General features: G+C 69.7%; 55 protein-coding genes and 1 pseudogene (1 of these 56 running past the window's edge). 29 read left to right on the top strand and 27 right to left on the bottom strand.

Annotated elements, in window-relative coordinates; all coding sequences use genetic code 11:
- The 14 genes in view from HNV26_RS02345 to HNV26_RS02280 are tightly spaced (at most 27 nt apart) and all read left to right on the top strand, a layout consistent with a single transcriptional unit that may run on beyond the window.
- Positions 1 to 199, top strand: the 3' portion of a protein-coding gene (locus tag HNV26_RS02345; protein WP_140793178.1) for a phage tail protein. 281 nt of this gene lie to the left of the window's left edge; 199 of the gene's 480 nt are visible here — the last part of the coding sequence; its start codon lies beyond the left edge, outside the window; its stop codon occupies positions 197 to 199.
- Between the two features lie 6 nt (positions 200 to 205).
- Positions 206 to 1,417 carry a CIS tube protein gene (locus HNV26_RS02340; protein WP_171442890.1) on the top strand — a complete coding sequence of 404 codons (1,212 nt, stop codon included), beginning with the start codon at positions 206 to 208 and terminating at the stop codon, positions 1,415 to 1,417.
- Between the two features lie 3 nt (positions 1,418 to 1,420).
- Positions 1,421 to 1,594, top strand: a complete 174-nt coding sequence (locus HNV26_RS02335; protein WP_171442889.1) for a hypothetical protein — start codon at positions 1,421 to 1,423, stop codon at positions 1,592 to 1,594.
- Positions 1,595 to 1,612: 18 nt separating this feature from the next.
- Positions 1,613 to 2,689: a phage late control D family protein gene (locus HNV26_RS02330; protein WP_171442888.1), complete on the top strand. Its 1,077-nt coding sequence runs from the start codon at positions 1,613 to 1,615 to the stop codon at positions 2,687 to 2,689.
- On the top strand, positions 2,686 to 3,384 hold the full coding sequence (locus HNV26_RS02325; protein ID WP_171442887.1) for a phage baseplate assembly protein V: 699 nt from the start codon (positions 2,686 to 2,688) through the stop codon (positions 3,382 to 3,384). The genes HNV26_RS02330 and HNV26_RS02325 overlap by 4 nt, the downstream gene beginning before the upstream one ends.
- Complete coding sequence (locus HNV26_RS02320) at positions 3,378 to 4,922, top strand: hypothetical protein (protein ID WP_216611726.1); 1,545 nt, start codon at positions 3,378 to 3,380, stop codon at positions 4,920 to 4,922. The genes HNV26_RS02325 and HNV26_RS02320 overlap by 7 nt, the downstream gene beginning before the upstream one ends.
- A 7-nt stretch (positions 4,923 to 4,929) precedes the next feature.
- Positions 4,930 to 5,331: a GPW/gp25 family protein gene (locus tag HNV26_RS02315; protein ID WP_171442885.1), complete on the top strand. Its 402-nt coding sequence runs from the start codon at positions 4,930 to 4,932 to the stop codon at positions 5,329 to 5,331.
- Entirely contained in the window at positions 5,332 to 7,674 is a 2,343-nt protein-coding gene (locus tag HNV26_RS02310; protein WP_171442884.1) for a putative baseplate assembly protein, read from the top strand.
- Positions 7,674 to 10,094, top strand: a complete 2,421-nt coding sequence (locus HNV26_RS38860; RefSeq protein WP_171442883.1) for a phage tail protein — start codon at positions 7,674 to 7,676, stop codon at positions 10,092 to 10,094. Before HNV26_RS02310 ends, HNV26_RS38860 begins: the two co-directional genes overlap by 1 nt.
- 5 nt (positions 10,095 to 10,099) lie before the next feature.
- Positions 10,100 to 11,020, top strand: coding sequence for a hypothetical protein (locus HNV26_RS02300; protein ID WP_253816130.1), 921 nt, complete (start codon positions 10,100 to 10,102; stop codon positions 11,018 to 11,020).
- 27 nt (positions 11,021 to 11,047) lie between these two features.
- Entirely contained in the window at positions 11,048 to 12,901 is a 1,854-nt protein-coding gene (locus HNV26_RS02295) for a hypothetical protein (RefSeq protein WP_171442881.1), read from the top strand.
- A 3-nt stretch (positions 12,902 to 12,904) separates the two neighbouring features.
- Complete coding sequence (locus HNV26_RS02290) at positions 12,905 to 17,422, top strand: DUF8189 domain-containing protein (protein ID WP_171452760.1); 4,518 nt, start codon at positions 12,905 to 12,907, stop codon at positions 17,420 to 17,422.
- Positions 17,419 to 19,206, top strand: coding sequence for a hypothetical protein (locus HNV26_RS02285; RefSeq protein WP_171440497.1), 1,788 nt, complete (start codon positions 17,419 to 17,421; stop codon positions 19,204 to 19,206). Before HNV26_RS02290 ends, HNV26_RS02285 begins: the two co-directional genes overlap by 4 nt.
- Positions 19,203 to 21,176, top strand: coding sequence for an ATP-binding protein (locus HNV26_RS02280; protein WP_171440498.1), 1,974 nt, complete (start codon positions 19,203 to 19,205; stop codon positions 21,174 to 21,176). The genes HNV26_RS02285 and HNV26_RS02280 overlap by 4 nt, the downstream gene beginning before the upstream one ends.
- Before the next feature lie 57 nt (positions 21,177 to 21,233).
- Here the strand turns inward: HNV26_RS02280 and HNV26_RS02275 are convergent, their stop codons facing one another.
- A complete protein-coding gene (locus tag HNV26_RS02275) occupies positions 21,234 to 21,974 on the bottom strand; it encodes an SDR family oxidoreductase (protein WP_141257680.1) in 741 nt (246 codons plus the stop codon).
- A gap of 699 nt (positions 21,975 to 22,673) precedes the next feature.
- On the opposite strand from HNV26_RS02275, the gene HNV26_RS02270 reads away from it, so the two are divergent.
- Complete coding sequence (locus HNV26_RS02270; protein ID WP_436410024.1) at positions 22,674 to 22,808, top strand: hypothetical protein; 135 nt, start codon at positions 22,674 to 22,676, stop codon at positions 22,806 to 22,808.
- Positions 22,809 to 22,854: 46 nt separating this feature from the next.
- Here HNV26_RS02270 and HNV26_RS02265 read toward each other — a convergent pair whose 3' ends face one another.
- A complete protein-coding gene (locus HNV26_RS02265) occupies positions 22,855 to 25,551 on the bottom strand; it encodes a hypothetical protein (protein ID WP_366816731.1) in 2,697 nt (898 codons plus the stop codon).
- Between the two features lie 47 nt (positions 25,552 to 25,598).
- Positions 25,599 to 26,726: a metallophosphoesterase family protein gene (locus HNV26_RS02260; protein WP_171440500.1), complete on the bottom strand. Its 1,128-nt coding sequence runs from the start codon at positions 26,724 to 26,726 to the stop codon at positions 25,599 to 25,601.
- A gap of 530 nt (positions 26,727 to 27,256) precedes the next feature.
- On the opposite strand from HNV26_RS02260, the gene HNV26_RS02255 reads away from it, so the two are divergent.
- Positions 27,257 to 28,318: a helix-turn-helix transcriptional regulator gene (locus HNV26_RS02255; RefSeq protein WP_171440501.1), complete on the top strand. Its 1,062-nt coding sequence runs from the start codon at positions 27,257 to 27,259 to the stop codon at positions 28,316 to 28,318.
- Positions 28,319 to 28,378: 60 nt separating this feature from the next.
- On the opposite strand, the gene HNV26_RS39155 is transcribed toward HNV26_RS02255, so the two are convergent.
- The 10 genes from HNV26_RS39155 to HNV26_RS02210 form a co-directional block, all read right to left on the bottom strand.
- Positions 28,379 to 28,549 carry a hypothetical protein gene (locus tag HNV26_RS39155; RefSeq protein WP_366816730.1) on the bottom strand — a complete coding sequence of 57 codons (171 nt, stop codon included), beginning with the start codon at positions 28,547 to 28,549 and terminating at the stop codon, positions 28,379 to 28,381.
- A gap of 134 nt (positions 28,550 to 28,683) precedes the next feature.
- Positions 28,684 to 29,199 (bottom strand): GNAT family N-acetyltransferase, encoded by a 516-nt coding sequence (locus HNV26_RS39150; RefSeq protein WP_366816729.1) that lies wholly within the window; start codon positions 29,197 to 29,199, stop codon positions 28,684 to 28,686.
- Positions 29,200 to 29,293: 94 nt separating this feature from the next.
- Entirely contained in the window at positions 29,294 to 30,985 is a 1,692-nt protein-coding gene (locus tag HNV26_RS02245; protein ID WP_171440502.1) for a sulfatase family protein, read from the bottom strand.
- 74 nt (positions 30,986 to 31,059) lie between these two features.
- Positions 31,060 to 32,259: an extracellular solute-binding protein gene (locus HNV26_RS02240; protein ID WP_171440503.1), complete on the bottom strand. Its 1,200-nt coding sequence runs from the start codon at positions 32,257 to 32,259 to the stop codon at positions 31,060 to 31,062.
- Between the two features lie 158 nt (positions 32,260 to 32,417).
- The gene (locus HNV26_RS02235) at positions 32,418 to 36,965 is read right to left on the bottom strand and encodes a non-ribosomal peptide synthetase (protein WP_171440504.1); all 4,548 of its coding nucleotides are present in this window, start codon (positions 36,963 to 36,965) and stop codon (positions 32,418 to 32,420) included.
- Positions 36,962 to 43,396 (bottom strand): type I polyketide synthase, encoded by a 6,435-nt coding sequence (locus tag HNV26_RS02230; protein ID WP_171440505.1) that lies wholly within the window; start codon positions 43,394 to 43,396, stop codon positions 36,962 to 36,964. The genes HNV26_RS02235 and HNV26_RS02230 overlap by 4 nt, the downstream gene beginning before the upstream one ends.
- Positions 43,393 to 58,938: a type I polyketide synthase gene (locus tag HNV26_RS02225; protein WP_171440506.1), complete on the bottom strand. Its 15,546-nt coding sequence runs from the start codon at positions 58,936 to 58,938 to the stop codon at positions 43,393 to 43,395. The genes HNV26_RS02230 and HNV26_RS02225 overlap by 4 nt, the downstream gene beginning before the upstream one ends.
- A gap of 12 nt (positions 58,939 to 58,950) precedes the next feature.
- On the bottom strand, positions 58,951 to 64,524 hold the full coding sequence (locus tag HNV26_RS02220) for a type I polyketide synthase (RefSeq protein ID WP_171440507.1): 5,574 nt from the start codon (positions 64,522 to 64,524) through the stop codon (positions 58,951 to 58,953).
- 14 nt (positions 64,525 to 64,538) lie between these two features.
- On the bottom strand, positions 64,539 to 70,127 hold the full coding sequence (locus tag HNV26_RS02215) for a type I polyketide synthase (protein WP_171440508.1): 5,589 nt from the start codon (positions 70,125 to 70,127) through the stop codon (positions 64,539 to 64,541).
- Positions 70,124 to 77,377, bottom strand: coding sequence for a type I polyketide synthase (locus tag HNV26_RS02210; RefSeq protein WP_171440509.1), 7,254 nt, complete (start codon positions 77,375 to 77,377; stop codon positions 70,124 to 70,126). The genes HNV26_RS02215 and HNV26_RS02210 overlap by 4 nt, the downstream gene beginning before the upstream one ends.
- 426 nt (positions 77,378 to 77,803) lie before the next feature.
- On the opposite strand from HNV26_RS02210, the gene HNV26_RS02205 reads away from it, so the two are divergent.
- Positions 77,804 to 78,589: a phytanoyl-CoA dioxygenase family protein gene (locus HNV26_RS02205; RefSeq protein WP_171440510.1), complete on the top strand. Its 786-nt coding sequence runs from the start codon at positions 77,804 to 77,806 to the stop codon at positions 78,587 to 78,589.
- Between the two features lie 21 nt (positions 78,590 to 78,610).
- Here HNV26_RS02205 and HNV26_RS02200 read toward each other — a convergent pair whose 3' ends face one another.
- A complete protein-coding gene (locus tag HNV26_RS02200) occupies positions 78,611 to 85,075 on the bottom strand; it encodes a MupA/Atu3671 family FMN-dependent luciferase-like monooxygenase (protein ID WP_171440511.1) in 6,465 nt (2,154 codons plus the stop codon).
- Between the two features lie 357 nt (positions 85,076 to 85,432).
- Here HNV26_RS02200 and HNV26_RS02195 point away from each other — a divergent pair, with 357 nt between their 5' ends.
- From HNV26_RS02195 to HNV26_RS02160, 8 genes are all read left to right on the top strand, one after another.
- Complete coding sequence (locus HNV26_RS02195) at positions 85,433 to 86,800, top strand: MFS transporter (RefSeq protein ID WP_171440512.1); 1,368 nt, start codon at positions 85,433 to 85,435, stop codon at positions 86,798 to 86,800.
- 171 nt (positions 86,801 to 86,971) lie between these two features.
- On the top strand, positions 86,972 to 88,189 hold the full coding sequence (locus tag HNV26_RS02190; RefSeq protein ID WP_171440513.1) for a glycoside hydrolase family 19 protein: 1,218 nt from the start codon (positions 86,972 to 86,974) through the stop codon (positions 88,187 to 88,189).
- A 591-nt stretch (positions 88,190 to 88,780) separates the two neighbouring features.
- A complete protein-coding gene (locus HNV26_RS02185) occupies positions 88,781 to 89,317 on the top strand; it encodes an RNA polymerase sigma factor (RefSeq protein ID WP_366816728.1) in 537 nt (178 codons plus the stop codon).
- Positions 89,304 to 89,681 carry a hypothetical protein gene (locus HNV26_RS02180; protein ID WP_366816727.1) on the top strand — a complete coding sequence of 126 codons (378 nt, stop codon included), beginning with the start codon at positions 89,304 to 89,306 and terminating at the stop codon, positions 89,679 to 89,681. Before HNV26_RS02185 ends, HNV26_RS02180 begins: the two co-directional genes overlap by 14 nt.
- A complete protein-coding gene (locus HNV26_RS02175; RefSeq protein ID WP_171440516.1) occupies positions 89,678 to 90,406 on the top strand; it encodes an ImmA/IrrE family metallo-endopeptidase in 729 nt (242 codons plus the stop codon). The genes HNV26_RS02180 and HNV26_RS02175 overlap by 4 nt, the downstream gene beginning before the upstream one ends.
- Before the next feature lie 2 nt (positions 90,407 to 90,408).
- Positions 90,409 to 91,596, top strand: coding sequence for a hypothetical protein (locus HNV26_RS02170; RefSeq protein WP_171440517.1), 1,188 nt, complete (start codon positions 90,409 to 90,411; stop codon positions 91,594 to 91,596).
- Positions 91,597 to 91,608: 12 nt separating this feature from the next.
- A complete protein-coding gene (locus tag HNV26_RS02165; protein ID WP_171440518.1) occupies positions 91,609 to 93,846 on the top strand; it encodes an ATP-binding protein in 2,238 nt (745 codons plus the stop codon).
- Positions 93,847 to 93,928: 82 nt separating this feature from the next.
- Entirely contained in the window at positions 93,929 to 94,231 is a 303-nt protein-coding gene (locus HNV26_RS02160; RefSeq protein WP_171440519.1) for a hypothetical protein, read from the top strand.
- 16 nt (positions 94,232 to 94,247) lie between these two features.
- On the opposite strand, the gene HNV26_RS02155 is transcribed toward HNV26_RS02160, so the two are convergent.
- On the bottom strand, positions 94,248 to 94,400 hold the full coding sequence (locus HNV26_RS02155) for a hypothetical protein (RefSeq protein ID WP_171440520.1): 153 nt from the start codon (positions 94,398 to 94,400) through the stop codon (positions 94,248 to 94,250).
- A gap of 180 nt (positions 94,401 to 94,580) precedes the next feature.
- Here HNV26_RS02155 and HNV26_RS02150 point away from each other — a divergent pair, with 180 nt between their 5' ends.
- Positions 94,581 to 95,570: an endonuclease/exonuclease/phosphatase family protein gene (locus HNV26_RS02150; protein ID WP_171440521.1), complete on the top strand. Its 990-nt coding sequence runs from the start codon at positions 94,581 to 94,583 to the stop codon at positions 95,568 to 95,570.
- A 7-nt stretch (positions 95,571 to 95,577) separates the two neighbouring features.
- Here HNV26_RS02150 and HNV26_RS02145 read toward each other — a convergent pair whose 3' ends face one another.
- Positions 95,578 to 96,114 carry a YceI family protein gene (locus HNV26_RS02145; protein WP_171440522.1) on the bottom strand — a complete coding sequence of 179 codons (537 nt, stop codon included), beginning with the start codon at positions 96,112 to 96,114 and terminating at the stop codon, positions 95,578 to 95,580.
- Between the two features lie 394 nt (positions 96,115 to 96,508).
- On the opposite strand from HNV26_RS02145, the gene HNV26_RS02140 reads away from it, so the two are divergent.
- On the top strand, positions 96,509 to 97,924 hold the full coding sequence (locus tag HNV26_RS02140; RefSeq protein ID WP_171440523.1) for a B12-binding domain-containing radical SAM protein: 1,416 nt from the start codon (positions 96,509 to 96,511) through the stop codon (positions 97,922 to 97,924).
- Here HNV26_RS02140 and HNV26_RS02135 read toward each other — a convergent pair.
- The 3 genes from HNV26_RS02135 to HNV26_RS02125 form a co-directional block, all read right to left on the bottom strand.
- The gene (locus HNV26_RS02135; RefSeq protein WP_171440524.1) at positions 97,917 to 102,179 is read right to left on the bottom strand and encodes an AAA family ATPase; all 4,263 of its coding nucleotides are present in this window, start codon (positions 102,177 to 102,179) and stop codon (positions 97,917 to 97,919) included. The two genes, HNV26_RS02140 and HNV26_RS02135, sit on opposite strands and share 8 nt — an antisense overlap.
- A 10-nt stretch (positions 102,180 to 102,189) precedes the next feature.
- The gene (locus HNV26_RS02130; protein WP_090494100.1) at positions 102,190 to 102,585 is read right to left on the bottom strand and encodes a hypothetical protein; all 396 of its coding nucleotides are present in this window, start codon (positions 102,583 to 102,585) and stop codon (positions 102,190 to 102,192) included.
- Positions 102,586 to 102,674: 89 nt separating this feature from the next.
- The gene (locus HNV26_RS02125) at positions 102,675 to 103,226 is read right to left on the bottom strand and encodes an SLOG cluster 4 domain-containing protein (protein WP_171440525.1); all 552 of its coding nucleotides are present in this window, start codon (positions 103,224 to 103,226) and stop codon (positions 102,675 to 102,677) included.
- 210 nt (positions 103,227 to 103,436) lie between these two features.
- On the opposite strand from HNV26_RS02125, the gene HNV26_RS02120 reads away from it, so the two are divergent.
- The gene (locus HNV26_RS02120) at positions 103,437 to 103,745 is read left to right on the top strand and encodes a hypothetical protein (RefSeq protein ID WP_171440526.1); all 309 of its coding nucleotides are present in this window, start codon (positions 103,437 to 103,439) and stop codon (positions 103,743 to 103,745) included.
- A gap of 191 nt (positions 103,746 to 103,936) precedes the next feature.
- Positions 103,937 to 105,775, top strand: a complete 1,839-nt coding sequence (locus tag HNV26_RS02115; RefSeq protein ID WP_366816726.1) for a tetratricopeptide repeat protein — start codon at positions 103,937 to 103,939, stop codon at positions 105,773 to 105,775.
- Between the two features lie 90 nt (positions 105,776 to 105,865).
- On the opposite strand, the gene HNV26_RS02110 is transcribed toward HNV26_RS02115, so the two are convergent.
- The 8 genes and pseudogenes from HNV26_RS02110 to HNV26_RS02075 form a co-directional block, all read right to left on the bottom strand.
- On the bottom strand, positions 105,866 to 106,975 hold the full coding sequence (locus HNV26_RS02110) for an NAD(P)/FAD-dependent oxidoreductase (RefSeq protein ID WP_253816124.1): 1,110 nt from the start codon (positions 106,973 to 106,975) through the stop codon (positions 105,866 to 105,868).
- Position 106,976: 1 nt separating this feature from the next.
- Positions 106,977 to 107,357, bottom strand: a complete 381-nt coding sequence (locus tag HNV26_RS02105; protein ID WP_171440529.1) for a hypothetical protein — start codon at positions 107,355 to 107,357, stop codon at positions 106,977 to 106,979.
- A gap of 12 nt (positions 107,358 to 107,369) precedes the next feature.
- Positions 107,370 to 107,771, bottom strand: a complete 402-nt coding sequence (locus HNV26_RS02100; RefSeq protein WP_171440532.1) for a hypothetical protein — start codon at positions 107,769 to 107,771, stop codon at positions 107,370 to 107,372.
- Positions 107,772 to 107,973: 202 nt separating this feature from the next.
- Positions 107,974 to 108,435, bottom strand: coding sequence for a hypothetical protein (locus tag HNV26_RS02095; RefSeq protein ID WP_171440530.1), 462 nt, complete (start codon positions 108,433 to 108,435; stop codon positions 107,974 to 107,976).
- A 108-nt stretch (positions 108,436 to 108,543) separates the two neighbouring features.
- Complete coding sequence (locus HNV26_RS02090; RefSeq protein WP_171440531.1) at positions 108,544 to 110,841, bottom strand: lantibiotic dehydratase; 2,298 nt, start codon at positions 110,839 to 110,841, stop codon at positions 108,544 to 108,546.
- Positions 110,838 to 112,394 (bottom strand): radical SAM protein, encoded by a 1,557-nt coding sequence (locus HNV26_RS02085; RefSeq protein WP_171452759.1) that lies wholly within the window; start codon positions 112,392 to 112,394, stop codon positions 110,838 to 110,840. Before HNV26_RS02085 ends, HNV26_RS02090 begins: the two co-directional genes overlap by 4 nt.
- Entirely contained in the window at positions 112,391 to 114,718 is a 2,328-nt protein-coding gene (locus tag HNV26_RS02080; RefSeq protein WP_171445565.1) for a lantibiotic dehydratase family protein, read from the bottom strand. The genes HNV26_RS02085 and HNV26_RS02080 overlap by 4 nt, the downstream gene beginning before the upstream one ends.
- Before the next feature lie 52 nt (positions 114,719 to 114,770).
- Positions 114,771 to 115,343 (bottom strand): annotated as a pseudogene (locus HNV26_RS02075) (serine/threonine-protein kinase); the annotation flags it as partial.

The following is a 115,343-nucleotide window of genomic DNA, read 5'->3' as shown; positions in this document are numbered from 1 at the left end:
CGACTACGGGTACCGGTGCACCGTGCGAATCCGCCTCAAGGCCCCGTCGGAGGACGGAGGGACCCAGACGGTGCTCACCTACAAGCTGGAGCGCGCCATGCCGGTGAAGTTCAAGGCGGCCGACTTCAACGCTCGCGCCACGGATGTCGGTATCGAAGAGCTGCACCTCGTGCACGAAGGACTGTCCCTCGAGGACTAGCGCGCCATGCCAGACACGACTCCCGAGAGCGCGAGCTTCATCAACGAGAGCAACGGCGAAGAGGTGCTGGTGCACTTCAACCCGAGCTCTCTCCAGTACACCGTCACCAACAAGCTCCAGAACGCCCAGGGCCAGGAGAACCAGCAGTTCGTCTCGGAGAGCAGCGCGAAGCTCACCCTGGAGCTGGTGTTCGACACCACCGGCACGGGCGCCAACGTCTGCGACCACACGATACGCATTGCGCAGTTCATGGGCGCCAAGAGCCAGATTCCTCCGGACGTCACCTTCCGGTGGGGCGCCTTCGAATTCACCGGTCTGGTGGACACCTATCGGGAGACCATCGACTTCTTCGCATCCGATGGCATCCCCCTGCGTTCGACCGTCTCGGTGGGCATGACGCGGCAGCAACGCGTCTTCTCCAGGGGAGCTGAAGGCGAAAGTTCGCGGCAGATGGCCGCTGCGCGCGACCAGCCCATCTCGCGCGCCGTCGCGGAGCAGAACAGTGAAGACAATCCGCGCTTCCCCAGCCAGGACGTGATGACCGTCGACCCGTCCGTCCCGCTGGCCCCGCCCACCGCGTTCGCAACAGGCGGAGCCCTGAGCGCGGGCGTGGGAGGTGGAATCGGAGTGGGTGCTGGGTTCGGCGTTGGAGGTGGGTTCAGCGCGGGCGCAGGACTCGGCCTTGGCGGTGGAATCGGCGCGAGTGGCGTGTTCGCCGCCGGTGGGGGCTTCTCGGCCGGCGGTGGCATCTCAGCGGGTGGAGGCTTCTCAGCCGGCGGAGCCTTCTCAGCGGGCGCCTCGTTCGGAGGCAGCGCCACCTTCACCGCGGGGGCAGTCGCGGGAGGCTCAGCCTCATTCGGCGTGGGTGCGTCCGCATCGAGCCCGATCTTCTCCGCGGGAGCGTCCTTCTCCGCTGGAGCCAACTTCCCCGCGACCACGGGGGCATCCGCCTCGGGCTGGACCGCAAATGCCTGGTCTGGCGCGCAAGCCTCCGCGGGCCTCTCAGCTACAGCAGGCGCGTTCGTGGGACTGCGCGCCGGTCCTCCACGCACCTCCATCCGACTGGAGACCGTGCGCTCCACCGGGCACGTGGACACCTACACCTACGAAACCACCGGAGACGGCCTCTTCGAGCTCGGAGGACGTGCCCGAGTCACCAGGCCCCGCTTCGGCGCGACCCTGCCCCCCAGGGGCCGCCTCCGCTTCGAGGGAGATTGAGCCATGTCCATCGTCTTCGACGAGGTCCAGGGGTCCGTCGTCTCGGGTTCCACGCCAGACGCGAGCCAGCGTCCGGCCACGGGGCCAGCGCTCACGCCGCCTCCGGTGGATCCGACATCGATTGCCCGCGCCATCCGGCTCCTCATGCAACGCAAGGCCCGCCTCCTCGCCGACTGAGTCCGCTCCCCGTTCTCCATGACTGACGCCACGTCACAGCCAGAACATCACCGCCCCACGGTGCGCATCTTCGGCAAGGCCGACGCACGCGTCACCGGTCTGGTCAGCAGCATGCGGGTCGAGGAAGCCGAAGGCGGGCTGTGCTCGCTCGAGCTGCGCTTCGAGGCAGTCGCCCGCTACGCCGACACCGTGGCCGAGCAGGTCTTCGAGGACGAGCAACTGCTCAGGCTCGGAGCCCCCATCGGCATCTACACCGGTCCCGAGAGCGCCCCTCAGGAAATTTTTCGCGGCGTCATCACCGCCATCGAAGCCGTGTTCTCGCACGACTCCGCGCCGGAGTTCGTCGTGCTCGCCGAGGACGCACTGCAGAGAGCAAGGCTCGCGCGGCGCACGCACGTCCACAGCGACCTCAAGCTGGCCGAGCTGGCGGAGAAGCTCGCCCGGGACCTGGGCCTGACGCCCGTCATCACAGGCCTTCGAGAGTCCCTGGGCCTCCAGGTCCAGTGGAACGAAAGCGACCTGGCCTTCGTGCGCCGATTGCTGGCCACGCGGGATGCGGACCTGCAGGTGACGGGTGACGAGCTCCACGTCTCCACACGGAGCGCGGTGCGCCGGGGCACCCTGGAGCTGACCCTCTACTCCGAGCTCCGCCGGGTGCGCGTCACGGCGGACCTGGCGCATCAGGCCACCCAAGTCACCTGCACCGGGTGGAACGCCATCCAGGGGGCCGCGGTCTCCGGCCAGAGCGCCGGCTCGCGTCCCGGCCCGGGCGAGGGTCGTACCGGCGCGGAGCTGCTCCAGCAGACGCTGGGCCCTCGGACAGAGCACCTCGGCTCCCTGCCCGTGTCCACCAGCGACGAGGCCACCGCCATCGCCAGGGCCGCCTTCGATGCGCGCGCCCGGCGCTTCGTCCGCGTCGACGCCACCGCGGAGGGAACCCCCGCGCTCCGCGTGGGGACGCACGTGAGGCTCAGCGGCATGAGCGCTCGCTTCGACAACACCTACTACGTGGTCCGCGCCAGCCACCGCTACGACACCCTCCACGGCTACGAGACGGACTTCGAGGCCGAGTGCGCCTTCCTGGGAGAGCCATGACCGACACCGCACACGCTCAGGAGCGCCGCCTGCTGGGCGCCATGCTCGGCACCTATCTGGCGAAGGTCGTGTCCGTGGAGGACCCCGAGCACCTGGCGCGCGTCAAGGTCCGCCTGCTCACCGCGCCCGAGGGCCTGGCCGATGCGGACGTGGCCTTGTGGGCGCGGGTCGCCGTGCCGTTCTCCGGCAGTGGCTGGGGCGCGCTCTTCCTCCCGGACAAGGATGACGAGGTGGCCGTGGTCTTCGCCGGAGGAGACCCGCGCCAGCCGCTGGTCGTGGGGGGCCTGTGGAACGGACGCGCCCGTCCGCCGGAGACGCCCGGTGGAAATCGCGTGGACCGCTACGTCATCAAGGCCCGGAATGGCAGCCGCATCGCCATCGTCGAAGCGAGCGAGGGCACCGCGCAAATCACCCTGGAAGTCCCCGGTGGCGTGAGCGCCACGCTGAAGCAGGCCAGCGGAGGCGAGCTCACGCTGGAGGCAGCGGGCAACACCGTCACGCTCGCCCAGCAGGGCGTCACCGTCCGGGCCGCGACCACGGTGTCCGTCACCGCCAGTCAGGTGGAGGTGAGCGCCGGTCAGGTCACGGTCAACGCGGCGATGTCGTCCTTCTCGGGCGTCGTGAAGTGCGACACGCTGCAGACCAACTCGGTGATGGGCGTGACGTACACGCCAGGGGCGGGCAACGTATGGTGAGCCACCCCGTCAAGCTGCGCGGGCTCGTTTTCGACGGAGCCACCGGAGCCCCGCTGGCGGCCCAGCGCGGCGCCCCCGCGTTCGTCGAGCGGCAGGACCAGGAGTTCGTTCAAGCCATCTTCGGAGAGCTCAGGTCCGAGGAAGGCCGCAAGGCGCTGGCGGACACCCTCATCTCCGATGGAGCGCTCAACCCCCAGGGGCTCAAGCTGCTCCAGCCCGTTCACGGGGTGTTCAACGTGGCCTTGCTGGAGGCCTGCTGCGACGTGTTCGGTGAGCCTCGGGTCGAGGCGACCCGAATCGACAGCGCGGGGCTCGTCATCCGACGTGTGGGCGCGGGCAATACGCGCGAGGCCTGGGTTCGGCGGGACGGCAAGGTCGCCGGCTGGGTCGTGCTCGACGGTGAGGAACAGGAGCGCGACCCCGACCCTGGACGGCGCGAAGGGCCCCAGGGCCCCGGCCCCGCGGACGTCCGCCGCGAGCTGCTGCGCCTCATGCGGGCCACCAGCCGGGACCAGGAAACCGTGACATCGCTCTTCATCGCGCCGCCCGACGCGTGCGCCGCGGCGAAGCGCACCGTGCTGTACGGACTGCTCCAGGTGGCGAGCAGTGAAGCACCGGAGGGCGCATCCAGCACAGCGCCCGCGTTCGACGACGCGCAGGTGCGGAGCCTGCTGTCCCCCTACTTCGCGGCGGGAAAGACGGTGGACTGGACAGGGCTCGAAGGCCTGTCGGTCACCTACCAGGACGTGGCCCAGCGCAGATTGCCGCAGGCGAAGCACGACAAGCTCGCCCTGTTCATCGACTTCCTGCGTGGACTGGTCGCGGTGTTCGACGCCTTCAAGGTGCCCGCGCTCATGACGGCGATGAACCGGGTGCAGCTCGACTATGGCAATGGCCAGAAGCGGCCCGCGGGCACGGCGCTCTCCGGGCTGGCGGACGTCCTCGTCCAGGGGAAGACGGGCACGGTGGCGTTGCCTCGTTCGTGGACGCATCCCAATGCCTCGGAGGCGGCCCAGCTCCTCCAGGCGGCGAAGGCCGCCACCGCGCCACGGATGCGGGACCTCATCCCTCCCGAGCGGCGCTTCGAACGGCGTGGCTCGCGCTATGTGGCCAGGGCCTTCGTCCGGGTCCGCCGCGAGGATGGCTGCCCACCCGCCATCGTCTGGAGCGAGGAGAGCGCCCCCTTCACCATCGCCGCCTGGCATGAGCGCGGAAAACGGCCTCCCGTCCTCATCCCCCTTCCGTCGCTCAAGGACCTGAGCGCCTTCAAGCCCAACGTCACCTTCCAGGTGCCGCCGGGGATGAACGAGCTGCTGAACAAGAACTCGCCGAAGGACTTCCTCGAAGGCTCAGCCAGCCCCCCCGCGGGTCAGGGCATCGGGTGGCTCTGTGGGTTCAACATTCCCATCATCACCCTCTGCGCCTTCATCGTCCTCAACCTCTTCCTGTCGATGCTGAACATCGTCTTCTTCTGGATTGCCCTCATCAAGATCTGCATCCCCATTCCCGCCTCGCTGCGCGAGCGGTTCGAGGACTGACCGCGCCATGAGCCTGAAGCCTCCCGACAGGCGCCCTCCCGTGGGCTTTCCGCTGCGGCTCGTGCCGGACGAACGCGGCGAGCTGGCGTTTCCTTCGCTGGAAGCCAGCGTGCGTCAGTCCATCGAGGTCATCCTCCGCACGCGCCCCGGCGAGCAGCTCATGCGGCAGGGCTTCGGCGCCGGGCTGGAGCGGATGGTGGGGCAGCCCAACACCGTGTCCACCCGCCGGCGCATCCAGGAGCTGGTGCAGCGCGCGCTCACCGAGTGGGAGCCGCGCCTGGAACTCATCCGCGTGGACGTACTGGAGCTGGCGGACCTGCCCACCCAGGTCCGCGTGGAAATCGTCTACCGCCTGCGCCGCACGGGTGACGTGCAGCAGCTCGGGCTCGCCATGGACCTCGGAGGCTAGATGCCCATCATTCCTCCCCGACTCGACGACAGGAGCTTCCCGGACCTCGTCGAGGAGCTGCTCTCCCGCATCCCGGGCCATACCCCGGAGTGGACCCATGCCCGCGTGGGCGACCCGGGGCGCACCCTGCTGGAGCTCTTTGCCTGGCTGGCGGACTCCATCCTCTACCGCGCCAACCTCATCCCCGAGCGCCAGCGACTGGCCTTCCTTCGGCTGCTGGGCGCGAGCCTGCGCCCCGCCGAGGCCGCCACCGGCGTGGTGAGCGTCCACTTCGACACCGAGGTGCTCCAGCCTTCCGTGTCGCTGCGGGCCTTCGCCTCGTTGCGCAAGCCCGTGCCCTTCGAGACGCTGGATGAGCTGACCGTGGTGCACCTCACCGCCGAGGCGTACCGAAAGCGCCCGCTCACGGAGACGGAGCGTCAGCAGCACGCGTCGATGCTGCCCCGGCTCGCGCAGGTCTACGGCCTGGACCCCAAGGCCCAGCACGGCTTCTACGCGACGACGCCCGTGTTCCCGCTCGGCGCCGCTGACCCGCGCGGGCTGGACCTGGTGACGGAGACGGTGGACGGGAGCCTGTGGCTCGCGCTGCTCGCCCCCAAGGCGGAGCACGTGGTGGCCCTCCGGGAGGACCTGACGAAGGGGAACGGACAGGGGCCTCGCGTCCTGAGCGTGGGCATCTCCCCCGTCATGGAGGTCCCCGCCCTGTCCGAGCTGCTCGGAGCGCGCGGCCGGCTGCCGCACGTCTGGGAAGTGACGGGCACGCCCGCCGCGGACGGGTTGCCGGTGTACCACCGGCTCACCGTCGTGGCGGACTCGACGCAGGAGCTGTCCCGCCGGGGCGTCGTGCGGCTGCTGTTGCCATCCGACCTGGGCGCGCCGGTCAATGACGTGAGGGCGGACGCGCGCGCCGGCCTGGGCGACCGGCCGCCGCGCCTGGACGACCCGAGAGTGGCGGCGCGATTGGTGACCTGGCTGCGCCTGCGTCCCAGCGGAAGGCCGGAGCGCTTCGCGCTGGGCTGGGTGGACATCAACGCGGTCGAAGTGGACCAGCGCGAGACGACCGGCGGACGCCTGATTGGACAGAGCGACGGCAACGCGGAGCAGGAGTTTCGCCTGCCCTCCGGCTCCGTGGAGCGCGCGACGTTCCAGCTCTTCATCGAAGAGCCAGGGGCGGGCTACCGCGAGTGGCGGCTCATCGAGGACCTCGCGCTGGCCCGGCGCGACGAGCCCGTCTACGCCCTGGACTCCGAGGCAGGCACCGCCCGCTGTGGAGACGGCGTGCGAGGGCGCGTGCCTCCCGCGGGTGCCCAGGTGCTGGTGGCCCGGATGCGCAGCGGCGGCGGCGCCGCGGGAAACCTCCCGCCTGGCAGCCTGAAGGACATCAGCGCCTTCCGGGTCGATGGAAGCCCCGCGCCGGGGCTGCGGGTGCAACAGCCGGAGCCCACGCTGGGTGGCCGGGACGCGGAGACGCTGGCGGAGGCCGAGCGCCGCATCCCCGCGCTGCTGCGCCACGTGGACCGGGCCGTGACGGAGGAGGACTACCGGCGGCTCGCGGCGAGCACCCCCGGCGTGCAGTTGGGGCGTGTGGAGGTGCTGCCCCGCTTCGAGCCAAGGCGACGGCGGGACGGTGTCCCCGGTGTCGTCTCCGTCATGGTGTTGCCCACGGCCACGCGGCTCGAGCCGCCCTACCCGCGGGCGGACCGGCCATTGCTGGAAGCCGTCCATGCCTACCTGGATGCGCGCCGGCCGCTCACCACCGAGCTCTACGTGGTTGGCTGCGAGTACGTCCCACTGGGGCTCGGCGTGGGCATCACCGTGCGCGAGGGCTTTGGCAGGGAGACGGTGGTGCAGGCGGTGCGGCAGGCCGTGCGCCGCTTCATCTTCCCGCTGCCGGCGGGAGGTCCCACCGGAGAGGGCTGGCCGCTGGGCCGGGACGTCCAGGACCGGGAGCTCTATGTGGCGGTGGCGCAGGTCCCCGGGGTGGCCAGCATCGCCGGGGTGAGCCTCTTCGCCTGGGGAACGGTGACGCGCGTGCTGAGAGACCCTCGCCGCGCCGGAGCCACGGCCGACGTGGCGCGCTTCACGGTGGAGCCCCCTGCCCCGTCCGTCCGGCAGGCCGAGGGTCCAGTCAACCCGAGCTGGCTCCAGCTCAAGGGCAGCACCGCGACGACGCCGGTGGAGCTGTCCATCGCGGACTGGCAGCTCCCGGAGCTGCTCAAGGTGGCGGTGAATGCCGACGGGGAGGTGCCGACGATGCTCCACGGCATCGGTGATGAGGGAAGCGGCGGCATGGACTCCTCGCAGGCGGGCGTGGCGGTGCCCATGGTCCCCGAGGTCTGCTGATGGACGCCAACCGCCTCCGGTTCTACATGCTGGCGGACGCGCCGGACTGGGTCACGGAGAGCTCGGTCTCCGCGGGCGAGGTGTGTCTCTACGACGCGAAGCGCAGGACGCTCCGGCTGGGGAGCCTGGGAGAGAGTCGCACCTTCGATGAAGCGCTCGACCTCGCGGTGCTGGAGCCCAGGCTCGCTCGCGTACCGGGCGCGGTGGACGCCTTCGGCACGTGGGTTTGGTGGGACGACGTGGCCGGGCAGGTGCGGGCGGCGGGCGGAGGCGCTGGCACCACGCTCCGATTCGAGCCCGCGCAGGTGGGGTTGTCCGGCGCGGTGACGGACCTGTCGCCTGGAGCTGGCGGTGTCCTCTACCTCGCGGTGGCCCAGCGCGTGGTGGCGCTCCACCTGCGCAAGGTGTGGTCCGCCGTGGTGTTCCCGGCCGAGGGGATTCCCGCGCACCGCATCGCCGCGGACCCGCGGGGTGGCGCCTACGTCCTGAGCGGTCCGCCTTCCTTCGCGCCCAACGCACCTCCCGCCGTGCTCGGCCGCGTGGACGGGCAGCCGCTCCCGGACATCCTGTCCATTCCCTCCGGCGCTGGTTTGTTCCGCCCCATGGAAGAGAACCCGGACCCGCCTCGGACCCGGGTGCTGGAGACGCTCGCGTGGCCTGGCGAAGTGCCGGTGGCGCTCGCATGTGACGCCGAGGGACGGCTGGCGGTGCTGAGCTGGGTCATGGACCCGGCGCTCGCGGGGGTGCCCCCAGACGCGGCGCACGCGCGGCTGCGCTTCTACACGGGCCGCTTCTCCGCGCCCGTCGCGCTCCCGGGCGTGCTGCGGCCCTTCAGTCTCGCCATCCTTCCGGACGGCCGCGCCGCGGTGCTGTCGCTGCTCGATGACGGCAAGGTGGAGGCGGTGGCCTACGCGCTCCCAACTGGTGTTTCAGAGGCGATTCCCCAGGGAGACTACTTTCCACTGCCCGGCCATGACGGGGGCCCCTTCCTCCAGGGGGCGCAGCCTCCGCACCACGCCGTCACCCCGGGGTTGGCCCACATGGCGCCAGTGCCGCTTCAGGCCCTGTCGCTGCCCCGGTGCGCGGAGCGGGGCCGCGCCGCCAACCCGCCGAACCGGCCCTTCGATTCGGGTGACGGGCGCACGGTGTGGCACCGCCTGTACGTGGAGGCGCTGCTGCCCCCACGCACCGGGGTGCGCGTCTGGCTCGCCGCCACCGACGAGCCCCTGGCTCCGCCGAGCGCCTCGCCGCGCTGGCACGAGCATCGCCTGGGCCTCATCCCGGAAGCCCCTGTGCATCCAGACGTCCCACACGGGAGCTGGGTACCGCTGCCGTCGGAGGTGCCGTTCCAACCGGGGATGCTGCCCGCGCCGCCGGCCCCGGGCGAGAGTGGCCTGTTCACCGTCCTCATCCAGCGCGCCCACGCGAAGGTGCGTGCGCTCTCCGGACGGTACCTGTGGGTGCGGGTGGAGCTGTTCGGCGACGGCCGCCGGACGCCCGAAGTGGGAGCGCTGCGCGCGTATGCATCGCGCTTCTCCTACGTGGACAACTACCTGCCGTCCCTCTACCGCGAGGAGCTCTTCGGCGAGGACGCGGACACCGCCGGCCGGGCGACTCCCGCGGACTTCCTGGAGCGCTTCCTCGGCATCGTCGAGGGGGTGCTGACGCCCATCGAGGACCGCATCGCCCATGCGCACGTGCTCACCGACCCGGGGCACGTGCCTGGTGATTCGCTGGAGTGGCTCGCGAGCTGGGTAGGCCTCTCCTTCGACCCCGTGGTGGGTGAAAGCCAGCGGCGCGCGATGCTCCGGTCCGCGCCCGCGCTCGCCCGGCGGCGCGGCTGCGTCGAGGGCCTGCGCCTGGCGCTGGACCTCGTCACCGACGGCGCGGTGAACCGAGGCGCCGTGGTGGTGGTGGAGGACTTCCGGCTTCGGCGCACGCTGGCGACCATCCTCGGCGCGGACCTCGCGGACGCGGAGGACCCGTTGCTGCCGGGCCTGGCCCGGAGCGGGAACTCCTACGTGGGCGACACGCTCTTCCTCGGGGATGAGACGCGCAAGGAGTTCCTGGCCGTCTTCGGGGACGAAACGCTGCAGAGCCGGGCGGAGGCGGAGGCGGTGGAGCAGCTCCTGGAGCGGCTGGCACACCGGCTCACGGTGCTGGTGCACCAGGGCACGGACACGCGGACCCTGGGCCTCATCCGGAAGGTGGCGGAGCAGGAGGCCCCCGCGCACGTGCAGGTCTCCGTCATCACCGCGAGCCGTCCGCTGCTCGTCGGCGTCGCGTCGCTGGTGGGCGTGGACACCTACGTCGGACCCGCCCCCGCCCCCACCTCGGTGCGAGTGGGCCACAGCGTGCTGGGGCTCGCGGACGTCATCGAGCGTCCGTCGAGCCTGGACCCCAGATTGGAAGGAGGTTGATGACCATGTCGCCCCCGAATGACGCCTTGCTCGACGCGGAGACGCGAGACCGGCTCCACTACGACACCGGCGTGCTCCTGGACGCGGGAGACTTCACCGCCGAGCAGACCTATCACCGAGGCCGGCTCACCCGGGCCCTGGCGTACCTCCACGGCGTCGGGACGGTGGCCGGGCTCAAGGTGAGTCACCACGAGGGCACCGAGCCGGAGCATGAGGAGCTCCGCGTGTCCGCCGGGCTCGCGTTGGACCCCTTCGGCCGGTTGGTGGAAGTGCCCACGGACGCGTGTCTCAAGCTGGACCGCTGGTACTGGCAGGAGCCGCTGGAGATGGCCGACTTCGGCGTCTTCACGCCCGCCGAGTACCGGCTGAGCCCCGATGCCGCGGGGTTTCCGCCCACCGGAGTGGTGGCGGACCTCTTCCTGCGTTTCCTCCAGTGCGAGCGCGGCAAGACGCCTGCCTTCGCGGCGGGGCCCTTCGACGCGATGGACGCCGTGGTCGCCTCGCGCATTCGCGACGGCTACGAGCTGCGACTGGTGCCGCGCTCCACGGCGTATCCCCCTCCGGAGGTCCCCAAGAACCCCTTCCCGGACCCCGTGGACGAGCCAGACCCGGTGCAGCGGCGCATCAAGCTTCGGCAGGCCATCTTCAGCGCCTGGCGAGGCAGCCGCGAACAGGAGCTGGCGAAGCTGTGGAGCGACACCTTCATCCCGGCCTCGCTGCTGACGGACCCGACCCAGCCCGACCTGAAGATGAGGGATCCCGCGTGGGTCTTCCTCGCGCGCGTCGTCATCGGCGCAACGAACGTGGAGGACGTGCGCGGCACGGAGGTGCGGCCCACGCGGCAGGGGAATGTCTACGTCGACAATGACCTGAGGCCCTTCAGCCTCTCGACCGCCGCGCTCGCCCGGTGGATGGGCGTCTTCTAGGCCCGACTCTCTCGAAGGGGGATAACCGTGTTCAACCCAACCAGTGGACCCGCCCGGGAGAAGCTCACCTGGGAGACGGCACAAGCGCTGGAGACCGCCCGGGCAATGGTGCACGACGACCGGCGCGTGCGCTCCTTCTTCTTCGACGGGCGCTTCCTCACCGCGAAGGACCTCACCCGGGAGCAGAACTACTTCCTCACGCGGCAGGCCGACCTCTCACGCGCCAATGGCACCGGGGTGATGAACGGGCTGACCGTCACGCCCAGCCAGGACCGGACGACGCTCACCGTCCGCCTGGGCCATGGGCTGACACCCGGCGGCGAATTGGTGGTCGTGCCTCGTGACTTGACGGGCATCCGCCTGGACGACATCCCGGAGATTCAACGGCTGGACGCGGCCTTCGGACTCGCCCCCGTGCCGCGCGAGCTGGCGCGGAGCCGCTCTGGGTTGTACGTGCTGGTGCTGCGCCCCGTGGAGTACACGGCGAACCCGGTGGCCTCGTACCCCACGTCGCTGGGCGCCGCGCGGACCACGCAGGACGGCGACATCATCGAGGCGGTGGCGCTGACGCTCATCCCCTACCCAGACCCGGTGGGCGGCGGCACCTTCGAGACGCGCCGCGGCCGCGCGGCCCATGAAGTCTTCGCCGGTGCGGGGATGCGGAACCTCCCCGTGGACGCGCTGCCGCTGGCGATGCTGGCCTTGGACCGAGGCACCCTCCGCTGGCTGGACACCTTCCTGGTGCGGCGAGAGGTGGGCGCCGAACAACGCAGCGTGGTGGGCTTCGGCATTGCCTCACGGGAGCTGCGTGAAGCCCACGCGCTTCAATATCAGCAACACCTGAAGGAGGTGCTCCAGGCGCGTCGCGCGGCGGGTCAGAGCGAGCGGTTCCTCGCGAGCGAGCACTTCTTCACGCTGCCCGCCGCGGGGACCCTGCCCGCGGCGGCCATTGAGGCGGGCAGCCTCACGGAGTTCTACTTCCCGCCCGAAGTGGACGTCGAGCTGACGGTGGTGGCCGAGGACGAGCTCGGCGCCATCCTCGACGAGTCCCTGCAACTGCCCCCCATCGACCTCACGCAGACGGGCGAGGCCCTGGAGTCGGTGTCAATCCTGGTGATGGTGCCCGTGGCGCGCCATGGAATGGCGCAGCGCCTGGAGGGCCTCCGCGAGGTGCTGCGCGCCGCGCCGCTCAAGCTGCGGGCGGCGGCGGTGGGACAGGTGGCGCGGCGACTGCCCGCGCATGCCCTGCTGGACCTCACGCGCCGCTGGCAGGTCCAGCCCGTGCCAGAAGCGCCCGTGACAGACCTGGTGGAGGCGGCGTGGAGCGAGCTGCTCTCCAGCTCGAGGACCCTCTGGTATGCCTGCCGGCGCAGCCTGCCGCACCGCCACTCCGCGGCGGGCCAGCCGCTGCCTGAGCCGGAGGACCACGACGGCGAGCAGCACTTCGAGGAGCTCGTGAAGAAGCTCCGGCAGGCGGAGCTCTATGACGAGTTCTCCACCCTGCCCCAGCGCGGCACCGCCATGGCCATTGGCCAGCTCGTTCCCGTGCTCAACACGCTCGCCCACGGAACCACGCGGTGGCAGTTCGCGGGCCTGGCCTCCGCCACGCTGCGGCTGGAGCGCCTCCAGCACAAGGAATACATGGCCGCGCTCAACCGCTTCCCTGCCACCGTCAAGCAGGGGCTGGCGAGGCTCGAGGCGACACCCAGCCTCCTGAACGTGCCGCTGGCCACCCTGGCTGCGTCCTACCGGATGCCGGACATCGGGGCCTACGTGATGACGCTCACCGCCGCGGCCTACGCCACGTTCGTGACGGAGCTGAAGAAGCTGCTGGATGAAGGCGTGTCGCTCGACGAGGCGTTCCTGGCGCTGCGGAGCTGAGAGATGATCACCAAGCCGATTGCGGATCCACTGGCCAACGAACATGTGCTCCGCGTGGAGCCACGCATGGCGCCCTTCGGCGTGGACGCCGAGTGGCGGAGGAGGGCCCACTTCTTTACGGGACGCGCCGTGTCGGCGGACGCGCTCGCGCTGGAACAGGAACATCGCGCCGGCAGGCTCGCGCTCCTGGGCCAGCACCTCACGCCGGGCATCGTCGCCGGCCTGGAGGTTCATCTGGAGCGGGTGGGCCCGCAGACCTTCATCCATGTCCGGCCCGGCAACGGCATCGCCGTGACAGGCGAGGACGTCATCGTCCGCCGGCAGCTCCGCGCCCCGCTGGGAGCGATTCCCCTCTTCCCAGGACACCGGGACCCTTCCACGTTCTCCCTGGAGGCACTCGCCAACGAGGAGCCCCCCGTGGACCCGCTGCCGTTTCCCAGAGCCGCGGTGCTGGTGCTGGTCCCCACCACGTCCGTGCTGACGCCACCCGCCTCGCAGACGGACGCCTGCGAGGTGGACCCGGAGTCCTATTCATTCGAGGACGCGGTGCGGACGGAGGGCGCGGCGCTGGTGCTCTGGGGCTGGCCCGAGGGCTGGGACATGCCGCAGGACTACTCCCTGCGCTGGCGCAGCCGGCTGGTGTACAGCCTCTTCGAGCGGGAACGCCGCCGCCGGAGTGGACTGCTCGCCCCCTGGGAGCACGCGGGCGTTCCGCTGGGGCTGCTGGGCTTCAAGGAGGGTCCGGACGGTCCGGAGGCGTTGTTCGTCGACCGGCATGCGGTGGCGCGGGCGGGTGGACTGCCACGCGCGCGCACGCCGTTGCTGAAGTCCCGCGGCTCGCCCGTGCTGTGGCAGGCGCGCATCCTCCAGTTCAATGACCACCTGGCAGAGGTTCCCCCGGAGCGGCTCGCCCAGGACAAGGCCATCCTCTACTTCCGTCGCCTGCCGCCCGTGGGTGTGCTGCCACCGGACGCCGTGGACTACCGCGCCTGGACGCGGCGCTTCTTCCCCGACCGGTTCGAGCTGGAGGCGGTCCCCATTCCACTGGAGCAGCTCGACACGGTGGCGATGGCCAGCGCGGCCCTGGAGCCGCTGGACATCACACGCGAGGAGCGCGTTCGCATCCTCGTCCCCGTGCCCGGCGCCGTCTATGAGCCGGGGTTGCTGCATGACGCACCGCTGGACCCCGCCTTCCTCGCCGCCATCGAAGAAGGACTTCAGCGCCTGGGTGGCTGGCTGAAGCGGCGCATCGTCGTACGCGCCCGGATGAGCACCCTCAAGGACACCCTGTACGGCGCCACCGGCAAGCACTACCCCCTGGTGGACCCGGAAGCAGACCCGGACGAGGCGCGCTACATCCCCGCCGCCGACCCGACGAACCCCACCGAAGAGGACTACGGAACCTCGGGTGAGACGGTGCCCACGGCCGAGGCCTACCTCCAGAACCACTTCGAGCCGTCCTGGGAGTTGGCCGTCGATGCGCGCTCCGATTTGCTGCCTCGGCCGCAGGGAGACCCGACGCCCCGGTTGGAGTTCGCGGGACAGCTCACCTCCGCGCCCGTGGTCATCTCCACCGAGGACCGGGCGCATGTGTTGTTCCGGGGACCGTTCTGGACGCTGGGCTACCGGACCTTCGACGGCCGGGCGTGGAGCAAGGTGACGCCCGTGCTGCAGGGCAGGGTCAGGTCACGCTCGGTGCCCGTCGCGGCGATGTGGCCGCGCGGGCGGCTGGACGTCTACTTCCGGGACGACCAGGGCAACCTGCACAACACCTACCTGGATACCCGGGTCAGCAATCAGCCCTGGAGCAGCCCGCGCGTGCTGGCGAGCGGCGTCATGGGAGATGCCGCCGCGGTGTCTCCCTCCGAGGGCCGCACGGACGTCTTCTATCAGGCCCTTCGAGGGCAGGTCCTCTCGCTCTGGTGGATGACCGTCACCGCCTCCCGCGTCATCCGGCCGAGACCCTTGGAGACGCCACTGGCGTTCAAGGGTGAGCCCATCTCGGCGGTGGTGTCGCGTGGCCAGCTCATGGCCTTCCTCCTGGACGCCCAGCGCAACATCCAGCAGGTCACCGTCTCCCCCGACCCCACGCACGGCGCGGCGGTCTGGACGAACCACTCGCTGGGACGGGAGGTCCGCTGGCTCAAGGCCTGCGCCTCACCGGATGACGGCACCGTGGATCTGGTCGCGCTCACGGGCAGCTCCCTGCTGCACCGGCGCTTCAACGGTCTGGTGTGGAGCGAGTGGAAGGACCTGGGCAGCAGCCATTCGCTCACCGCCGCGCTGTCCGCGCCGGGCAAGGGCGTGCTGGATGTCCTGTCCCGAGCGGTCAACGGACGCATCCGGTACGCCCGATTCGATGGCACCACCTGGACGCCCTGGAAGACGCTCGGCACCGAGGTGGCACGCTCCGCGCCCGCGGCCATCCGCCGCGGCGACCAACTGGATGTGATTGTCAGGGCACGTGAGAACCTCCTGTGGCATCGGCCGGTGCGCTCGCCCCTCCACACCACCCAGCGAACCCAGGGACTGCGCGGACTGATGCGCGACCTGTCCAATCGAATCCAGCGAGTCGATGAGGCCGTGGACGCGGCCTTCCTTCAGGTCCAGTCGGAGATCCATCGCGTCCGCCAGCTCATGCTGGGGAGCACCAGCTCCGCCGTGATGACGGCGTCCCCCGTCCTCACGGACGTCGCGCAGGCAGAGACGCGTGTCGCCACATTGACGGACGTGGAGAAGTTCATCGGGGTCCTGAACACGAAGCGCAAGGTGAGCTGGTCCACGGTCCGCTACCTGGATCAATCCAACCTCCGGGACCGGCTCCTCAAGGTATCGCCCGTCATCGGCACGCTCCACTCGGCGATGGCCATCAAGCGAGAGGTGCTCGGGAAGCTGTTCACGCTGCTCTCCGGCATGGAGTTCAACCTCGAGGCCGTGCAGGTCCCCAACGTGAAGGTCCCCCCGTGGCGTCGGTCACGTGTGCCGGTGGACGGACAGCCACCGCCCATCCCCACCCCGGAGCCACGCATCGACATTCCGTTGAGCGAGCTGCGTGCGCTGACGGCGGAGGATTGGAACCAGGTGTTCACCCATTACGTGGCGCCCAAGGTGCCCACGCGAGCGGAAGAGGCCACCTACTTCTCCATGTCCGTGGCCCAGCTCGAAGACGTGCTGGCCGTGCTGCGGAACCTCGAGGACCGCGTCATGCAATACCGGGAGGCCCTGGAGGAAGGCGGGCGCCTGGTGAGCGTGCTCCAGGCCCATGAGACACGGGGAGGCGCGCGCCTGACAGTGATTGGCACGGAAGTCTCCGAGTCCCGCCAGGACGTCATGGTGGCTCGCGCGCTCCTGGCCGAGGAGCAGACCCGGCTGCAACGCATCAACGAACGACGCGCCCTGGTGCTGCGCGAGCACGTTCGCTTCCTCGTCTACCACCGGCCCAGAGAGCAGGTCATGGACTGCGCCACGCCCGTCCGCGCGTTGGACACCGGCATCTACGAGTCGGAGCTGCCCGCGGCGCTCGCGGAGACACGCGCCGCGCCTCCAGAGCTCTGGGCCCTCATCCAGCTCCTGCGCGACGCCCCGCTGGACTGGTTCGCGCAGGGGCCCTTGCTGTTCCAGCGCCTGGACCGGCTGGACCTCGTCCACCGGACCCTGGAAGGGGCTCGGCAGCGCGCCACGGTGCGCGTGCCCCCCGCCCTCCCCCAGATCACCCGCGCGCCCAGCCGCTCGGGTGAAGGCGTGAGCCGTGTCTTCACCGCGCAGAGCCAGATTGTCTCACAGGCCAGGGTCGTCACCGCGACGCTGGAGCTGGCCAGCCTCGTCCACCGCGGCTGGGCGGAGCTGGTGAAGCTGGCGTTGCCCATCACCTCGTTCGGCGACCTGATGGACACCGCGCACGGGCGGCCGGATGTCGCACAAGCCGCGGCCCGCGAGTTGGAAAACACCGCCAAGGTGGCCACGTACCTCTACTTCCTCTTCGGCGAGGTGCCACCACGCGTCCGGATGGAGTGGGCGTCGATGCTCAGCGAGTATGACGCGCCGTGGGACCTGAGGGACCTGGCCCGGCTGCCCCAGTGGAACACGCTGGAGGTCACGAGCCGGCGCCAGCTTCAGGAGCTGGTGGACTGGCTCTTCGCGCAGATGAACCCGTCACGCACCGAGGCCGTGGCGCTGATGAACGACCTGGTGCGCTCGGCGCTGCTGCTCGCGAGCCACGCCCCCGTGGGAGAAATCGTCGCCGGGCACCTGCCGAAGCCGGCCCCCGCCAGGGTGGGCACGGTGCTGGACCTGCAAGTGGACCCATCGCGCGTCCGAGTGGGCACCCATGTGCTGCTCGCATCCGGCGTTCACACGGTCCAGGCCGTGGTGGAGGACCTGGGCACCGGCACGGCCCGCGCGCGCGTCTTCTCCACGAGCGCGGCCAGCGTGAACCTCGCGGAGAAGACGGTGGCGAAGTTCTCCGAGCCCGAGCAGCGAGGCGGCCTGCTCCCGACGCCGCGGCGGACACTGCTCCGGTGAGCGCGGAACGGCGGGTGCGCCAGGTGAAGCTCGCGGCGGCCAGCACCGCGCTCGTCCGGAGAGGGGCGGTCCTCCTGGAGGATGCGCTGCGCACCGCATCCCTTCCGGATGCTCCCGGGGGCCGGGTGCTGGTCATCCGCCAGCTGTCGCTCGGGACGATTCACGCGGACCGCAGCCCGGCCACGCTCTCGCTCGTCGTGGAGCAACGCGTGCGCGAGCTGGCGCGGCTCGCGGTGCATGCGAGGTCGCAGTCCGCAGCCACCGCGCAGGCGGTCTACTTCCGGGATGAACTGGAGCCGTTCGTGCTGCTGGCTACCCGGCTTTCCCAGGGGCTGCCCCTGGACGCCTGGTTCTGGCGGTTGGCCGTTCCTGGCCTGCACCCGGGGATGCCCCGAGATGACGCGCTCCGCCTCGCGCTCGCCAGCGCATTGCGGACGGGACCGGGCCATGCCGGCGCGGTGACGCTCGTCTCCGAGCTGCACGCGCTCGGCGCACTGGCCCCCCTGTTGGGCGCGCTGCGATGGCAGGATGGACCCGCGCTCGCCCGAGCCTGGTGGGGACACCTGCCGTCCCGCCCGGCGCCGCGGCTGCCCCTGGACGACGTGGGCTCGGTGGAGCAGGTCGCCGAACCGCTCCGAACTACGCTCGCGCGCTGGGCACGAACCTGGGGAGCCGGCGACGCCCGTGCCTTGTGGCTGGCCTCGGTGGCGCTCTGCACGCGCGTGCCATCCCGGGTAGCCGCGCCCAATCTCCCAGCGCGGGCATGGCGGGTGCTGGGGGCGCTCCAGGATTCCCCTTCGGCCCACCTGCCCACGCCACGGGAACCGCCCCGACACTCCCCGCTGAGGCAGGACGCACGGATTGTCCCCGCCGCCACAGGCGTGGTTCCGAGCATCGCCGCGTCGCCGCAACCATCGCCGCAGGCACCAGCCGGCGAGCCTTCTTCCAACGGCGTGACGACGTACCTGGAAGCCACACCCACGTCCCCGGCGGGCGCGACCGCGGCTCCGCGGCAGGTGGCACGCCCCGCGGCCGCAGGCACCCACGAGGCGCCCGGAGACACCGGAACCGCGCATCAGGACACTCCCCTGCACTCCGCAACGGAGGAAGCGCTCCCCACAACCGCAGGGGGCCTGCTCTTCCTCTTGCCCGTGCTGAACGCGCTGGGCCTCGAGGAGTTCCTGGCGGGCCACCCGGCCCTCGCCGAACTTGGAATCCCGGAGCGATTCCTCCGTCACGTCGCCGAGCGCCTGGGTGTTCCTTCAACGGACCCATTGTTCCGCGTGCTCCAGGAGGCCGCGGCGGAGCCGTTGCCCGAGCCCAGCCCCTTCGTCCTCCCCGCGCGCTTTCAGGCAGGCGCCGGTGCGCGGGCACCGTTCCGTCTCGTCCGCGAATCCACGGGACGCTGCGTTGCCTTCGATGCACGGGCCCGGTTACCGCTCGCCTCGACGTCTCACGGGGCAGCGCTGCCCCCACCCTTCGACCGATGCCTCACGACGCCCCTGGCGCATCGGCTCCCCTGGGATGACGCCACCCTCATGTCGCGCGCGGCCCTCCTCGCGGTGGGCCGAGTCACGCGGCGGCTGGCACACATGGGGCTGAGAGAGCTCGTCCTCCGTCCTGGCCGCCTCGTCGCGACCCGCACGCATCTGGACGTCGTCTTCGCGGCCTCGCAGGTGGATATCCGCATCCGCCGCGCGGGGCTCGACATCAACCCGGGCTGGGTTCCCTGGCTCGCCCGCGTCATCCAATACCACTATCAAGACGATGAGACCGGAGCATGACGACGCCCTCCCTGCCCCTTCGCACCACGGTCCTCGCGGCGTTGGCCCTCACCCAAGAGGGCGCGGGGGATGGAGAGGCCATCGAGCTGCGCTTCCTGCGACAGCACCTGGATGCAACGGGGCGGGACTGGGTCGCTCGCGCACGGGAGCGCCGCACACGTCCGGGCTCCGAGGATGCCGGACTCGTCATGCTTGGCGAAGCGCTCGGGCTCTCCCTGGTGGAGCTCCTGGCAGTGGCCCTGGTCGCCGCCGTCGAGGAGGACCCGATGGTGGGCCGTGCCGTCGCGTACCTTCAAACACCCGTGGGGGCCTCCCGGCCAACGTTGGGACTGGTTTCCAGCGCGCTGGCGCCGGCTGCTTCCGGAGACCAGGAGGCCCTGCGCCTCCTCACCGCCGGAGCGGCCCTGGGCAGTGGACTGCTGACGCGCCTCCGGGAGGACCTGCCGCTGTGCGAGCAGACGCTGGCCATGCCGCTGCCGCTCCTCCTGGCGCTGTCCGAGCACGACGTCACCTGGCCTGGGGCAACGCTCGGCTCGGCCCACCTCATGGATGTACCGCTGCCTCCCTCCCTCATGGATGGCGTGCACCGGCATGCGCGCTTTCTCGCAGGCTCGCCTCGGTCGACGCTCGTGCTGCGCGGCACGTCGGTTTCTGAGACCCGCACCGTGGCGGCGGCGGTCGCCATGACGCTCGGACGAGCCCCTCTCTTCCTCGGAGCAGAGCTACAGCGGGGATTGGGGCCCTTCCTGATTCAGCGAGGACTGCTTCCCATTCATGTCCACGACCTCGCGCCCGGCGAACGGAAGGTGATTCCCAACGTGCCGTACTACGACGGCCCCGTGCTAGCCATCACCGGCCCCGAGGGCACGCTCGACGCGGCGGACCGCGCGGTGTTGCGCTGGTCCGTTCCGCGACCTCCCAGCGAGGAACGGCGGGCGCTGTGGGAGTCCTCACTGGGCGCACCGGACCTCGCCGAGGAGCTGGCCCGACGGCACCGTCAGGGCGCAGGGCGGATTGCCCAGCTTGGCCGGCTGGCCCGGCAGAAGGCGGAGCTGGACGGGCGGCAGGCGCCCGAGTTGCAAGACGTGCTCGCGGCGGCCTGGGAGGCGGAATCCGAGGGCATGAGCACGCTCGCGGAGCCCTTGATGGACGCCATCCACGACGACGCCATCGTCCTCGTGCCCCAGGTGAAACGAGAACTGGAGCTCCTCCTGGCGCGGTGCCGCGCGCGGGACGATCTGGTCCACGGCCTGGGCCCCTCCGCGACAGTGCGCTATCGCGCGGGTGTCCGGGCACTCTTCATGGGGGCGTCGGGCACGGGCAAGACGCTCGCCGCGGGATGGCTGGCCACGAAACTCGGACTGCCGCTCTACCGCGTGGACCTGGCGTCCGTGACGAGCAAGTACATCGGCGAGACGGAGAAGAACCTCTCGCAGCTCTTCGCGCGGGCCGAGCATGCCGACCTGGTGCTGCTCTTCGATGAAGCGGATTCGCTCTTCGCCAAGCGCACCGACGTGAAGGACTCGAACGACCGCTTCGCCAACGCACAGACGAACTACCTGCTCCAGCGAATCGAGGCCTTCGACGGCGTGGCCATCCTGACCAGCAACAGCAAGAGCCGGTTCGATTCAGCCTTTACGCGCCGCCTCGATGCCATCATCGACTTCACCCTGCCCGGCCCCTCCGAGCGGCGCGCGCTCTGGACCACGCATCTGGGCATGGCGCACGAACTCCCCGCCAAGGAGTTGAACCGACTGGCGGCGACGGCGGACCTGGCCGGAGGGCAGATTCGCAACGTGGTGCTGACGGCCGCGCTCATCGCGCGTGAGGCGGGTCGCGCCATCCAACCACCGGACATCATCGAGGCGCTCGTGCATGAGTACCGGAAGCAGGGCCGCGAGCCCCCCTCTGAACTCCGCACCACGCCCCTGGGCTCCGCTGACGGCGCCCGCGACCCCTGGCGCCGCTAGCGTGGCAGTCCACCCGGCCCCTTCTGCTCATCACCTTTTCGATTCTGGTGTGAGGACTCACAGCACCTGCTTCGTGGGACGCAGCAGTACCTCGTTGATGTCCACGTCGGCGGGTTGCTCGATGGCGAAGGCGATGGCCCTCGCGACGGAGTCCGCGGGAATCGCCAACTGCTGGTACATCTCCTTCACGCTGGCGGCGGTCTCCGGGTCCGAGCTCCCCATCGGCAGCTCCGACTGCACCGCCCCCGGGGAGATGATGGTCGTGCGGATGGAACCACCCACCTCCTGTCGCAGACCTTCAGAGATGGCGCGCACAGCGAACTTGGTGCCGGCGTACACCGCGGCCCCCATGCTGACCTTGTGCCCCGCCACTGAGGAGATGTTGATGAAGTGGCCGCTGTTCTGCCGCTGGAACACCGGGAGCGCCGCGGCGATGCCGTAGAGGACACCCTTGATGTTGGTGTCGACCATCCGGTCCCACTCGTCCACCAGCGTCTTCGCCACCGGCGCGAGCGACATCAGGCCCGCATTGTTCACCAGGACGTCGATGCGTCCGAACCTGTCGACCGCGGCCTGGATGAACGCCGTGACCTCGGCTCGCTTCGTGACATCCACCGCACGGGCACTCGCCTGGCCCCCTCCCCGCTCGATGTCCGCCACAACGGCGGCGAGCCTGTCCGTTCGCCGCGCGCCGAGGAACACCTTCGCGCCACGGGAAGCGAGGTGGCGGGCGGTCTCCTCGCCCAGCCCGCTGCTGGCCCCCGTGATGACGACGACCTTCCCTTGAATGTTCGACATCTTCATTCTCCTGGCTTCGGGACGCAGCGTCCCGCGTCTACGAAGAGAAGTACGCACCGCCATCGCCCGCGACTACACGCCGATGCGGCGATAGGCCTTGAAGGCACGCTGAAGAATCCGACGCGCTGCTCGACCGCCCCGACGCGGCGAGCAACCGCGGTGACGTCGTGGGAAGGCACGCGTCATGGATGCGCATGCTCCGAGGACTGCTCCTCATCCTCGTCATCTCGCTGGCACCTGGATTTTCACCGCGCAGCTTCTGCGTGAGCACGTACAGGCTGGGGATGAAGACCCGGATGACCACGGTGGACAACCAACATGTCGCCGAGGACGGCCGTGGCCAGGCTGTTGCGTGCCGCCGCTCCAGCGCCCTTGGCCAGAATGAGTGGCACCACGTTGCTCGTGCCCGGTGGCAACACCTGCGCGGCCCGTTCCTGCATGGCGGCCATGGCCTGCCCGGACGACACCCCGGGTGCCGCCTGGCCGCTGAGTTCCGCCGAGCGGGAAAGGAGATGGGGATGCGGTGTGCCTTCGAGCGCAGCCAGGGCATGGCGCGTTCGGTGTCGCGGAGTGGTTCACGGAACGTCGGGGGGAGAACTGGCAGCGGACGCGCGTGTCAGGCCTTCAGGCTCGCAATGTCGATGACGAAGCGGTAGCGGACATCTCTCTTGAGCACCCGCTCGTAGGCCTCGTTGTTTCGTGGATGTCGTGGCCGAGGGCTTCGACGAGGGCCCTAGCTTCTTTCTCTTCTACCCCAGCCGTGCGCAGCGCTCCGAGCCGCTGCGCCTCTTCGTCGAGATGGCGAAGGAGCTGGCCGTGCGCGCCTTCGACTAGCGACAGGTCAGCACGGGCGAGCGGGGTTGAATGACTTGCTTTCGGGTCAGGAAGACGGCAAGGACGCCTGAGCCAGGGCCCTCAGGTCGAACTCCTTCACGCCCCGGAGAGTCCGGTAGCGCTCCGGGAAGGCAGTGAGGATGAGAATCTGCAACGTGTCCCCTGCGCTCTCGATGACCTCTAGGGCGCGCTGGTGCCGGGCCGCGTCCGTGTTCACCAGTGCGTCGTCGAGGACGACGAGCTGTGGCTCCGGCCGCGGCCCTTTTCTGGCCAGCAGTTCCCCGAGCGCCAGCCTCAAAGTGAACAGGGTCTGCTCCCGCATCCCCCACGAGAAGCCCTCCAGCGGCCAGGGGCCCCCCGCCGTCTGCAACCGTGCCTCGCTGAACTCCGCGTCCAGCAAGATTTGCTCGGACCGCCCTCCTCCACGGATATACGCAAGGCGGGAGTGGATCTCCTGCTCGATGGGCGCCAGGAACGTCTGGGTCACCTGGTCCTGCCAGGCCTGGGACATGGCGCGGAGGCTCTCCGCGGCCCGGGCCCGTGTCTCCAGTCGCTGGAACGCGGCTTCCGCCAGCGCCAGCTTCTCCTCCGCCTCGCAGAGCCGCGAGTACAGACCGTCCGCAGCCGCCTGCTCGAGCAACGCCTGCGCCCGGATGCGCTTCTCCTGGTTCTTCTTCTCCTCGTCTCCAATCCGCTCCAATGTGTCCTGCAGCTTCTTCCGTTCGACCGTGGCGCGTGCCTCCAGCCTGGGAAGTTGCGCTCGGAGCCCCTTGACCATGTTCTCCAGACGGTTCAGCTCCGCCTCCCCCCGCTCTACCTCCGCGCCCAGCCCTTCGAGCGACAAGCCCAGGGTGTTGAGCTGGGTCTTCAGCTCCAAGCCCAGCGCCTGGGCCGCAGCCTGCGCGGAATTGCGCCCCTGAGTGACGACCTTCAGGTGCTGCTCTGCCTTCCGGAGAGCCCCTTCCGCCTCCTCCCGCGCCTTGTCCCGGGCCTTCACCTCCTGCCTGCGGGCCTTGAGTTCCTCCGTCAGCGCCTTTAGTTCGGGAAATGGGTGGGTCTGTAGCTCCTCCCGCGAAAGATTGAGCTGGGCACTTAGTGCCCCCGTCTTCCGTGCCTGCTCACGCTGCTGTTCCCTGAGCACCTCGACGCTCTCGACTTTGTTGTCCTCCAAGAACTGGCTCCGTGCCTCCTCGTACTTCGACAGCTCCTGAAGCGCGGCCTGCTGGGACGCCCAGGCCGCGCGCAGGCCCACCACATCATCGACTCCGTGCTCATGGAGGCGGCGCGCCAGATCCTTCCGGTGCTTCTCGACCTCCGCTTCGAGCTTGCCAATCTCCTCGGCCGCGGTACGCACGCGGACTTCGCCCACTCCCTTGATGCGCAGTGCACCAGCGCGCACCCCCGAAAAGACCTTCTGCTCCTCGCTGGTGAGCTTGTGCGGTGTGGTGTGTCCCTGGGCCTCCCACTCGATGCGCTGCGGGCCCTCGGCCGTGAAGGAGACCTCGACCCCCTGTGCGTCCAGCCTGTCCAGGGCCTGAGTCAGCTTGCGCTGCACCTCCTCGGCGCGCTTCACCTCTGCATCTGGAAGCGCCTTCAGTCCCGCAGTCTTGCGTCGGGCATTCTCCACCGACGTCTCCACCCGCGTCCCCTGCTTGACGAGCCCGTCCAGCTTCCGCTGCTCCGCCAGGGAAGCGCGCGCATCTTCGAGGAGTCGTCCTCGTTCCACGCGCTGCTCCGCCAGTTCCATTTCCCCCTGCTGAGCCTTGTGTCGCTCGCGTGCTTCGCGAGCCCCGTCCTCGGCGCGCCGGACGAGACCCTGGGCCTCCTGCAAGGCGGGCTCGTTGCGAGCCAGCAGGTCCTCCTGCTGGACCACCTTCTGCTGGAGCGCGAGAAGCTCTCGCTGCTTCTGGTCCAGCGACTGCCACTCTTTTCGTTGACGCTCGACGTCCTTCTCCCGGAGCGCCGCCTGCTGCTCCAGCTTCTCCTCCTCCGCGATGCGCTCGTGCAAGCTAGCGAGCCGCTGCTCATAGGTCCTCCGTTCCTCCGCCAGGGAGAGCTGCTTCTGGCCGAGGTCCATGCTCTCGCTGGCAAGCTGCTCGATCTCCGCCAACCGCTGAGTCAGCCGAGCTGCCTCCTCGCGCAACTCCCGCATGCGAGCACCCTCACGATCGAGGTCGCTTCCGGTGACGAGCTTTCCCGTCTTGGGCGTGAAGAACCGGCGATAGGCCCCCTCCATTGCCTTCAGGAGGGACTGTTCCTCGTTGCTCAGGGCGGCGACTCCAACCGTCTCCAGGAGGCGGGCCTTGAGCGGTGTATCGAGGCCGGGCAGGTCGTAGCGCTCTTCCGACTGATTCAGCCAGAGCAACCGGGCCAAGCCCCAGTTGCCCACCTTCGTCACGCCGTTTCCGGGCACGCTGGAGACAAGGAAGCCTCGGAGCAACGCATCCGCCTCTTGCGATTCAGCGAGCCGCTCGAACCGACTCCCCGTCCACTCATCCAGGACGCTACTGGCGTCGTCCAGGAAAGCCTTCTCAAGCCGGTAGCGCTTCCCCGCCGTCTCGAACTCCAGCTTCACTCGCGGAGAGAGCTTGGTCTGCCAGGGACGAAGCAGGTTCATCTCTCGGTCCTTCGTGGAGTGGCGGTCGAACAGCGCCCTTGCGACGGCCAGGATGAGGCTCGACTTACCCGTCTCATTGGGCGCATGGATGACATGGATGCCCGTTCCCAGCCCTTGCAGATCCACCGGGCTCCGGAAGCAGCGAAAGTGCTGGACGCAAAGCCTGCGCAAAATCATTTCCACACCTCCATCACCAGCTCTGACAGCAACTGTCTGGCCGCGGTCCTGACGGGCTCCGGCGTGGCACCTGGTCCAACTGCGGCCGGTTTGTTCAGCCCATCCAGTAACGAGGAGATCAGACTGCTCGAACCTGCGATGTCCGCGAGGCGCCCCTCTGCCTTCGCGCGTGGTACGTCCTCGCGCTCGATGCAGACATGAAGAAGCCCTCCCCCCTGAAGCTCCTCACGGAACGCATCCAACCCTGATGAGGCGTCCTCGGAAGAGAATCCCGTGGTGTGAATGCGCAGCAGCGCCCTTTCGGGGCGCGCCAGCTGCGCCACGAGCTCCCGAGCCCGAGCTACCTCCGGCTCGTGGCCCTGGCTCAGGTCCAGCTCCACCGTCCTCCAGGTCAGCGCCCCTGTTGCAATCGGCTCCAGCCGGGGCACGGCGCCCCGCGACGAGAGTTCCACCAGCAGCGCCTGCCCCGAGCCCACCTCACCGAACTTCGTCGTCTCGTGGGCTCCCGAGTAGGCCGTACGAACGTCATGGACGTACTGCCCATGCCAGTGCCCCAAGGCTAGGTAGTCGAGGCCAGCGCGGACCGCCGCGTCCAGTGCGATGGGGAAGTCGTCCGCGGCGTGCTTTCCTTCGATGCGCAGGGAGCCATGAGCCACGCCGATGCGAATCGCGTCCAGGCCGGACGCCATCTCCCAGCCGGCGGTGGGGTCCTTCATACCCTTCTTCTGGCGGAGTGGCGCGGGGAGCAACACGGCATCGGTGTGCGGGATGGGCACCGCCGCATTCCCATCCAGCACGGTGATGTGATCCGGGCGCTGATTCCAGGAGGCCCGGCGGAAAACGGCATCCGGCGTCAGCGCATCGTGGTTGCCGGGCAGGACGTACACGGGCGCGAGAGAGCCCGCGAGCACCTTGATGACCGCATGGACGACACGGTCCTCGACGATATTGTGCTCGAAGATGTCACCCGCCAGGACGACGGCATCTACCTTCGACCGGTTGGCCGCGCTGATGACGTTGCTCGCGGCCTCCAGTCTCGCCTTCCGCACGTCCTCCGCGACATGAGCCACATGACGGGCTCGGAGCCCCATCTGCCAATCCGCTGAATGAAGAATCCTGACCATTTAAAAGACGGTACAGATTTGTCGCGGAGCCGCACATACCTCCAGGGTGGTAGTACTGGCTTCATGAGATCTGACGCGGAGGGGCCTCGCCTATCCGGCGAGGCTGACGCGGAGTTCGAGCGCGTCGAAACACGCAGGGGAGATGTACTGGCTGGGACCTCGTCGAGCATGGCGATGAGCGACGAGGTGGCCCGGCGGAAGTCCGCGCCGTAGTTGAGCTTGGAGATGAACCGCGCGTTCATCTTCCGCGCGAAGAGACACGAAGCCCTCGCAGCCTCCGTCCAGTTATCGCTGGCGAGCACGCAGAGCCGCTGCGCCCCTTCATCAAGGCAGCGGAGGATCTGGCCATGCGCCCCTTCGAATAGCGACAGGCCAACACGGGCACAAGGGGGAGCGTCTACCTCTCCGGAGGTACTGACAGACAGTGACCAGGGGCCTATTCAGGACCTGAACGTCTATGCTGTCCATCGGAGCATCTACTGGCCGGGGGATGAATGGTCGCGTCAATTCACTTTAGCTCGCGTGAGCGCATGCTCATGCGCGATGTCGCCGTCGCACTCAATGGTTCGCTGCACCTGCCAGACATGCTGGGACAAGCGAGAAGGCTGCTGACCAAGCTCGTCCCCGCCGATTACACGGGTCTGTGCATCGTCAGCAGAGGGCGACCATCGACATACGAGTGGGTCGAGGAGGCAGGCGCACCCAACGCGCTGCTGGCCCGGTATGCCGAGCTGCAACCCGATGACTTCGTGCTCAAATCCGTCGTACGCCAACGCGACACGGTGCTCCGGGACTCGGAGATGCTGCCTCGAAAGGAACTGGAGAAGAGCCCGCTCTACCTGCGCAGCTGTGAGCTGGGTCTGAAACTGGAGCAGGTCTTGGCCACGCTCATGACGGTCCAGCATGGCATGTACTGCGGCTTCACCATGTACCGGGACCGGCGACGCCCCTTCTCTCGGAAGGCCCAAGCGGCATTGCAGCTCCTCTCCCCCAGCTTTGTGGCCGCGATCTACAAAAGCCGTCACATGGACAGCCCGCTGACGGGCGATCGCCTCCTGGACGCCATGAGTCGACGTCAGGGCTTCCAGTTCCTCGTCGTAGCGCCCCCCGCGTTCGAGACGCGTCGCTCCGAGCGCGCGACTGCGTTGCTGGAGAAGTGGTTCTCCAAAGACGAACGGACTCGGGCGGGACTTCCCAAGCCGCTGCTTGAGCACATCAAGACGTTGTCCCAGGTAGACATCCTCATGAGGCCGCGGGAGCACCGACTGATCTTCCCGCGCGACGATGAGAATCTGGTGGTGATCTTCATCGAGCTTCCCGAATCGGATGGGCCGAGGCAGTGGGCGATGCTTCTTCACGAAGTTCCCAAGTCCATTCCGCTTCCAGAAGAGCTTGCTCAGTATTTGAGTGCGAGGGAGATGCAAATCGCGTGGGGGCTCCTCAGGAACTGGAGCCCAGAGTTGATTGCCAAGGAGTTCAACATCACTCTTCACACGGCGAAAACTCACGTGCGCAACATCTACAAGGCTCTGAACTGCGACAACCGGGTCGACTTCCTGTACCAAGCCGCGCGGCTCCTGCGACCTATTTGAAGCACACGGCATGGCCATCCTCCCTTCTGAAGTACCCGCTGATGAGGAAGGATGGTCCGGTCAAGGGGAGATGTCTCTACCTCTCGAGAGGTACGTGCTCTCCTCGGGTATCTGCGCGGCGAACCGCTCCAGCGTACTGGAGGGAATCTCATCCAAAGCGGCGATGAGGGGCGACGTGAAGCGACAAAAGCCCATGTCATAGAGCAGCTCGGAGATGAACCGCCCGCCCATTCGCCAAGCAACGAGCGCGGGCGACCGAGGCAACCGCACCGTGTCCCACTACCCTTCCAGGGCGCGTGCCCGCTCCTCGGACGTGTAGAAGGGCGTGCTCGACACGGCAGGTGTCACGGAGCCTTCGGAAGTCCTCACCCTTCAGTGGAGCTCAGCCAGCTGTGGTGGGCAATGGCCTGCTGGATGAGCCGCGCATCCACCTCCGAGTCCGTCTCCAGATGCGCCGCGGCAAGCCGGTGTGTGACGCCGCGCCACCAGCTCTCCGCGTAGAAGGCCGCCTGCAGCAGCACCACCGCATCGGAGTGCCGCCACTGCCGGTGCACGCAGAAGCGCGCTGCTTCCGCCACAACCTGTCCCGGTTCAACCAGACCCGTCAGGTCCGATCGATGCTTCATCTTGAGGCCCAGCACGCCGCCGGTCGCGGATGCCACCTCGGGATTCGGCAGCAGTATCCGCACGGTCGCCAAGGGCTCGTGCTCCACGTAGACGACCAGGTGGACGGTGCTCGACAATTTGTCGAAGCCATTCACCTCACGCTGTGTCGGGAGCTCCCGTCCGGCCATCAACCGCAGCTCGCCTCCAAAAACAACCCAACGGACGCGAAGCGCGTCATCCAGCTCTTGCTGATTCGTGACAACACGGCAGGTCATGGACGGCATGGGCCCCCTTCGACGTGGCGCAGGTCCGGCGTCACGCCGGCCTGCGCCATGTGCGAAGGGCTCCGCGCCGTCGAACGACGTGACCTCAGTCCCGCAGCGGCCCCTTCGGCGCCGCGTTCCGATTCAGGCTCTGGGGCAGCAGCCGCTTCTTCTCCCGCTGCTCCTTCAGGACCTTGTCGAGCGCGTCACGGATGTCTTGCGGCAGAGGCTGCGCCGCCACCGCGCTGCACCGGTTCCGGGTCTCCAGCGGGTCCTCCGTGAGGTCGTAGCATTCGTACTCACGAGGAATGAACCGCGCCGTGGCGACCTCGTCCGTGTTCCCCGCCGCGCCCGCGAAGAAGCGCGGGTTGTCCGAATAGCAGCTGTACTTCCAGAGCGTGTCTCCCGTGAGTTCAGGGAGGCGAGTGACCACCGTCTCGATGTGCTTGGGCTGGATGACGCCCGCGAACGCCTGGCCGGTGAGGTTGTTGGTCATCTGGAGCCCTGACTCGACGTTGTCGTCGGTCATGAAATAGATGGGCTCATGCCGCTCGGCCTCCCGGCCCAGCACCAGACCGGAGAGGTCCCTGCCCACCAGCTGCCGCGCCTCCGAGTGGTCCCGCGCCAGCTCTCGCCGGGCCGCATCCGCGTCGATTCCGGCGAGCCCCAACAGCGTCGGCACCAGGTCCACATGCGACGTCACCACCTCCGTCTTCCGGGGCTCTGGAAACAGCCCTGGATTGGAGATGACGCACGGCACGTGCAGCGTCTCCTGATAGGCGTTGTACCACTTCTGCATCATGCCGCCGTGAGCCCCGAGCATCTCACCATGGTCGGACGTGAGGACGACGATGGTGTTCTCGAAGAAGGAAGTCTTCTTGAGATGTTCGTAGACCCGCTGGATGTGTTTACTCACCTCCGCCATGAGGAAGTAATAGAACTGCCGGTACGACGCGGTGTCGCGCTGCGGCAGGTACATGCGCGGATACGTGTAGACGTAGTCCTTCTGACAGCGCGGCTTGCTTTCGAGCGACTCGCCCGCCGTCGGCGAAGGCGCCACGTCCGGCAGCTTCCCCGCTTGCTGAAGGTTGCTGAACTCGGTGAACCAGGGCAGGCCCGAGAAGACGATGTCGTGCGGATTGACGAAGGAGCTCACGACGAGCCACGGCGCCGCGTCACCCTTCGCGGCCTGATGCTCCAGATCGCTCAGCAACCGGCAGACCTGATCGGCGAAGCCTGGGTCGCGGACCGTGGCGTCGTTCGCTTGTGACGCGCCATGGGGCTCGGGGCCAATCCAACCGGAGAAGCCGAACTTCTCCAGACGCCCGGCCTGCTCGTACAAGGCGATGCGTTCGGGGTAGGCGTCGCCGCTCACGTCATTGCTCATGAGGGCCGTCTGCGTCCCCGGCACCAGGATGTCCTCGTCGGAGATGTGCCACTTGCCCCGGTAGTGCGTCTGATAGCCGCCCTTCCGGAAATACTCCCCCAACGTGGGAACGGTATTGGGCGCCAACCAGTACATGTCCGGATCGAACGACGACTTCCCGATGCCGGGCGTCTGACTCACGCCATGAAGCGACGGATATTGCCCCGTGTAGAGCGTGGTGCGGCTGGGCGCGCAGGCCGTGGAGGCCGTGTGGTGCCGGAGGAACTCGATGCCATGCTTTCGGAGCTCCTGGCCAACCTGGTCATTTTCGATACGAAACCGACGGGCCTCTTCATTCTCGTACGGAGGCGGAAATCGCTCCTCGTCCGTGGTGATGATGAGGAAGTTGGGGCGCTTGCCAGCAACCGTCATGTCACGACCTCCTGATGGGGAACGCAAACTGTAACGCAGAAGGCCGTGACGCATGGCGACACCCGCACGTCTTTCTACTGCAGCGCGTCCATCAGCGCCGACTGGAGCGTCTTCCGGTTCTGCGGGAAGCCCTGATTGGGATAGGGCCGAGCCCCGCTCAGGAACTGCACATACTTCTGGTACATCGGGTCAGAACGCGCGGGCTCCTGCTGATAGAAAGCCTGGGTGGCCTGCAGCAGATAGCGCGGCGTCGTGCCCTGCGGCGCGTCCCCGCTGAAGGCGATGAGGCTGCGCACGTCCGGGGCCTTCATGAAGTCGGTGAAGGCGCGGGCGTCCTCGGCACACGTCCCCGTGCACTGCGCGCTGACCACCAGCGCATCCACGAACACCGCGGGCGCGGAGCCCGTGCCCAGCGGAACGGAGATGACTTCTGGCAGCGCCATGCCCGGGTTGGCCTTCCGGACGAAGAACAGGCGCTCCGTGTAGCCCATGAAGCCGTTGGCCTGCCCCAAGGCGAACGCCTCTTCCGCCAGGGAACCATCCGCGTAGGTGCCGTCGAGGCATGGGTTGACGCCTGCCTCCAGCTCACAGCTCTTCACCACGTCCTCGAACGAAGCCAGCGCAGACGCGTCCAGCGGCAGCGACAACGCCTGGGACAACCCGCCCGTGGGATTCGTGTCGGCCCACGCGTCCAAGTAGGACGAGGGCAGCGTCCAGCTTCCGCTGTAGTTGGCCGCCAACGGGCGCATCCCCGGCGCCACATCCGTGAGGATCTGGACCAGGGAATCGCCATCCGTGGCCGACGACAGGTGGGGGCTGTTCGAGTAGACGACGTAGCTGCACAGGTAGGTCGGCACCCCATAGCTCTGGCCCGCGATGGAGACGGCTTCTTCCGCCGCCGGATGCGCGGCCCCCGCCGCCAGGGCGACGGGCTGCACCCAGCCCTTCGATACGAGGTCACCCATGATGAGCGTGTCGATCTCCACCACCTGCGCGGCCCCTGCTCCCGGGCCAAGGAGCTGGTTCAGCGTGCCTCCTTCATCCAGGTCATAGAGGTCCAGGTTCGCGTCGAACACGATGTCCAGGTCGATGTCCGAATGCTCCTGCTCGAAATCCGCCTCCAGCCGCTGCTTGAGGCTGGCGAAGCCGTCTCCCGCAGCATCTGGAATGTAGGGGAAGAGGACGACTTTCAAGGGCCGAGGGGCCTCGGGCTCAGGCTCCGAGCAGGCCCCCAGGCACAGGGCGAGGACACAGGGCAAAGCTCTCCATTGCATGGTGTGGCTCCGGTGAAATGAGGGGGACCGCCCCGCACGGATGCGGGAGCGGCATTGCGCCTCAGTCTACCGTTTCCGCCCGACGAGGATTGGGCAGCACTCCTGCGTCTGTCTTTGAAGCCGGTGGGCACCGACCTGGCGGGTCGATGCCCGGGCCTTCACCGCCCAGCGGGCGCGGCCAGGAAGCCTCGCTGCACCAGGGAGGAGAGGTACGTCGTAATCAACGTGGCGTCCACGGACGGACACATCGTCCCCGTGCCTCCCAGTGCCTTCAGCGTGTGCCCGCTGTCGCAGACCACCATTCGCGGCCCGCCCACGCCCCGGTCCTCGGGCGGCACCTGCTGGAGGAACATGAGCAGGTCCCCCAGCTCACTATCAGACGGCGCCGCGAGGCCAAGCTCCGCGAGCCATTCGTCATAGGGGAGGATACGCAGCCCGTAGCCAAAGGCTCGCATGTGGATCCACATCTCGTCCGCTCGCACGAACTTCGGGTTGACCAGGTGGAACGTCTGGCCAATGGACTCGGGACGCAGGGACAGGTCCACGATGGCGCTGCTCACGTAGTCCACGGGCGTCACGTCCAGCAGCGCGTCCACGCTGGGCGCGCTCCCCAGTTGGACGCAGCCCTTGAGCGTCCGGCACACCAGGTCGTCCGTGTTCCAAGCGCCCGTCCGGCTGTGGCCCGTCACCCGTCCGGGCCGGTGGATCGTCACCGGGAGCCCTCGCCGCGAGGCCTCACGCACCAGCTTCTCCGCCACCCACTTGCTCTGGGCGTAGCCCCCCACCAGTCGGGAGGCCGGCTCCAACGGCTCATCCTCGCGGAAGGGAAGCTGGCGCCCCACGGGCAGCACCGACACCGTGGAGACATAGTGCAGCGGCTTGATGCGCGTGCGCATGCAAAGGCGGAGAATCTCCCGCGTACCGAGCACGTTCGCGGCGCGCATCGACTCATAGGGATAGATGAAATTGACGAGCGCACCGTTGTGGTAGACGGCGTCCACTTCCTCCGACAGCCGCTGGAACTCCGCTTCCGACAGGCCCAGCAGGGGCTGGCCGATGTCCCCTCGGACAGGGACGATTCGCGACGCCAGGTCGTCGCGCCACAGCGAGTAGCTCTCCAGGTTCTTGCGAATCCGCTGCATCCCCTCCTGCTCCGACTTGGAGCGGACCAGGCAGTGGATGCGCGCCTGCGTCTTCCGGCAGAGCTCCTCGAGCAGGAAGGCGCCGAGGAAGCCCGTGGCGCCCGTCAGCAGCACGGCGCGCGCGGGTCCGGAGGTGGGCGGAAGCGCCGTTCCCGGCAGCAGCCCCGCATCCAGCACGGCGTCCGCCTCCAACTCCGCCACCACGTCGTGGACCGGCAGCGAGCCCGCCTTCGCGGCCTCGATGGCGCGCGCCATCTCTTCCAGCGTCGGCGACTGCAACAGGGCCCTCAGCGGGATGTCCGCGCCTGACGCGGCCCGCGCGAGGACGAGCACCCGGTAGAGCAGCAGCGAGTGGCCTCCGAGCTCGAAGAAGTGGTCGTGCACGCCCACCTGCTCCACCCCGAGCACCTGACGCCAGATGTCCGCCAGCGTGGCTTCCCCTGGCGTTCTCGGCGCGACGTGGGCCTTCGCCGTCCCGGAGCCCACACGCTCCGGCGCGGGGAGCGCCGCGCGGTCCACCTTCCCGTTCGGCGTGAGCGGCAAGGCATCCAGGCTCACGAACACGAAGGGCACCATGTACTCGGGCAGCCGGGACTTGAGGTAATCGCGCAACTCACCCGGCTCAGGGGCCTTCCCGTCGCGGCCCACCACATACGCCACCAACTGCTTGTCCGCGCCCGGGCCCTCTCGCACGACGACGACCGCGTCGCGGATGCCTGGGTGCTCCTGCAGCGCCGCGCCAATCTCACCCAGCTCGATGCGGAAGCCGCGGAGCTTCACCTGGTGGTCCATCCGGCCCAGGTATTCGAGTTGCCCGTCCGGCAGCCACCGCGCCAGGTCCCCTGTCCGGTACAGGTGCGCGCCCGCGTCCCCGGCGAAGGGAGACGTGACGAACCGCTCCGCCGTCAGCTCCGTCCGGCCCAGGTAGCCCCGGGCGACACCATGCCCGCCGATGAAGACCTCGCCCGGCACCCCCACGGGCATAGGCTCGCGGTTCGCATCCAGCACGTAGACCTGGGTGTTTCCAACGGGCCGGCCGATGGTCGGCGTCTCGCCCCGGTTCACACGGGTGAACGTGGAATAGGTCGTCGTCTCGCTCGGGCCGTAGAGGTTGAAGACATCGCTCACGTGGCCCAGGGCGTAGATGGAGTCGACCAGTGCTCCCGCCAGCGCCTCGCCCGCCAGATTGACGGTGGTGACCGACGTCGGCACCCCGCCCCCTCGCAGCAGCGCGCCCATGGCCGAGGGCACGGTGTTGATGAGCGTCACCTCCTTCGCCGCGGGCAGCTCGGGCAACTCCAGCGCGTTCTTCGCGACGATGACCTTCGCCCCGCAGCAAAGGGGCGTGAAGATCTCGAAGACGGACAGGTCGAAGCAGATGGACGTCGACGCCAGCGTCCCCGCCAGCGACTCCGGCGAGAAGACACTCTGGGCCCACTGCAAGAAGGCCACGGCGTTCCGGTGGTCAATCATCACGCCCTTGGGCTTGCCGGTGGAGCCCGAGGTGTAGATGAGATACGCGAGCGAATCGGGCGTCGTGACACGCCCGGAGTTCACCTCCGGCTCGGCGCCGAGGGCGGCGGCATCCGCGTCCAGGCACACCACGCGTGCCTCGGTGGTGGGAAGCTCCGGGAGCAGCCGCTGCTGCGTGAGCAGCACGGGCACCTGCGCGTCCTCGAGGATGAGCGCCAGCCGCTCCTTCGGATAGGCGGGGTCCAGTGGCACGTAGGCACCGCCGGCCTTGAGGATGGCCAGCAGGCCGATGACGAGTTCCTCCGTCCGCTCGACGCAGAGCCCCACGCGCGCCTCGGGCCGCACGCCCAGCCGCCGCAGGTGATGGGCCAGTTGGTTCGCCCGGCGGTTGAGCTCAGCGTAGGTCAGCGTCCGCGTTCCGCTCACCACGGCCACGGCGTTCGGCGTCCGCTCCACCTGGGCCTGGATGAGCTCATGCATGCACAGCGCCGGCACGCCGAGCACCGGGCCGTTCCAGGCAGTGAGCAGCCGCGTCCGCTCTTCCGCCGACAGCACGGGCAGCTTTGACAGGGGCGTCTCTGGTTTCGCGACGACGGCCTCCAACAACACCTGGAGGTGGCCCACCATCCGCTCCGCCGTCGAGGCATCGAAGAGCTCGCGCGAGTATTCGAGCATGCCAGCCAGGCCCTGTTCGCCGGAGGCCAGGATGAGGGACAGCTCGAACTTGGCGACGCCTTCCACGCTACCGTCGGGTGCACCGCCCAGGAACGACCAGCGCGTCCCGGGCAGGTCCAGCGTGGGCGCGGGGATGTTCTCCAGCGTGAAGCAGGCACGCACCAGCGGGTTGAGCCCGCCCTCACGCGAGGCGCCGACCGCCTTCACCACTTCGCTGAAGGGGAGCGCCTGATGGTCCTGGGCGTCGAGCACCGTCTTGCGCGCCCGGGCCAGCCACTGCGAAAAGGTCGGGTCCCCGGACACGTCACTCCGGAGCACGAGCGTGTTGGCGATGAAGCCGATGAGGTCCGGCGGCACGCTCCCCCGGTTCGCGGTCACCGTCCCCACACCGAAATCGAGCTGCCCCGAGTAGCGGTGCAGGAGCGCGGCGAACGCGGCGTAGAGCACCATGAAGAGGCTGCACCCTTCACGTCGGCCGAGCTCGCGCAGCGCCTCGCTCAACCCGGGCGAGAGGGCCACGGGCACGGTCGCGCCTCGGTGGCTGGTGGCGCTGGAGACACCACGGTCCACGGGGAGCTGAAGCGGCGGCAGTCCCTGGAGCTTCTCCTTCCAGAAGGCCCGCTCCCGGGCGCCAGAGGCCCCCGCCAGCCATGCCTGCTCACGCAGGGACGACTCGGCGAACTGCATGGACACGGGTGGCAAGGCCGCGGCCTGCCCCCGTGCGAACGACGCGTAGAGCGCCGACAGCTCCCGGACGAAGACGCCGAGCGACCAGCCATCCGTGATGATGTGGTGCTTCGTCACGAAGAGCGCGGAGTCGTCGGCGTCCAGGGACACCAGCGTCACGCGGAACAGGGGACCCTGGGCCAGGTCGAAAGGCTGCTGGGCCAGGGCCTCCGAGCGCCGTTGGACCTCCTCGTCGCGTTGCGCCTCCGACAGCCCCCGCGCCTCCACGACGCTCAGCGCCGCGCCCACGTCAGGTGACGCGATGACCTGCCTTGGACTTCCGTCCACCTCCGGGAAGGACGTCCGAAGGACCTCGTGCCGGCGGACCAGCTCATCCAGGCTCCGGCGCAGCGCCACGGTGTCCAGCGCGCCGTGTACCCGCAGCCCCAGGTGGACGTTGTACTGCGCGGTGCCCGGTGACAGCCGATCCAGGAACCACAGCCGCTCCTGCCCGCTGGACAGCGGGATGACCTGGGGCCTCGTGACGGGCCGCTCAGGGCCGCTGCCCACCTCGTCGTGCGCGGTGTGCTTGCGCAGGAACGCGAGGATGTCGGCCTTGTTCGCCGCCAGCTCGGTCCGCACCTCCGGCGTGAGGACGGCCTTGCCCGCCTCCACCACCAGCTTGTCACCGTCGACGCGCAGGCGAACGCCCCTGGCCGCGAGGGTGCCCAACAGCTCCCGTACACTCATAGGACGAAGACCTCGTTGTCGTTGGTTTCGACCGCCTCTGCCTGGATTGCGAGCGTCTCGGCCAGGGCGCGGTCCATGACTTCACTCTGGAGATGCGCACAGAGCGCATCCAACGTCGGGTGCTTCCAAATCAGTGACGCCGGGAGCGACAGCCCCAGTCCCGACGCCAACCGGTTGCGCAGCTCGAGCCCCATCAGCGAGTCGAGTCCGAAGCCTTGGAGCGGCGCTTCGGCGTCGATGCGCGCGGAGTCGAGCCGGAGCACCCGGCCCAGCTGCTCGCGAACGAACTTCTCCAGCGCCACCCGCGCGTCCCGAGGTGTCGCCGTCCGCAGGGCTTCAAGCAACGCCACATCCCGCGCGGCCTGCGCGCCCTCCCCCGCGCTGGCCGGGACGAGCTCCGACAGCCAAGGCGTGGACTTCGCTCGCGGATAGAACTCCACCCACTTGCGGACGTCGAGCGGCATGACCGCCATCTGCGTCACGTCACCATCCAACAGCCGCCCCAGGATGGCGTTGCCTTCCGCGGGCGTCAGACTGTCGGAGCCCCGCTGAGCCAGGCGCTCTCCCCGGTTGGACTGCGCGGCGGCCAGACCGACCTCGGAGAAGGGTCCCCAGTTGATGCTCAGGCCCGGCAGCCCCAGCACCCGGCGGTGATGGGCCAGCGCATCGAGGAAGGCATTGGCCGCCACGTAGTTTCCCTGCCCGGGTGCGCCGAACAGGGAGGCCGCCGACGAGTACAGCACGAAGAAGTCGAGCGGCAGGTCGCGCGTGAGGACATGCAGGTTCCAGCCCCCGAGGACCTTCGGCGCCATCACCCGGCGGAAGCGCTCCACTGTCTGCTGCAGCAGGACGCCGTCATCCAGCACACCCGCCGCGTGGATGACGCCTCGCAGCGGTGCTCCACCTTCGGCGATCTCCGCGACTACGCGGCCCAGCTGAGCCCGGTCGGACACATCCGCCGCCATCACCCGCACGCGCGCGCCCTCCGCTTCGAGCGTGGCCACGTCCGCCTGTTGCGCTGGCGTCAACGTGGCATCACGCCCAAGGAGGACGAGGTGCCGTGCGCCCTGCTCCACCATCCACTTCGCCACCGCGAAGCCCAGTCCGCCCAGGCCGCCCGTCACCAGGTACGTCCCGGCCGCCCGGAGTCGCCGAGCCCCCGTGGCCGGCACCACCACGCGTGCCCCGGGATGTTTCAGGGTGAGCGTGCTCACCTCCTTCACGATGGAGGGCAGGCCCCCGGCCTCGGAGGCGTCCTTCACCTCGCGCCACAGCCGGGCGAACCGATCAGGCTTTCGGCTCGCGAAGGTGTGCACGTCGACCACGCACCACGCGACGTTCGCATCTCCGGCCGAAGGCGCTTCGGACGTCCCTCGCAGGTCGATGACGCGAGCCCCCTCCGCCAGCACGGCGAGGCTCGGATTGAGGCCGACAGCGCCCGGCGCGATGATGGCCAGGTCCAGCCCTCGGCCTCCCGTCGCATCCAGCAGCCCCGTGGCGAATGAGGCGTCGGAGGGGTCCACGACGTGGGCGGCGCCGAGCTCCAGCAAAGAGGCCCGCTGCTCATCCGTCGTGGCTTCGGCGAAGACCTCCGCCCCCATGCGCCGTGCCAGCTGGATGGCCGTTCGCCCGAGTCCGCTCGAAGCCCCGAGGACCCATACACGGTCTCGCTTCTCCACGCGTCCCAGGTGGAACAGGCCGTACCAGACAGGCAGCACAGTCGCTACCAGCGCCGCGGCCTCTTCATGCGACGACGAGGGCGGACGCGGCGCGGTGTGCCCCACGGGCACGCACAGATGTGACCCGAGGCCCGACGACACCAGCGCGATGCGCTCCTCGCCCACGGCGACGTCCTTCACGCCCTCTCCCACCGCCACGATGCGCCCACTGCATGCGGTGGCACCTGCTTCGTCCCAGCGCTCCGGGCTCGACGCCCCGCCGAGCCCCGGACGCGCCGCCACTTCGACTTCGAGTTCGACCTCTCCAGGCCCCGGCGGACGGCGGGCCGCGGACCGGTACTCCTGGCGCCCCTGAGCGTCACGCTCGACCCGGAAGGACTGGCCCTCGGTGGGGACGACGGCCTCATGGGAGGCCCTTCCGGGTGTGCCACGTACGATGCGGCCGACGTGTCGCCCATCAGGCCGGAGGGAGATTTCCTCCTCCGCGTCCGCCACGAGCAGCTCGCGCACCAGCGCGCCGGTGGCGTCCTCGATGGGCATGAGCGCGGACACGTCCACCCGTGTGGACTTCAGCTCGGCGTGCTCCTGCGCGAGCGTGCGCCCCAGGCCCCACAACGGCGCCTGCACGACGTCCGAAGCGGAGCGGCTGTCTGAACCATGGTGGACACCCTTCGTGACCATCCACAGACGTGGCGGACTCGACAGTCCCATTCGGGAGAGCCCCTGTGCGAGGTGCAGCACGCCGCCGCAGCCCATCAACGGGTCCACGTCGCCCGGTCCCAGGCCCGTCACGTGAATCACGCCGCGCGCAGCGGCCCCCTTGCCGAACGTCTCCGCCAGCACCTCATCGAAGGCCATCGGCGACGACACGTCCACGGTGCGGCGGCCCGGCATGGAGCCACCCAGGTCGATACGGGTGACTTCGCCCTGACGCGCGCGGAGTTGTGACTCCACCGTGTCCGCCAGCTCGCTGCCATCCGAGATTAGCAACCAACGTCCGGCCGCCTCGGCTCCCTGTGCGGGGAGCTGCTCGACGGCGGGGACATGGCGCCACGCCTGGGCGAAGTAGAGGTCCCTGCCCTCTGCATCCGCCACGGGAGCATCCAACTGCTGGACCCGCAGCCCCAGCGCCTCCAGCAACAGCTTGCCAGACGCATCGCGCAGCACGAGGTCGAACTCGTAGACGCCCCGGCGTGTGCCCTCAGGTGTCCGCATCCGGACGTGGCAGAAGCCCTCCGTTGGGGGCGGTGCGTGGAGCCGCAGGTTCTCGAGTGCCACCGGGACGGCGGGCCCCGCGTCCTGCGGCACGTCCTCCGGAGGCACCGCTGCGGACACCAACTGGAAGCAGGCGTCGAGCAACGCGGGGTGGATTCGATACGCCGAGGCCCGCGCGCCCAATGACTCCGGCAGGCGGAGGTGGCCGAGCGCCTCCCCTCGCCCTCGCCAGACCTGCTGCACGCCCTGGAACGCGGGCCCGTAGGCCACGCCGTTGCGCGCCAGCATCTCGTAATGCGCCGCCTGGGTCAGGACGTCGGGGCAGCGCTCGCGGATGGCCTCCAACGAGTCGGCCGCCTGCCCCGCGTGACCTGCTTCCAAGAGGCGGAGCCGGCCCACGACGTGCGTCATCCACCCCGTCGCGTCCGCCTTCTGGCTCGAAAGCTGAAACGTAAGGGTGCGGCCCTGCTCGCCGTGCAGCGCCAGTTGGACGGTGCGCTCCTGGCCCTCGGGCAGGAGCAGCCCCTCCTTGAAGGAGGTGTCGACCAGTTCGTGCGCGGCGCCTCCCGACATCGCATGCGCCGCGGACAGCGCCATCTCCAGATAGGCCGCTCCCGGCACCACCACCGAGCCCGCCACGCGATGGTCCGCGAGAAACGCGGGCTCAGTCGCGCTCAGCGTGGATTCCCAGAAGCGGGTCTCCTGCTGTACGGAGGTCGTGAACGAAGTGCCCAGGAGCGGATGGCCCCCCGAGCGCACGAAGCGGCCTCGCGCTGCACGCGTGGGTCTCAGCTCCAGCCAGTGCCGCTCCCGCTGCCAGGGATACGCCGGCAGTGCGACTCGCCGCCGCTTGTCCGGATGCAGCCGGAGCCAGTCCACGCGGTCCACGCGGGTGGCCAGCGCGCCCAGTGACGCGAGCAGCGACGGCCACTCCTCCTGTTCCCGGAGGAGGCTCGGGACGACCAGACCCCGGCCGGAGGCGTCGCCTTCCCGCAGCATCGCGTCCACGAAGGGCACCAGGATGGGATGCGGGCTCAGTTCGATGAACAGGACGTTCCCGTCCTGGATGAGACGCTGCACCGCGTCCGCGAACAGCACGGGCTGCCGCAGGTTGCGCACCCAATACGCGGCGCTCAGCTCCCGGCCATCGATGGGGGCGCCCGTCACCGTCGAGTAGAGCGGCACCGTGCTTCCCGTGGGACGGATGCCAGCCATCCGCTCCAGCAGGTCCTGCCGAAGCGGATCCATCTGAGGGCTGTGGGACGCCACGTCCACCTTCACCCAACGGCAGAAGACCTCACGCTTCTCCAGGCGCTCCAACACCTCCTTCAGCGCCGCCGGGTCTCCCGAGAGCACCGTGGCCTTCGGGCCGTTGCTGACGGCGATGGCGATCCGGTCCTCCGCGCCCCGAATCTCCGCCTCGGCCTGTTCGCGCGAGAGGTCCACCACCGCCATGGCGCCCTGGCCGCTGACCCGCCGGAGCAGCTTGCTGCGCTCGCAGATGATGCGCGCGGCGTCGTCCAGCGACAGCGCCCCCGCGACGTGGGCCGCGGCGACCTCGCCCATGCTGTGCCCCACCACCGCGTGCGGCTCCAGGCCCAGTGAACGCCACACCGCCGCGAGCGACACCTGCAAGGCGAACAGCGTCGGTTGGATGACGTCGATGTCATTCCAGCGCGGCTGCTGACCGGGGTTCGTCAACAGCTCGCGCAGTGACCAGTCCGTGTAGCGGCCCAGCGCATCGTGGCACCGGTCGATGCCCTCACGGAAGGTCGTGTCCTGGGCATACAGCTGCCGTCCCATGCCGAGCCACTGCGAGCCCTGGCCGGGGAACACGAAGACCACCTTCTGGCTGTTGCTCCGGCGCCCCACGGACAGACCGGGGTGGCTCTCTCCGGCGGCGAACGCTTCGAGCTGCGCGACCAGCTCCTGTGGGGACTTCGCCGCGAGCGCGAGCCGGTGGTCATGGTGCGTGCGGCACAGGGCCGCCGTGTAGCTGAGGTCCGCGAGCGCGCCCACGTCCTCGCGCTTCAGGAACGTGCTCCACGTCCGGGCCAGGTCGGCCAGCGCTGGCGCCGTCTTGGCGGACAGGACGACGAGCTGTGCGGTATCGACCTCGGAAGCGGCGGGCGTGGCCGCGGGCGCGGGGGCTTCCTCCAGCACCACGTGCGCGTTGATGCCACTCAGCCCGAAGGAGCTCACCCCCGCGATGCGCCGCCCCTCGTGGGCCGGCCAGGGGATTCGCTCGACGGGGACACGCGCGGGGATGCGGTCCCATTCCACGTGGGGATTGGGCGTGTGGAAGTGCAGGTGCGGCGGTATCTCCCGGTGCTGGAGCGACAGAATCGTCTTGATGACGCCGGCGATTCCGGCCGCTGGCTCCAGGTGGCCGATGTTCGTCTTCACCGAGCCGATGAAGAAGGGCCGGTCCTCCGGACGTCCCTTGCCCAGCACGGCCCCCAGCGCCCGGAGTTCAATGGGGTCGCCCAGCGGCGTGCCCGTTCCGTGGGCTTCGATGTAGCCCACGAGGGCCGGCGGCACGCGCGCGTTCTCCAGCGCCTTCGACACGACGGCTTGCTGCGATGGTCCGTTGGGCACCGTCAGTCCGCCGCTGGCCCCGTCATGATTGACGGCGGAGCCACGAATCAACGCGAGGATGTCGTCGCCATCGCGCTGCGCGTCCGACAGGCGCTTGAGCACGAGGATGCCGCAGCCCTCTCCGCGCACGTACCCGTCGGCCGCCGCGTCGAAGGTCTTGCAGCGGCCGTCGCTCGCGAGCGCCTGCATGCTGCAAAGGCAAATCGTCGTCTCAGGGGACAGGATGAGGTTGACGCCGCCCGCGAGCGCGAGATTGGACTCGCCGCGCCGGAGGCTCTCGCAGGCCAGGTGGAGCGACACCAGTGACGACGAGCACGCCGTGTCGACCGGCATGCACGGCCCCTGCAGGCCCAGCACGTAGGAGATTCGCCCCGGGACGAAGCTGTAGCCGTTGCCCGTCGCCATGTACCCGTCGAAGCGGGTCGCGTCGTCCTCCTTGAGCAGGCGCGCCATGTAGTCGCTGGACATCACGCCCATGAAGACGCCCGTCTTGCTGCCCATGAGCTGACCAGGCGCCACGCCCGCGTTCTCCAGGGCCTCCCACGCCACCTCCAGGGCGATGCGCTGCTGCGGGTCCAGGCTCGCCGCCTCGCGCGGCGCGATGCCGAAGAACTCGGCGTCGAAGTGCTCCACGTCATCCAGGAAGCCACCGCGGGTGCCGTACATCTTCCCCGGCATCCCGCGCGTCGCGTTGAAGTAGCCCTGCACGTCCCAACGGGACTCGGGCACCTCGCGCAGCGCATCCACGCCGTCTCGAAGGATCCGCCAGTACGACGGTCCATCGACGGCGCCACCGGGGAAACGGCAACCCATGCCGATGACGGCGATGGGCTCCGTCCGGGCGCGCTCCACCGCATCGAGGCGGGCTTGCATCTTCTCCACGAGCAACGCGGCGCGCTGCAACGCGGAGGGCTCAGCTGACTTTGGCGAGTTGCTCATGTTCCTTCTTCCATCAGTGCGGCGAGCTTCGCTTCGAGCGAGGCGGCAAGCTCATCCGGCGAAAGCTCCATGATTCGATCGAGAAGCGCCGTGTCCTGAGCCGCTCCCTGTCCTTCCTCGGCCGGCTGCGGCTCCTGGCCGAACACTTCGCCCAGCAGGTAGGTCGCGATGGCCTCCGCCGTCGGGTAGTCGAAGACGAGCGTCGAAGGCAGCGACGCACCGACCGTCTTCTGCAGCCGGTTGCGCAGCTCCAGCGCCATCAACGAATCCATGCCCACTTCGAACAGCCGCTGCCGTGGCTCCAGCGGCGTGGATGCGTCCAGGCCGAGCACCTTCACCGCCGCGTCTAGGACGTGCTCCAGCAGCAGCGCCATGCGCTGGCGGGGTTCCGCGGTGTCGAGCCGGCGCCGCAACTCCGAAGCCGATGGGCCGTCCGCGTCGGGCTCGGCACGCACCTGCCCTGCCACGTCGGCGAGCAGCGTGGGCGCCGCCCCCCGTGGGAACTGCGCCAGGTAGCGCGACCACTGCACCTGCAGCAGGGTGAGTTGCGGCTGCGCACGGCTGAAGGCCTTGCCGAAGGCCTCCAGCGCCTCGGCCGGTGTGAAGGCCTCCACGCCTTGCGCCTGGTAACGGGACGCGAGCTCCGCGGCCATGCCCACCTCGGCCCAGGGTCCCCAATTGATGCTCAGCGCCGGAAGTCCCAGGGCACGCCGGTGATGCGCCAGCGCGTCCAGGAAGGCATTGGCCGCCGCGTAGCTCCCTTGCCCCGGCGCGCCCAGCAGGGACGACGCCGACGAGTACAGGACGAAGAAGTCGATCGGCTTGTCCTGCGTCAACGTGTGCAGGTGCCACGCCCCGTCCACCTTGGGCGCGAGCACCCGGGAGAACCGCTTCCAGTCTTGTTGCAGGAGGACGCCGTCATCCAGCACGCCCGCCGCGTGGACCACGCCGCGCAGAGGCGCCAGCTTCTCCGCTTCATCCAGGGTGCGACGGACGTCCTCCTGCTTCGACACGTCCGCCTGGAGCACGAGCACCCTCGCGCCCGCCGTCTCCAGCGCGCGGATGGCCTCTTGCGCTTCCGGCCTGGGGCCGCCGCGCCCGATGAGCACCAGGTTCCTGGCGCCCTGCTCCACCATCCACCCGGCCAGCGCGAGGCCCAGGCCGCCAAGACCGCCCGTGAGCAGGTAGCTCGCCTCGGGGTTCAGGCGCGGCAACTCCGCCCGCGCCACGTCCCGCGACGCGCGAAGGCGGGCCACGTGCCGCTGCCCTTCGCGAATCACCACCTGCCGCTCACCGTCGGTGGCGCCCAGCTCGCGCCAGATGGCGGCGGCCGCGTCACCCGGTCCAGAGGGCTCCAGGTCGATGAGCGCGCCAGCCAGCTCGGGGTGCTCCTGCGAGAAGACGGCGCCCAGCCCCCAAAGAGGGACCTGCTCCATCGCCAGCGGCGTGGGACGCGTATCGAGCGCGCGAGCGCCCCGCGTCACCCACCAGATGCGCGCGGTGAAGGCGGAGTTCGCCAGCGCCTGGGCCAAGGACAGCGCGCTGCCCGCTCCCAGTTGGTGCGCCTCTCGCAGGGCATCCACATCCTCGCCACCGGGCCCACGCAGCGCCCAGAGGTGGACGATGCCGCCCAGGGACTCGCCGGGAAGCACCGCCTCCTGGAGCAGCCGCGCGTAGTCCTCGGGCCGCTGGGCATCCAGCGTGAAGCGTCCTTCACCATGACGGACGAACGCCGCCCCCGGATGGACCAGCACCGGGCGGCCGCCCTGCTTCAGGATGCGCTCCGCGAGCGCCTCCGCGGTGCCCGAGGTGTCGGCGAACACAATCCAGCGGCCGGCTCCGGGCGCCGCCTCGGGCGCGGGCTGCGGCTTCCAGCCCAGCTCGTAGAGGGAGTCCCGCTGGCCGTGGCGCAGCACCGCCATCAGGGCCTCTCGCGGCGCTCGCTTGTGCTTCAGCCCCTCAATCTCGATGAGCACCTGACCATCCGCGTCGACCACCCAGACGTCGCCGGTGATGACCTCACCCACCGCCTCCTCCGCGTCCCGTCGCACGGCGTAGGCCCAGACGGAGCCGGTCGGCTGCGCGTGGAAGCGGAAGCGCTCCACGGAGATGGGGACGTAGACGGTGCTCAGCATCGCGTCCTCACGGATGAGGTCCGTTCCCATCGCCTGCAGGAACGAGTCGACCAGCCCCGGGTGGACGTACAGGCTCCGGTCATCCAGGTCCGTGGGCAGGCGCATCTGACACAGCGCCTCGCGGCCCCCGCTGTGGATGCGCTCAATCCAGCGGAACGCGTGCCCCAGGTTGAAGCCGATGTCCCAGTTGCGCTCGTAGAGCCCTCCATCGAGCTGACGCGCGCAGCGGGCCTCGATGTCCCTCCGCGAGAGAGGCGCGGGACGTGCGGGGCCGTCTCCCACCACCAGCGTTCCCGTGCCATTCAGCAGCCATCCCTCGGTCTCCTCGTCGGCGGTGGCGGAGAGGCTGTAGAGCTCGAAGTCGTACCGGCCCTGTCCCTTGGGCGCGAGCACGAGCTGGACGAGCTGCTCCTCGTCGTCGGCGAGCACGATGGGCTGCGAGAAGACGCACTTCTCGATGGTGTACGGCCCCGCGCCGAACGACTGCGCCGCCGTCGCGATGATGCGCGCGATGTGGCACGAGCCGGGCACGACGATGGTGCCGTAGAGCCGGTGGTCCTCCAGGAACGGCAGCGACTGCGCGCTGTAGCGCCCCTCGAAGACCAGCGACTTGCTCAAGGGCGAGCGCACGCGCTGACCGACGAGCGCCTGCGCGGTGGTGAGCGTGGAGGCCGTGCGGGGCGTCTTGGGAGCCTCCAGCCAGTGTCGCTGGTGCTGCCACGGGTAGACGGGCAGCGCGACACGGGCGCGGTGGCGCTCGCCATTCAGTGCGCTCCAATCCACCTCCACGCCCTGGGTGTAGAGCGCGGCCAGGCTGGAGAGCACCTGCGCCTGCTCGGGCTGCCCCTTGCGCAGCGACGGCAGCCAGGTGCCCGCGTCGTCCCCAAGGCCCTTCAGCGCCATGCCCATGAGCGTCGGATGCGGGCCGACCTCGACGAAGACGGTTCCCCCCAATGCTCGCAGCGCCTTGAGTCCGTCGTGGAAACGCACGGCCTCTCGGACGTGGCGGCGGAAGTACCCGGCGTCGAGCACCGTGCCCTCCTCGAGCACCTGCCCCGTGACGTTGGACGCCAGATGGATGCGAGGCGCCCGGAAGGTGAGGTGTCCCGCCGCCTTCTCGAACGCATCCAGCATCGGCTCCATCAGCGGCGAGTGGAACGCGTGCGACACGGTGAGCCGCCGGACCTTGAGGCCCTGCGACTGGAACACGGAGGAGAGGACCTCCACGGCCTCACGCTCGCCCGCGATGACGGTGTCCGCGGGCCCGTTGACCGCGGCGATCGACACCCGGTCCGCGTACGGAGTCAGCGCTTGCGCGACGACCGCCTCGCTCGCCGTGATGGACACCATCTCCCCATTGCGCGGCAGCTCCTGCATGAGCCGCGCGCGCCTGGTGATGAGCCGGAGCGCGTCTTCAAGCTCCAGCACCCCCGCCACACACGCGGCCACGTACTCACCCACGCTGTGCCCCAGCACCGCCCAGGGCTCGACGCCCCAGGAGCGCCACAGCTCCGCCAGGGCGTACTCCAGCGCGAAGAGCGCCGGCTGCGTGTACCCGGTGTCATCGATTCGCGCGTCCGCTCCGTGCATCACGGAGAGGAGCGAGTCGCTCCACTCGCCATCGAGCAGGGCATTGCACCGGTCCAGGGCCGCTCGGAAGACAGGCTCCGTTTCGTACAACTCACGGCCCATGCCCGCGTACTGCGCGCCCTGTCCCGTGAAGACGAAGACGACCTTGGGCGCCTCCCCCTCGAATCGGTGCTGGGCCAGCCGGGGCACTTCCTCCCCTCGGGCGAAAGCCTGCAGCCGCTCCCGGGCCTGCTCCGCCGTCTCCACCACGAGCGCCATGCGGTGAGAGAACGACGTGCGCTGGGTGTTCGCCGCGTGGGCGACATCCGCGAGCGACAGCTCCGGCCGCTGGGCGATGTACTCCCCGACTCGGACCGCGAGCTGCGCGAGCGCCCCCTTCGTCTTCGCAGACAACGCGAGCACCTGCGCGCCGCGCTCGGCCTGCGCCTTGGTGGGCACCGGCCGAGGCGCCTCCTCCACGAGGATGTGCGCGTTGGTGCCGCTCAAACCGAAGGCGCTGATGCCGGCGATTCGTGGACGCGCCCGCTCCGGCCAGGCGGTGACTTGCGTCGGGATGTCCAGCGGGAAGCCGTTCAGCTCGATGTGCGAGTTGAGCTTCTTGAGGTGCAGGTGCGGAGGAATCACGCCGTGCCGGTGCGCCAGGACGACCTTGATGAGCCCGGCGATGCCCGCCGCGGCCTCCAGGTGGCCAATGCTGGTCTTCACCGAGCCCATCAGCAGCCGCTGCTCGGGCGTGCGTCCCTCGCCGAGCACGTTGGCCACGGCGCGGACCTCGATGGGGTCGCCGAGCGACGTGCCCGTGCCGTGCGCCTCGATGTAGTCCACGTCCGAGGGCGCGACGTTCGCGTTGGCCAGGGCGGCGCGGAGGACCTGCTGCTGCGCATCCCCGTTCGGAACGGTGAGCGCGCTGCTCGGACCATCGTGATTGACGGCCGAGCCACGGATGACGGCGAGGATGTCATCGCCATCCCGCTTCGCGTCCGACAGGCGCTTGAGGACGACCATGCCGCAGCCTTCGCTGCGCACGTAGCCGTCGGCGGATTCGTCGAACGTCTTGCACCGGCCGTCCGCAGACAGGGCCCGGAGTTGCGCCAGGTAGATGGTGGAGTGCGGCGCGAGCGTCATGTTGACGCCACCCGCCAGCGCCAGGTTGGCCTCGCCACCACGCAGGGCCTGGCAGGCGAGGTGCACGGCCACCAGTGACGACGAGCACGCCGTGTTGAGGCTCATCGCCGGCCCCTGGAAGCGGAGCAGGTAGGCCAGCCGGCCCGCGGCGAAGCTCGCGTCGTTGCCGGTGGCGATATAGGCGTCACCCGCCGCCGACGCGCTCCCCACGCCGTTGAGCATCGCGTACTCGTTGCTGCCGATGCCGACGAACACCCCCGTCTTGGTGTTGGCGAGCCGCGCGGGCGCGAGTCCCGCGTGCTCCAACGACTCCCAGGCGACCTCCAACAGCAGGCGCTGCTGAGGGTCCATGTTCGAGGCCTCGCGAGGCGCAATCCCGAAGAACTGGGCATCGAACTGGTCGGCGTCGTCCAGGAAGCCGCCCCAGCGCGTGTACGTCTTGCCAGGGACGCCCGGCCGCGCGTCGTAGTAGTCGTCCACCTTCCAGCGTGAGGCGGGGACCTCGCGGATGGCGTCCACGCCGCCCTCCAGCAACTTCCAGAAGGCGTCCGGGCCGGAGGCCTGTGGGACACGGCAACCGATGCCGATGATGGCAATGGGCTCCGTCGCGTTGCTGACGACGCGGCTTACCTCCTCCTTCGCCTCCACCTCCAGCCGGAGCACGTCCTTCAGCAGATACGTGGAGAGGGCCAGGACGGTCGGACGGTCGAAGGCGATGGTGGATGGGACCTGGACACCGAAGCGCGCCACCAGCCGCCGACGAAGCTCCACGGCGGTGATGGAGTCCATGCCCGTGTCGAAGAAGCCCTGCTCCAGCTTCACCGCCGCGCTGGAGGCGAAGCCCAGCACTCGGGACACCTCCTCACGCACCCACGACGTCACCAGCTCCTTGCGCCGCGCGGGCGTGGCGTTGCGCAACTGCGCCAGCGCCTCGCTTCCGTCCACCGGTTCCACCGGCGTGGGCGTCGAGGGAGCACCGAGCCCCTCGAGGAGCGGCCGGGGCGCCCGCGACTCGTACACGGACTTGAAGAGGCTCCAGTCAATCTGCGCCACACTCCGCTGCGTCACGTCCATGGCGAGCAGCGCTCCGAGCAGTTGGAGCCCGCCCTCCACGGTGACACCGCGCACGCCGATGCGCTCGAACCAGCGCAGTCCTTCCTCGGCGACCATGCCTTCGGCCGCCCACGGCCCCCAGTTGATGCTCAGCGCATGCTGGCCCCGCGCGCGGCGGTGGTGCGCCAGCGCGTCGAGGAACTGGTTGCCCGCGGCGTAATGCCCCATCTGCGCCGAGCCCCACACGGCCGAGCCCGACGAGAAGTAGACGGTGAAGTCCAGGTCCAGCCCCTGCGTGAGCTGGTGCAACACCCAGCCACCCGCCACCTTCGGGCGCAGGATGGAGGCGAGCGCCGCCTCGTCCATGGCCTCCAGCGATACCTGCGTGGAGACTCCCGCGGCGTGAATGACGCCCTTCAGCGGAGCCGGTCCCCGCTGGACGGCGTCGATGACCTCCGACATGCGCGCCGCATCCGCCACATCCGCGCTGAGGGCGTGGACGACGGCGCCCTCCGCTTCCATGGCCTCGATGGCGGAGACCTGCCGGCCCACATCACTGTCGCGAGGAATGGCGGCCCACGCGTCGCGGCTCGGCAGTCCCTTCCGGCCCAGCAGCACGAGGTGCCGCGCGCCCTGGGAGACGAGCCAGCGTGCCACGTGGAGTCCCAATCCGCCCAGGCCACCCGTGACGAGGTACGTCGCATCCGCGCGGAGCGTGAGGCGGGCATCGCCAACGGCAGGCTCCGAGGGAACCAGCCGAGCCACGTGACGGGTGCCATCGCGGAGCGCCGCCTGGTCCTCGCCATCCGCACCGGACAGCTCGCGCCACAGCGCCTCCACCTCGCCCTCTGGCGCGGCGGGGTCCAGGTCCAGCAGGCCGCCCCAGACCTCCGGGTGCTCCAGCGCCAGGACACGGCCCAGGCCCCACAGCGGCGCCTGTGCGGGCGAGCCGCTCGTGACGTTGCCCACCGGCTGGGTCCCCCGCGTGCACAGCCACAACCGGGCGCCGCTCGCGGACGGTGACTTCACCAGCGCCTGCACCAGCCGCAACGCCGCGTGGACGCCTCGTTGCTGCGCGGACTCCACCTCCGCGAGCGTGGGCTCCGCGCCGGACACGGTGTCCGCGCCCCACAGGTGCACCACGGCCTTCACCGGGCCCACGTCCTGGAGCAATTGCGCGTAGTGCTCCGCGTTGTCCGGGTGGATGGACCGCACCTTCTGGCCATCGACGGCCGCGGCCTCACCGGGGACGACCAGCCAGCACGGTTCGCCCAGGGCTTCCAGATGGGCCGCCAGCGCGGCACCAACGCCCTCACGGTTCCCGAAGACGAGCCAGGCTCCCTCTCCCCTGGGCGCACGCGGCGAAGGCGCCCCCCGCTCACGCGCGTGCCAGGTGATGTCGTAGACCCAGCCACCCGGTCTTTGGACACTCGACGTGTCCGCGCTTCGGGCCACGGGGGCCCGGGTCAGCGCCTTCACGGGGGCATCGTCAATCCAGTACCGCGAGCGCTGCCACGGGTAGAGCGGCAGCGGCGCGAGACGGCCGCCATCCGGGAAGAGCCGACTCCACTCCACGAGGTAGCCCTTCACGTGGAGCCCGCCCAGCGCTCCCAGCATCACCGCCTGGCCAGCCCGCCCCTTGCGCAGCGACGGCACCACCGCGCCTTCCAGCTCACGGCGTCCCAGCGCCTGCGTCACGTACCGGCCGAGCGCGGGCTGAGGCCCCAGCTCGACGAAGAGCCGGTGCCCTTGCTCCAGCAGCGCCTCCACCGCCGCTGAGAACCGCACGGGCTCTCCGACGTTGCGCGCCCAGTACGCCGCGTCGAGCGCCGTGCCGTCGATGGCCTCGCCACTCACCGTGGAGAACATCGGGACGGACGTCGGCCGCGTTTCGATGTGGCCCAGGACCTGGGTCAGTTCGGCCTGGAGCGGCGCCATCTGGTGGCTGTGGAAGGCGTAGTTGACGCCCAGGTCCCTCGTGGCGACACCTCGCGCCCTCAGTGCTTCGAGCACCGCTCCGAGCGCCGCCGGCTCACCCGACAAGACGACGCTCCGAGCGTCATTGATGGCACCCACCGACAGTCGGCCCGCGTAGGGCGCCAGCTCGCGCTGAGCCTCGTCGGGAGACAGTTCGACGGAGGCCATGCGGCCCTGCCCCGTCGCCTTCTGCATGATGCGGCTGCGGTGCGCCACCAACCGAGCGGCCTCGGACAGGCTCAGCGCTCCAGCCACATGCGCCGCGGCCACCTCGCCCACGCTGTGCCCCACGACCGCGGACGGGACGACGCCCAGTGCGCGCCATGCGGCGGCGAGCGCGACCTGGATGGCGAAGATGGCGGGCTGGGCCACCTCCGTCTCCTCCAGACGGGACTCGGGGCCGTCCGCCATCAGCGCGTCGATGATGGAGTTCCGGGTGTGCGGAGCCAGCGCCGCGTCCACGTCACGCAACGCGGCGGCGAAGTCTCCGTTGCTCGCGAAGAGGTCACGCCCCATGCCCTGCCACTGGGAGCCCTGGCCTCCGAAGACGAACACCACCTGTTCCCGGCGCCCCTCCGCGACGCCCGTCGTCAGGTACGGCGGTGCCCCGCCTTCGAGGAACGCCAGGAGCTGCTCGCCCCACTCCGCCGCCGTATGACCGGCCACCGCCAGCCGGTGTTCGTGGGGATTGCGCCGCAACGCCGCGGTGTAGGCCAGGTCTTCGAGCCGCGGCGCCACGTCCCCAGGTTGAGCCAGGAGTGCGTGGTACGAGCGAACCAGGGCTCGCAGCGCGCCCTCGCTCCTCGCGGACAGCGTGAGCAGCCGCGCGGCGGTCTGGGGGGCCTCGGGCACGGGCGAAGACGCGGGGGCCTCTTCGACAATCACGTGCGCGTTCGTCCCGCTGATGCCGAAGGAGCTCACCGCCGCGTAACGGCGCCGCTGCGAGACGGGCCACGGCTGTTGCTGCGTCGGGATGGCGAAGGGCGTGTCCTCGATGGAGATGCGAGGGTTGAGCGCCTTGAAGTGCAGGTGCTTCGGAATGGCCTCGTGCCGGAGCGCGAGGAGCACCTTGATGAGGCCCGCCATGCCGGCCGCTGCCTCCAGATGACCGATGTTCGTCTTCGCGGAGCCGAGGAAGCAGCGCGAGTCATCCTCGCGCCGGTGGCCATACGTCTCCCGAAGGGCCTCCACCTCTATCGGGTCGCCGAGCGGCGTGCCGGTGCCGTGGGCTTCGATGTAGCCAATGTCCTTGGGCGACACCTGGGCCGCTGTCAGTGCCTCGCGAATCAGGGCCTGCTGCGACAGGACGTTGGGCGTCGTCAGGCCGGTGGAGCCGCCATCCTGGTTCACCGCCGATGCGCGAATCACGCCCAGGACGTTGTCTCCGCTGGCCAGCGCATCGGAGAGCCGCTTCAGCACCACGACGCCGCAGCCCTCCCCCCGGACGAAGCCATTCGCCCGCGAGTCGAAGGTCCGGCAGCGCCCATCCGGAGACAGCGCCGTCAGCTTGGAGAGCCAGGAGCTGGGCCGCTGCGACAGGAGCAGGTTGACGCCGCCCACGAGCGCCGCGTCGCACTCGCGGTTGCGCAGACTCTGGCCGGCCAGGTGCAAGGCCACCAGCGAGGACGAACAAGCCGTGTCCACCGACATGGCCGGCCCCCGCAGGTCCAGCAGGTACGAGAGCCGCCCGGCGATCACGCTGTTGGAGCAGCCGATGACGGAGTAGACATCGCCCTCCACGTCCCGCTCCGCCTGGAGCATCGCGTAGTCATTGCCGCAGACGCCGACGAAGACGCCCGTCCGAGTGCCCGACAGGCGCGCCTTCGGCAGGCCCGCGTCTTCCAGCGCCTCCCACGCGACCTCGAGCAGCAAGCGCTGCTGCGGGTCCATTGCCACGGCCTCGCGTGGCGCGATCCCGAAGAACTCCGGGTCGAAGCCATCCACCCGGTCCAGGAAGCCACCCCAGCGCGTGCCCTTGTGCTCCGCCGCGTCCGTGCTGCTCTTCCAGCGGTCGCCGGGCACCTCGCGGACTGCGTCCACGCCCTCACTCAGCAGCCGCCAGTACGCCGCCGGGTCATTCGCGCCGCCCGGGAAGCGGCAGCCCATGCCGACGATGGCGAGCAGCTCGGGGCCCTGCGCCGTCGTCCCTACCGCCGGAACAGCCTGCGCCCCCTTCGCCACCGGACGCACCGTGACGCGCGACTCGGCGTCGAGGACGGGCTCCAGCTTGCCGAACAGGTGCGCCGTCAGCGTCTGTACCGTGGGATAGGCATAGGCCAGCGTCGCGGACAGCGTAAGCTTCAGCCCGGACTCGAGCCGGTTGCGCAGCTCCAGGCCGGTCAGGCTGTCCATTCCGAGGTCGCCAAACGGCTGCTCGGGGTCGATGCGCGCCGGCTCCATGCGGAGGATGCGTCCCAGCTGTTCGCGCAGATAGCCCTCCAGCAATCCCCGCCGCTGGGAAGCCTCCGCCGCCGCGAGCATCTCTCGCGCGGTCCCCTTGCGCGAAGCCGGCGTGCTCACCCGCTCCTGCATCAGCGCGGAGAGGAAGGGCGACTGCGCCGCGCTCAGGTAGAACTCGCGCCACTGCCGCAGGTCCAACGGCACCACGGCCACCTGCGCGGCCTCCTTCGCCAGCAGGCGCCCCAGCGCATCCAGGGCTTGCGCTGGCGGCATGTTGCCCACGCCGCGCAGGGCCAGGCGGTCACCCCGGTTCGTCGCCACCGCGGCCAGACCCACTTCGGCCCAGGGGCCCCAGTTGACGCTCAACGCGGGGAGTCCCGCCGCACGCCGATGGTGCGCGAGCACATCCATGAAGGCGTTGGCCGCCGCGTAGTTGCCCTGTCCCGGCGAGCCGAGCATCGACGCTGCGGAAGAGAACATCACGAAGAAGTCCAACGGACGGCCCAGCGTCTGCGCATGCAGGTTCCACGCGCCCTGGACCTTCGGCGCCAGCACCGTGCGGAGCCGCTCCGCGTCGAGCTGCGCGAGCACACCATCGGCGATGACACCCGCCGCGTGGACGATGCCGCGCAGCGGCGGCAGCGCCGCATCCATCGAAGCCAGCAGACGCGTCACGTCGTCGGCGCGGGTGACGTCCGCCGCGTAGACGCGCACCTCGGCGCCGCTCGCCCGGAGTTCGCCCAGCGCCTGGTTCGCCTCGTCGGTGGGCGCGCTCCGGCCGGTGAGCGCCAGGTGCCGGGCGCCCCGCTGGATGAGCCACTTCGCCACTTCCAACCCGAGCCCGCCCAAGCCGCCGGTGATGAGGTACGTCCCCTCCGCCGAGAGCTCACGGGGCTCCGTCGTATCCCCACCAGCGACACCCCGCCCCAACCGCGCGACGTGGCGCTGACTTCCGCGCAGCGCAATCCGGTCCTCCGCGCTGTCCGCGAGGAGCTCCGCGGCCAGCGACGTGACTTCCTCAGGGGACGGCTGCGCGCTCAGGTCCACATGGGCGCAGCGCAGCTCCGGGTGCTCATGGGTGATGACCGCCGCGAGGCCCGCGAGAGGCGCGGCCGCCGGTGCACCCAGCGCCGAATCCCGGACGAGGACGTGCAGACCCGACGTCACCAGCCACAGGCGCGGTGCGTCGCGCCAGCCCCGCTGGGCCCACGCCTGGAGCAGGGACACGACGCTGGTCCCGCTCAGCGTCACGGCCTGCTCGAAGGTCTCCGGCTCCGCCACGCTGGACGCCACGTCGAGCCCGTACAGATGCACCATGCCCTTGCACGGTGACTGCTCGCTGAAGGCGTCTCGGAGGAGCGCCTGGAAGTCCTCCAGGCGCGACGGGTTGACGCGGTAGTGGTCTTCGGAGAGCCGCGCGTAGGCGGCCCCCGCCTCCACCACGACGCTGACCTCGGCGCGCTCCGCGAGCTCCTTGGCCAAGGAGTGTCCGACGCCACGCGCATCCGCGAAGACGAGCCACCGGCCCGCCCCCCGCCCAGCCACGGCGTCCTCCCGAGCCACGCGAGGCTGCGGCTGCCACTGGACGGAGTACATCCAGCGGTCCACTTCATCGCCGGGCTGGCTGCCCGCGGAGACCTTCTTGCAGACCAGCCGTCGCACCTCGGCCACCACCCGGCCCTGGTCATCCAGGAGGGTGACGTCGCACTCGATGGCGCTCGCCCCCGAAGCGGCCCCATTGACGATGCGGACGTGACTCCAAAGCGCGGCCTGCGCCGGAGCCAGGGCGCGAAGCCGGGAGAAGGACGAAGGGACATACACGCCGCCTTCGCCGTCCACGCCGCCCAGCGCCGCCGCCAGGACCTGGAAGCAACCATCGAGCAACGCGGGGTGCAGGCTGTACCGGGCGTCCTCCGCCGTCCGCTCGCCCGCGAGCTGCACACGGCCCAGCGCCTCACCGTCCGCGCGGTAGAGCTCCGTAACGACACGGTAGCTGGGGCCATAGTCCAGGCCGATGTCGCGAAGGCCCTGGTAGTGCGCCTCCACCGACACCGGGGTACTCAGCCGCGCACGCAACGCCTCCAGTCCGCCGGGCTCCGCGATGGCCGAGTCGCCCTGGCGGAGGGTGCCTTCCGCGTGGAGCGTCCAGTTCAACTCATCCGACGGCGTCTCCCGCAGCACGGGCGCGCTGAAGAGCCGGAACGCGTGCGGACCTGAACGCTCCGTGGAGAGCCACAGCTGGAGCACCCGTTCCTCGTCCTCCGGGAACGCCATGAGCGCGCTGAAGCTCACCTCCTCCAGGGATACGGGCGCCCCCAGCGTCTGTCTGGCCGCGCTCAGCGCCATGTCGGCCATGGCCGCCGCGGGCAAGGCGGGCACACCCTGGACGCGATGCTCCGACAGCAGCGGGAAGTGCTTCGGGCCCAGTTGCACCTGCCACAGCCGGGAGACATCTCCCTGCGCGGACAGGTCGATGCGCTCACCGATGAGCGGATGCCCAGAGTTGGACCTCGACGTCCGCGCCTCACGGGACACGGGCTCCATCCAGAAGCGCTCGCGCTGCCAGGGGTACGTGGGCAGCGGCACGAGCCGGCCCTTGCTCGGGTACAGCCGGCTCCACGCGACGCGGTGGCCCGTCGCGTAGAGGGCGCCCAGCGAGGACAGCATCGTGTGCCGTTCGTCCGCTCCACGCCGCAGGGACGCCAGCACCACGCCCTCCGCGTCCGCGGCGCCCAGGGTCTGCTCGACGGCCGGGAGCAGCACGGGGTGCGGACTCACCTCGATGAACACGGAGTGCTCGCTCGCCAGGAGCCGCCGTGTCGCGGCCTCGAAGCGCACCGGGAGGCGGAGGTTGTTGCCCCAGTGGGCGGCGTCCAGCGTCGCGCCATCCAGGAACTCACCCGTCACGGTGGAGCAGACGGGCACCTGCGCGGCACGCGGGGAGATGCGCGCCACGCGGCCCTCCAGCTCGCGGCTGATGACCTCCACCAACGGCGTATGCGACGGCACGTCCATCTTCACCCAGCGGGTGAAGACACCGCGCTGCCCCAGCGCCGCGACTGCCTCCTGGACCGCTTCCGGCTCCCCGGACAGCACCTGTGACCGGGGGCCATTCAGTCCGCCCAGCCAGAGCTTGCCGCTCCAGGGACGGATGGCCTCCTCTGCCTCCTCCACCGACAGCTCGACCAGCGCCATGGTCGCGCCTCGGCCCCCCAGGCTCCGCATCAGCTTGCTGCGGTGACAGATGATGAGGCAGGCATCCTCCAGGCTCAGCGCGCCAGCGACGTGCGCGGCGACGACCTCCCCCATGCTGTGCCCCATCACCGCGTCGGGCTCGATGCCCCACGAGCGCCACAGGGCTGTCAGCGCCACCTCGACGGCGAAGAGCACCGGCTGGTTGATGTCGATCTCCGCCAGGCGCGAGCGCTGCTCGTCCGCGGCGATTTCGTCGAGCACGCTCCAGCCCAGGTGGGGCCGCAGCGCCAGGTCCACCTGGACGAGCGCGTCCCGGAACACCGGCTCCTGCTCCATCAATGCCCGGCCCATGCCAGCCCGCTGCGCGCCCTGCCCCGGGTAGACGAAGACCACCTTCCGGCGCGCGCCGAACGCCTTGCGGCCCGTCCAGGTGCCCTCGGGCAGCTCGCCACGCGCGAAGGCCCGGAGCCGCTCCGCTGTGCGCGCGGGGCCGTCCGCCAGCACCGTGAGCCGGTGCGTGTGATGCGTGCGGTGGGACGCCGCCGTGTAGCAGACGTCAGCGAGGCTCGCCGCCCCACCCCGGCCCAGGCGCTCCGCATGACGCTCCGCGAGGGACTGGAGGGCTTCACGGCTGCGCGCGGACAGGGGCAACAGCTCCGGCCGCTGTGGCTGCGCCTCCTTCGCCGCCGGAGCGGGCGCCTCTTCGAGGATGACGTGGGCGTTGGTGCCGCTGATGCCGAACGAGCTGACTCCCGCGCGGCGGGGCTGTCCGGCGGCCGTCTCCCACGGGGTGAGCCGCGTGGGGATGGTGAGCGCGCTGCCCTCCATCTGGATGCGCGGGTTCACCTGCTTGAGATGCAGGTGCGCCGGGATGCGCTGGTGACGCATCGCGAGGACGACCTTCATGATGCCCGCCACGCCCGCCGCGGACTCCAGGTGTCCCAGGTTCGTCTTCACTGAACCGATGCCGCACACGCCACCATCCGCGCGAGGCGCGCCGTACGTCTCACGCAGCGCCTCCACCTCGATGGGGTCACCGATGGGCGTCCCGGTGCCGTGCGCCTCCACGTAGCTCACCTGCTCTGGCTTCAGCCCCGCGCTGTCCAACGCCTGGCGGATGAGCGCCTGCTGCGAGAGCACGTTGGGCGTGGTGAGCCCGGTCGACTTGCCATCCTGGTTGATGGCCGAGCCGCGAATCGTCGCCAGGATGTGGTCGCCGTCCGCGAGCGCATCCGACAGTCGCTTCAGCACGACGATGCCGCAGCCCTCGCCCCGCGTGAAGCCGTTGGCGGAGGCGTCGAACGCCTTGCTCCGGCCGTCCGGCGCGAGCGCCTGGAGCTTGGCCACGAGCTGCACGGACTGCGGCGAGAGAATCAGGTTCACGCCACCAGCGAGCGCCATGTTGCACTCGCGCGCCCGCAGGCTCTGGCAAGCCAGGTGGAGCGACACGAGCGAGGATGAGCACGCCGTGTCCACCACCAGGCTCGGACCCTGAAAATTGAAGAGATAGGACAGGCGGCCGGAGAGGACACTGGCGGCAACGCCCGTGGCGCTGAACGCGTCACCTGTCTCCGGCTGCTCCACCTGCATGCAGTGGTAGTCGTCATTGCAGGCGCCGATGAAGACGCCGCTGCGGCTGCCCGACAGCTTGTCGACGTCCAGGCCCGCGTCCTCGAGCGCCTCCCACGCCACCTCCAGCAGCAGGCGCTGCTGGGGGTCCATCCGCACGGCCTCGCGGGGGGAGATGCCGAAGAAGCCCGGGTCGAAACCGTCGACCGCGTCCAGATAGCCGCCCCAGCGCATCGCGCCTTCCGAGAGGCCGGAGACGTCCTCCCGAGGCCAACGGTCGAGCGGAATCTCCCGCACGGCGTCAACGCCCCCTTCGAGCAGACGCCAGTACGCCTCCACGTCATCCGCCTTCGGGAAGCGGCACGCCATGCCCACGATGGCGATGGGCTCCTTCGCGGCGCCCTCCACGGCATTCAGCCGCGACTGCATCTTCTCCAGCGCGACCAACATGCGCTTGGCGGGAGACAGCTCGTTCGACTCGTCAGTGCGATTTGCCATGTCGGAATCTCTTCAATCGGCCAGCGCGGCGAGCTTCTCCGCGAGCAGCGCCTCGGCTTCGTCGTCCGAGAGTTGCTTGACGTTGTTGACGATCGCGGCTTCGAGCGCGGCGGCTTCATCCCGCGGCGGCTCCGCCTGGGTCGTGATGGGAAGTTGCAGTTGTTCAGCCAGGTGAACGACGAGCGCCGCCACCGTCGGGTGCCGCCAGACCAGCGTCGCGGGGAGCCTCAGGCCCAGGCTGGCTTCGAGCCGGTTGCGAATCTCCAGCCCCATCAGGGAATCCAACCCCATGCTGCCCAGAGGCTCCTGTGGGTCGATTCGCGAAGGCGCCAGCCGGAGCACATGGCCGGCCTGTTCGCACAGGTGCGCCTCCAGCAATGACGCTCGCTTCAGCACCTCCGCGGCCTGGAGCGTCTCCACGAAAGCACCGCGAACAGCGGGAGTCTTCGCGGCGCTGGCCTGCTCACGCGCCAGCCGTGACAGGAAGGGCGAGCGCGCCGCCGTCAGGTAGAATTCGCTCCACTGCCGCAGGTCGAAACGCATCACCACCACGCGCGACAGAGGGCTGCTCAGGATGCGGCTCAACGCCTCCAGCGCTTGCGACGGTGGCATGGAGTCCACGCCGCGCTGGGTGATGCGTTCCCCGCGCGCCTCGGCCGCCGCGGCCAGCCCCACACCGGCCCAGGCCCCCCAGTCAACGCTCAGCGCTGGCAGGCCGAGGCCACGCCGGTACGCCGCCAACGCATCGAGGAAGACGTTGGCCGCCGCGTAGTTGCCTTGCCCCGGCGAGCCCAGCAGCGAACCCGCCGCGGCGAACAACACGAAGTGCTCCAACGGCGCCGATGCCGTCAGCGTGTGCAGATGCCAGGCGCCGTGGACCTTGGGCTCCATCACCGTGCGCAGACGCTCGGCGGTGAGGTTCGCCAGCACGCCGTCATCAAGGACCGCCGCGGCGTGGAAGACACCCCGGAGTGGAGGCATCTCCGCCGCCACCTCCCCCAGCACCCGCTCCAGGTCCGGGCGCGCCGCAACGTCCGCCTTGAACACCCGGACTTCGACGCCGCCGGCACGCAGCGCATCCAGCACCGGCTGCGCCTCCGTGGACGCGCCCTTGCGCCCCAGCAAGGCCAGGTGGCGGGCCCCCCGGTCCACCAGCCACTCCGCGAGCTTCAGGCCCAGGCCACCCAAGCCACCGGTGATCAGGTACGTGGCATCGGCTCGCAGCTCCGCCGGCGCCGCCGTGCTGCGCTCCATGCGCGACAGCCGCGCCACGAACCGCGCGGAGCCCCGGAGCGCGACCTGCTCTTCCGGACTCGACGCGAGGAGCTCGTCGGCCAGCACTCGAGCCTGGACCTCATCGCGAGCCCCCAGGTCCACGCTGCAGCACCGGAGTTCGGGATGCTCCAGCGTGAGCACGCGTCCCAAGCCCCAGAGTGGCGCCTGCTCGACATGGGCCACCTGCTCACCCGGATTGACGGCCTGGACACCTTCCGTCACCAACCACACCCGAGGCATGTCCCGGAAGCCCGACGCGACCAGGGCCTGCGAGAGGTGGAGCGCGCTCGCCGCGCCAAGCGTGCGCGCCTTCAGCAGTGCATCCGTGCCAGCCTCGAGCCCGGGCACGTCCAGGCTGAAGAGGTGCACGACACCACGGCACGCGGGACGCCCGGCGCCGAACTCCGCGTCGAGAATCCGCGTGAAGCCCTCCGCGCGTGAGGGGTCCACCACGTAGTGGCCGGGCTCCACGAGGCGGGTCTCCTCGCCGTGGGAGACGAGGATGCAACGCTCCCCACGCTCGCTCAGGGCGGCGCGCAGCTTCCCGCTGAAACCCGCACGGTCCGCGAGCACCAGCCAGGTGCCGGGCGTGGACTCCGAGGCGGCCGTGGGCGCCTCACGCGGCGCTTCCTGCCAGTCCACCCGGTACATCCACTGGTCGATTTCATCCGCGGACCGGCGCCGCACCGCATCCAGACGGCGCGCCATCAGGCCGCGGGCCTCCATCAGGACGTTGCCCTCCGCGTCCAGCAACGTCACATCGGCTTCAATCGAGCTCGGGCCACTGCCCGTGCCCGGCCGGACACGAGCGTGACTCCACAGCGCACGTCCGGGCCGCCCGTGCATGCGCAGCGAGTCCACTGCCACCGGGACGAACGTCTCTCCCCTGCGGTCCCCCAGCCCCGCGCCGTTGATGGCTTGCAAGCAGGCATCCAGCAGCGCCGGATGGAGCTGATGTGCCGTCATCTCCGCCGCGACGGAAGGTGACAACTCCAGGCGCGCCACCGCCTCGCCCTCCCCCTTCCACATCTCCTTCACCAGGCGGAAGCTGGGACCGAAGTCGACGCCCCGCTCCAGCATGAGTTGGTAGTGCTTCTCGCCTTCCAGAAGCTCGGGGCACCGCGCCCGCGCCTCGTCGAGCGCGAACGGCTCCGCGCTCGCGCTCTCACTCAGTCGCCCTTCTGCGTGCAGTGTCCAAGCCCCGACGCCGTCCACCGGACGGCTGAAGACCTGGAAGCGGCGGGTGCCATCCGCCTCCGGGGTGACGCGCATCTGGACCGACAGCGCCTCTTCCCGAGGGAGCACCATCATCTCCTGGAAGATGACGTCCTCCAGCGCGAGCCGCGCCGGCCCGAAGGCCTCGGAGGCCCCCGCGAGCGCCATCTCCAGGTACCCGGTGCCGGGGAGCACGACCTCCCCATGGACGACGTGGTCCGACAGATACGCAGGGCTGTCCGCGTACAGCTCCGTCTGCCACAGGTGCGCGCCGTCCTGTCCCGCCAGGGACAGGTGCGTGCCCAGCAACGGGTGGTGGCCCGCGTCCCGGGCACGACGGGCCCGCGTCGACGATTCAATCCAGAAGCGCTCGTGCTGCCACGGGTATGTGGGCAGCGCCGCGAGCCGGCCCCGCACGGGGTGCTGGCGCACGAGGTCCACCTCGTGCCCCACGGCGTAGAGCGCGCCCAGGGACGACAACATCGCCCCGCGCTCGTCTTCGTCACGTCGGAGCGAGGGCAGCACCATCCCCTCTCGTCCGAGGTGCCGCAGGTGTTGCTCCACCGCGGGCAAGAGGATGGGATGCGGGCTCAGCTCGATGAAGATGTCATGGCCGTCGACCACGAGCTCCTCGATGGCCTTCGAGAACAACACCGGCTCGCGCAGGTTGTCCGCCCAGTAGCCGGCACGGAACTCCGCGCCATCCGTCATCCGTCCCGTCACCGTCGAGCAGATGGGCACACGGGACGCGCGCGGCGCGAGGTCCTGGAGCGCCGCGAGCAGCTCAGGCCGCAGCGGGTCCATTTGAGGGCTGTGCGAGGCCACGTCCACCTTCACGAAGCGGCAGAAGACGTCCCGCTGCTTGAGCCGCTGGGCGATGTCCTCCAGGGCCCCAGGAGCGCCCGACAGCACCGTGGAGCGCACGCTGTTGCTCACCGCGACCGAGACCTGCGACTCCCAACCGTGAAGGGCCTGCTTCGCCTCTTCCAACGTCAGGTCCACCAGCAGCATGGAGCCCTGCCCGCTCACACCTCGGAGCAGCCGGCTCCGGCGGCAGATGACCTTCGCCGCGTCCTCCAGGCTCAGCGCTCCGGCCACGTGCGCCGCGGCCACCTCGCCCATGCTGTGCCCCACCACGGCGTCGGGCTCGATGCCCCAAGCGCGCCACAGCTCCGCCAGCGCCACTTCCATGGCGAAGAGAACGGGCTGGATGACGTCGATTTCATGGAGGCGGCCCTTGCCCTCTTCAGCGGCCAGCTCCGCCAGGACGCTGAAGCCCGCGCACGCCTGGATGGCCGCGTCGCAGCGCTCCAGGGCCTCGCGGAACGCCGTCTCCTCGGCCAACAGCTTCCGGCCCATGCCCAGCCACTGCGAGCCCTGACCCGGGAACACGAAGACGACCCGGCGCCGGGTCTGCCCCGATGCACGCCCCGTGGCCGCGCCCGGCACGGGCTCTCCGCGCGCGTACGCCCCCAGCTTCTCCTCGAGTTCAGCGTGCGTGTGGCCCGCGAGCGCGAGGCGATGCTCATGGTGGGAGCGCGACAGGGCCGCCGTGGCGCAGACATCGCGGAGTGACACCTCCGGATGCGCGGCGAGCCAGTGCGCGTGGCTCCCGGCCATGCCCTGGAGCGCCTCCGGACTGCGCGCCGACAGTACGAGCAACTCCGCGCCACGAGCAGGGGCGGCAGGCCGTGATGACTGCACCGGCGGCTCCTGCAAGATGACGTGGGCATTGGTACCGCTGATGCCAAACGCGCTCACGCCAGCGATGCGAGGCTGGTCCGCTCGGGGCCACGGCTGGAGCGCCGTGGGAACGACGACGGGCGCCCCGTCCAGGACGATGTCCGGGTTGAGGCGGTGGAAGTGCAGGTTTGGAGGAATCGCCTCGTGGCGCAGTGAGAGGGCCGTCTTCAGGATGCCCGTGAGACCCGCCGTCGCTTCAAGGTGCCCGACGTTCGTCTTCACCGAGCCGACGTACAGCGGCGTATCCGAGCGCCGTCCCGAGCCCAGCACCCGCGCCAGCGCTTGCAGCTCGATGGGGTCCCCTAGCGACGTGCCCGTTCCGTGCGCCTCGACGAAGGAGACCTGCGAGGGCTTCAGCCCCGCGCTCGCCAGCGCCTGCTCGATGACCCGCTCCTGCGCCGGCCCGTTGGGCACCATCAGCCCACTGCTGGCGCCGTCCTGGTTCACCGCCGAGCCCACGACGAGCGACAGAATCTCATCGCCGTTGGCCAGCGCGTCCGAGAGCCGCTTGAGCACCAGGACGACGCAGCCCTCCGCGCGCACGAAGCCATTGGCGGCGGCATCGAAGGTCTTGCACCGTCCGTCCGGCGCCAGCCCTCGGCTACTGGAGAGGGCAACGGTCGGGTCCGGCATCAGCATGAGGTTGACGCCCGCGGACAGCGCCAGGTCGCACTCACGGTTGCGCAGGCTCTGGCAGGCGACGTGGAGCCCCACCAGCGACGACGAGCACGCCGTGTCGATGGACATGCACGGCCCCTGGAGGCCCAGCGTGTACGCCAGGCGGCCCGCCGCCGCGTTCAGCGAGGTCCCCGTCAGGTGATAGATGTCCGGAGCATCCCCGAGCTGCCGCGCCTGGAGCTGCGCGTAGTCGCTGCCGATGATGCCCAGGAAGACACCGGACTTGCTTCCCGCGAGCTGGTCCGGTGGTTGCCCCGCGCGCTCCAGCGCCTCCCACGCGACCTCCAGCAGCATCCGCTGCTGCGGATCCATGCGCGAGGCTTCCCGGGGCGAGACGCCGAAGAACGCGGCGTCGAACTGGTCCACGCCGTCGATGAAGCCGCCCCAGCGAGCATAGGTGCGGCCCCGCTTGCTCGGGTCGGGGTCGAAGAGCGCCTCCACGTCCCACCGCTCGCGTGGTACCTCGGTGATGGCGTCCACCCCCTGGCTCAGCAGGCGCCAGAAGGCCTCGGGTGTCCGCACGCCTCCGGGAACGCGGCAGGACGCACCGACGATGGCGATGGGCTCCGAGCGCGCGCGCTTGAGGGCTTCGCTCTCCGCGTGCAGGTCGAGCGCCAGCAACGCGAGCCTCTTGGGAGAGAGGCTCGAAATCTTCTCGTAGAATTCCTTGCTCATCGCAGCCGTCCGATTCAGCTCAGCTTCAGGGCAATCAACCGCTCGACTTCGTCGTCCGACAGCTCCGTGACTTGCGCCAGCCGCTCCGACAGGTCGCCGAGGTCCGAAGGCACCGGGGATGACTTCTGCACCGGAGCCGCCGCCACCGTGGGCAACGGGATGTCCACCGCGGTGACGCTCCCCGCCAGACGCTTCGCCAGCGCCAGGACGGTGGGGTGGTCGAACGCGAGGCTCGCGGGCAGCTCCTTCTCGAGTCCGCGCTGCAACACGTTGCGCAGCTCCACGGACATCTGGGACGTCATCCCCATCTGGAAGAAGCCGCGGTCCGCGGGGGGCAAATCGGTGGGAGCGAAGCCGAGGATGCGCCCCACCTCGCCCTGGATGCGCTGCACGAGCGTGTCGAACCGGCGCTCAGCAGGGAGCGCCTTCAACTCCGAGAGCAACCGTGCCCGCGAGGTGGCACCACCGTTCGTGGCCGGGGACGCCGCGCCCATGTTCAACAGGAAGGGCCGGCGACGCCGCGCCTCCCAGATGGGCTTGAGCACGGACCAGTCCACGGAGGCGACCGTCTTGTGGCTCACGCCCGACCGCAGCACCTGTCCCATCGCGTCGAGCGCGCGCTCCGAGGCCATGGGGTTCAGCCCGAAGCGGGCGTAGCCCCGCGCGTTGTCGGCGCGCTCTCCGCCTATCTCGTCCCACGTCCCCCAGTGAATGGTGGTCGCGGGCAGCCCTTCGGTCCGGCGGTGGTGCGCCAGCGCTTCCAGGAACTGGTTGCCCGCCGCGTAGTGCGCCAGGCCAGAGGCGCCCCACAGCGTGGACGTCGACGAGAACATCACGAAGAAGTCGAGCGATAGGCCGCGCGTCAGGTCGTGCAGCACCCAGCTCCCGAGCACCTTCGGACGCATCATCGCCGTCGTGGCGACGACATCCAGGTCCTCCAGCCGGCACTCCGTGATGAGCGCGGCGGCATGAATCACGCCGCGCAACGGAGGCAGCGTCGCCGCCAGGTCGCGCAGGAGCGCCGCCATCCGCTCGCGGTCCGCCACGTCCGCGGCCATGGGCGTGACAGTCGCCCCGAGCGCCCGGATTGACTCGAGCTCCTCGCGGCGCCGCACCGACGCCGCATCGTCCGCACCGGAGACCCCACTGCGGCCCAGCAGCACCAGGTGCCGCGCGCCCCGCTCCACCAGCCACCGCGCCACCTTCAGCCCCAGCCCGCCCAATCCGCCCGAGACGAGGTACGCCGCATCCGAGCGCAGGCGCAGTGCCTCCTCGGCTGTCCCTGACCTTCCCCGTGTGAGCCGGGGGACCAGCGAGCGCCCATCGCGGAGGGCGAGCTGGTCCTCTCCATCCGTTCCAAACGCGGAGACTTCCCGCAGCACCGAGGTGACTTCATCCTGCGCCCGAGTCGGCGACAGGTCGATGAGGCCACCCCAAACGCCCGGCTGCTCCAGCGAGACGCTCCGGCCCATGCCCCACAGGGGAGACTGGGCCAGCGACACACGTTCGGTTCCCACGCCCGTGACCTGCGCGCCCCGCGTCACCACCCAGAGCCGAGCACGCCCGGGCACCTCCATGAGGGCCTTCACCAGGTGCAGCGCCGCCACCGTGGACGCGGGAACTGCCGTCTGCCCATCCAACGTCTCGTCGAGGCCCCACAGGAAGAGCGCCCGGCCTTCGTGCCCAGGCGCGAGCGCTGGAAGCTCTCGCAGCAAGCGCGCCATGTCCTCCGGCCGCTGCGGGTCCACCACGAAGCTCCGCGTTCCCTGGCGCTGGAAGGCGTCCCCCGCGGTCACCATGACAAGAGGAGCGCCCTGACGTTGCAGCTCCTCGGCGAATGCCGCGCCCCAACCACCCCGGTCCGTGAACACAAGCCAATCCGTGGGAGCTGACCGAGGTGTCCCCGCCGGCCGAGGCTCCCACGACACATCGTGGAACCAGTCCCGCGCGCGGACCTCGCCCAACACCTCGAGCAGCCGCTCCGGCGCCACGTGCCGCAACCGGACACCGCGCGCCACCGCGACCGGGCGCCCCTCCACGTCCAGCAGGGACAGTGTGCCCAGCCGCTCCTCAGGACGAGACGCGGGCGAAATGGATACGTGAGCCCACCGGACGTCCGCGCTGCCAGGGACGCACTCGAAGGATTCGAGCCCCAGGGGCATGAAGAGCGCCGCCTGCCCCGGCTCGGCCGCCAGCGCGAGCGCCAGTGTCTGGAGCCCGGCGTCCAGCAACGCGGGATGAAGCTGATACTGGGGCGCCTCCTGAAGTCGCTCCGCGCCCAACACCACCCGGCCCAGCGCCTCCCCCGGCCGCCGCCACGCCTCGCCCAGTGTCCGCAGCGGCTCGTCGTACTGGACGTTGCAGCGCTCCAGCTCGCCGTAGACCGCCGCGCCCGGGACATGCTCCACACAGCGCGCACGGACCGCGTCAATGGACGTCAACGCGCCTGTCGATGCACTGAGCACCTGGACATGGCCCCGGCAATGGCGCACCCACCCCGCCTCGGACGAGGCTCCGCCCACCGCGCGACTGTGGATGTGGAACTCGTGCCTGCCTCCTGCCGCGGAAGAGAGGTGGACCTGCACGAGCCGCCGTTGGGTCTCCGGCAGCACCAGCGCCCGCTCGAACTCGACGCCGGACAGCACCCGGCCCCCGGAGCCCAACGCATCGGCGGAGGCGCTCAGGCCGAGCTCCACCAGCGCCGAGGCAGGAACGACCGCGACGCCACCCAACCGGTGAGCACCAAGCCACGGCAGCGAGGTGTTCCCCAGCTCCAGCTCGAAGACCTGGCCATCGACGCCGTGAGCCACGCTCACCGGCCGCCCCTTGAGAGACGTCACCGGCTCGACCATCGCGGCCACGGGCGTGGCCACCGCGTCCAGCCAGTACCGCTTGTGCTGCCAGGGATAGGTGGGCAGCGGGAGCGGCGCCCCACCCTCCGGGAAGAAGCGCCTCCACTGCACGGGGAATCCCGCGCGGTACAGCGCGCCCACGGACTCCAACAGCACGGTCCGCTCTGCCTCCTCGCGGCGCAGGGATGGAAGCGTCACGCCCTCGCGGCCCGCGTGCTGAAGGCATCGCTCCACGGCGGGTAGCAGAATCGGGTGCGGGCTCATCTCCAGGAAGACAGAGTGCCCAGCCTCGGCGAGTTGCAGCACCGACGAGGAGAAGAGCACCGGGTCGCGCAGATTGCGGACCCAGTAGGCGGCATCGAAGCCGGAGCCATCACAGGAGGCGCCGGTCACCGTGGAGAGAATGGGCACGGCGGAGCGTCCGGGCCGCACCGCCGACAGCACGGAGAGCAGTTCGTCACGCAGCGGGTCCACCTGCGGACTGTGCGAGGCCACGTCGACCTTCACCCAGCGGCAGAAGACGTTGCGCGACTCCAGCTCGGCGCGAATCGATTCGAGCGCGGCATTCTCTCCTGACAGCACCGTGGAGGTCGGACTGTTGCTGACCGCGATGGCCACGCGGTCCTCGCGGCCCGCCAGCGTCTTGCGCGCGTCCTCCAGGGTCAGCTCCGTCGCGAGCATGGCCCCCTGGCCGCTGATGCGCCGCAGGAGCTGGCTGCGCAGGCAGATGATGCTCGCCGCGTCCTCCAGGGAGATTGCGCCCGCGACGTGCGCCGCGGCCACCTCGCCCATGCTGTGCCCCACCACCGCGTCCGGCTCGACACCCCAGGAGCGCCAGAGCGCGGACAACGCCACCGCCATGGCGAACAACACCGGCTGAACCACGTCGATGTCCTGGAGCCGGGAGTCCTCGACGGGTGCGCGCAGCACGTCAACCAGACGCCACGTGACGTGAGGCCGCATGGCCGCGTCGATGCGCTCCACGGCCTCACGGAAGACAGGCTCCTGTTCGAGGAGCTGCCGCCCCATGCCAGCCCACTGCGAGCCCTGCCCCGGGAACACGAAGACCGCCTTGCGCCGGTGGTCCGTATCCGTCGCCGCCGGAGCAGGTCCCTCCAAGGCGAACTCACGAAGCTGCCGCGCCACCGCCTCCACCGAGTCCCCCGCGACCGCCATCCGGTACTCGTGATGGGTCCGCCGCAGCGCCGCGGTGAAGCAGACATCCCGGAGCGACACCTCCGGGGACGCCGTGAGGACGTCCGCGTACTTCCGGGCCAGTGCCCGAAGCGCGGAGGGTGAGCGCGCGGACAGCGGCAGCAGGTACGCCCCACGAGAAGGCGCGGCGGGCGCCGCCGTGGCCACGGGGGCCTCTTCGAGAATCACATGGGCATTCGTGCCGCTGATGCCAAACGAGCTGACCGCGCCCCGGCGCTTGCGCGCCTCCCGCGCGGGCCAGGGGTGCAGCTTCGTGGGGACGGTGAGGGCCTCCCCTCCGAAGTCGATGCGCGGGTTGAGCCGCTGGAAGTGCGCGAGCGGCGGGACGGCCCCGTGCTGCATCGACAGGACCAACTTGATGATGCCGGCGATGCCAGCGGCCGACTCCAGGTGGCCGATGTTCGTCTTCGCCGCGCCCACCACCAGCGACTGCGCCGCGGTGCGCCCCTGGGCGTACACCTCGTGGAGCGCCTCCATCTCGATGGGGTCGCCCAGCGACGTCCCGGTGCCATGGGCCTCGACGCAGTCGATGTCGGCGGGCTCCAGGTTCGCGCTCTGGAGCGCCTGGCGGATGAGCGCCTTCTGCGCGAGCACGTTGGGCGCCGTCAACCCCGCCGACTTTCCGTCCTGGTTGACGGCGGAGCCCCGGATGAGCGCGAGGACGGTGTCCCCCGCCGCCAGCGCATCCGACAGCCGCTTGAGGACGACCACGCCGCAGCCCTCACCCCGCACGAAGCCGTTGGCGCGGGAATCGAAGGTCTTGCAACGTCCATCCGGCGCGAGCGCCTGTGCACGGGACACGCGGCTCGACGACAGCGGCGACAGGATGAGGTTGACGCCGCACGCCAGCGCCATGGTGCACTCTTGCTGCCGGAGGCTCTGCGCGGCCAGATGCAGCGCCACCAGGGATGACGAACACGCGGTGTCCACGGACAGGCTGGGTCCCTGGAAGTCCAGGAGGTACGACAGCCGCCCCGGCACCACGCAGTTGATGGCGCCCGTCACGCTGCTGGAGTCGCGCGCCGCCGGATTCCCCACCTGCAACAGCGCGTAGTCATCGCTGTACACGCCCACGAACACGCCCGTGCGGCTCCCCGCCAGCCGGGACATGTCCTGGCCCGCGTTCTCCAGCGCCTCCCACGCCACTTCCAGGAGGATGCGCTGCTGTGGGTCCATCCGGTGCGCTTCGTGCGGAGAGATGCCGAAGAAGTCCGCGTCGAACTGGTCCACCGCGTCGATGAAGGCGCCCCACTTCGCACCCAGCTTCTCCTGGGCCTCGGGGTCCATCCGCGCCATGTCCTCGCGGGTCCACCGCGAGGAGGGCACCTCGGTGACGGCATCCACGCCGTTGCACAGGAGGTTCCAGTACGACGCCGGGTCATTCCCTCCTCCCGGGAAGCGGCAGCCCATGCCGATGATGGCCACGGGCTCCGACCGGCTGCCCTCCACCGCGTCGAGCCGCGACTTGAGGTCCATCGCCAGCAGCGCGAGCCGCTTGGGGGAGTACTGCGCAATCTTCTCCGCGAACGTCGTCATGAGCCTTGCGCCATCCTCTGAGCGAACAGCCGCTCGACTTCTTCTTCCGACAGGTCGTCAATCTCGCTGGCCGTCACATCCGCCTGGGGGGCCTTCGCCGGTGCCACCTCCAGCGCGGGCTCGGGGCGGGAGTCCTCCAGCGGGAGCGCCAGCTTCTCCGCCAGGAACGGCGCCAGCGCGGCCACCGTCGGATAGGTCCACACCACCGTCGCGCTGAGCTTCAGCCCGAGCGCCGCCTCCAGGCGGTTTCGAATCTCCATGCTCATCAGCGAGTCGAGCCCGAAGGTCACCAACGGTGTCCGTGGTTCGATGCGCGCGGGCGCCATCCGCAGCACCCCGCCAATCAGCTCGCGCAGGTGCGTATCCAGCAGGCCGCGGCGCTCGGACGCGCGGGCCGCTTCGAGCTGCTCTCGAATCCGGCTCTTGCCCGCGCTCACAGCGGGCTGGCTGGACGGCTCCTGCACCAGCTTCGTGAAGTACGGAGACTGCGCCGCGGCCAGATAGAAGCCCAGCCACTGGCGCGGCTCGAAGGCCATGACGCTGAGCTGCGGCCGCGCCTGTCCCAGCAGCATGCCAAGCACCGCCAGCGCCTTGTCCGGCGCCATGCCTCCCAGGCCGCGTGCCTCCAGGCGCTCACCGCGGATGGACTGCGCCGCCGCGAGGCCCACCTGCGTCCAGGTGCCCCAGTTGATGCTCAGCGCGGGCAACCCCTCCGCCCGGCGGGCATGGGCCAGCGCGTCCATGAAGGCATTCGCCGACGCGTAGTTCGACTGTCCCGGCGTGCCCAGCGAAGCGGCCACGCTGGAGAACAGCACGAAGTGCTCCAGCGGCAGGTGTCGCGTCTGCGCGTGCAGGTTCCAACTTCCCAGGACCTTCGGTGCCGACACCGAGGCGAAGCGCGCCTCGGTGAGGTTGAGCAACAGTCCGTCCTCGAGGAGCCCCGCGGCGTGGAACACGCCACGCAGCGGGGGCATCGCGTCCTCCACCCGGGCCAACGCGCGCGTCACGTCCTCCGGCCGCGCGACGTCGCCCTGGAAGGACTCCACCCGAGCGCCGGCCTCACGAAGCGCCGCCAGCGCCTGCTCCGCCTCCGCCGAGGGAGCGCGGCGGCCCATCAGCAGCAGGTGACGGGCGCCCTCGGAAACGAGCCAGCGCGCGAGTTCCAGCCCCAGGCCACCGAGGCCCCCCGTGATGAGGTAGGTGCCATCCTCGCGCAGCGGCGTCACCGGTTCCCGGGCGGACAACGCATCCGCCGCCCGAGCCAGCCGCGCCGCCCGTCGCGTGCCACCCCGCCACGCGGTCTGGTCCTCGAACGAGGTCGATGACAGCTCCCGCAGCAGCGCATCCGCCGCGACGTCCGCGCCGCCTTCCAGGTCCACGCGGGTGCAACGCAGCTCCGGTTGCTCCACCGCCAGCACCTGCCCCAGCCCCAGGAGCGGGGCCTGCGCCACCGCGACACGCTCTGCCGCCTTGCCAGCGGAGCGGGCCCCACGCGTGGCCAGCCAGAGCCGGGGCGCATCCCGCCAGCCCGCCCCCGAAAGCGCCTGCACCAGGTGCAGCACGCTGGTGGTCCCCAGCCGCCGCGAGTCCTCCAGCGCCTGTGGCGTCAGCGCCTCCGTCGAGGCCATGTCCAGGCTCCACAGGTGCACCACGCCGCGGCAAGGCGGAACGCCCGCGCCCAGCAGGTCCGTGAGCAACCGGCGCCAGTGCTCCGGATCCCGGGGGTCCACCTCGGCACTCCGCGGCCCGGTCAGCCGGTACGCTTCACCGGGAGCGACGAGCACGCACGTCTCGCTGCGTGTCCGGAGCTGCGCGGACAGCTGCTGCCCCACCCCGCCGCCGTCCTGGAGAATCAACCAGGTTCCCGGCGTGCGCTCGGGCCACGCCAGCTCCGCCGGCAGCGGACGCTCCTCCCAGTCCACCTGGTAGAGCCACGCGCCCAGCTCCTTGCGGGCGGAGGCGCCCGCATCCAGGCGGAACAGGCGCAGCGCTTCGAGCTCCAGCAGCACCTGTCCCTGCTCATCCAGCAACCAGAAGTCGAAGGTGCGCTCTCGCTCGCTCGCGGCCCCTTCCCCACGGACCTTCGCTCGCGCCCAGGCCGCGCGCCCGGGACGCTGGAAGAAACGAATCCGCCCGATTCCCACCGGAACATGCGTCGCTGGAGCGGACGTCGCGGTCAGCGGGGCAAGGAGCTCCACCGCCACCTGCAGTCCCGCATCCAGCAGCGCGGGGTGGAGCCGGTACGCCCCCGCCTCCAAGGCCACCGTGTCGGAGACCTCCAGGCGTCCCAGCGCCTCCTGCTCACTGCGCCAGATGCCCCGCAGCCCCTGGAACGTCGGGCCGTACATGAGGCCTTGCGCCTGCCGGCGCTGGTAGTGCGCTTCAGCGGAGACCGCCACCGGGACGCGCGCCCGGAGCGCCTCGGGTGCTTCTACGACCGCGCCCGCACGGGCCTCCCGCCGCACCGCCCCCGCCGCGTGCTTGCGCCAGGACGTCTCGCCCTCCGCGCGGCTGGCAATCTGGAAGGTGGCGCGGCCCGGCTCCTCCTCGGACAGCACCACCTGCATGCGCCTCGACTGGCCCGGCTCCAGCGCGAGCATCTCATTGAAGGAGAGGTCCTCGAGCACGAGCCCCGTCTCGCCCAGCACCTCCGCGCCGGCGCTCAGCGCCATCTCCACGTAGCCGGCGCCTGGGAAGACAACGTCTCCCCACACGCAGTGGTCGGCCAGATACGGGAACGCCGCCGTGCTCACGGTCCGCTCCCAGAAGTGAGTCCCGGGCTGGACGGACGAAGAGAGCGAACCACCGATGAGGGGATGCCCCTTCCGGTCCGCGAGGACCACGCCCTCCGGCCGCGCATCCACCTCCGCCTCATCCGGGAGCCAGAAGCGCTCCCGCTGCCACGGGTACCGTGGGAGCGCGACGACACGGCCCTTCACCGGGTGCAGCGCCTTCCAGTCCACCGCGCAACCCCAGGCGTACAGCGCCGCCAGGGACTCCAGCAGGCAGCGGCGCTCGGGCGTCTGTCGCCGCGAGGACGCGAGCGCGATGGCGCCCTGCTTCGACTCGCGCAGCGTCTCCTCGATGGGCGCGAGCAACACCGGGTGCGGGCTCACCTCGACCAGCACCGTGAAGCCATCCGCCAGGAGCTGCTCGACAGCACCGTGGAACAGCACCGGCTCGCGCAGGTTGCGGACCCAGTAGGCCGGGTGGAAGTCCGCGCCGTCGCTCGTCTGACCCGTCACCGTGGAGTAGATGGGCACGGGCGCCCCCCGAGGCGCGACACCGTCGAGCACCCGCAGGAGGTCGTCCTTCAGCGCGTCCATCTGCGGACTGTGAGAGGCGACGTTGACCTTCACCCGGCGGCAGAAGACACCCTGGCTTTCGAGCTTCGGCAGCAGCGACTCCAATGCGTCGGTGTCACCCGAGAGCACCGTGGAGCGCGCGCTGTTGCTGACCGCGACGGAGAGCCGCGTCTCGTAGCCGGCCAGCGCCTCGCTGGCCTGCGCCAACCCCAGCTCCACCACCGCCATGGCCCCCTGCCCGCTCTTGCGGCGCAGGAGCTGGCTGCGCAGGCAGATGATGCGCGCCGCGTCCTCCAGGGTGAGCGCGCCCGCGACGTGCGCCGCGGCCACCTCGCCCATGCTGTGCCCCACCACCGCGTCCGGCGCGATGCCCCATGAGCGCCACAGCGCCGCCAACGCCACCTGCATGGCGAAGAGCACCGGCTGCACCACGTCGATGTCCTGCAGGCGCGAGTGCTGCTCGTCCGCCAGCAGCTCCGCCGTGAGCGACCAGTCCACGTACGGCCGCATGGCCTGCTCGCACGCCTCGATGGCGGACCGGAACACCGGCTCCTCACGCAGGAGCTCACGCCCCATGCCCACCCACTGGGAGCCCTGTCCCGGGAAGACGAAGGCCACCTTGGCCCGCCCCTCGGGACTCACCCGTCCCTCACTCACCCCCGGCGGGAGCTCCCCCCGCGTGACGGCGTCCAGCGCCTCCGCCAGCTCCCGTCGCGAGCCGCCCACCACCGACAAGCGATGGGACAAGTGGCCGCGGCGCACGCTCGCGGTGTAGAGGACGTCATCGAGCGGCGCGCCCGGCTCCGCACCCAGGAAGTCGCGCCAGTCCGCGGCCAGCGCCTTGAGCGCCTCCGGGCTCCGCGCCGACAGGGGCAGCAGGCGCACCGTCTCCCCATCATGGTCCACCCCACGCGCGGCGAGCGCGTCCCACCGGACCGGCTGTCCCGCCGCGTAGAGCACGCCCAACGAATCCAACAGCGTGGCGCGCTCATCCTCCTGCCGCCGCAGGGAGGGCACCACGCGGCCCTGCCGCCCCAGGTGCTTCAGCGTCGCGTCGATGGGGTGCCGCAGAATCGCATGCGGACTGACCTCCAGGAACGTGTCGTAGCCCTCCTGGAGGGTGTGGGAGAGCGCGCCGGTGAAGAGCGTGGGCCACGCGATGTTCCTCACCCAGTGGGACGCGTCCGCGCTCGCGCCGTCGATCTCCGCGCCGGTGATGGACGAAATCAGGGGAACCCGCGTCGGGCGGGGCCGGATGTCCCGAAGCTCCTCGGTCAACGCGTCCGCCAGCACGTCCATGCGGGGGCTGTGCACCGGGACGTCGATGTCCACCTGCCGGCAGAAGACTCCGCGCTGTTGCAGTGACGCGAGCACCTCGGCCAGTGCGTCCACATCTCCCGACAACACCGTCGAACCCGCGCCCGAGTCGATGGCGCGGAACAACCGCCCCTCGTAGCCCACGAGCAGCTCAGCGGCCTCCGCCCACGAGACGCCCACGACCGCCAGGCTGCCCTTGCCCGCCTGCGTGTGCATCAGCCGGCTCTCGGCGCAGACGACCCGGATGGCGTCCTCGAGGTCCAGGGCTCCCGCCGCATACGCCGCCGACACCTCGCCGATGCTGTGCCCCACCACGGCGCCGGGCTCGATGCCCCACGAGCGCCAGAGGTCCGTCAGGGCCATCTCCACCGACACAATCGCGGGCAGCCCGATGTCGAGCCGGCTCAGCCGCGCCGCCGCGTCGTCAGCGGCCAGCACTTCCAGCAGCGACCAACCTTCGTACTGGCGGATGAGCGCATCGCAGCGCAGCAGCGTCGCCCGGAACACCGGCTCGGTGTCCAGCAACGGCAGGCCCATGCGAGGCCACTGGCAGCCGTGCCCCGAATAGACGAATACCGGCTTGCGGACCGCGTCCGCCGCCACCGTCCCCACGGACACGCCCGGGCGCGGCACGCCCGCCAGGAAGCTCTCCAGGCCCGCACGAAGGTCCTTCCGGGTCCGGACCGTCACCGTCAGGCGGTGCGCATGCGTGCCTGTGTCCGCTTCGGCCGCGCGGAGCAGCTCCGCCAGCGGCAGGTGCTCCCGGGCCGTCACGCGGTCGAGCAGCCCCCGCGCGGCGCCCCGAAGCGCCTCCATGGTCTCACCCGACAGGTGGAGGAGCCGAGCCTCGGGGAGACGCGCCTCTTCCATCACGACGTGGCAGTTCGCGCCCCCGAAGCCGAAGGAACTGACGCCCGCGATGAGCTTCCGGTCGGGCTCCGGCCAATCTCCCAGGGTGTGGTGGACCGCCAGGCCCAGCGCCTCGAAGGGGATGAGCGGATTGGGCTTCTCGTAGTGGAGGCTGGCTGGAAGCGCGCGGTGCTTGATGCACAGCGCGGTCTTGATGAGCCCGGTGATGCCCGCCGCGGCCTCCAGGTGTCCGATGTTCGTCTTGCAGGAGCCGATGAGCAGGGGCTTGCCCTCGGGCCGCCCCGCGCCGAGCACCTCGCCCAGGGCCTGCGCCTCCAGCGGGTCTCCCAGCTGCGTGCCCGTGCCATGCGCCTCGACGTACTGCACCTCCGCCGGCTCGACCCCCGCGCTGGCGCAGGCCTGGCGGATGACCTCCGCCTGCGCCTTCGGGTTGGGCGCGGTGAGGCCGTTGCTGCCACCGTTGTTGTTGATGGCGCTGCCGCGGATGACACAGTAGATGGCGTCGCCATCCGCGAGCGCCAGGGAGAGCGGCTTGAGCACCGCCACCCCCGCGCCCTCGCCGCGCACGAAGCCGTTGGCGCGGGCATCGAACGTGTAGCAGCGCCCGTCTGGAGAGAGGGCCCCCAGCTTGGACAGGGACACCGTGCTCTCGGGGGCGATGGTGAGATTCACACCACCCACCAGGGCCAGCGTCGACTCGCCCCTGCGCAGGCTCTCACAGGCCAGGTGCACCGCCGTGAGCGAGGACGAGCAGGCCGAGTCGATGGAGAAGCTCGGCCCCCGCAGCCCCAGGACGTAGGAGACCCGGTTGGCCAGGACGCTGTGGTGGTAGCCCGTGGACGTGTACGAGGAGATGCGCTTCATGCCGAAGCGCTGCAGCGTCATCTCGTAGTCCATCCACGCGGCGCCGAAGCAGACCGCCGTGGGTGAGCCCTGCAGCCGGTCCGCGGCGATGCCCGCGTCCTCCAGCGCCTCCCAGCTCAGCTCCAGCATGAGCCGCTGCTGCGGGTCCATGTGGAGCGCCTCCTTCGGTGAGATGCCGAAGAAGAGCGGGTCAAAGCCATCCACGCGGTCCAGATAGCCGCCCCAGCGGGAAATCACCTTCCCGGGCGCCGCGGGGTCTCGGTCATAAAGGCGGTTGACGTCCCACCGGTCCGGCGGCACTTCCGTAATGGCATCCGTCCCACCCACGAGGAGACGCCAGAAGGCCTCTGGATCCGCCGCCTGGGGATAACGACAGGCCAATCCAATAATGGCAACGGGCTCATGGGCCCGGGCAATACGTGCCAGGGAATGAGACGACGCTCCATCCTGCTCACCCGCGAGGTAACGGGCCAACCCATCCAACGTGGGATATTCCCAGGCGAGCGTGGGTGACAGTGAACGCCCCAGCATCGCTCCCACCTCCGCGATGAAGCCGGTGGCCTTCAGCGAATCAAGCCCATACAGACTGAAACGCTCTCGAACATCCAGAGCGTGAGCCTCGATTCCCAATCGCTGAGCAAGGACCGCGGTCAAACGAGCCCGCACCTCGGCCAAACCCGCCTTCGACAACCCATTTTGTGGCGACACTCGGACCTCTAACTGGCACGCTCGAAAGCCGGGCATTTCCTCGGCGAACGAGATGACGACGGACGCGGTCCGCCTCCCCCTCGATAGACCCGATACAAGGAAGAACGGATCAATGCCAAATCCATAACCTTGGCGCAAGCCCGTCAGAACGAAGCCGTTTCGTGCACTTTCACGAGAACCGGACACTCCAAACGGAGCAGCCCATGTCTCTCAATCACCAAGACTTCAACGACACATGCTTGACTCGAAAATCAATAAACCCAAAAACGATTACATAGGCTGCCTCAGCAGAACTAATTGCGAACAAAACACCCCCCAGCCATGGCACGCCCACCGGACAGAGTGCGCGCCACCTCCATTCCGGGGAAATCGCAGAACCCATATACATTAAGCCTATCAGTTGCCCAGCGCCCCCCCAGGGCCGATGCCCAAGGGATTCCACCAGCAAACGCAAGGGCCTGGATGTGTCCTGGACACGCCAGCCGGCTCCACCTGATGGGCAGCCCGAGCTCCGCGCCGCGAAGCAATCACCGGACGTATGAGTTCTTATGATAAACCAATACAGCGCCGCGCTGCGGGCGGCTGGTCCCGGATGACGAGGAGGCAACCCGAATGGAGCTTTCCCCAGGCGAAGTGGAGCAGTTCATCGAGCGTGGATTCGTCCGGCTGGACCAGGCGTTTCCCCGCGAGTTGGCGGACGCGTGCCGCGAGCTGCTCTGGCGCGACACGGGGTGTGCCCCGGACAATCCGGCCACCTGGAAGCAGCCGGTCATCCGGCTCGGGGACTATGCGCAGGAGCCCTTCCGGCTGGCGGCGAACACGCCCCGGCTGCGAGGCGCGTTCGACCAGTTGGTGGGCCCCGGACGCTGGCTCCCTCGAGGCAGCCTGGGCACCTTCCCCGTGCGCTTTCCCAGCCCGGACGCGCCTGGAGACGACGGCTGGCACGTCGATGCCAGCTTCCCAGGTGACGACCCGAGCTCGTTCTTCTCCTGGCGGGTGAACGTGGCGTCGAAAGGCCGCGCCCTGCTGATGCTCTTCCTCTGCTCCGACGTGGGCGAGCACGACGCCCCCACCCGCATCCGCGTGGGCTCCCACCAGGACGTCGCCCGCGTGTTGGCTCCTGCGGGAGACGCGGGGTTGACGTTCATGGAGCTCGCCGGGAAGTTGGACGTGTCAGCCCACCGGCCGCTCGCGCTCGCCACGGGAGAGGCCGGCACCGTGTACCTGTGCCACCCCTTCCTGGTCCATGCCGCCCAGCCGCACCAGGGAACCCGGCCGCGCTTCATGGCCCAGCCGCCGCTCCTGTCCCGCGCCCCCTTCGCGGTTCAGGGCCCGGAGGACGACGCCTCGCCGGTGGCACGCGCCATCCGGCAGGCGCTGAGCGAAACGCGCGCGTAGCCCGCGCGCGCCCCCGCGTCGTTACTTCCTGGCGCGCTGGCGCTGACGCTTGAGGCTCTCCAGCTGCCGCTTGGCCCGGTCCTGCGCGGCTTCCACCTGGGACTGCGCCGCCGCGGGCCCCTGCCGCGCGAAACGCGCCAGGGTGCTGATGGTGGGGTGCTCCAGCAGCTTCAACAGGGGCAGGTCCTGCCCCAGCACCGACTTGAGCTGGGTGTGCACCTGCACCATCAGGAGCGAGTGGCCGCCCAGGTCGAAGAAGTTGTCGTGCACGCCCACCTGCTCCACACGGAGCACGCTGCGCCACACCTGGGCAATCTGCTCCTCCAGTTGCCCCTGCGGCGCCACGAAGGCCGCTTTCGCGGAGCGCACCACGTTCGGCGCGGGAAGGGCCTTGCGGTCCACCTTGCCATTGGGCGTCAGCGGGAGCGCTGGCAGCTCCATGACGAGCGACGGAACCATGTGCTCCGGCAGCCGCTGGGCCAGGGCGTCGCGCAGCGCGGACGCCTCCACCGTGGCGCCCTGCGCGGGCACCACGTAGGCCACGAGCCGCACGTCGCCGGGCACATCCTCGCGCGCCACCACCACCGCCTCGCGCACCGAGGGCTGAGCGGTGAGCGCCGCCTCGATTTCCCCTGCCTCGATGCGGAAGCCACGCACCTTGAGCTGGTGGTCCACGCGGCCGAGGAACTCCATGGTGCCGTCGGGCCGCCACCGTGCGCGGTCCCCCGTGCGGTACAGCCGGGCCCCGGGCTCACGGGCCCACGCATCCGGAATGAAGCGCTCCGCCGTCAGCTCGGGCCGGCCCAGGTAGCCACGCACCACGCCCGCGCCGCCGATGTACAGCTCACCCGCCACGCCCACCGGCGTCGGTTGCAGCCGTGCGTCGAGGACGTACAAGCACGTGCGCAGCAGCGGCGTGCCGATGGAGACGACGGGCGCCGTCTCCTCCGGGGCCACGCGCGCCGTGGAGGACCAGATGGTCGTCTCCGTGGGGCCGTACATGTTGAGCAGCTCGGCGGACTCCGGCAGCGCCTTGCGCAGCGACGCGGCCAACGCGCCCGGAAGGGCCTCGCCGCCCACCATCAGCCGCTGCAGGCCGCCCAGCGCCTCGACGGACTCGGGCTCGGACAGCAGCGCGCGCGCCAAAGAGGGCGTGCACTGCAGGTGCGTCACGGCGTGCTCGCGGAGCTGCTCGGGAATCGTCTTCGCCGTGCCCGCCCGGCGGCTGTCCCGCACGCAGCGCTGCCGCACCTCGTCCAGCAGCGGCAGGCTGGCCAGCACCGTGTCGGCGGGAATGCCGAAGTCGATGAGGCAGCCCACCTCGTCCACGCCCAGGGCCTGGAGCTGCCCGACGCGCTCGCGCACCGAGCGCGGCGTGCCGAACAGGCCGCTCGTCTCGAAGTAGCGGTCGAAGGCATGGCCGGCGAGCCGGTCCAGGTCCGCCTCCGTGGCCGAGTCCATGTCGATGCCCAGCGTGCTCCCCAGGCCCCGCATCAGGTCGGCCGAGCTCTTGAGGTAGTTGCGGAAGGGCTGCTCCACCACCTCGCGCACCTTCGCCATGTCCTCGCCGATGAAGGTGTGCAGCATGAGGGTGACGTGGCCCTCGCCCGCGTGGCCCGCGTCGCGCCAGGCCTGACGGTAGAGGGACAGCTTCTTCTCCAGGTCCTCCCACGTCTGCCCCAGCAGGTGCGTGAGGATGTTGCACCCCAGCCGGCCCGCGGTGATGAACGTCTCCGGGTTTCCCGCGGCGGTGAGCCACACGGGCAGCTCCGCCTGCACGGGGCGGGGGCGCAGCTTCACATCCACCTGCGCGCCGCCGCCGCCCGGGAAGCGCACCGTCTCCCCGCGCCACAGCCGGCGCACGGTGTCGATGCCTTCCATCATCAGCTCGCGACGCTTCTCGTACTTCTCCGGCGCGAAGACGAAGTCGTTGGCGTGCCAGCCGGAAGCGACGGAGATGCCCACGCGCCCGCCGGACAGGTTGTCCACCAGGGACCACTCCTCCGCCACGCGCACGGGATGGTGGAGTGGCAGCACCACGCTGCCCGCGCGGATGGCCACGCGCTTCGTCACGGTGGCGACAGCCGCGCCCACCACGGAGGGATTGGGGTACAGGCCGCCGAACGCGTGGAAGTGGCGCTCCGGCGTCCACACCGCAGCGAAGCCGTGGGTGTCCGCGAACTTCGCGCCCTCCAGCAACAGCCGGTAGCTGCTCTCCCCGCGCGACACCTCCGCGTCATCCGCGAAGTAGAACAGGCTGAAGTCCATGGGGCGCTTCCGGGCCCCCGCCGCGCGAGCGGGCGCCTTGAGTGAGGCCCCCTCCCCTTGCACCACCACCTTGAAGCCGCGGGTGAGCGTCCACAGCAACTCCAGGACGGAGATGTCGAAGGAGATGCTGGTGACGGCCAACCAGGCGCCCGCGGGCGAGTTGCCCACGCGCACGTCCATGGCGGCGAAGAAGTTGGCCACGCCCCCGTGCGGCACCACCACGCCCTTGGGCCGCCCCGTGGAGCCCGACGTGTAGATGACATACGCCGCGTTGTCAGGCGTGGTCCCCAGGGCCAGCGGTGACGCCGGCGTCGCCGCGTAGGGCTCCGCCGTATCCAGCAGCACGGTGTTCAGGCCGGCCACGGGCAGCGTCCCCGCCAGATGGGACTGCGTGACGAGCACGCGCGCGCCCGAGTCCTCCAGCATGTACGTGAGCCGCTCCCGGGGATAGTCCGGGTCCAGGGGCACGTAGGCGCCGCCCGCCTCGAGGATGCCGAGCATCCCCGCCACCATCTCCACCGAGCGCTCGGCGCACAGGCCCACGCGCACCTCGGGGCCCACGCCCAGGCCTCGCAGGTGCAAGGCCAGCGCGGACGCACGGCGCGCCAGCTCCGCGTAGGTGAGCGTCCCGTCCTCGGCGACCACCGCCACCGCGTCGGGCGTGCGGGCGGCCTGCTCACGGAACTGCGCGTGGATGCAGTGCGAAGGGTCCTGGGAGAGCGGCGCCGTGAAGTCGTTCCAGCGCTCCAGCAGCGAACGGCGCTCCGCCTCGTCGAGCAGCGGCAGGTCCTCCACACGCGCGTCCGGAGCAGCGACGATGCCCCTCAGCAATGACTCCAGGTGTCCCGCGAGCCGCGCCATCGCCTCCGCAGAGAAGAGGTCCGAGCGGTACTCCAGCGCGCCCTCCAGCCCTCGCGGCGTCTCCACGACGGCGAGCTGCAGGTCGAACTTCGCCGTGCCCTCCACGGCGCCGTCCGGCACGGGCAGCACCGGGCGCCACTGCATGCCCGGCACGTCCAGGTCCACCGGCGGCAGGCTCTCCAACACCAGGTTCGCCTGGAACAGCGGGTTGTCGCCGCCGCGGACGGCGCGCGACGCGCCCACCACTTCCTCGAAGGGCAGGTCCGCGTGGGCCAGGGCCTCGTGGAACGTGTGGCGCATGCGGCCCAGCAGCTCCCGGAAACGAGGCGCGCCAGACACGTCCGCGCGGAGCACCAGCGTGCTGGCGAAGAACCCCACCACGTCACGCAGCTCGGCCCGGTCGCGCTGCGCGAAGATGGTGCCCAGGCCGAAGTCGTCCTGACCGCTGTAGCGGTGCAGCAGCGCCGCCCAGGCCGCCGCGAGCGTGACGAAGAAGGTGCAGCCCTCGCTCCGGCCCACCGCCTTGAGCGAATCCACCAGCTCGGCCGGCAGCGCGAAGCGGTGGAGCGCGCCGCGGAAGCCCGGCTCCCGGGGACGCGGGAAGTCCGTGGGCAACTCCAGGCGCGGCAGGTTCTCCAGCTTCCGCGCCCAGTAGGCACGCTGCCCGTCCAGCGCGCCGCCCAGCCCGCGCTGCCAACGTGCGTAGTCCACGTACTGCAAGGCGGGCGCGCCCAGCGACGCGGCGGCGCCAGCCACCTCCGCGCGGTACAGCGCGGCCAGCTCCCGGGCCAGGACGCCAATGGACCAGCCATCGGTGACGATGTGGTGCTGGGTCATCAGGAGCACGTGCTCCTGGTCCTCCATCGCCACCAGCGCCGCACGCACCAGCAGGCCCTCCGACAGATTGAAGGGCGCCTCGCCCTGGGCCCGCGCCAGCTGATTCAGCCGCGCGTCACGCTCGGCGGGTGACAGCGCGCGTAGGTCCTCGCGGGCCACGTCCAGCGGGCGCAGGGGCGGCAGGAGCTGGCGCGGCTGGCCCTCCACTTCGGGGAAGGCCGCGCGCAGCACCGCGTGACGCGACAGGAGCCCCTGCAGCGCACGCTCCAGCGCGGGCACGTCCAGCGCCCCGGAGAGCCGGAGCTGGAAGTGGACGTTGTACAGCGCGCTCTCCGGCACCAGCCGGTCCAGGAACCACAGGCGCTGCTGACCGGGAGACAGCGGCAGCTCGCCCTCCAGCGCGCCGGCCTTCAGCGGAGGCGCGGCGGGCGCGGCGGTGCCCTTCCACGCGCCCACCAGGTGCGCGGCGGCGGCCCCCAGCGTCGGGTGCTGCCAGAGGAAGGCCACGGGCAGCGACACACCGAGTTCCTCTTCCAGCCGCCCGTGCAGCTCCAGCGCCATCAGCGAGTCGAGTCCCAGGCTGGCCAACGAGGTCTCCGGCGCCAGGGACGCGGGCGCCGTGCGCAGCACCCGCGCGGCCTCCACGCGGAGGAAGTCCACCAGCAGCGCCGGGCGGGCCTCCTCGGACGCCAGGGCCAGGCGCTCGCGCAGGGGCGCGGACGGCGTGGAAGGCACGGTCTCCGGCGCCGGAGCGGCCTCCTCGCCCGACACCTCCACCACCTCCAGCGAGCCCGCCAGGAAGCCATCACGACAGGCGCGGCGCTGAATCTTCCCGCTCGACGTCTTCGGAATGCTCCGGGCCTGGAGCAGCACCACCGTGTGCGCATGCACCTGGTGCTCATCGGCCAGCGCGCGGCGCAGGGCGCCCACCACCGCCGCGCCGTCGAAGCCTTCGCGCACGTCGACCTCGGAGACCACCACCAGCCGCTCCTCCCCCTCCACGTCCACGGAGAAGGCGGCGCTGCAGCCGGGGCGCACCGCGCGGTGCGCGCGCTCCGCGGTCATCTCCAGGTCCTGCGGATACAGGTTCCGGCCCCGGACGATGAGTAGATCCTTGAGGCGGCCGGTGATGAAGAGCTCGCCCTCCGGCGACAGGAAGGCCAGGTCACCGGTGCGGAGGAAGGGCCCCTCGCCGTTGGCGAGCCGCGCGCCGAAGGCATGCGCCGTCTCCTCCGGACGATCCCAATACCCACCCGCCACGCTGGGGCCGGCGACCCAGACCTCACCCACCTCGTTCGAGGCCCGAGGCACCCGCGTCTCCGGGTCCACGATGAGCAGCCGCTGGTCCGGCGCGCCCTGACCGGAGGACACCAGCGTGCGCGCCGCGGGCCCCTCCGCCGCGTCGGACGCGGGCTTCGCGCGCCCCAGCTCCAGCGAGGCGGTGTCGTAGCGCTCCTGCACACACGGCGTTCCCTTCACGCCGCCGCTGACGATGAGCGTCGCCTCGGCCAGGCCATAGCAGGGATAGAAGGCCTCGCGCCGGAAGCCAGCGGGCGCGAACGTCTCCGCGAAGCGCTCCATCGTCTCGCGCCGCACGGGCTCCGCGCCGTTGAAGGCCAGGTCCCAGTGGCTCAAATCCAGACGGGCCACGTCTTCGGCGCGGGCCTTTCGCGCGCACAGGTCATAAGCGAAGTTGGGTCCACCGCTGACCGTCCCCTTGAAGTGGGAGACAGCCTCCAGCCAGCGCAAGGGCCGCTGAAGGAACGCAATGGGCGACATCAGCACGCACGGGAAGCCCAGGTAGAGCGGCTGCAACACCTTTCCGATGAGCCCCATGTCATGGAACATGGGCAACCAGCCCACGCCCACCGAGCGCTCCGCCTGCAACCCGAAGTCACGCGTAATCAACGACTCGTTGTGGAGGATGTTGGCGTGGCTGACCTTGACGCCCTTCGGGTTGCCCGTGGAGCCCGACGTGTATTGCAAGAAGGCCAGCGAGTCGGACGTCAGGTCCGGGCGCTTCCAGTCCGCGGCCTCGGCTTCCGGCACCGCGTCACTGGCAATCCACTGCAATTCACCCAGCTCGGGAGCCTGCGGCGTGAGGAACTCCGCCATCTCCTGGATGGTGCTCGTCGTCAGCACGTAGCGCGCGCCACAGTCCCGGGCGATGGCGCGAAGGCGCGGCAGCGTGCGCTCCAAGCGCGTGGGGTCCGGCGGGTAACACGGCACGGCGATGACGCCGCCATACAGACAACCCATGAATCCCGCGACGAACTCCAGGCCGGGCGGGTAGAGCAGCAGCGCCCGCTCCCCCTGCGCGCCCAAGGCACGCAGCCGAGCCCCCAGCGACCGCGCCCGTGAATCCAGCCGCCGGTAGGTCCACTCCTCCACCGGGCCGTCCACGTCTCCTGTCTCCAGGAAGCGATACAACAGCGCGTCGCCTTGAGACTCGGCGCGTTGACACAACACGTCCACCAGGGTGGGGAAACGGTGAGCTCGCGGCTCGATGTGCTCGGTCATGTCTTCTCCTGCGCTGGACACGGCCCGGGCTGACACGCGGCCACGACATCCGGCTGAGCACGGAGAACCCCCCGGCAAACATCTTCCGGCCAAGACTCCCCGAGACAGCATGCCGCTTCGCCCGGAAGAGGAAGCACGCTCGTACCTCGCTTGAGCCCGCCCCCTTGATACAGCGCAGCTTGTGCCACCGCCGTTGCCTTCTTGTCCATATAAACGATAAAAACGATTATTACAGCGATAGCGGTTCCTGATAAAAAGAACGCGGTATCCAGGTAGACGTCCTGGCCGTGCTCACGAAGACTCTAGCCATGCATCTGACACCGAGCGGCGCACGCCCGCGGAAGGCCCGCTGACGGCATGGCATTCTCAAGCAGGAACGTCGTCACGAGCCCTGCCCGGGTCTTCGGTCTCATCTGGCTGGGTCAGCTCATCTCGTCGCTGGGGACGGGGCTCACCCAGTTCTCGGTGGGTGTCTACGTCTACCAGAACAGCGACTCCGTCACGGAGTACTCGCTGGCGTCGTTCTTCGGGTTCCTCCCGATGGTGCTGCTCGCGCCCGTCGCGGGCTCCATGGTGGACCGCAGCAACCGTCAGCGGGTGATGTTGCTGGCGGACCTGGGCGCGATGATGGCCATCGGGTTGATGTGGTGCCTTGTCGCGGCGGACCGCGCCGGGCTCTGGCCCCTTCAAAACTGGCACTTCTATCCCCCGCTGGCGATGAGCGCCGCCTTCAGCACCTTCCGCGTCCTCGCCTTCTCCACGTCCACGCCCCTGCTGGTCTCCAAGCAGAACCTGGGCCGGGCCAACGGCATGGTGGAACTGGCCATGAGCGCGGGCCAGCTCCTGGGCCCCGCGATGGCGGGCGTGCTGGTGGTGCGCATGGGCTTGCAAGGCGTGCTGCTCATCGACCTGGCGACCTTCCTCTTCGCGGTGGCCACGCTGCTGAGCGTGCGCATCCCCCAGCCCGAACCAGGCGCCGCGCGGACCGAGGCCAGCAAGTCGCTGTGGACGGACATCGCGCTGGGCTGGCGCTTCATCCGCGAGCGCCCCGGCCTGCTCGGACTGCTGGGCTTCAGCTCCGCCGTCAACCTGATCACCGTGCTGGTGACGGTGCTCATCACCCCGCTGGTGTTGAGCTTCACGGACCCGACGACGCTGGGCCTGGTGGTGTCCTGCTCCGGCGTCGGCATGGTGGCGGGTGGAATCACCATGGGCGTCTGGGGCGGCCCGAAGCGGCGCATCCAGGGCGTGCTGGGCGCGGAGCTCGTCGCGGGCGTGGCCTTGCTGGCCGCGGCGCTCCCCGCCAGCGTGTTCGTCGTCGCCTGCGCCGCCTTCGTGTTCATGTTCACCGCGCCGGTGGCCATGGGCTGCTCGCAGGCCATCTGGCAGAGCAAGGTGCCTCCCGCCATCCAGGGACGGGTGTTCGCCACGCGCCGGATGCTCGCGCTGGTCGCCCCACCCATCGCCGCACTGCTCGCGGGCCCGTTGACGGACAAGGTCTTCGACCCCTGGATGGCGCCGGACGGCGCCCTCGCCAACACCTTCGGCCAGGTGCTGGGTACCGGCCCGGGCCGGGGCATCGCCCTGCTCTACGTCGTCCTGGGCCTCCTGCTCGCGGGCTGCGTCATGCTGACCGCGTCCTCCCCGCGCGTGCGCGGCGTGGAAGACGAGCTCCCGGACGCGCTGCTGCCCCAGGGTATCCCCGCGGCGCAACAGCAAGCCTGAGCCGCCGCGGCGCGTCCGCTGGTCAACGCTTCGCGCCCGGCGGCACCATCTGCTTATTCCTGTTTTACCGACTGCCGTACAGTCCTTGCGGCTCCGGCCCCCGGAGCCGAGGCCTCCGCCCGCCCCAGGCGTGGCGTGCCCGAGAAACCCTCGACCGCAAGGAGCACAAGCATGTCCGGCACGTTCGTGTCACGCAGTCTGGCCCTGCTGGGAATCTGTGGGGGCCTGAGCGCCCTGGGAGGCTGTGGCGGCGCCGAGCCAGTGCCCGCCGCCCTCGAACCGGTGGGCCAGGTGGAAGGCGCCGCCATCGTCGACACCATCACCGAAGGCACCTACGTCATCCGGTCGGTGATGACGAACAAGTGCATCGACGTCGCCTCGTCGAGCACGGCGGACGGCGCCAAGGTGCAGCAATGGGATTGTAACGGAACGAATGCGCAGCGCTTCCGCGTCACGCCCACGTCCGGGGGCTACTTCAGCATCATCAACGTGAACAGCAACAAGGCGCTCGACATCAAGGAGGCGAGCACCGCGGCGAACGCGCGGGTCCACCAATGGGGTTATGGCGGCGGAGCGAACCAGCAGTTCCGCTTCGTGAAGGAAGTGGGCAGCGAGTTCAGCATCCGCGCGCGTCACACGGACATGGCCATTGACGTGTACTGGGGCAACACGGCCAACGGCACGGAGCTGGTGCAGTACCCCTACGAGCAGCGCACGAACCAGCGCTGGACGCTCGACCGCATCGACGGGGGCGGTGGCACCCCCGGCACGGGGCTGGCCGCCCTCCTGAGCGAGTCCACGTTCAACGCCATGTTCCCGAACCGGAACCCCTTCTACACGTACAGCAGCCTCATCGCCGCCGCGAACACCTTCCCGGCCTTCGCCAACACGGGCTCGCTGGAGACGCGCAAGCGCGAGGTGGCGGCCTTCTTCGCCAACACGGCCCATGAGACGGGCCACTACGTGTACGTGGAGGAAATCAATCGCGGTGACTACTGCGGCACATGGGGGCCGCCGGGCTGCTACTGCGTCGCGGGCAAGAAGTACTACGGACGCGGGCCCATCCAGTTGTCCTGGAACGGCAACTACTGCGCCGCCGGCGCCGCGCTGGGGCTGCCGCTTCACACCAACCCGGACCTGCTGGCCCAGGACGCCAACGCCGCGTGGCGCTCCGCGTTCTGGTTCTGGACCACGCAGGCCGGCGCCGGGACCATGTCCGCGCACCGCGCCATGGTCGACGGCCACGGCTTCGGTGAGACCATCCGCACCATCAATGGCTCGCTGGAGTGCAACGGTGGCAACCCGGACCAGGTGCAGAGCCGCATCAACAACTATGAGCGCTTCACCAACATGCTCGGCGTGAGCCCTGGCGGCAACCTGGGCTGCTGAGCCGCGCCTCCAAGGTGGGGATGGATCGCACCTCCACCTCACCCCGAACGCCGGGCGGCCTCCTGCTCCAGGCCGCCCGGCGCCAGCACCTCGCCCCGGCAGCACCCGCGTCCGGAACCGGGCAGCCCCCTGCCCCGTCTCCCGAAGGAACGCGCTGCCGCGCCTGACGGCGCTCCCCGCGTCGGCCGCGCTCCCGGAACGTCCCCCCGAGCCGCCCTGGGTTGCATCGGACAACGCCAGCATCCGCCCCCAAGCGTGCATTGGAGGGATGGGTCTGTCTTTACCACCCGGGTGGTATGGGCAACGCGCGCCAGAACGCCTGAACGGAGCCCAGGTGCATTGACGCCACTGTCTGCATTACCGTCCATGGACATACCACCCGGGAGGTACAGACACGCGGCGCGCCTGCCAGGAACCATTTGGGTGGCGCAGATGCATGTTTCCGTCGAACTCACCAGTGCGGCTCCGAAGGAGCACATGCGCGCACGTATTGAGCGCGTCCACGGAAACTTCCGATGAGGAGTCAGGATGGGAATTCCAACACGAGACGAGGACGTCGCGTTGCATGCGCGCATCCTCCAGCGAGAGTCGGTGGCGAACGTGGACGCGTTTGCGGTCTTCGTCGACCCCCTCATCGCAGCCGTGAAGTACGCCCGGGGATGCACCCACGAAATGGCTCGTGACGCCGCCATCGACGTGCTGCTCGACTACCTCGAAGCCCCCGAGCGCTTTGACCCGCAGCGAGGTCGCCTGTTCTCCTACCTGGCGCAGTCCGCGAAGAACACGGTCACTGACTGGCAGCGCTCGGCGACGAGGCGCCAGGCGCGTGAAGAAAAGTTCGGCCTCCTTTTCGAACTGATGGGGAGGTCTCCGAAAGAGTGTCTGGAGCAATCCGCGGAGGTGAAGCGCGTCGTGGAACGCATCGAACAATCCGACCTGTCCCAGGTGGACCGCGCGTTCCTCGGGCTCATGCTCCAGGGAGAACGGTCGACCCAGCGGTTCGCCGAGGTGCTCGGCCTGGGCGCGCTCCCCGCAGTCGACATCCAGCGCGAAGTGAAGCGCAACCGTGACCGCATCTTGAAGTGGCTGGTGCGCTTTGGAAGGGAGGTTTTCGGTGACGAATCCTGATTGGCTTGAGACTGCGGCCAGGCGGAGCACAGAGAAAGCCTGGATGCTTGGCCATGCGTTCGAGCGTTACCGCGCGATTGAAGGCATCACCACCACGGACCTCGCGAACGAACTGGGTTGCTCGCTGGAAGCGCTTCACTGGCTATCCCTCTGCCGACGTCCCGTTGGCGCTTCTTTTGCCAGGCAGACCATCGCGGTGGCTCAGCGCTTCGCGGTCAACGAGCGGGTCCTGGTCCGAGTGCTCCGACACGTCGAGGTCATCGACGCCCTGACATCCGATAACGAAGGTGAGGCGGTGACGGGCGCCCGTCGCATCCAAATCGCGGCCAGGGACCGCGTTCGTGACGATGAGGATACCCCATGATGGGTCGTTGGCTGGATGAGGCCATGGCCATCAGCGGGCTCCAGGAGTGCGCTTCCTATCCGCGCGACCTGGCCGTAGAGGCCCCCTACCAGCTGTCCGTGGAGACGGTGCCCATCCCCAGGCTCACGACAGCGCACGTGGCGGACTGGACATCGAAGCGGAAGGTCCCGCATCCCATCTCCGACACCCACCGGGACATCTACGGGTGCATGGTCGCCTGGAAAGGGAGCGCCCTGCTCTTCCACGACACGGGTGACTCGGAGGATGAACAGCGCTTCACCGTGGCACATGAGGTCGCGCACTTCGTGCTCGACCACATGATTCCCCGCGAGCGAGCCCTGCGCTACTTCGGAGAAGGAATCCTCCCCGTCCTCGACGGAAAGCGAAACGCAAGCATGGAGGAGAGGCTGACCTCGGTATTCGGGCAGGTCCCACTGGGCGTCCAGGTCAAGCTCATGGATAGGACCCCCTCCGGGCACCTTGCCTCCGGAGCCATTGCGGAGGCCGAACGGCGTGCCGACCGGCTCGCGCTCGAGCTCCTCGCGCCAGCAGAGCTCGTGCGGCGGATGCTCCGTATCACCCCGGGAGAAGACGGCGTCCTGCATGTGGCCAGCCGTTTCGGTCTCCCTGAAGACAAGGCCAGGGGCTATGCCCACGCGCTCATGCGACAGGAGCGCGCCCAGCGATTCTCCATCATCGAATTTCTTGGCGAAGACAGGAGCTAGGCATGGCGGGTGGTTTTCACGCCGAAGACGGAGCGGACCTCGTCGGTGACGACGACTTCTTCGACGCGTTTGGAGAGGATCTGCGGACGACGCTCAACCTCGACACATGGTCGCAGGGGCTCGACCTGGAGAGCGTCATGGCACGGTTCCGAAAGGAGATCGCCAGTGCCGTGGACAAGGAGGGCGCCGTGAAGAAGATCATCCGGCAACAAGTCCTCCCGAAAATCTCCGCGAACGCTCGCGGTGGTGCCAAAGAGGCTGGCGTCTACCGGGCCACGCCCGAGGAATTGGCCACGGTCCATCAGAGCCTGCTCTTCTCTGGGAAGGTGGAGGCCGTCAACAGCATCTCGACGAGCCACGAGAGCCTGCCAATTGGAATCACCCAGATTGGAATCGCCGCTGTGGGTTACGGAGGGACGAGCGGAACATTTTCTCAGCGACTGTTCCGGAAGGAGATGTCGGACCAGCGTTCGAACCCAGTTCAAGAGGCGCTCGCGTGCATCGACCAGCGGATGGACAGGTCGGCCAGTCCTCGCGAGAGGTCGCTTTCCAAACTGGCGCGTCGCGGCATCAAGACCTACGCCGAACGGGCCGTGCTCGTGGACAAGTCCGAAGCGGAGTGGCGTATCGGGCATGGCAATCCGTGCGCTTATGAACTGATAACAGGCTCGGGCTACATGGGCCTCCTGCGTGAATCCATCCAGGTGCTCAGGCGCCTCATCCTCCAGCAGAAGAAGTTCGTGTTCGTCCCGAGCACGCTCGAGGAGCGGGGCATCCTGACCATTGGTCATGCGCTCCAGGCTGGCGAGTACGTCATCTTCGAAACGCTCGAGCGCTATGGGAAGCGGGTCATCGAGCAATGGAAGTACGGGGACCGCAGCCAGAACTTCGCGGCGAGGTTCGTGCAGGAATGCTGCCCCGAAGTCATCTCCGGTGTGTTTCGCGCATCTGAGCGAACCCCTCCCCGCTCATTCTATGCGCATCGCGACCACGTCCACCTCGCGGCGCGAGTCGCCATGGCGGACAGCATCCTCCGGCCCGATCGGGGGTTCCCCATGCTGCTCGATGTCGCGGAAGCGTCGTGTCGGAGCGCCTTCGGTGAGGATGGGTTCATGGGCCTCGTGCATGACGCCTATGCCCAGGCAGGAGCCAACCTCGAGTTCTTCAACGAGCACACCAAGCGCCATTAGGCCAGGGGGACCATGAACATGGCTGACGACGGCAGGGGGCAACGCGCGCCGGGGGCCGGGATTTTCCGGGGGCAACCCGCCGCAGCAGGACAGGCTGCGACCCGGTCTGGTGACGTGTCGGAGGATCCAGGCAATTGGGGCGATCCACCGCCCGGCCACCGCGTGGCGAGGCCCACCAACGGTCCCACACGCCCCGTCCCCCCCATGCCGGGCGTGGGCGTTGGCGGGCCGCCGCCCGGGAAGAATGGCCAGCACCGCGCCGTCCCCACGGCGGCAGCCCCCGTCATGAATGGCAAGGCCCCTGGGCCCGTGCCTCCACGGGAGCCTGACGGCGCGGTCGTTCGACCGACGCCAACCAAGACGCTGAACGAGCTCGACGAGCTCAGGAACCAGGCCCAGACCGGTCCCCAGGTGGATCCAGAGCTGGCAGCGGCGGTGGGATTCACCCACTTCGACGTCACCTCCAGCCAGGACAACCTCATCACCGTGCTGCTCACGCGTGAGGATTTGCACCTGCTCGCGTCCCAGACGCTGGTCCGGGTGCGGTCGAGGGAGGACAACCGCGCCTACCTGGGCGTCGTCGTGCGGGGCCCCTTCGCGGAGCCGAACGCGGTGCCCGCCAACTCCACCATGGCCATTGGCGTGGTCACCCACGGCAAGAAGCTGGCGTACACCTTCGACTATCACGGGCGCGCGGAGATTGAGATTGTCGGAGAGGAAGTCGAAGGCACGCTGAAGCCCCCCCGCTTCCGGCCCCGGCCGCAGAGCCCCGTCTTCCTGCTCGACGAGGCGGAGAGCGCTCGCGTGCTGGGCGTGGGCGGCGACATGTGCCTGGGGCTGGTGGTCGGGTACGAAAAGATGGAGGCCCGGCTCAATCCCCGGGACAAATCCATCCTCCCACGCCACACGGGCATCATCGGAACGACGGGCGGCGGCAAGTCCACCACGGTGGCCACGCTCATCCACCGAGCCCAAGCGGATGGCATCGCGACCATCGTCTTCGACGTGGAGGGTGAATACACGCACGTGGACCAGCCCACCGACCATGCCGCCATGCTCGAGGCGCTCAAACGGCGAGGCCAGCGTCCGCAGGGCGTCAAGGACCTGCACATCCACCACCTCACCGGGCGCGACAGCCGCAATCCGCGACACCGGAACAAGCACGCGTTCTCGCTCAAGTTCTCCAGCCTGTCTCCGTACGCGCTCGCGGAGATTCTCGACATGTCGGACGCACAGCAGGAGCGGTTCCTCAAGGCCTACGACGTCACCAAGCTCTTGCTCGAAGACTTCAACATCTACCCGCAGACGGAAGAAGAGCGCCGCCAGGTCCTCGACGTGGACGAATTGTCCACGGGCTTTCCGCACATGACCATCGACCACGTGCTGGACGTGGTCAGCGCGTACATCTACAGCCTCAGTGACGAAGGCAAATCGGAGACGCGCGGCAAGTCACGCGCCACCCCCCGGAAGCAGGCGTCCCTTCTCGAGGAGAACGACGACGCGGAGGCCGACCCGGACGTCACCGCCAAGGCGCCATCACGCGGGCTGATGCTGCGCACCGAGTTCAAGAGCAACTTCGGCCGGGTCATGGCGCGCGTCATGGCCCAGAGCAGCCGACACGAAATCAGCTGGAAGGCCCTGGCCAGCAAACTCCACCGGCTGCGGCGCCTGGGCATCTTCGACGTGGGTAGCGAACAAGGCGTGGACTATGAGTCCATGCTCACACCCGGGCGCGTCTCCGTCATCGACCTGTCGGACACGGACTCACCGCAGCTCAACAACCTGGTCATCGCCGACATCCTGCGAGGCCTCCAGGAAGCGCAGGAGCGACGCTACGAGCGGGCCAACGCGAAGGACCAATCGGTCACGCCGGTCCTCATCATCATCGAAGAGGCCCATGAGTTCCTCTCCGCGAACCGCATTGCCCAGATGCCCGTGCTCTTCGAGCAGGTGGCGAAAATCGCCAAGCGAGGCCGCAAGCGCTGGATGGGGCTCGTCTTCGTCACCCAGCTTCCACAGCACCTGCCCAACGAGGTGCTGGGCCTCATCAACAACTTCGTCATCCACAAGATCGCCGACAGCTCCGTCGTCTCGCGCATGCAGAAAACCGCGGGCAGCATCGACGAGAGCCTCTGGAACCGGGTGTCACGGTTGGCCCCCGGTCAGGCACTGGTGTCGTTCAGCAACTTCACCCGGCCGCTGATGGTCGCCGTGGACCCCGCACCCGTGAAGCGGCTGCTCGTCGATTGACACGCGCCTCGCGTTTCATCCTCCTGACACCTTGGGTGCGGGGGGACTGGACGCGCGGGCCCGCCCTGGCCAGAAAGCGGACATGAACCGACACATGAAGGCCGCGCTCGCGGTCGTGGCCCCGCTGCTCCTCATGGCCTGCGGCGGAACCTCCGACGATGACGGCGATGCCTGCGCCCAGGTGCGGGTGTTCGCGCGGCCTGCCTCGGGCGACGCCACGTGCCGGAGCTTCGCGACGCCGTGCGACGTACCTCGGGGCTACGTCGAATGCTGCGGCGGGTTCCACGGCGATTGTGTGTCGACAGGGACACGGTGCGTGGACGACCCGCTGGATGCCTGCTCGCCTGGCTCGGGAGCAAAGGACTGCCCCGGCATCTGCCAGTGACGCCGGGCGCGGGAGACTACGGCGTCTTGTTCTTCTCGCCCGAGGACCTCGACGCGTCCTGCCCCTCCTTCTGCCGGTAGCCCCAGGTGGAGCTCCACATGCCGGGCCCAGTGAAGATCACGGTGATGAGCGTCATCACCGCTGCGCCAATCAGAATCTCGATCACCATGCCGCGCACTCCCCTCCGCACAAACTGTCCGTACGGTAATCTCGAAACCCACCGCCGTGCGTTCTCATGCCGTAACGCTCAGCAGGAACCAATGCGCGTGAGATTAGGACGCCTCCTAGCGACGCTGCGCCCCGCCTGCCTGCCCGCGCCATGAGCGCGATGGGGTAGTCTCACGGCCCCATGTCACGCCCCCCTCCTCCTGCGTCGAGGGACCGCAAGCGCCTCCGCGCCGCGGCCCTGCTGGCCGCCCTCTTGTCGCTGTCCGCCTGCGAGGGGCGTGAAACACCACCGGGGCCGGAGGAACCGTGTGTCGGGGCGGCCTGTGGACCGCAGCAACCCCCCGACACCGCGCTCGAAGGCAGCGTGCGCATCGCGGCCTTCAACGTGCAGCGGCTCTTTGACACGGTGTGCGACTCCGGTGAGTGCGGCGGCGGCAACTACGAGGCGCTGCCCACGCCCTCCGAGTTCGGTCTCCAGGCGGACCGGCTCGCGTCCGCCATTTCGCGACTGAACGCCGACGTGGTGCTGTTGGCGGAGGTGGAAACCCAGGACTCGCTCGACGCGCTCACGTCACGGCTCCCCCGCTTCGGCTATTCGGAGCTGGGCGAGACGGGCGCCGCGGCGTCCGTGGACGTGGCCGTCCTCTCCGTTCACCCCATCACCGACGTCCGCGGGCATCGGGAACGCACGCTGTGGCGCCCGGATGGCTCCGCCACCCGGTTCTCCCGCGAGTTGCTGGAGGTCCACCTGGACGTGGAGGGGAAGAAGGTCATCGTCTTCTCCGCGCACTTCCGCTCCAAGTCCAACGACGACGCCGGGCGCCGCTTCGCCGAGGCCGTGGCGACGCGGGACATCGTCGCGGGCGCGGCCCAGGCGGCTCCAGACGCGCTGGTCATCCTCGGGGGAGACCTCAACGACGTACCGGGCTCCGAGCCCATCACCGCGCTGGAGCGCGACAGCGCGCTGCTGCGCGTCTCCAGCGACCGGCCGGCCAGCGAGACGTGGACGTACACCTACCACGGCGACCACCAGGCCATTGACCACCTGTACCTGGCGCGCGGCGGGGGCTCGTATGTGCCCGGCTCGTTCCGCGCGGCGAGGGACCCACGGGGCGGCTATGGCGGGTCGGACCACGCCGCCGTGTACGCGGACTTCCTACCGGCGCCCTGAGGCCGACTCAAGCCGTGGCGGGAATGGCCTGGATGTCGAGCTCGAGATCGATCTTCTCGCTGACGAGCCAGCCGCCATTGTCGAGCGTCTTGTTCCAGCGGATGCCGTAATCGGTGCGGTTGACGGTGGCGCGCGCCGAGTAGAGGAGCCGCGAGTTGCCCCACGGGTCCTTCGACGTGCCGATGTGCCGGGCGTCGAAGGCCACCGGCTGCGTGACGTTGCGGATGGTGAGGTCGCCCAGGAGCCGGAAGCTGGCACCGCCCGCAGGTTCAATCCTGGTACTGCGAAAGGTGAGCTTGGGCGCCGCGTCGGCGTCGAGGAAATCCGGTGAACGCAGGTGCGCGTCCCGGTCTGCCGAGCCCGTGTAGATGCTCGCCGTTTCCACGGACATCTCGACTTCACCCTGAGTGGGCTGCTCGGGATTCACCCGGAGGATTCCAGAGAATCGCTCGAAGCGACCGTGGACTCGCGCCACCACCATGTGGCGCGCGACGAAGAGGACGGACGAGTGGGAAGCGTCGATGTTCCAGGTGCTGACAGTCATGGGAGGGCGCTCGGCGGATGGGGGGCGGGGAAAGCCGGTGCGCGCCGGGGGGCGCAAGCGGACCCTGACTAGATAATGACCCACTCATTGAAACTCCATGCACACGGTGTGACGAAGCCGAATGCACGATGAAGCGCGCGCGAAACACGACAGTCTGGAACTTGCGATGGTTCCGTCTCACCCTTCCGCTTGAGCGCGTGTTGCGGGGTGTGGAGTGGACGTTCCTGCATCACCCGCGTCGCCGGTCCCCAACATCGAGCCGCTGTCATTTTGCGTGAAGCTTGAAACGGGGGGATTCTGCTTTCACGGCCAGGCCGGGGGGAGCCGAACCATGTGACAAGTGCTCCTTGCCGCACCGTGGCCACGCCGCCTCGTCTTGGAGCCACGTCATCGCATGCGGATTGCCGTCATCGCCACGTACACGCACCCCACCCGGCTGCGCCTCAAAGAGCCCTCCATCATGCAGTCCTCCGTGCCGGAGCTCATCGCCGGCCTGTGCCCGCCGCACGCGGAGGTGGAGATCTTCAACGAGAAGGAGCGCGACATCCCGATGGACCGCCATTGGGACCTCGTCTTCTTCTCCTATCTGCACTCCTTCTACGAGCACACCAAGGTGCTCTCCACCCTCTTCCGCCAGCGAGGCATGACGACCGTCGCCGGCGGCCGCCACGCCAGCTACTTCCCGGACGACGCCCAGCAGTACTTCGACGCCGTCATCACCGGCGAGCCCGAGGCCAACGTTCCCGCGCTCATCGAGGACTTCGAGAAGGGCCAGCTCCAGCCGCGCTACCAGCGCCCGCCGCTGGGCCCCGCCGCCATCCGGCCCTACCGCTACGACCTCATCGACTTCACCCACAACAAGCTGCGCCTGCCCGGCATCGAGGCCTCACGCGGCTGCCCCTTCTCCTGCAACTTCTGCGTCCTCACCGGCAACGAGCGCTACCGCTATCGCCCCGTCGCCCACGTCATCGACGAAATCCAGCAGCGCATGCAGTGGAACCCCAACTTCATGGGGCTGATGGATGACGCCTTCGTGTTCCTCGACAACAACCTCGGTGGCTCACCGAAGTACCTGCGCGAGCTGTGCGAAGCCCTCATCCCGCTCAAGAAGACGTGGGGCTGCGCCCTCACCTTCAACGTCCTCAAGGACGAGTCGCTGGTCAAGCTGATGGCCAAGGCGGGCTGCCGCTACGTCTACACCGGGCTGGAGTCCCTCAACCCCGACTCCATCAAGGCCATGAACAAGGGGCAGAACAAGCTGAGCGAAGTGGACGCCGTCATCCGCCGCGTCTTCTCCGCCGGCATCCTGTTGTCCTTCGGCCTCATCGTGGGCTCGGACGGAGACACCAACGCGTACCTGGAGAAGCTCCCCGAGTACCTCTCCGACCTCCAGTACTTCTCCGTCACGTTCCTGGGCATCGTCTGCCCCTATCCGGAGACGCCCTTCTTCCGCGAGCTCCAGGCAGAGAACCGCCTGCTGCCAGGCACCTTGAGCCGCGACTACGACGGCTACACGCTCTGCCACCGTCCCAAGAACCTGGACACGTCCGAGGTGGTGGAGCACTTCCACCGGCTCTGCGCGCAGCTCGGCAGCCTGCCCAACATCGCCCGCCACTACTGGTCCAAGCTCACGATGAGCGACATGCCCCGGTACAAGCAGACCATCCTCTTCTCCGGGCCCGAAATCGTGAGCATCCGCAACCCGGTGAAGAACACGGCCCGGCGCTACATCGCCGGGCAGGACGCGCTGGAGTACTGGGACACGCAGCAGATGGCCCAGTTGGGCCTTCAGCCGCAGCGGCTCACGTGAGCGCCGCCGCCAGCATCGGCGCCGTATCCCGAGGACCGGACTCCAGCCGCTCCACCCGCCGCAGCTCCGCCTGCGCGTCGATGGCGACGAAGATTCCACGCGCACGGGCGAGCAACGCCTTGCGCCGGTGAGGCAACGCCGCCGCCGCGTCCAGGTAGGCCACGCCCGTCTCCCAGCGGTTGGGCGTGGCCTCCAGCACCTCGAGCGCGCGGTCGAACAGCGGCTCCGCGGCCTTCGCGCCCCGATTGAGCGCCTTCGCACGCGCCATCACCCGCATGGCCGGGCCGCGCAGGTAGGGATAGAGCACCCCCAACGCCCTCGCCTTGAGCGCGCAGCGGCGGTAGAGAGCCCACAGTTGCTCGCGCGGCACGGAGACAGCGCCCTGCTCCAGCGCGAAGAGCGCGCCCTCCGCCGCGTCCACGAGGCCAATCTGGAGGAAGGGCACCAGCACGTGGTAGCGCCACAGCGCCTCGTCGGCGCGCACCGCCATCAGCGCGGCCTCCTCCACCTGGTGCTCTCTCACCGCCACGTTGACCAGGTGATTGAGGCTGGCGCACTGGTTGGCCAGGTCCTGGACGTCGATGCTGATGCGCAGGCCTTCCTCCAGCTCCGCGCACAGCTCCCCCACATCTCCATCACCCCGCAGGTAGCGGCACATGGGGACCCACGCGTGGGACCAGCCCTGGTGCATCAGCGCGTTGAGCTCCACGCCCACGCGCCCCATCTCGAGGTACGCCCGCTCCGCATCCTGGAAGCGCGAGGCCAGGAACTGGCTGGTGGCCAGCATCATCAGGCCCGTCTGCACCTCCCACATGTCCCCCACCTGCCGCAGCAGCGACACCGCCTGCTCGCCGTACTCGGTGGCGCGGGCCTGCTCGTTGGTGAAGATGGACTGCGTGGCCAGCCGGCTCAACGCCACGCCCTCCGCCGCCGTATCCCGTGAGCGCCGCGCATGCTCCAGCGCGCGCTGGCACCAGTGCCCCGAGCGCCTCACCATCCCCGAGCCGAACAGCAGTGAGCCGTAATAGCTGGTCGCCAGGCTCAGGCCGTACTCGCTGCGCGAGCGCTCCGCCATCGTCGTGGCCACCAGCGTGGCCCAGGTGAGCTTCCCGATGTCCGCGAAGTAGTAGATCTTGATGAGCGAGATGAGCGTGGACAGCTGCTTCAGGTACAGCGGCAGCCGCGCGCCCAGTGGCCGCACCAGCCAGGGGAACAGGCCGTAGAGCAGGTGCAGCCCCATGGCCAGCACCGAGCGCAGCACCAGCGCCGCCATGCTCCGCGGCATCGTGCGCCCCATGAGCTCCAGCGCCGTCTCCAACTCCTGGATGGCGCGCTTCGACTCGCCCTTCTCCTGGTGGGCCCGGCCCAGGCCCAGGTGAATCTCCGCGCGGCGCGGCACCTGCTCCTCGTCCGCCAGGCACTGCTCGAACATGAGGATGGCGCCCGCGTAGTTGCCCGCGTTGAGCAGGGTCTCCGCCAGCTCCTTCATCACGACGTGCGTCTTGAGCAGGACCTCCTCCGGGTCCAACGCCACGGTGCCACCCAGGATCTCCATGGCCCGGTTGTAGTGGTGGACGGCGTCGTCGTTGGCGTACTGCTCGCGCGCGCTGCGCGCCGCCATCAACGTGTACTCCAGGCCCTTCACCTCGTCGTTTCCAGCCAGCGAGTGGTAGGCCAGGATGCCCGCCGACTTGACGGGGTTCTCCCCGGCGCGGGCCTCGATGAAGCGCGCCATGCGCCGGTGCAGGTCCTCGCGCGCGGACACCAGCAGCGTGGTGTACGCCACGTCGCGGATGACGATGTGCTTGAAGATGCAGGTGAAGGGCTCCTCCAACTCCAGGAGGATGAGCCCCAGCCGCGTCAGCGTGTCGATGGCCTCGCGAATCCGCTCCGGGGACACCGAGCCGGGCGCCAGCGCGGCCACCGCCTCCAGCGTGAAGATGCGGCCCACCACGGAGGCCACGCGCACCACCAGCTTCTCCGTCTCCGTGAGCAGGTCGATGCGCGCCAGCACCACGTCCTGGATGGAGTCCGGCAGCTCCAGCCCCTGCAGGCTGCGCTTGAGCTCCAACCGCTCCGCGCCCGGTGCCACCGGCCCCAGGTAGCCCTTCTCCACCATGCCCTGGACGATGGACTCGGTGAAGAACGGGTTGCCCTGCACCTTGGCCAGCAGCAGGTCCTCCAGCGCCGTGTCTGGCGTCTCCATGCGCAGGTGCAGCCGCAGCAGCGCCCGCGTGTCCTCGTCATCCAGGCTGGCCAAGTCCAACCATCGCAGCCCGGGCAGCCCCTTGAGGCTCTTGAGGTGCGCGCCCGGCCGCATCGTCACCAGCAGCGTCACCCGCAGCGGGGACAGCCTTGCGGCGACGTACTCGATGAGGTCGACGGAGATGTTGTCGGCCCAGTGCAGGTCCTCGAAGAAGAGCAGCACCGGCGTCTGGCGCGACACCTTCTCCAGGAGCTGGAGGATGATCTGGAAGAGCTTCTGGTTCTTCCGCCGGGCGTCCAGGTCGCGCGTGAGCGGTGACTCTTCAACGGGCACCCCCAGGATGCCCGCGAGCACGGGTATCCATTCCGGCCCCGTGTCCTCCAGGCCCGCGAAGCCCTGGCGCAGCTGGGACAGCTGCGTCTCCGCGTCGTCGCCTTCGTGCAGTCCGAAGAGTTGGACCAGCACCTCCTTCCACGGGAAGAAGGGCGTGAACATCTCGTACGAGTAGCAGATGCCGTAGAGGCTGTGGGCCCCCCGCGCCTCCGCCACCTCCACCACCTTCGCGCCCAGCCGCGACTTGCCGATGCCCGCTTCGCCCGACACCACGCAGATGCGGCCGTGGCCCTCCAGCGATTCGTCGACGGCCTGGCGCAGCGCCTCCACCTCGCGCTGCCGGCCGACGATGTCGCCCTTGCCCTTGAGGAACAGGCTGCGGCGCACCTCCGCCGCCAGCCGGTAGACAGGCACCGCGCGTGACACGCCCTTGAGCCGCGCGTCCTCCACGAACTCGGTGTCGAAGCCGCCCTGGTGCAGCTTGCGCTCCGTCTGCGCGTCGATGTGGATGCCGCTGCCCTGCCCGTGCGTCATCAGGCGGGCGGCCATGTTCACGACTTCGCCGAGCGCGGAGTACCCCTTGCGCCAGGGCGAGCCCATGTCACCGAAGTAGGCCGGACCGGTGGCGATGCCAATCTGCAGCGATGAGACGAAGGGGAAGGACTCCCGCTCCCGCATCAACTTGCACGCGAGCCGGCACGCCAGCACCTCCTTGCTCTGCAAGGCCGTGGGCGCGCCGAAGATGACGTAGAGGACGTTCCCCTTGTCGGTGAAGTCCGTCATCAGCAACACGCCGCCGTGGTGCGCGCTCTCCCGCTGGACGTATTCGTAGAAGGCGTTCAGGTCGCGGGTGAAGTCCTCCGGCCGCGAGGACGCGCGCTGGCTGTCGAAGCGGAGGAAGAAGCAGGTGACGTCGCGGAAGTCGCCGCTGAACTCCTGGTGCGCCGTCGTGATTTTCGTGAAGAGCACCGGGTGCAGCAGCAGCGAGCACCGGGCCACCATCTCCTGCCCGGCGGGCAACACGAAGCCGGGCGCTGGAGGCACGCGCAACGGCACGGTGGGCGCCAGGCGGTACGCGTTGCCGCGGGCCTCGCCTTGACGGGTCGGCTCCGGCAGCAGGGCCCACGCCTCCGGGCTGAGCAGCACCTCCCCCACGGTGGCCCGCTTCTCCGCCGCCACCGCCTGCGCCAGCGGCTGGCCGATGAGCGCGGGGTGCATCCACATGCCCGTGGCGCCCAGCACCACCCGGTGGGCTTCGCCGAACCCGATGCCGATGCGCGACGACACGCTGAAGCGCTGACCCAGCAGCTCCAACCGCGCGAAGCGGGACAGCCGCTGCTGGACGTCCAGCGCACACCGGGCCGCGCGCTGCACCGCGCCGCTGGCGTCCACGCCCGGCTCCACCTCGAAGCAGGCCAGGATGGAGTCACCGGCGAACTGGTAGATGTCACCGCCGTGGTCCTTCACGACGTCGATCATCTCCGTGTAGTAGCTCGTCAGGAGCCGCTGGAGCGCATCGATGCCCCGGGGCCCGGCGCCGCTCAGGCTGACGACGATGGGCGTGAAGCCCGCGATGTCCAGGAGCAGGATGGCGCCTCGCACCGGCTCCACGAGCGGCAGCGCGTGCGCCTCCGTGTGCTCCAGACGCCGGAGCACGGCGCCGGGGATGTAGGGCGCCAACGTCGCGAGGATGGGGTCGATGTCCACCTGAGACATGGCCGTGCGCTCAGCCCAGGGCGTTGAAGCGGATCCACATGGCCAGCACGCCTACCACCGCATAGAAGCCAATCTCCACCGTCTCCGACACCGGCTGCGCCTTCTTCAGCGCGCCCCAGGTGTGGACAACCACCATTCCCGCACACACCCAGCCGATGAGGTCGAAGATGGCGGGGCCTGGCCGCGACACGAAACGGGCCGCCGTGAGGATGATGGCCAGCGCCACCGCCCCAAGGCAGCGCCCGAAGTACACCGTGAGGTGATTGTTCCCCTCCGGCAGCCGCCACCCGAACCAGCGCGCCCACGTCAGGGGCATCAGCAGCAGGGGAATGGCGAAGACGACCAGGAAGAGCGTCCCGGCGATGACGAGGAACCAGCTGGCGAGCGGATGGTCGGGACTGATCATGATGGCGCACTCGAGACGACGCGGCCCGCCCTGCCTGGGTGGCCCCCGCCCGTTCCCCCGAGTGCATCATCCTAGACGTTTTCCAGCGGCTACGGCACGGCCAGGCGGAGCGGATCACGCACCGCGGCCCGGAGGAACTCGGCCACCCGCTCCAGGGAGTCCGTCCGCTCCAGCTCCGCTGGGAAGCGCCGGAACGACTCGGGCGGCCCGTAGAGGATGACCGGCTTGCCATAACGCAGGGCCAGGACCGCCTCGGCCACCGTGCCCGCGCCCCCGGGCAGTGACACCAGGGCGTGCGGCGTGAGCACGTTGATGTGATTGCGGCTGAGCGGATCCGTCCCCTGCTCCCCGCTGAGCGGCAGATGCGTGTAGATGGGCAGCTCCACGTTGGGATTGGGGTAGCCCGGACGGGGCCGGTACTCGCCGCCCTCCACCGTGCCTGGGACGATGCCAATGGAGATGCCGTGCCGGTACTCCACCTGGACGAAGGCGTCCGCCGCCGTCCGCATCACCCCGCTGCCCGCGCCCGTGAGCAGGTCGAAGCCCGCCTCGGCGATCCACCGGACCAGCGGGATGACCCGCTCCGCGTGGTCCTCCTTGCCAGAACCGAAGACACCGATGATCCGCCGTGGCCTTCGCATGGGCTCTGCTCCTTCCCCCGGTATGACGGGCCCGTCCTCCAGCTTGTTCCAACCGCGCGCCGTATTCCGCTCACGACGGTTCATTGCCCCACATTCCCCCTCGCCGGGCGTTTACCGATGGAAGCCTTCACGCGTGGAGCGTGACGGATTGGACGCTTCACCTGTCAGACCCCCTCTCTACCTTCATTGGCATGCGACTGGAGGTCGTCCATGTTCGACAGTTGTGGAGGATGTGAGCGCCGCGGAAGCGCCGGTGAAGTGTTCGACTGGTGCGCCCACTGCGAGCTGTCCCTGTGCCCCCGCTGCATGGAGCGCGGCTGCTGCGACAACGAGCCCGCCGATTCCGGCCGCTCGGCGCCCCGGTGCCTGCCAGAGCCTCCCGAGGACGACGAGGCCACGGCCCTTCCTGAGCACTTCGGCGGCCGGTGCTGCACCCGCGCCCGCGCCGTGGCCTGCTCCTGCGCCTTCCACTGGGTTTGCACTCACCACGGCGATCAGCACATCGGCACGCATGACTGACGTTCCCGTTCTCCGCTGGGAACGGATCTCCAGTCGCTGGGCTCGACACATCCGGCCATGCCCGGAAAGTGACGTTTCACCTGATATTTTCCGGGCAGGCCAGATTGCTCAGTTCCTGAGAGGGTGTGAAGATGCGTGTGAGACAGATTTTGTGTCTCACCCCCACCTTGCGCCCCTCCGAGGAGCCTCCCGTGAGTCCCCCCTTCGCGCGTCCCCGCGAGCTGGCTGTCACCGTGGAGTCGTCGCTGCCCGCCGCGCTGCCCTCGCACGCCATCGAAGTAGACGTGGGGGTGGCCCTGCCTGTCGCGTTCGGTGGGCTGAGAAAGGTCCTTCGCGCGTGTGAAGCCGCCGCGCCCCAGGTCGTCCACACCCTGTCCCGCGCCCATCCCTCCGAATGGAACCGGCTGTTTCCCGGCGCCATCGACGGCGTGCCGGACCTCGGCGACCTGGCGCTGACGCCCTCCGAGCGCCGCCTCCACCGCGAGTCGGAGCAGATGTTCTGGGTCCTCAACGTGGCCGCGAAGGCCATCGTGGAGACGCTGCGCGCCAGCGGCCGGCCCCTGGTGCTCCATGGCGCGGGTGAGTGTGACCTGGTGAGCCTGCGCGCGGTGATGCGGGCGGCCGAGTGGAGCCGCTTGGAAGGGCTGGATGGCACCCTGTTGTTCACCGGGTGGAACGTGCGCCGGCCCCATGGCGCGGAGTCCTTCGAGTCCCGGCGGCAGGCCTACCTGGATGCGCTGTGCGACCGGATGCGTGCGCCCCGCGTGCCGACACCCGGTCCGGTGTCATCGCGCGCGCTGGAAGCGCCGGTGGACCTGGAGGGGCGCTATCTCCAGGTCGCCGTGGACGCGGCCCAGGCGCCCGAAACACGGGTGGCCGCCGCCATCCTCGCCATCCGGAGCTGCTTCTTCACCACCAACTACGAAGGCGCCATGCTGGCCGCCGAGCAGGGGCTGGCGGTGCTGGCGGCGAACGCGGACGCGGCGTTGGCGTCTCGCGTGGTCCAGGCCTGGGAGACGCTGGACACGGGCTTCGCCACGCCCGCCATCGAGATTGACCGCGCGAGCCTGGGTGACGTCGAGGAGCTGAAGGCCCTGTTCGCGCGCAGCATGGGCGTGGTCCATGTCTACACCGGCGCGCACGACGCGGCGATGGAGGCATTCGGGCGAGGGCTGGCATGCCGGATTCCTCCCGGGCTGGTGGCGCGGCTGCACATGTTCCGCGCGCTCACCCTGACGAAGCGCTTCGGACAGCTCCCCAACGCACGGACGGAGGTGGCCGCGGGGCTGGCCGCGCTGGAGCGCAGCACATCGCCGGACCGGGCGCTCCAGGAGGGCTGGCTGCGCAACGTCTGCGCGCTGACGTGGTTCCTGGAGCGCAAGCTGGACACGGCGCTGGTGGAGGAGAAGCAGGCCATGCGCTGCGTGGGGGACCTGCACGACGCCAGCGCCACGCACCTGAAAATCAACCTCATCTCCAATGCCAGCTATCTGCAGGAGACGGCGCGGCAGTTCGGTGATGCCATCTCCACGTGGCGCCGGTTCGAGAAGATCAGCGAGAGCTGGGGCGTGAACTTCGCCAAGCACCACCGCTACCGGCTGGCGGGGCTGGAGCTGGCCGCTGGCGAGCGTGACGCGGCGGTGGCCCACTTCACCGAGGCGTTCGCCAACGCCGATGCGCTGGGTGACTCGTTCCACCGGCAGGTGATTGCCGCGGAGCTGGGACGCTTGTTCCTGGACGAGCAGCAGCCCGCTGTCGCCGTGGACTGGTTCGTTCGCGCGGAGGAGCATGCGCGCGCCATTGGGGACCCGCTGAAGACGGCGGAGAGCCTGGCGGGACAGGCCGTGGCGGCTGGACGCACGGACTGGTCGGAGGCGGTGCGGTGCGCGGAGGCGAGCACGACGTGGCCGAAGCAGACGGAGGCGCTGAAGGCCGCGCTCGCACAGGGGGACGCGAAGGCGGTACACGAAGTGCTGCCTCGCGCCCGGACGAAGCTCAACCGCCCGTTCGACCCGGTGAACCTGTACTGACGTCCCGCTGGGGCGCCGCGCGCGGGCACCGTCCCCGGGCGCATGCCCCGCCGGCGCGCATCAGCGCATCCGTGAGCGCCGAGCACCGGCTCAGCGCGTCGCGAGCGGGGCACCGGCGGTGATACGCGCGGGCGCGAACGGCTCGGCGGCGGCGCACTGGCCGTGCGCCACGAGCTCCGCGAGCAAGGCACCGGTATACGCACCGGTCAGGATGCCCTGGCCACTCAGCCCCGTGGCGACGTAGGTACGCTGGGTGCCGGGATGACGGCCGATGTACGGGTGGCCATCCGGCGTCGCGGCACGCAGCCCCGCCCATGCGCGGACGAACCGGGCGTCACGCAGTCGCGGCGCCAGCTTCGCGACGGTGGCGCTGAGGTGCAACAGGCCCGCGGGCGTCACCTGCTCCACGAAGCCCGCGTCCTCCTCCGTGGCCCCCACGACGATTTCGCCCGAGCGCCACGGCGCCAGGTACGAGGGCCCCGAGACGACGCGCGTCAGGTGCAATCCCGGCTGGTGCACCACCAGCATCTGCCCACGCAAGGGCTTCAACGGCAACGAAGGCAACCCCTCCACGCCCGCCGACCAGGGTCCCGCGCACACGAGCAACCGGTCCGCCCGGAACGTCTCCCCTTCCGTCTGGACCTCGACCGCCGAGGAGGATTCGGAAACGGAGCGCGCGGCCACGCCCAGCCGCAACCGCACGCCCACGTGGGCAGCGGCCTTCAGGAGCGCGTCGACGTAGCCATCCGTGTCCACGAGGTGGCCCTGGTCCGTCTCGAAGGCGCCGAACAGCGGCGTGCCTTCCAGCGCGGGTTCGAGCGACACCAGGCTCGCGGCATCCCGCCAGGTGCCCAGTCCCTCCGCGTCCGCCGCCGCTTTCGCCGCCAGCGCATCGCGCGCCTTCGCGTCCGCGACGACGCGGAGGATGCCGTTGCCTCGGCGAAGCTGGTCGCCTCCCGGAAGCGAGGCCAGGTCCTCCGCCAACGTGCCGCGGCCCGCCCTGGCGAACGCCAGCATCACCGGGTCATCGAACAGCCGCACGGACGGAATGGCGACTCCGGCGGCGGCGCGCGAGCCCCGGCCTCCCGGCTCCACGGCGTCCAGCACCGTGACGCTCGCGCCCAAAGCAGAAAGCCGGCGCGCGGCCGAAAGGCCCACGACACCGGCTCCGAGAATCAAGATGTCAGCCCCAGGCGTCATGTCACCTGAGGCGCTTGGCGATGACGTGAAAGCCACCATCGACGTAGATGAAGCCGTGCCGCTCGGCGCGCTTCACCACCGCGTCCAGCTGGGTGTAGCCCACCAGCACTTGGAACCCGAGCCTCGTGGACTCCTCAGAGATGGCGGCCACCACGAGGTCGACGGCGGCGCTTCGCTCTTCCTTGGACAGCCCCGGCGCGGCCACCAGGGTTTCAATCATGGCCAGCGAGCTGTCGGTCCGGTAGAGAAACCCCGCCGCCTTGCCAGGAATGATGAAGCCCGTCTGAGGAAGCGTCTCTGGCGTGACGGCATCGTCCCAGAACTGCAGCCACTCTTGCACTTGAGCGAAGTGCAGCTCTGGAACGTAGAGGATGGGCGTCATCCGGCGATGCTATTACGAAACCAGGAACTGCGACATGCGCTGCGCGGACAGCTCGGCCGCGTTCTTCATGCCCAGCTGGCTCAGGCCCGTCTTCGCCGTGTTCTTCATCAGGTCGCCCAGCACGTCGGTGACCTTGCTCTTGCCCGTGGCCAGATTCAGCGCGCCGCTCAGCAGGCTGTTGCCGCCCGTGCCTTCCATGAGGAACTGGCTGGCGAACTTGCCCACTGTGTTCTTGAAGGCGCCGCCACCCGGAATCAGGTCCGTCGCCGCGCCCATGAGCGCCTGGAGCGGGTTCTTGCCCTGCATGAGGCCGCTGGCGAAGCCAATCGCCGCGCCCAGCAGCGGGTTGACCGCGGCCACGAACGGCTTGACGACGTTCAGCACCTTGCTAACGATTTTCTTGAGGCCACCCATGGTCATTCCCCTTGAGAGGATGGCTGCGGTGCAGCCATCAAGTGCGTCCGATGTGAGAATTGTCGGGGGATGGGCAGATTTGTTTCCCTGTTACCCGAAAAAACCGGACGCCACTCCGAAGCCCCTTTGAATTCAAGAGCTTAGCTCGGGGGAAAGGCGCGGGGATTCCGGGAGATGATCCCCGGCCCCGTTCCTCCGCCGATCAATTCTTGTCGATGCCAGGCTTCTTGCCTTCCGGGGAGTGCAGAACGTTGGCGGAGGTCCCCTTGCGGCTCTCGGGAGCGCCGGTCTGCGCCGCGTCGGACCCCAGCGCCACCTTGTAGCGAGCATCCGCGTCCTGGTCGCTGAAGCCGTCCCGCTGATGCGCCCGGCTGATGACGACGCGGCCGTCGACGATGTCCTGCAGGTGCCCCTGAAGCTCCTCGATGGTGGGCACGTTGGGGTCCTTGGCCTTCAGCTCCTCGTCGGGGACGATCTCGAGCTGGGGCGGCTTCTCCGGGTTGAGGGCATAGTCGATGATTTTCTCGACGTACTCCTCGACGGGCACCTTGAGCAGACGGGCCTGCTCCTTCACGTCCGCGTCGGCCAGCAGCTCCGCGCGAACCTCTTCCACCGGCCGCTTCAGCTTCTTGACGGGGGGAACGACGACGTTTTCACCGGACATTGACTGTCTCCTCAAAGGAACCGAAATCCTGGCAAGGCGGGAAGCACCTCCAGGCCGGGGAAGGGGCCATTCTGGTAACCGATGCGCCCCGGTTGTCAAAGGGCGTCGTCAGGCCTTCACTTCGCTCCAGCGGGTGAACTGCATCCGCAGCTCGCAGGTGTAGCGGCCCCGCTCGTCCTTCAGCCAGAGCTGCTCGGGCGCCGGGTACATCTCCTCCACGGACAGGCGCTCCGCGTCCCGAGCCAGGTGTGACAGCAGGTCCACGGCGAAGGGGCTCGCGGTGTCGATGAGGTACGGCTTGCGCTCCTTCGAGCTGCGCATGAACACGAAGCGAGGCCACCCACCCGCGCGCCGCTCCCGCTGCACGGCCAGGAAGAGCTCGAAGCCCGCGGGCCTTCCCAGCCGCTCCGCCGCCAGGTTCCAGCGCTCGCGCTGGTACACCGCGCCGCCCACGCTCAACCGAGGCAGGTGGCTTCCCTGCGTCCGCAGCGGTGCGTGCAGCACCTGGGAATGCGCCAGCGCCGCGAACGGCGGATAGGACGAGAAATCATCGAGCGGCAGGTACAGGCTCAGCCGCTCTCCCTTCCCGTCCACCAGCACCGGGCCTTCGCGCGTGGGAAGGACCTTCACGTCCCCCGGCGTCAGCGCCCCCTCGTCCACGTCCAGCACGTCCGACACCGAGTACACCAACCGCCGTCCCGGATAGACGTAGAAGCCCTTGTTGCGCCTGCGGATGGCCAGCCCCACGAGCCCCCGCGCCGCGGCGTCCTGCTCCAGCCAACGCGAAGCCACCGAGGCGTACCGCTCCCGCTCGGGCTGGAACGCGCTCAGCCAGCTCCACAGCAGCAGGTGGTGGTGGACCCGCGCCAGCATCACCTCGAAGCCGCTTCCGTCCGGCTTCGCCGCGAGGCACACGTCCGGCAAGGCATAGCGCCCGCCCGGCGTGGACGTGCCCAGGAAGTCCACGGGCAGCATCCGCGCGCGGCCCGCCTCGGCCTCCAGCATCACCGGCGGCACCGGCGAGAAGCGGCTGCCCGTGACGCCATCCGGCCGCAGCCGCACGGCGTAGTCCAGCAGGTCCATGGGGCCCGCATCGGGGCCCAGCGCGTCGCGGACCTGCTCCCGGAAGCCCTGCTGCACCTTCTCGCCGTAGGCGGCCGACAGCTCCAGCGCGCCTGTCAGCGCCGCCTCCAGCTCCGCGGTGAAGGTCGCGCCGAAGCGCAGCCGGAAAGGCGAGCTCGCCTCCTCGTAGAGGATGAGCCGGTCCGCGTAGACCTGTCCGTCACCGCGGCGCGCGGGCTTGCCCGTGACCTCCGTGAAGGCGGCCTCCAGGCGCGGCAGCAGTTCGCGCCGTTGGGCCAGGTCTCCACTTTCGAAGTCCGCCTTGAGACGCGCCAGGGCCTCAAGCCGCTCCAGCCAGAGTGTGCGCGCCTCCAGGTCGGGGAGCGCCGCCACCGCGTCCCGCACGCTCTCGAAAGTGCTGAAGTCGTTCGGCCGGAACGGCAGGCCCCAGAGCAGCAACGCGGTCTTCACGAGCGGCAACGCCTGACGCTCGACGTCCACGACCGGAAGGCCGAGCACCCTGGCCGCCTCGGTGGGTGTGGGATGCTCGCGCAGCACGGAGAGCAGGCGCTCCGCCTCAGGTGACAAGGCGACGTCCAGCTTCAGCGGCTCGCAGCGTGCGCGGCCCGGTGTCACCGTGAAGAGCGGATTGAGGCGCAGCGGCAGGTGCGGGCGCAGCGTGCGCTCCCGCCCCACCGCGCGAGCCAGCTCCGTCACCGCCCAGAAGGAGAAGAACGTGCGGCGGCGCGTGTTCCCGCTGGGCACCGTGCGCACGTCGTAGCCGTCATCGGTGGTGCGCTCGCCGTAGGAAATGGGGCCGAAGAAGCTGGTGGTCTCGTTCTTCGCGCAGAAGCGCTGGAGGTATGTGTAGACCTGCCGCTCCACCCGGCGCGCATCGGACGTGTCCGGCCGCTCCCCGCCACGCAGGTAGCGCACCCAGACGTTGTCGAACATCGCCGGGCTGGAGAGGAACACGGCCTCCTGGATGGCGGGATCCGCCGCCCGCTCTCTCAGTTGCCGTCGCAGTGTCTTTCGCTCCGCGGTGTAACCCGCCTGAACGGACTCGCGACGCTCCTGGTAGCGAGCCCAGGCGTGCTGACACGATGGCCCCAGCCGTGCGTCGATTCGGGGCTCACGCCCCTGGGACAACGCATCGAGGAGGGCTTGCGCGCCGGACGCACCCTTCTCCGCGCGCACGGCGTCCACGAGCACGTCCTCCGCCTCGAGCAAGCGGGCGACGTCGTCCAGCACCGCCTGGGGCATCCCCAGCGACTCCAGCCAGTCGAAGGGAAAGCCCGCGTGCCGCAGCACGAATACCTCGCCCAACGTCCAGGGCTCGCTCATCCGTTCACCCTCGTCAGCACCGACCTGGCCACCAGTGTGTCCACCAGCTTCTCCCGCTGCGCCTGGGGAACGGCCCCCAGCACGCTGGCCACTTCCACGGGCCGGACGAGGCCGGCGAGCTTCGGCGCCAGCCGCGCGTCCATCGCGAGCACCGAGCCCGTGCGGAGGTTCGCCGCGAACCACGACGGCTTCGGAGCACCATCCAGCCCCGCCGGGAGCTGGACCCATGCACAGTCCGCATCGAGCTGGATGGCCGCCGCGCTCATGTCCGTTGCACGGGGCGGAGACACCTCGGGAAGACACGCGGCGGCGACCCGGCCCGGGCTCAGCGGCCCTCGCGCGAGCAGCCGCGTCGCGAGTCCGGCAAGCACCTGCGGAACACTGGCACTGGGAATGGAACGGGCGTGCTCGAAGGGCCGGCTCCTCGCGAGGTCCCGGTCGTCGGGAGGCGCGCCGACTTTCACGTCCGGCCACAGCAGCGGGCGGCCACTCTCGGGAGGCGTCCGAGGCCAGTGGAAGCGACGCACTCCCGCGAGCTTGTCGAACACCGGTTCCGCATCCAGCACAGCGAGCGTCGCGTCGAGGTCCGCTTCGCCGACGCCGGGCGCGCCGACCCACCACTCCGCCACGAGGTGGACCCCCGCGTCCCGAAGCCGGCGAGTGCCCTGAGCCAGCGCCTCTCGGGAGACGCGCGCACCCAACGGGTCGATCCAGGCGTCATCGTCCACGGCGCAGAACCCCACGACGGCCACCTTGCAGCCGCTCTCCACCAGCACGTCCGGACGCAGGAGCGAATCGAGCGACACATGCCCCGCCCACCCCTCCGCGCCCCCCGTGAGTGCGCGCACCGTGTCCGGAGTGGTGGCCCTCACGTCCAGCGCCTCGGAGAGCCAGACGAGTGACGTGGGGGCAGCCTCATCCCATCCGGGCGACACGCGCCAGCGCAGTGGGGCCGCGTCCACGAAGGTGGCGCGCTGGAACACGGACAGTTGAGCCAGGACGGCCCTGTGCGCCCAGGCGAACGGCCCCGCGACTTCAAGCGGCACCTGCTCCGGACAGGCCCGCGCCAGCCAGGCCGCGGCGGGCAGTTGCAGGTCGCGCTCGAGCCAGAGCCGCACGCGCTCGGCACCCGTGAAGCGAGCAGCGGCGAGGGTCAGGTCCTCCCGATAGGACGCGAGCTGGTCCAAGGAGCGCAAGACGTCCGCGCTCCGCTCGGTCGTGCCGCCTTCCAGCTCCACATCATCCAGCCGGAGGTGCACCCCGTCGGGCGGCCCCGAAACGGCGGAGAGCACCGCCCCCAGCGCGCGCAGGCGGGTGCTCACGCTCGAGCCCGCGCGCGCATGCACCGACTGGGCGGCACGCAACAGCAGCAGCTCTCGCATCGTCTGCGCGGTCGCAGGAGCCCGCTCGCGTGCGACGGCGGCGGCCTCCACCGCGTCGTGGGCGAAGACGCGCCGGCAGAAGTCGCGCGCCACGTCGACGCACTGCCACCCTTCTGGCGCCTCCGGGACGAGCGTCACGTCGCGGTGAGGTGGCAGGACGAGCAGCCTCATTCCCGCGCTCCGGCAACGGACTGCGCGCCCCACATCAGCGTGCAACGCAGCTCCACGGTGTGGCGTCCGCCCGCGGGACTTCGCAGCCAGAGCTGGTCCGGCGAGGGCAGCATCTCCGACAGGAGGACCTCCTCCTTCTGCTCCAGGAGGTTGAGGAAGACGCGGAGCAGCGGCGGGCTGCGCACGTCCACCAGCACCGGCTTTCGCTCGTCCTTGAACTTCGCGAAGACGCAGTCCGGCATCCCGCGCTGGCTCCACACGCTCACCGCCGCGCGAAGTCTCGCCGAGTCATCGCGGCCCGCGAGCAGCGCCTCCCGCTCCGCCTGCGACAGCCGCCACTGCTCGCGCTGCACCACGACACCGCCCAGGGTCAACCGAGGCGTGTGGTCGCCCAGCGACACACGCAGCGGACGGATGCGCGGCAGGGAGAAGGCGGTGTGCACCAGACTGTCCAGCTCACCGTTGTAGAGACACACCTCGGAGCCCAGCCGCTTCGACACCAGCCGCGCCCGCGTTCCATCACTCTCCACGAACAGGTCATCCAGCGGCAGCCGCCACGCGGAGGCGCGGGCACTGACGCCGCCCAGCTCCACCACGGGCCCCGGGAACTCCGACGGCAGCAGGCCCGTGCGCCGCGACGCCAACACCGTCACCAGGGGCACCGGCCTGCTCAAGGCGCCGAGCGCCCGCACCATGGCGCTCTCCACCTTGCCGCGCGCCTCGTGGAACTGGAGCGCCCAGCCCCACACCAGCGCCGTGTCGTGTACGTCGCCCATCACCAGTTCGTACTCACCTCGGCTCCAGGCGTCCACGTCCCGGGCCCCCACGAGCAGGTCGATGGACGTGACGAGCGGCAGCGCCTTCGCGTCTCCGTCCAGCGGCGGCGGCGTCACCGAGCCCAGGTCCGCGCAGCGCGCCGACGCGTCTCCCACTGCGCCAGCCAGCGCCTCCGCCGCCGAGCCATCCAACGGCACCGGCCGGTCCGAGTACGCTGCCGCCACCTTCCAGAACGGCACCGTGCGCGCCCCCACCAGCGCCGCCACGGTGGTTCGAGCGGCCTCCCGGGTCCGCCGCGCCGCCGCGCCCATCCACGCCAGCGCGGGCTCCAGGCGCGTCACCAGCTCACGCGCCCGCTCCCCCCCGGCCTCCAGCCGCAGGTCACCGCCGCACTCCTCCCGGAGCGCCAACCGGTCCTGGTAGAAGTTGTGCGACTCCGACGCGGGCCCTCGCTCGGATGGCGGCGCCACGCCCCACTGCTCATTCGCGCGCTTCGCGAAGGCCACCTGGAGCGCCATCTTCCCCGCGGCATCCGCGGCGCCATACCCAGCCATCAACGCCAGCAGCGCGCTCAAGCCCTCCACGTGCCGCCGGGCCGCGGAACAGGGCAGGCCCGCAACGCGCTCGGCCAGGTCGTCCACCGGGTGATGCGTGGCCGCGGGCACCTCGAGCTGGTGCGTCAGCAGGCCCTTCTCACACCCCATCCGCGCCGCCTCGCGCGCCAGCCCCGGGGCCACGCCCAGCGATGAGGCGAGCCCCGCGAGCGTGCGCGTTCCATCCACCACCTCCACCAGCCGAGGCAGCAACGCCTCCGCGCTCTCCGGCGCGGGCAGCGTCTTGCGCGAAGGCACCTCCGCGAAGGCCTTGCGGCGCAGCACCAGCCACGCGGCGACCTCGGGGTCGAAGGCGATGGCGCGAACCAGCCCCTGCACCAGCCACGACGCCGCGAAGGTGTTCCGCCCCGTGAGCACCTCCGGCCCGGACCAACGCAGCGTCACCCCCGTCGGCGCCGCCGCGTCCGCGCGGCCGTAGTTGATGGGGCCGAAGAAGCCCATCGTCTCGTTCTTCGCGCACATGCGTTGCAGGTAGCTGGCCACCTGCCGCCGCAACCGCGCGCCGTCACGCCCCTCCAGCAGGTCTCTCGCCACGGGGGGGCTGGAGCTGGCCACCGCCTCCAGGAAGCGCGGCTCCCGCCGCAGGGCCCTCAGCGCGTCCTCCACCGCCAGGGACTCCTGCTTCATCGCCGCCTGAAAGGTGGCCTCCGCCGCCTGCGCGGCCCGGGCACGGTCGTTCCATTCAGCGAACAGCTCGGGTGACTCCATCCCCTCGATGTCCACCGGGCGCCCAGCCTTCAGGGCCGACAGCACCGCGCGCGATGGCCGCTTCACCCGAGGCCCCTGGGCGCTCAGCGCCTCCAGCTCCCGCCGCGCCGAGGCCAGCTGGCGCGCGGCCCGTGCGGCCTCCGGGCACCCCAGCCGCTCCAGCCAATCGAAGGGAAAACCCGTGGTGCGAACCACGAGGTGAGGGAAGAGGGTCCAGCCCTTCATGCGTTTCGCACCCTTCGTCCGGGACGCCGCTCGGCGCCCGGCAGCGCGCCGCTCAGTTTCGCGGTTGCGACTTCACTTCGATTTGCTGTCCGGGCACGGCCATCACCCACAGCTTGCTGACGCCGCTGGGGCAGCGCACCAGGACTTCCAGCTCCCGGCCCGCTTCGATTCGTGCCTTCAACAGCGGCGTCCCACCCGGCAACAACGCGCCACCGACGTGGACCTCACAGCCAGGGGCCGCGCCCGTCACGCTCAGCAGGCCCGTGGTGCCAGGCTCCTGCGAGGCGTCCGCCAGCGTGCGCACGTCGATGCCCTCGCGCTGCTGCGTGGTTCCGAACCGCCGCAGCTTCCCATCCACCGCCGTGGAGATGAGCAGCGGGCCGCCCGACGGGTCATGTACCTCCGTCCCCGGCTCGTGGCGCAGGCCGCCGACGTAGACGTGCTCCCCAGGCCCCACGTTGACGAAGTTCGAGCCGCCATCGCGCATCATCACCACCGCCACCACGGCCAGCACCAGGGCGCCGCCACCGGCGATGCCCAGCAACTTCCACGGGGGCTGCTTGTCCGCCGGTTTCTCCGCGGGCGCGGGAGCGCGGCTCGCGGGAGCAACGGGCCGCGGCGGGGG

The sequence above is a fragment of the Myxococcus xanthus genome, from assembly GCF_013116825.1.
GTDB lineage: Bacteria > Myxococcota > Myxococcia > Myxococcales > Myxococcaceae > Myxococcus > Myxococcus xanthus_B.
Note: the sequence above shows the minus strand (reverse complement) of the source record. Positions and strands in the feature narration are given on the sequence as shown.

Bases quoted from the DNA above. Each gene is read 5' to 3' on its own strand.
- HNV26_RS02340 (WP_171442890.1), top strand. From the start codon at position 206: ATGCCAGACACGACTCCCGAGAGCGCGAGCTTCATCAACGAGAGCAAC.
- HNV26_RS02335 (WP_171442889.1), top strand. From the start codon at position 1,421: ATGTCCATCGTCTTCGACGAGGTCCAGGGGTCCGTCGTCTCGGGTTCC.
- HNV26_RS02330 (WP_171442888.1), top strand. From the start codon at position 1,613: ATGACTGACGCCACGTCACAGCCAGAACATCACCGCCCCACGGTGCGC.
- HNV26_RS02325 (WP_171442887.1), top strand. From the start codon at position 2,686: ATGACCGACACCGCACACGCTCAGGAGCGCCGCCTGCTGGGCGCCATG.
- HNV26_RS02320 (WP_216611726.1), top strand. From the start codon at position 3,378: ATGGTGAGCCACCCCGTCAAGCTGCGCGGGCTCGTTTTCGACGGAGCC.
- HNV26_RS02315 (WP_171442885.1), top strand. From the start codon at position 4,930: ATGAGCCTGAAGCCTCCCGACAGGCGCCCTCCCGTGGGCTTTCCGCTG.
- HNV26_RS02310 (WP_171442884.1), top strand. From the start codon at position 5,332: ATGCCCATCATTCCTCCCCGACTCGACGACAGGAGCTTCCCGGACCTC.
- HNV26_RS38860 (WP_171442883.1), top strand. From the start codon at position 7,674: ATGGACGCCAACCGCCTCCGGTTCTACATGCTGGCGGACGCGCCGGAC.
- HNV26_RS02300 (WP_253816130.1), top strand. From the start codon at position 10,100: ATGTCGCCCCCGAATGACGCCTTGCTCGACGCGGAGACGCGAGACCGG.
- HNV26_RS02290 (WP_171452760.1), top strand. From the start codon at position 12,905: ATGATCACCAAGCCGATTGCGGATCCACTGGCCAACGAACATGTGCTC.
- HNV26_RS02280 (WP_171440498.1), top strand. From the start codon at position 19,203: ATGACGACGCCCTCCCTGCCCCTTCGCACCACGGTCCTCGCGGCGTTG.
- HNV26_RS02275 (WP_141257680.1), bottom strand. From the start codon at position 21,974: ATGTCGAACATTCAAGGGAAGGTCGTCGTCATCACGGGGGCCAGCAGC.
- HNV26_RS02260 (WP_171440500.1), bottom strand. From the start codon at position 26,726: ATGGTCAGGATTCTTCATTCAGCGGATTGGCAGATGGGGCTCCGAGCC.
- HNV26_RS02255 (WP_171440501.1), top strand. From the start codon at position 27,257: ATGCTCATGCGCGATGTCGCCGTCGCACTCAATGGTTCGCTGCACCTG.
- HNV26_RS39155 (WP_366816730.1), bottom strand. From the start codon at position 28,549: ATGGGCGGGCGGTTCATCTCCGAGCTGCTCTATGACATGGGCTTTTGT.
- HNV26_RS39150 (WP_366816729.1), bottom strand. From the start codon at position 29,199: ATGACCTGCCGTGTTGTCACGAATCAGCAAGAGCTGGATGACGCGCTT.
- HNV26_RS02245 (WP_171440502.1), bottom strand. From the start codon at position 30,985: ATGACGGTTGCTGGCAAGCGCCCCAACTTCCTCATCATCACCACGGAC.
- HNV26_RS02240 (WP_171440503.1), bottom strand. From the start codon at position 32,259: ATGCAATGGAGAGCTTTGCCCTGTGTCCTCGCCCTGTGCCTGGGGGCC.
- HNV26_RS02235 (WP_171440504.1), bottom strand. From the start codon at position 36,965: ATGAGTGTACGGGAGCTGTTGGGCACCCTCGCGGCCAGGGGCGTTCGC.
- HNV26_RS02230 (WP_171440505.1), bottom strand. From the start codon at position 43,396: ATGAGCAACTCGCCAAAGTCAGCTGAGCCCTCCGCGTTGCAGCGCGCC.
- HNV26_RS02225 (WP_171440506.1), bottom strand. From the start codon at position 58,938: ATGGCAAATCGCACTGACGAGTCGAACGAGCTGTCTCCCGCCAAGCGC.
- HNV26_RS02220 (WP_171440507.1), bottom strand. From the start codon at position 64,524: ATGAGCAAGGAATTCTACGAGAAGATTTCGAGCCTCTCTCCCAAGAGG.
- HNV26_RS02215 (WP_171440508.1), bottom strand. From the start codon at position 70,127: ATGACGACGTTCGCGGAGAAGATTGCGCAGTACTCCCCCAAGCGGCTC.
- HNV26_RS02205 (WP_171440510.1), top strand. From the start codon at position 77,804: ATGGAGCTTTCCCCAGGCGAAGTGGAGCAGTTCATCGAGCGTGGATTC.
- HNV26_RS02200 (WP_171440511.1), bottom strand. From the start codon at position 85,075: ATGACCGAGCACATCGAGCCGCGAGCTCACCGTTTCCCCACCCTGGTG.
- HNV26_RS02195 (WP_171440512.1), top strand. From the start codon at position 85,433: ATGGCATTCTCAAGCAGGAACGTCGTCACGAGCCCTGCCCGGGTCTTC.
- HNV26_RS02190 (WP_171440513.1), top strand. From the start codon at position 86,972: ATGTCCGGCACGTTCGTGTCACGCAGTCTGGCCCTGCTGGGAATCTGT.
- HNV26_RS02175 (WP_171440516.1), top strand. From the start codon at position 89,678: ATGATGGGTCGTTGGCTGGATGAGGCCATGGCCATCAGCGGGCTCCAG.
- HNV26_RS02170 (WP_171440517.1), top strand. From the start codon at position 90,409: ATGGCGGGTGGTTTTCACGCCGAAGACGGAGCGGACCTCGTCGGTGAC.
- HNV26_RS02165 (WP_171440518.1), top strand. From the start codon at position 91,609: ATGAACATGGCTGACGACGGCAGGGGGCAACGCGCGCCGGGGGCCGGG.
- HNV26_RS02160 (WP_171440519.1), top strand. From the start codon at position 93,929: ATGAACCGACACATGAAGGCCGCGCTCGCGGTCGTGGCCCCGCTGCTC.
- HNV26_RS02155 (WP_171440520.1), bottom strand. From the start codon at position 94,400: ATGGTGATCGAGATTCTGATTGGCGCAGCGGTGATGACGCTCATCACC.
- HNV26_RS02150 (WP_171440521.1), top strand. From the start codon at position 94,581: ATGTCACGCCCCCCTCCTCCTGCGTCGAGGGACCGCAAGCGCCTCCGC.
- HNV26_RS02145 (WP_171440522.1), bottom strand. From the start codon at position 96,114: ATGACTGTCAGCACCTGGAACATCGACGCTTCCCACTCGTCCGTCCTC.
- HNV26_RS02140 (WP_171440523.1), top strand. From the start codon at position 96,509: ATGCGGATTGCCGTCATCGCCACGTACACGCACCCCACCCGGCTGCGC.
- HNV26_RS02135 (WP_171440524.1), bottom strand. From the start codon at position 102,179: ATGTCTCAGGTGGACATCGACCCCATCCTCGCGACGTTGGCGCCCTAC.
- HNV26_RS02130 (WP_090494100.1), bottom strand. From the start codon at position 102,585: ATGATCAGTCCCGACCATCCGCTCGCCAGCTGGTTCCTCGTCATCGCC.
- HNV26_RS02125 (WP_171440525.1), bottom strand. From the start codon at position 103,226: ATGCGAAGGCCACGGCGGATCATCGGTGTCTTCGGTTCTGGCAAGGAG.
- HNV26_RS02120 (WP_171440526.1), top strand. From the start codon at position 103,437: ATGTTCGACAGTTGTGGAGGATGTGAGCGCCGCGGAAGCGCCGGTGAA.
- HNV26_RS02110 (WP_253816124.1), bottom strand. From the start codon at position 106,975: ATGACGCCTGGGGCTGACATCTTGATTCTCGGAGCCGGTGTCGTGGGC.
- HNV26_RS02105 (WP_171440529.1), bottom strand. From the start codon at position 107,357: ATGACGCCCATCCTCTACGTTCCAGAGCTGCACTTCGCTCAAGTGCAA.
- HNV26_RS02100 (WP_171440532.1), bottom strand. From the start codon at position 107,771: ATGGGTGGCCTCAAGAAAATCGTTAGCAAGGTGCTGAACGTCGTCAAG.
- HNV26_RS02095 (WP_171440530.1), bottom strand. From the start codon at position 108,435: ATGTCCGGTGAAAACGTCGTCGTTCCCCCCGTCAAGAAGCTGAAGCGG.
- HNV26_RS02090 (WP_171440531.1), bottom strand. From the start codon at position 110,841: ATGAGCGAGCCCTGGACGTTGGGCGAGGTATTCGTGCTGCGGCACGCG.
- HNV26_RS02085 (WP_171452759.1), bottom strand. From the start codon at position 112,394: ATGAGGCTGCTCGTCCTGCCACCTCACCGCGACGTGACGCTCGTCCCG.
- HNV26_RS02080 (WP_171445565.1), bottom strand. From the start codon at position 114,718: ATGAAGGGCTGGACCCTCTTCCCTCACCTCGTGGTTCGCACCACGGGT.